The organism is Pseudomonas sp. 01L34, from assembly GCF_056400265.1.
In genome coordinates this window covers 57672-172268 of record NZ_JBFTSX010000004.1, presented here as the reverse complement: position 1 = coordinate 172268, position 114597 = coordinate 57672, and the positions used below count along the sequence as shown (strand labels likewise).

General features: G+C 59.9%; 102 protein-coding genes (2 of these 102 running past the window's edge). 42 read left to right on the top strand and 60 right to left on the bottom strand.

The window, feature by feature from the left end:
• A protein-coding gene (locus AC1DQM_RS12940) for a LexA family protein (protein WP_018925457.1) crosses the window boundary here: on the top strand, positions 1-620 show its 3' portion. It extends 46 nt beyond the left edge of the window; the window shows 620 of its 666 coding nt (coding positions 47-666); the start codon falls outside the window, past its left edge; it ends in the stop codon at positions 618-620.
• Between the two features lie 39 nt (positions 621-659).
• On the opposite strand, the gene AC1DQM_RS12935 is transcribed toward AC1DQM_RS12940, so the two are convergent.
• Genes AC1DQM_RS12935 through AC1DQM_RS12920 form a run of 4 tightly spaced genes read right to left on the bottom strand, consistent with a single transcriptional unit; the run spans position 660 to position 6227 of the window.
• Entirely contained in the window at positions 660-2615 is a 1956-nt protein-coding gene (locus tag AC1DQM_RS12935) for an acetyl/propionyl/methylcrotonyl-CoA carboxylase subunit alpha (RefSeq protein WP_477746292.1), read from the bottom strand.
• Positions 2615-3430, bottom strand: a complete 816-nt coding sequence (locus tag AC1DQM_RS12930) for a gamma-carboxygeranoyl-CoA hydratase (RefSeq protein ID WP_007940935.1) — start codon at positions 3428-3430, stop codon at positions 2615-2617. Before AC1DQM_RS12930 ends, AC1DQM_RS12935 begins: the two co-directional genes overlap by 1 nt.
• A gap of 13 nt (positions 3431-3443) precedes the next feature.
• The gene (locus AC1DQM_RS12925) at positions 3444-5051 is read right to left on the bottom strand and encodes a carboxyl transferase domain-containing protein (RefSeq protein ID WP_064618843.1); all 1608 of its coding nucleotides are present in this window, start codon (positions 5049-5051) and stop codon (positions 3444-3446) included.
• 12 nt (positions 5052-5063) lie between these two features.
• Positions 5064-6227 carry an isovaleryl-CoA dehydrogenase gene (locus tag AC1DQM_RS12920; protein ID WP_007940933.1) on the bottom strand — a complete coding sequence of 388 codons (1164 nt, stop codon included), beginning with the start codon at positions 6225-6227 and terminating at the stop codon, positions 5064-5066.
• 296 nt (positions 6228-6523) lie between these two features.
• On the opposite strand from AC1DQM_RS12920, the gene AC1DQM_RS12915 reads away from it, so the two are divergent.
• Positions 6524-8221: an AMP-binding protein gene (locus tag AC1DQM_RS12915; protein ID WP_477746291.1), complete on the top strand. Its 1698-nt coding sequence runs from the start codon at positions 6524-6526 to the stop codon at positions 8219-8221.
• A 611-nt stretch (positions 8222-8832) separates the two neighbouring features.
• Here AC1DQM_RS12915 and AC1DQM_RS12910 read toward each other — a convergent pair.
• From AC1DQM_RS12910 to AC1DQM_RS12900, 3 genes are all read right to left on the bottom strand, one after another.
• Positions 8833-9732, bottom strand: a complete 900-nt coding sequence (locus tag AC1DQM_RS12910) for a hydroxymethylglutaryl-CoA lyase (protein ID WP_064618838.1) — start codon at positions 9730-9732, stop codon at positions 8833-8835.
• Positions 9733-9861: 129 nt separating this feature from the next.
• On the bottom strand, positions 9862-10260 hold the full coding sequence (locus AC1DQM_RS12905) for a MerR family transcriptional regulator (protein ID WP_007904077.1): 399 nt from the start codon (positions 10258-10260) through the stop codon (positions 9862-9864).
• Between the two features lie 205 nt (positions 10261-10465).
• Positions 10466-11395, bottom strand: a complete 930-nt coding sequence (locus AC1DQM_RS12900; protein WP_008068246.1) for a LysR family transcriptional regulator — start codon at positions 11393-11395, stop codon at positions 10466-10468.
• A gap of 188 nt (positions 11396-11583) precedes the next feature.
• Between AC1DQM_RS12900 and AC1DQM_RS12895 the strand changes: the two genes are divergently transcribed.
• Positions 11584-12813, top strand: coding sequence for an acyl-CoA dehydrogenase (locus tag AC1DQM_RS12895; RefSeq protein ID WP_008014296.1), 1230 nt, complete (start codon positions 11584-11586; stop codon positions 12811-12813).
• A gap of 170 nt (positions 12814-12983) precedes the next feature.
• Here the strand turns inward: AC1DQM_RS12895 and AC1DQM_RS12890 are convergent, their stop codons facing one another.
• Complete coding sequence (locus AC1DQM_RS12890) at positions 12984-14321, bottom strand: substrate-binding domain-containing protein (RefSeq protein ID WP_477746290.1); 1338 nt, start codon at positions 14319-14321, stop codon at positions 12984-12986.
• Between the two features lie 184 nt (positions 14322-14505).
• Positions 14506-15318 (bottom strand): exodeoxyribonuclease III, encoded by an 813-nt coding sequence (gene xthA / locus AC1DQM_RS12885; protein ID WP_018925465.1) that lies wholly within the window; start codon positions 15316-15318, stop codon positions 14506-14508.
• 244 nt (positions 15319-15562) lie between these two features.
• Here xthA and AC1DQM_RS12880 point away from each other — a divergent pair, with 244 nt between their 5' ends.
• The 7 genes from AC1DQM_RS12880 to AC1DQM_RS12850 all read left to right on the top strand — a co-directional run bounded on the left by AC1DQM_RS12880 (position 15563) and on the right by AC1DQM_RS12850 (position 26791).
• Complete coding sequence (locus tag AC1DQM_RS12880) at positions 15563-16213, top strand: GNAT family N-acetyltransferase (protein WP_018925466.1); 651 nt, start codon at positions 15563-15565, stop codon at positions 16211-16213.
• Positions 16214-16278: 65 nt separating this feature from the next.
• Positions 16279-18006, top strand: a complete 1728-nt coding sequence (locus AC1DQM_RS12875) for an autotransporter assembly complex protein TamA (RefSeq protein WP_207238872.1) — start codon at positions 16279-16281, stop codon at positions 18004-18006.
• On the top strand, positions 18003-21677 hold the full coding sequence (locus AC1DQM_RS12870) for a translocation/assembly module TamB domain-containing protein (RefSeq protein WP_477746289.1): 3675 nt from the start codon (positions 18003-18005) through the stop codon (positions 21675-21677). The genes AC1DQM_RS12875 and AC1DQM_RS12870 overlap by 4 nt, the downstream gene beginning before the upstream one ends.
• A gap of 298 nt (positions 21678-21975) precedes the next feature.
• Positions 21976-22455, top strand: coding sequence for a MarR family winged helix-turn-helix transcriptional regulator (locus AC1DQM_RS12865; protein WP_018925477.1), 480 nt, complete (start codon positions 21976-21978; stop codon positions 22453-22455).
• Positions 22445-23914, top strand: coding sequence for an efflux transporter outer membrane subunit (locus tag AC1DQM_RS12860; RefSeq protein WP_477746288.1), 1470 nt, complete (start codon positions 22445-22447; stop codon positions 23912-23914). Before AC1DQM_RS12865 ends, AC1DQM_RS12860 begins: the two co-directional genes overlap by 11 nt.
• A 15-nt stretch (positions 23915-23929) precedes the next feature.
• The gene (locus AC1DQM_RS12855; RefSeq protein ID WP_258612376.1) at positions 23930-25132 is read left to right on the top strand and encodes an HlyD/EmrA/EmrK family protein; all 1203 of its coding nucleotides are present in this window, start codon (positions 23930-23932) and stop codon (positions 25130-25132) included.
• 129 nt (positions 25133-25261) lie between these two features.
• Positions 25262-26791 carry a DHA2 family efflux MFS transporter permease subunit gene (locus AC1DQM_RS12850; RefSeq protein ID WP_018925480.1) on the top strand — a complete coding sequence of 510 codons (1530 nt, stop codon included), beginning with the start codon at positions 25262-25264 and terminating at the stop codon, positions 26789-26791.
• Between the two features lie 37 nt (positions 26792-26828).
• On the opposite strand, the gene lpxH is transcribed toward AC1DQM_RS12850, so the two are convergent.
• Positions 26829-27581: a UDP-2,3-diacylglucosamine diphosphatase gene (gene lpxH, locus AC1DQM_RS12845; RefSeq protein WP_477746287.1), complete on the bottom strand. Its 753-nt coding sequence runs from the start codon at positions 27579-27581 to the stop codon at positions 26829-26831.
• Complete coding sequence (locus AC1DQM_RS12840) at positions 27578-28081, bottom strand: peptidylprolyl isomerase (protein ID WP_086944998.1); 504 nt, start codon at positions 28079-28081, stop codon at positions 27578-27580. Before AC1DQM_RS12840 ends, lpxH begins: the two co-directional genes overlap by 4 nt.
• A gap of 262 nt (positions 28082-28343) precedes the next feature.
• On the opposite strand from AC1DQM_RS12840, the gene AC1DQM_RS12835 reads away from it, so the two are divergent.
• Together AC1DQM_RS12835 and cysS are read left to right on the top strand one after the other, a co-directional pair.
• On the top strand, positions 28344-30044 hold the full coding sequence (locus AC1DQM_RS12835) for a glutamine--tRNA ligase/YqeY domain fusion protein (protein ID WP_477746286.1): 1701 nt from the start codon (positions 28344-28346) through the stop codon (positions 30042-30044).
• Positions 30045-30064: 20 nt separating this feature from the next.
• A complete protein-coding gene (cysS, locus tag AC1DQM_RS12830; RefSeq protein WP_064618821.1) occupies positions 30065-31447 on the top strand; it encodes a cysteine--tRNA ligase in 1383 nt (460 codons plus the stop codon).
• A gap of 78 nt (positions 31448-31525) precedes the next feature.
• Here cysS and AC1DQM_RS12825 read toward each other — a convergent pair whose 3' ends face one another.
• Entirely contained in the window at positions 31526-33406 is a 1881-nt protein-coding gene (locus AC1DQM_RS12825) for a sigma-54-dependent Fis family transcriptional regulator (RefSeq protein WP_138867911.1), read from the bottom strand.
• Positions 33407-33686: 280 nt separating this feature from the next.
• Between AC1DQM_RS12825 and AC1DQM_RS12820 the strand changes: the two genes are divergently transcribed.
• The 6 genes from AC1DQM_RS12820 to AC1DQM_RS12795 are packed head-to-tail and all read left to right on the top strand — an operon-like array spanning position 33687 to position 39623.
• Entirely contained in the window at positions 33687-34781 is a 1095-nt protein-coding gene (locus AC1DQM_RS12820) for an ABC transporter ATP-binding protein (protein WP_018925486.1), read from the top strand.
• A complete protein-coding gene (locus AC1DQM_RS12815) occupies positions 34781-35878 on the top strand; it encodes an ABC transporter ATP-binding protein (RefSeq protein WP_086944996.1) in 1098 nt (365 codons plus the stop codon). The genes AC1DQM_RS12820 and AC1DQM_RS12815 overlap by 1 nt, the downstream gene beginning before the upstream one ends.
• Entirely contained in the window at positions 35875-36741 is an 867-nt protein-coding gene (locus AC1DQM_RS12810; protein ID WP_064618816.1) for a carbohydrate ABC transporter permease, read from the top strand. Before AC1DQM_RS12815 ends, AC1DQM_RS12810 begins: the two co-directional genes overlap by 4 nt.
• Before the next feature lie 8 nt (positions 36742-36749).
• Positions 36750-37550 (top strand): carbohydrate ABC transporter permease, encoded by an 801-nt coding sequence (locus AC1DQM_RS12805; RefSeq protein WP_477746285.1) that lies wholly within the window; start codon positions 36750-36752, stop codon positions 37548-37550.
• Positions 37551-37560: 10 nt separating this feature from the next.
• Positions 37561-37833 carry a DUF2160 domain-containing protein gene (locus AC1DQM_RS12800; protein ID WP_026345728.1) on the top strand — a complete coding sequence of 91 codons (273 nt, stop codon included), beginning with the start codon at positions 37561-37563 and terminating at the stop codon, positions 37831-37833.
• Positions 37834-37880: 47 nt separating this feature from the next.
• Positions 37881-39623 (top strand): ABC transporter substrate-binding protein, encoded by a 1743-nt coding sequence (locus AC1DQM_RS12795; protein ID WP_064618814.1) that lies wholly within the window; start codon positions 37881-37883, stop codon positions 39621-39623.
• Positions 39624-39666: 43 nt separating this feature from the next.
• On the opposite strand, the gene AC1DQM_RS12790 is transcribed toward AC1DQM_RS12795, so the two are convergent.
• The 6 genes from AC1DQM_RS12790 to AC1DQM_RS12765 all read right to left on the bottom strand — a co-directional run bounded on the left by AC1DQM_RS12790 (position 39667) and on the right by AC1DQM_RS12765 (position 45353).
• Positions 39667-40545: an alpha/beta fold hydrolase gene (locus AC1DQM_RS12790; RefSeq protein ID WP_477746284.1), complete on the bottom strand. Its 879-nt coding sequence runs from the start codon at positions 40543-40545 to the stop codon at positions 39667-39669.
• Positions 40545-41504, bottom strand: a complete 960-nt coding sequence (locus AC1DQM_RS12785) for a class I SAM-dependent methyltransferase (RefSeq protein WP_477746283.1) — start codon at positions 41502-41504, stop codon at positions 40545-40547. Before AC1DQM_RS12785 ends, AC1DQM_RS12790 begins: the two co-directional genes overlap by 1 nt.
• Positions 41501-42733 (bottom strand): YcaO-like family protein, encoded by a 1233-nt coding sequence (locus AC1DQM_RS12780; RefSeq protein WP_477746282.1) that lies wholly within the window; start codon positions 42731-42733, stop codon positions 41501-41503. Before AC1DQM_RS12780 ends, AC1DQM_RS12785 begins: the two co-directional genes overlap by 4 nt.
• 43 nt (positions 42734-42776) lie before the next feature.
• The gene (locus tag AC1DQM_RS12775) at positions 42777-42905 is read right to left on the bottom strand and encodes a hypothetical protein (RefSeq protein WP_256597110.1); all 129 of its coding nucleotides are present in this window, start codon (positions 42903-42905) and stop codon (positions 42777-42779) included.
• A 376-nt stretch (positions 42906-43281) separates the two neighbouring features.
• Positions 43282-44682 (bottom strand): heavy metal sensor histidine kinase, encoded by a 1401-nt coding sequence (locus AC1DQM_RS12770; RefSeq protein WP_086944992.1) that lies wholly within the window; start codon positions 44680-44682, stop codon positions 43282-43284.
• Entirely contained in the window at positions 44679-45353 is a 675-nt protein-coding gene (locus tag AC1DQM_RS12765; protein WP_007940896.1) for a heavy metal response regulator transcription factor, read from the bottom strand. Before AC1DQM_RS12765 ends, AC1DQM_RS12770 begins: the two co-directional genes overlap by 4 nt.
• 467 nt (positions 45354-45820) lie before the next feature.
• On the opposite strand from AC1DQM_RS12765, the gene AC1DQM_RS12760 reads away from it, so the two are divergent.
• The 5 genes from AC1DQM_RS12760 to AC1DQM_RS12740 all read left to right on the top strand — a co-directional run bounded on the left by AC1DQM_RS12760 (position 45821) and on the right by AC1DQM_RS12740 (position 52365).
• Positions 45821-47080, top strand: coding sequence for a TolC family protein (locus AC1DQM_RS12760; RefSeq protein WP_477746281.1), 1260 nt, complete (start codon positions 45821-45823; stop codon positions 47078-47080).
• A gap of 49 nt (positions 47081-47129) precedes the next feature.
• On the top strand, positions 47130-48323 hold the full coding sequence (locus AC1DQM_RS12755) for an efflux RND transporter periplasmic adaptor subunit (protein WP_477746280.1): 1194 nt from the start codon (positions 47130-47132) through the stop codon (positions 48321-48323).
• 40 nt (positions 48324-48363) lie between these two features.
• The gene (locus AC1DQM_RS12750) at positions 48364-51516 is read left to right on the top strand and encodes a CusA/CzcA family heavy metal efflux RND transporter (protein ID WP_477746279.1); all 3153 of its coding nucleotides are present in this window, start codon (positions 48364-48366) and stop codon (positions 51514-51516) included.
• A 236-nt stretch (positions 51517-51752) separates the two neighbouring features.
• The gene (locus AC1DQM_RS12745) at positions 51753-51953 is read left to right on the top strand and encodes a co-regulatory protein PtrA N-terminal domain-containing protein (RefSeq protein WP_477746278.1); all 201 of its coding nucleotides are present in this window, start codon (positions 51753-51755) and stop codon (positions 51951-51953) included.
• A 79-nt stretch (positions 51954-52032) separates the two neighbouring features.
• Positions 52033-52365 (top strand): DUF2790 domain-containing protein, encoded by a 333-nt coding sequence (locus AC1DQM_RS12740; protein ID WP_477746277.1) that lies wholly within the window; start codon positions 52033-52035, stop codon positions 52363-52365.
• Between the two features lie 545 nt (positions 52366-52910).
• On the opposite strand, the gene AC1DQM_RS12735 is transcribed toward AC1DQM_RS12740, so the two are convergent.
• The 3 genes from AC1DQM_RS12735 to AC1DQM_RS12725 all read right to left on the bottom strand — a co-directional run bounded on the left by AC1DQM_RS12735 (position 52911) and on the right by AC1DQM_RS12725 (position 55067).
• Positions 52911-54236 carry an OprD family porin gene (locus AC1DQM_RS12735; protein ID WP_477746276.1) on the bottom strand — a complete coding sequence of 442 codons (1326 nt, stop codon included), beginning with the start codon at positions 54234-54236 and terminating at the stop codon, positions 52911-52913.
• 176 nt (positions 54237-54412) lie between these two features.
• The gene (locus AC1DQM_RS12730; protein WP_007940887.1) at positions 54413-54727 is read right to left on the bottom strand and encodes a helix-turn-helix domain-containing protein; all 315 of its coding nucleotides are present in this window, start codon (positions 54725-54727) and stop codon (positions 54413-54415) included.
• Entirely contained in the window at positions 54717-55067 is a 351-nt protein-coding gene (locus tag AC1DQM_RS12725) for a toxin (RefSeq protein WP_477746457.1), read from the bottom strand. Before AC1DQM_RS12725 ends, AC1DQM_RS12730 begins: the two co-directional genes overlap by 11 nt.
• A gap of 375 nt (positions 55068-55442) precedes the next feature.
• Between AC1DQM_RS12725 and AC1DQM_RS12720 the strand changes: the two genes are divergently transcribed.
• Positions 55443-55907, top strand: coding sequence for a GNAT family N-acetyltransferase (locus AC1DQM_RS12720; RefSeq protein WP_258612365.1), 465 nt, complete (start codon positions 55443-55445; stop codon positions 55905-55907).
• A gap of 124 nt (positions 55908-56031) precedes the next feature.
• On the opposite strand, the gene AC1DQM_RS12715 is transcribed toward AC1DQM_RS12720, so the two are convergent.
• The 23 genes from AC1DQM_RS12715 to AC1DQM_RS12605 form a co-directional block, all read right to left on the bottom strand.
• Positions 56032-56280: a type II toxin-antitoxin system Phd/YefM family antitoxin gene (locus tag AC1DQM_RS12715; RefSeq protein ID WP_064618793.1), complete on the bottom strand. Its 249-nt coding sequence runs from the start codon at positions 56278-56280 to the stop codon at positions 56032-56034.
• Between the two features lie 208 nt (positions 56281-56488).
• Entirely contained in the window at positions 56489-57952 is a 1464-nt protein-coding gene (gene nuoN / locus AC1DQM_RS12710; protein WP_018925505.1) for an NADH-quinone oxidoreductase subunit NuoN, read from the bottom strand.
• Positions 57953-57959: 7 nt separating this feature from the next.
• The gene (nuoM, locus tag AC1DQM_RS12705; protein WP_018925506.1) at positions 57960-59492 is read right to left on the bottom strand and encodes an NADH-quinone oxidoreductase subunit M; all 1533 of its coding nucleotides are present in this window, start codon (positions 59490-59492) and stop codon (positions 57960-57962) included.
• A gap of 40 nt (positions 59493-59532) precedes the next feature.
• Positions 59533-61386, bottom strand: a complete 1854-nt coding sequence (nuoL, locus tag AC1DQM_RS12700; RefSeq protein WP_018925507.1) for an NADH-quinone oxidoreductase subunit L — start codon at positions 61384-61386, stop codon at positions 59533-59535.
• A complete protein-coding gene (gene nuoK, locus AC1DQM_RS12695; RefSeq protein ID WP_007940879.1) occupies positions 61383-61691 on the bottom strand; it encodes an NADH-quinone oxidoreductase subunit NuoK in 309 nt (102 codons plus the stop codon). Before nuoK ends, nuoL begins: the two co-directional genes overlap by 4 nt.
• A gap of 2 nt (positions 61692-61693) precedes the next feature.
• Positions 61694-62197, bottom strand: a complete 504-nt coding sequence (gene nuoJ / locus AC1DQM_RS12690) for an NADH-quinone oxidoreductase subunit J (protein WP_018925508.1) — start codon at positions 62195-62197, stop codon at positions 61694-61696.
• Positions 62198-62206: 9 nt separating this feature from the next.
• Positions 62207-62752: an NADH-quinone oxidoreductase subunit NuoI gene (gene nuoI / locus AC1DQM_RS12685; RefSeq protein ID WP_007940875.1), complete on the bottom strand. Its 546-nt coding sequence runs from the start codon at positions 62750-62752 to the stop codon at positions 62207-62209.
• Positions 62753-62764: 12 nt separating this feature from the next.
• Positions 62765-63772 (bottom strand): NADH-quinone oxidoreductase subunit NuoH, encoded by a 1008-nt coding sequence (nuoH, locus tag AC1DQM_RS12680; RefSeq protein ID WP_018925509.1) that lies wholly within the window; start codon positions 63770-63772, stop codon positions 62765-62767.
• On the bottom strand, positions 63769-66483 hold the full coding sequence (nuoG, locus tag AC1DQM_RS12675) for an NADH-quinone oxidoreductase subunit NuoG (protein ID WP_477746275.1): 2715 nt from the start codon (positions 66481-66483) through the stop codon (positions 63769-63771). Before nuoG ends, nuoH begins: the two co-directional genes overlap by 4 nt.
• Before the next feature lie 137 nt (positions 66484-66620).
• Complete coding sequence (gene nuoF, locus AC1DQM_RS12670) at positions 66621-67976, bottom strand: NADH-quinone oxidoreductase subunit NuoF (protein ID WP_018925511.1); 1356 nt, start codon at positions 67974-67976, stop codon at positions 66621-66623.
• Positions 67973-68470, bottom strand: a complete 498-nt coding sequence (gene nuoE, locus AC1DQM_RS12665) for an NADH-quinone oxidoreductase subunit NuoE (RefSeq protein ID WP_007905058.1) — start codon at positions 68468-68470, stop codon at positions 67973-67975. Before nuoE ends, nuoF begins: the two co-directional genes overlap by 4 nt.
• 2 nt (positions 68471-68472) lie before the next feature.
• Positions 68473-70257: an NADH-quinone oxidoreductase subunit C/D gene (nuoC, locus tag AC1DQM_RS12660; RefSeq protein ID WP_018925512.1), complete on the bottom strand. Its 1785-nt coding sequence runs from the start codon at positions 70255-70257 to the stop codon at positions 68473-68475.
• Between the two features lie 72 nt (positions 70258-70329).
• Positions 70330-71004, bottom strand: coding sequence for a NuoB/complex I 20 kDa subunit family protein (locus AC1DQM_RS12655; RefSeq protein WP_007940869.1), 675 nt, complete (start codon positions 71002-71004; stop codon positions 70330-70332).
• A gap of 10 nt (positions 71005-71014) precedes the next feature.
• Complete coding sequence (locus AC1DQM_RS12650; protein ID WP_007940868.1) at positions 71015-71428, bottom strand: NADH-quinone oxidoreductase subunit A; 414 nt, start codon at positions 71426-71428, stop codon at positions 71015-71017.
• A 538-nt stretch (positions 71429-71966) separates the two neighbouring features.
• Positions 71967-73292 carry an isocitrate lyase gene (gene aceA / locus AC1DQM_RS12645; protein WP_477746274.1) on the bottom strand — a complete coding sequence of 442 codons (1326 nt, stop codon included), beginning with the start codon at positions 73290-73292 and terminating at the stop codon, positions 71967-71969.
• 515 nt (positions 73293-73807) lie between these two features.
• Complete coding sequence (locus AC1DQM_RS12640; protein ID WP_018925515.1) at positions 73808-74569, bottom strand: secretin N-terminal domain-containing protein; 762 nt, start codon at positions 74567-74569, stop codon at positions 73808-73810.
• Positions 74570-74804: 235 nt separating this feature from the next.
• Positions 74805-75230 carry a GNAT family N-acetyltransferase gene (locus AC1DQM_RS12635; RefSeq protein ID WP_018925516.1) on the bottom strand — a complete coding sequence of 142 codons (426 nt, stop codon included), beginning with the start codon at positions 75228-75230 and terminating at the stop codon, positions 74805-74807.
• Positions 75223-76392, bottom strand: a complete 1170-nt coding sequence (locus AC1DQM_RS12630; protein WP_477746273.1) for a ribosomal protein uL16 3-hydroxylase — start codon at positions 76390-76392, stop codon at positions 75223-75225. The genes AC1DQM_RS12635 and AC1DQM_RS12630 overlap by 8 nt, the downstream gene beginning before the upstream one ends.
• An 86-nt stretch (positions 76393-76478) precedes the next feature.
• Positions 76479-77849, bottom strand: coding sequence for an adenylosuccinate lyase (gene purB / locus AC1DQM_RS12625; protein ID WP_105343937.1), 1371 nt, complete (start codon positions 77847-77849; stop codon positions 76479-76481).
• Positions 77850-77977: 128 nt separating this feature from the next.
• On the bottom strand, positions 77978-78601 hold the full coding sequence (gene hflD, locus AC1DQM_RS12620) for a high frequency lysogenization protein HflD (RefSeq protein ID WP_007940860.1): 624 nt from the start codon (positions 78599-78601) through the stop codon (positions 77978-77980).
• Positions 78598-79731 carry a tRNA 2-thiouridine(34) synthase MnmA gene (gene mnmA / locus AC1DQM_RS12615; protein WP_258612362.1) on the bottom strand — a complete coding sequence of 378 codons (1134 nt, stop codon included), beginning with the start codon at positions 79729-79731 and terminating at the stop codon, positions 78598-78600. The genes hflD and mnmA overlap by 4 nt, the downstream gene beginning before the upstream one ends.
• A gap of 59 nt (positions 79732-79790) precedes the next feature.
• A complete protein-coding gene (locus AC1DQM_RS12610; protein WP_018925520.1) occupies positions 79791-80237 on the bottom strand; it encodes an NUDIX hydrolase in 447 nt (148 codons plus the stop codon).
• Between the two features lie 127 nt (positions 80238-80364).
• A complete protein-coding gene (locus AC1DQM_RS12605; protein ID WP_477746272.1) occupies positions 80365-82590 on the bottom strand; it encodes an NADP-dependent isocitrate dehydrogenase in 2226 nt (741 codons plus the stop codon).
• A 506-nt stretch (positions 82591-83096) separates the two neighbouring features.
• Between AC1DQM_RS12605 and icd the strand changes: the two genes are divergently transcribed.
• Positions 83097-84353, top strand: a complete 1257-nt coding sequence (gene icd / locus AC1DQM_RS12600) for an NADP-dependent isocitrate dehydrogenase (RefSeq protein ID WP_019580084.1) — start codon at positions 83097-83099, stop codon at positions 84351-84353.
• A gap of 86 nt (positions 84354-84439) precedes the next feature.
• On the opposite strand, the gene AC1DQM_RS12595 is transcribed toward icd, so the two are convergent.
• The gene (locus tag AC1DQM_RS12595) at positions 84440-84727 is read right to left on the bottom strand and encodes a cold shock domain-containing protein (protein WP_064618787.1); all 288 of its coding nucleotides are present in this window, start codon (positions 84725-84727) and stop codon (positions 84440-84442) included.
• A 224-nt stretch (positions 84728-84951) separates the two neighbouring features.
• On the opposite strand from AC1DQM_RS12595, the gene clpS reads away from it, so the two are divergent.
• Together clpS and clpA are read left to right on the top strand one after the other, a co-directional pair.
• A complete protein-coding gene (gene clpS / locus AC1DQM_RS12590) occupies positions 84952-85314 on the top strand; it encodes an ATP-dependent Clp protease adapter ClpS (RefSeq protein ID WP_015094394.1) in 363 nt (120 codons plus the stop codon).
• A gap of 30 nt (positions 85315-85344) precedes the next feature.
• Positions 85345-87615, top strand: a complete 2271-nt coding sequence (gene clpA / locus AC1DQM_RS12585) for an ATP-dependent Clp protease ATP-binding subunit ClpA (RefSeq protein WP_018925524.1) — start codon at positions 85345-85347, stop codon at positions 87613-87615.
• 134 nt (positions 87616-87749) lie between these two features.
• Here the strand turns inward: clpA and infA are convergent, their stop codons facing one another.
• The 4 genes from infA to trxB all read right to left on the bottom strand — a co-directional run bounded on the left by infA (position 87750) and on the right by trxB (position 90572).
• Entirely contained in the window at positions 87750-87968 is a 219-nt protein-coding gene (gene infA, locus AC1DQM_RS12580; RefSeq protein WP_002553999.1) for a translation initiation factor IF-1, read from the bottom strand.
• A gap of 100 nt (positions 87969-88068) precedes the next feature.
• Positions 88069-88776 carry an arginyltransferase gene (locus AC1DQM_RS12575; RefSeq protein ID WP_477746271.1) on the bottom strand — a complete coding sequence of 236 codons (708 nt, stop codon included), beginning with the start codon at positions 88774-88776 and terminating at the stop codon, positions 88069-88071.
• An 87-nt stretch (positions 88777-88863) separates the two neighbouring features.
• The gene (aat, locus tag AC1DQM_RS12570; RefSeq protein WP_018925526.1) at positions 88864-89544 is read right to left on the bottom strand and encodes a leucyl/phenylalanyl-tRNA--protein transferase; all 681 of its coding nucleotides are present in this window, start codon (positions 89542-89544) and stop codon (positions 88864-88866) included.
• Between the two features lie 68 nt (positions 89545-89612).
• Entirely contained in the window at positions 89613-90572 is a 960-nt protein-coding gene (gene trxB, locus AC1DQM_RS12565; protein ID WP_018925527.1) for a thioredoxin-disulfide reductase, read from the bottom strand.
• A 306-nt stretch (positions 90573-90878) separates the two neighbouring features.
• On the opposite strand from trxB, the gene AC1DQM_RS12560 reads away from it, so the two are divergent.
• The 6 genes from AC1DQM_RS12560 (at position 90879) to cysG (ending at position 98458) form a co-directional block, all read left to right on the top strand.
• A complete protein-coding gene (locus AC1DQM_RS12560) occupies positions 90879-93284 on the top strand; it encodes a DNA translocase FtsK (protein ID WP_019580089.1) in 2406 nt (801 codons plus the stop codon).
• Positions 93285-93352: 68 nt separating this feature from the next.
• Positions 93353-93976, top strand: coding sequence for an outer membrane lipoprotein periplasmic chaperone LolA (lolA, locus tag AC1DQM_RS12555; protein WP_477746270.1), 624 nt, complete (start codon positions 93353-93355; stop codon positions 93974-93976).
• Positions 93977-94070: 94 nt separating this feature from the next.
• On the top strand, positions 94071-95393 hold the full coding sequence (locus AC1DQM_RS12550; protein WP_477746269.1) for a replication-associated recombination protein A: 1323 nt from the start codon (positions 94071-94073) through the stop codon (positions 95391-95393).
• Positions 95393-95767 carry a fluoride efflux transporter CrcB gene (crcB, locus tag AC1DQM_RS12545; protein WP_007941127.1) on the top strand — a complete coding sequence of 125 codons (375 nt, stop codon included), beginning with the start codon at positions 95393-95395 and terminating at the stop codon, positions 95765-95767. The genes AC1DQM_RS12550 and crcB overlap by 1 nt, the downstream gene beginning before the upstream one ends.
• A gap of 15 nt (positions 95768-95782) precedes the next feature.
• Entirely contained in the window at positions 95783-97063 is a 1281-nt protein-coding gene (gene serS / locus AC1DQM_RS12540) for a serine--tRNA ligase (RefSeq protein WP_018925530.1), read from the top strand.
• The gene (gene cysG / locus AC1DQM_RS12535) at positions 97064-98458 is read left to right on the top strand and encodes a siroheme synthase CysG (protein ID WP_477746268.1); all 1395 of its coding nucleotides are present in this window, start codon (positions 97064-97066) and stop codon (positions 98456-98458) included.
• Positions 98459-98522: 64 nt separating this feature from the next.
• On the opposite strand, the gene AC1DQM_RS12530 is transcribed toward cysG, so the two are convergent.
• The 8 genes from AC1DQM_RS12530 to AC1DQM_RS12495 all read right to left on the bottom strand — a co-directional run bounded on the left by AC1DQM_RS12530 (position 98523) and on the right by AC1DQM_RS12495 (position 102689).
• On the bottom strand, positions 98523-99524 hold the full coding sequence (locus tag AC1DQM_RS12530; protein WP_477746267.1) for a glutathione S-transferase family protein: 1002 nt from the start codon (positions 99522-99524) through the stop codon (positions 98523-98525).
• Between the two features lie 90 nt (positions 99525-99614).
• The gene (locus AC1DQM_RS12525; protein WP_111454055.1) at positions 99615-100616 is read right to left on the bottom strand and encodes a glycosyl transferase family protein; all 1002 of its coding nucleotides are present in this window, start codon (positions 100614-100616) and stop codon (positions 99615-99617) included.
• Entirely contained in the window at positions 100613-100948 is a 336-nt protein-coding gene (locus tag AC1DQM_RS12520) for a TusE/DsrC/DsvC family sulfur relay protein (protein ID WP_477746266.1), read from the bottom strand. The genes AC1DQM_RS12525 and AC1DQM_RS12520 overlap by 4 nt, the downstream gene beginning before the upstream one ends.
• Positions 100945-101238, bottom strand: coding sequence for a sulfurtransferase complex subunit TusB (gene tusB / locus AC1DQM_RS12515; protein ID WP_018925535.1), 294 nt, complete (start codon positions 101236-101238; stop codon positions 100945-100947). The genes AC1DQM_RS12520 and tusB overlap by 4 nt, the downstream gene beginning before the upstream one ends.
• Complete coding sequence (tusC, locus tag AC1DQM_RS12510) at positions 101238-101600, bottom strand: sulfurtransferase complex subunit TusC (protein ID WP_477746265.1); 363 nt, start codon at positions 101598-101600, stop codon at positions 101238-101240. Before tusC ends, tusB begins: the two co-directional genes overlap by 1 nt.
• A gap of 1 nt (position 101601) precedes the next feature.
• Positions 101602-101994 carry a sulfurtransferase complex subunit TusD gene (gene tusD, locus AC1DQM_RS12505; RefSeq protein ID WP_477746264.1) on the bottom strand — a complete coding sequence of 131 codons (393 nt, stop codon included), beginning with the start codon at positions 101992-101994 and terminating at the stop codon, positions 101602-101604.
• A gap of 98 nt (positions 101995-102092) precedes the next feature.
• Complete coding sequence (locus AC1DQM_RS12500) at positions 102093-102422, bottom strand: DUF6388 family protein (protein ID WP_019648485.1); 330 nt, start codon at positions 102420-102422, stop codon at positions 102093-102095.
• An 18-nt stretch (positions 102423-102440) separates the two neighbouring features.
• Complete coding sequence (locus AC1DQM_RS12495) at positions 102441-102689, bottom strand: hypothetical protein (protein ID WP_007941139.1); 249 nt, start codon at positions 102687-102689, stop codon at positions 102441-102443.
• Between the two features lie 147 nt (positions 102690-102836).
• On the opposite strand from AC1DQM_RS12495, the gene AC1DQM_RS12490 reads away from it, so the two are divergent.
• Positions 102837-103187 (top strand): hypothetical protein, encoded by a 351-nt coding sequence (locus AC1DQM_RS12490; protein WP_086944979.1) that lies wholly within the window; start codon positions 102837-102839, stop codon positions 103185-103187.
• A 61-nt stretch (positions 103188-103248) separates the two neighbouring features.
• Here AC1DQM_RS12490 and AC1DQM_RS12485 read toward each other — a convergent pair whose 3' ends face one another.
• Positions 103249-103674 (bottom strand): GNAT family N-acetyltransferase, encoded by a 426-nt coding sequence (locus AC1DQM_RS12485; RefSeq protein WP_477746263.1) that lies wholly within the window; start codon positions 103672-103674, stop codon positions 103249-103251.
• 121 nt (positions 103675-103795) lie between these two features.
• Between AC1DQM_RS12485 and AC1DQM_RS12480 the strand changes: the two genes are divergently transcribed.
• From AC1DQM_RS12480 to AC1DQM_RS12465, 4 genes are all read left to right on the top strand, one after another.
• On the top strand, positions 103796-104233 hold the full coding sequence (locus AC1DQM_RS12480) for a hemerythrin domain-containing protein (protein ID WP_018925540.1): 438 nt from the start codon (positions 103796-103798) through the stop codon (positions 104231-104233).
• 187 nt (positions 104234-104420) lie between these two features.
• Positions 104421-105014, top strand: coding sequence for an NUDIX domain-containing protein (locus AC1DQM_RS12475; RefSeq protein ID WP_018925541.1), 594 nt, complete (start codon positions 104421-104423; stop codon positions 105012-105014).
• 122 nt (positions 105015-105136) lie between these two features.
• On the top strand, positions 105137-105676 hold the full coding sequence (locus AC1DQM_RS12470) for a kinase inhibitor (RefSeq protein ID WP_477746262.1): 540 nt from the start codon (positions 105137-105139) through the stop codon (positions 105674-105676).
• Positions 105677-105681: 5 nt separating this feature from the next.
• Positions 105682-106500, top strand: coding sequence for a helix-turn-helix transcriptional regulator (locus AC1DQM_RS12465; protein WP_086944977.1), 819 nt, complete (start codon positions 105682-105684; stop codon positions 106498-106500).
• Between the two features lie 171 nt (positions 106501-106671).
• On the opposite strand, the gene AC1DQM_RS12460 is transcribed toward AC1DQM_RS12465, so the two are convergent.
• Complete coding sequence (locus AC1DQM_RS12460) at positions 106672-107394, bottom strand: pirin family protein (RefSeq protein WP_018925544.1); 723 nt, start codon at positions 107392-107394, stop codon at positions 106672-106674.
• Between the two features lie 226 nt (positions 107395-107620).
• On the opposite strand from AC1DQM_RS12460, the gene AC1DQM_RS12455 reads away from it, so the two are divergent.
• Both AC1DQM_RS12455 and AC1DQM_RS12450 read left to right on the top strand, forming a co-directional pair.
• Positions 107621-108571 (top strand): GlxA family transcriptional regulator, encoded by a 951-nt coding sequence (locus AC1DQM_RS12455; RefSeq protein ID WP_018925545.1) that lies wholly within the window; start codon positions 107621-107623, stop codon positions 108569-108571.
• A 184-nt stretch (positions 108572-108755) separates the two neighbouring features.
• On the top strand, positions 108756-110234 hold the full coding sequence (locus tag AC1DQM_RS12450; RefSeq protein ID WP_064618767.1) for an ATP-binding protein: 1479 nt from the start codon (positions 108756-108758) through the stop codon (positions 110232-110234).
• On the opposite strand, the gene AC1DQM_RS12445 is transcribed toward AC1DQM_RS12450, so the two are convergent.
• Positions 110199-113003 carry an ATP-binding protein gene (locus AC1DQM_RS12445; protein WP_477746261.1) on the bottom strand — a complete coding sequence of 935 codons (2805 nt, stop codon included), beginning with the start codon at positions 113001-113003 and terminating at the stop codon, positions 110199-110201. The genes AC1DQM_RS12450 and AC1DQM_RS12445 overlap by 36 nt on opposite strands.
• A gap of 343 nt (positions 113004-113346) precedes the next feature.
• Here AC1DQM_RS12445 and AC1DQM_RS12440 point away from each other — a divergent pair, with 343 nt between their 5' ends.
• Positions 113347-113922, top strand: a complete 576-nt coding sequence (locus tag AC1DQM_RS12440) for a flavodoxin family protein (RefSeq protein ID WP_018925548.1) — start codon at positions 113347-113349, stop codon at positions 113920-113922.
• 32 nt (positions 113923-113954) lie between these two features.
• A protein-coding gene (locus tag AC1DQM_RS12435; protein WP_018925549.1) for an alpha/beta fold hydrolase crosses the window boundary here: on the top strand, positions 113955-114597 show its 5' portion. The gene runs 182 nt beyond the window's last position; only the first 643 of its 825 coding nucleotides appear in the window; the start codon lies at positions 113955-113957; its stop codon lies beyond the right edge, outside the window.

The window sequence follows — 114597 nt, the reverse complement described above, 5'->3', positions numbered from 1 at the left end:
AAGTCACTCAGGAAATACTCGCCGAGCGCATCGGGATGTCCCAGGGTGGCGTCGGCCACTGGCTCAATAAACGTCGTCAGCCCGGCATCGCAGAGATGAATCGCGTCTTGCGGGCGCTCGGCATGGACTATCTGGAAGTGGCGATGGTGATCAGGGAGCCGCTGCCCTCAGAGGATGAGGAGATCTCCCTGGCGCAAAAGTACAACCCGTACTTTCGCTACCCGGTCAGTGACTGGCGGGAAACCGGGGAGGTGCGCGACGGCGAGCTATCGACCTACGGTACTTCGCTGGCTGTCAGCAAGCCACGTTTCGAGCTGTCCGATTACCACGCACAGGGCGCGGCGTTCTGGCTGGTGGTGGTCGGCGATGCGATGACCGCCCCTACGGGAGCGAGCATTGCCGAGGGCATGCTGATTCTGGTCGACCCGGCGATCGTGCCGGAGCCTGGCAAACTGGTGATCGCCCAATGGCCCGGCAGCGCCGAGGCGGTCTTTCGCAAACTGATCGAAGAGGGCGGGCAGCGTTACCTGGTCCCGCTCAATCCGACGTATCCGAAAGCCCTTTACACCGAGGAATGCCGAATCATCGGCGTGGTGGTTCAGGCGACTGCCAAATTCTAATCGGATCGGTCCTCGCAACGCGTAGGACCGATCTTCATTTCACGCTTGCTCCAACTCCACCAACGCACTGCCTTCGCTGACCATTTCGCCTTCCTGGCAATACAACGCCTTGATTACCCCGGTGTGGGGCGCGCGAATGCTGTGCTCCATTTTCATCGCTTCCAGCACCACCAGTTGCGCCCCGGCTTCGACCGTTTGCCCGGCCTCCACCAACACCCGCACGATGCTGCCGTTCATGGGCGCGGTAAGCCCGCCTTGATGGCTGTGACTGGCTTCGACGGCGCCGATCGGGTCATACGACTCGATGCGGCGCAGCTCGCCGTCCCATTGCAGATACAGCGCATCGCCACGGCGGATAGCCCGGTGCTGGCGGCGCAAACCGCTGTGCTCGGTCAGCAGGTATTCACCCTTGAGCCGTGCGGTATGCATGTCGGCATTGCCCAGGGTCAGCGCCCGGTCTTGCCCTTCGCAACTCAAGTGCAAAGTGATTTCTGTCGGCAATCCGGCACGGAAACCATTGTTGAAGGCCCACGGCGAACTCGGATCATCGGCGCGCAACACAGACGGCTGACTTTGCGCAAACGCCTGGGCCGCCGCTTGCCAGAACTCATCACTGAGCGGCGAAGGTGCTGGCAGCAGTTGCTCCTGATAACGCGGAATGAACCCGGTATCCAGTTCGGCGGCGGCAAACGCCGGGTGGCCGATGATCCGGTGCAGGAAGTTGATGTTGGTCTTCAGCCCGCCAATGGCAAACTCCTCGAGCATGCTCAGCAATCGCAGCCGCGCCTGTTCACGGTCTTCGCCCCAGGCAATCAGCTTGCCAAGCATCGGGTCGTAGAACGGCGAAATCTCGTCGCCTTCTTCGACGCCACTGTCCACACGACGCCCCGGCCCTTCGGCGGATTCGCGGTACAACGCCAGGCGCCCGGTGGCCGGCAGAAAATCGTTGCCCGGGTCTTCGGCATACAACCGTACTTCGATCGCATGGCCGATCAGCGGCACCTGATCCTGTGTCATCGGTAGCGCTTCGCCGCGGGCTACACGAATCTGCCAGGCCACCAGGTCGAGGCCGGTAATGGCCTCGGTCACCGGGTGTTCGACTTGCAGGCGCGTGTTCATTTCCATGAAGAAGAACTCACCGCGCGCATCCAGCAAAAACTCCACGGTGCCGGCGCCGACATAACCGATCGCTTGAGCCGAACGCACGGCGGCTTCACCCATGGCCCGACGCAGTTCCGGGCTCAGGCCTGGAGCGGGTGCTTCTTCGACGACTTTCTGATGCCGACGCTGAATCGAGCAGTCACGCTCGTTGAGGTACAGACAGTTGCCGTGCTGGTCGGCGAACACCTGGATTTCCACATGACGTGGCTTGAGCAGGTATTTCTCGACCAACATCCGCGAATCGCCGAACGACGATTGTGCTTCACGCTGCGCCGAGGCCAGGGCTTCGGCCAGTTGGCTGACGTCCTCGACCACTTTCATGCCTTTGCCGCCGCCGCCCGCCGTAGCCTTGAGCAACACCGGATAACCGATGCGTTCGCAGGCATCGCGGAAGGTGTCGAGGTCTTGGGCTTCGCCGTGATAGCCGGGCACCAGCGGCACACCGGCGGTTTCCATCAAGGCTTTGGCCGCAGACTTGCTGCCCATGGCGTCGATGGCCGAGGCGGGCGGGCCGAGGAAAATCAGGCCCGCCGCCTCGATCGCCCGGGCGAACCCGGCGTTTTCCGAGAGAAAACCATAACCGGGATGAATTGCCTGAGCACCGCTGGCTTTCGCGGCGGCGATCAGTTTGTCGATTTGCAGGTAACTGTCGGCGGCTTTGCTGCCGCCCAGGTCGACGCGGATATCCGCTTCGCGGCTGTGCCGGGCGTCACGGTCGGTGGCGCTGTGCACGGCCACAGTGGTCAGGCCCAGAGCCTTGGCGGTGCGCATCACCCGGCAGGCGATTTCGCCACGGTTGGCCACCAGCAGGGTGGTGAGAACAGGTGCGCTCATCAACGCGGCTCCTTGAGGGTGATTTCGGCTTGCCAGGTGGGCGAACGTTTTTGCAGGAAGGCGCGCAGGCCTTCCTGGCCTTCCGGGCTGACGCGAATTCGGGCGATGGCATTCTCGGTGTAGCGGCGCAGCGCCGGAGTCAGCGCGCCGTTGCCGACTTCACGCAGCAGATCCTTGCTGGCGCGCATGGCTGCCGGGCTGTTGAGCAGTAGATTGTCGATCCACTGATCGACTTTCTGCTCCAGCTCAGCCATCGGATAGCTCTCTGACAACAGGCCGATTTCCCGAGCCCGTTGCCCGCCGAAACGTTCGGCAGTCAAGGCATAACGCCGCGCCGCACGCTCGCCAATGGCTTGCACCACGAACGGGCTGATGACCGCTGGCGCCAGGCCGATGCGCACTTCCGACAGGCAGAACTGCGCGTCGTCGGCGCCAATCGCCATGTCGCAGCAACTGATCAGGCCCAGTGCACCGCCAAATGCCGCGCCCTGCACCACGGCGAGCGTCGGGACTTTCAGTTTGGCGAGGTTGTACATCAACTCCGCCAGTTCCCGGGCGTCATCAAGGTTGGTGTGGTAATCGAGTTCGGCCGATTGCTGCATCCAGGCCAGATCGGCACCGGCGCTGAAATGCTTGCCGCGCCCACGGATCAGCAGAAAACGCAGGCTGGCATCGCTCGACACTTTGTCCAGCGCGAGGATCAGTTCGCGGATCATTTCGGCGTTGAATGCGTTGTTCTTTTCTTCTCGGCTGAGCCACAGGGTGGCGAAACCACGGGGATCTGTCTGCAGTTCGAGGGTATTGAAGTCGCTCATGGTTTTCTCCAGATCACATCCGGAACACGCCGAAGCGGCTCGGTTCGATGGGTGCGTTCAGCGACGCCGACAAGGCCAGGGCCAACACGTCGCGGGTCTGCGCCGGGTCAATGACGCCGTCGTCCCACAGCCGGGCGCTGGAGTAGTAGGGGTGACCCTGTTCTTCGTACTGATCGAGGATCGGTTGCTTGATCTCGGCTTCCTGCTCGGCGCTGAAACGATGCCCGCTGCGCTCGGTTTGCTCACGCTTGACCTGCACCAGTACGCCCGCCGCCTGTTCGGCGCCCATCACGCCGATTCGCGCGTTCGGCCACATCCACAGGAAGCGTGGATCGTAGGCCCGGCCGCACATGCCGTAGTTACCGGCGCCGAAGCTGCCGCCGATGATCACGGTGAATTTCGGCACCTTGGCACAAGCCACGGCGGTCACCAATTTCGCGCCGTGCTTGGCGATGCCGCCGGCCTCGTATTTCTGGCCGACCATGAACCCGGTGATGTTCTGCAGGAACAGCAACGGAATGCCGCGCTGGCAGGCCAGTTCGATGAAATGCGCGCCTTTCTGTGCGGCCTCGGCGAAGAGGATGCCGTTGTTGGCGAGGATCGCGATCGGGTAGCCGTGCAGGTGGGCGAAGCCGCACACCAACGTCGTCCCGAACAGCGCCTTGAACTCATCGAACGCCGAGCCGTCCACCAGTCGTGAGATCACTTCGCGCACATCGAACGGTTGCTTGGCGTCGGCCGAGACCACGCCGTACAACTCGTCGCTGCTATACAGCGGCGCGATCGGCGTACGTTGTTGCAGTTCGCCGAGCTTGCGCCAGTTGAGGTTGGCCACGCTGCGCCGGGCCAATGCCAGGGCATGTTCATCGCTTTCGGCGTAGTGGTCGGCGACCCCGGAAATCTTGCAGTGCACATCGGCCCCGCCGAGGTCTTCGGCGCTGACCACTTCACCGGTCGCGGCCTTCACCAGCGGTGGGCCAGCGAGGAAGATGGTGGCCTGCTGACGAACCATGATCGCCTCGTCGGCCATCGCCGGAACGTAGGCGCCCCCGGCGGTGCAAGAGCCCATGACCACCGCAATTTGCGGAATGCCCATGGCGCTCATGTTGGCCTGGTTGAAGAAGATCCGCCCGAAGTGTTCGCGGTCCGGGAACACTTCATCCTGACGCGGCAGGTTGGCGCCACCGGAGTCCACCAGATAAATGCACGGCAGGCGATTCTGCTGGGCGATGGTCTGTGCGCGTAGGTGTTTTTTAACGGTCAGCGGGTAGTACGAGCCACCTTTCACGGTGGCATCGTTGGCGACGATCATGCATTCGACGCCTTCCACCCGGCCGATCCCGGCAATCACGCCAGCGGCGGGAACGTCTTCGCCGTACACCGCGTAGGCCGCCAGTTGGCTGATCTCGAGAAACGGCGAACCCGGATCGAGCAGGCGATTGATCCGCTCACGGGGCAGCAGTTTGCCCCGCGAGGTGTGACGTTCTTGCGCCTTCGGGCCACCACCTTGCTGCACTTGCGCGAGCAGGCTGTGCAGGGCGTCGACCTGTTTGAGCATCGCCGCGCTGTTAGCCGCGAACTCCGCCGAACGGGGGTTGAGCTGGGTATGCAGGATAGCCATGGACAGCTCCGTTTAGCGGGTTTCGTTGAACAGTTCGCGACCGATCAGCATGCGACGGATCTCACTGGTGCCGGCGCCGATTTCATACAGCTTGGCGTCACGCAGCAGACGACCGGCCGGGAATTCGTTGATGTAGCCGTTACCGCCGAGAATCTGGATCGCGTCGAGGGCCATTTGCGTGGCGCGCTCGGCACTGTAGAGGATCACCCCGGCGGCGTCCTTGCGAGTGGTTTCGCCACGTTCGCAGGCCTGGGCCACGGCATACAGGTAAGCGCGGCTGGCATTGAGTTGGGTGTACATGTCGGCGACTTTGCCCTGGATCAGCTGGAATTCGCCGATGCTCTGGCCGAACTGTTTGCGGTCGTGGATGTACGGCACGATCAGGTCCATGCAGGCCTGCATGATCCCGGTCGGGCCACCGGAAAGCACCACGCGCTCGTAGTCGAGGCCGCTCATCAGCACTTTCACGCCGCCATTGAGTACGCCGAGGATGTTTTCTTCCGGCACTTCGACGTCATCGAAGAACAGCTCGCAGGTGTTCGAGCCACGCATGCCGAGCTTGTCGAATTTGTTGCTGCGGCTGAAACCTTTCCAGTCACGCTCGACGATGAACGCGGTGATGCCATGCGGGCCTTTTTCCAGGTCGGTCTTGGCGTAGATCACGTAGGTGTTGGCGTCAGGACCGTTGGTGATCCAGGTCTTGCTGCCGTTGAGTACGTAGTGATCGCCGCGTTTGTCGGCGCGCAGCTTCATCGAGACCACGTCGGAACCGGCGTTCGGCTCGCTCATGGCCAGGGCACCGATGTGTTCGCCGCTGATCAGTTTCGGCAGGTATTTGCTTTTCTGTTCGTGAGTGCCGTTGCGGTTGATCTGGTTGACGCAGAGGTTGGAGTGCGCGCCGTAGGACAGCGCGACCGACGCCGAACCGCGGCTGATTTCTTCCATGGCGACCACGTGCGCCAGATAACCCAGGCCCGCGCCGCCGTACTCTTCCGGCACGGTGATGCCCAGCAGGCCCATGTCGCCGAATTTACGCCACAGGTCGGCCGGGAACAGGTTGTCGATGTCGATCTGAGCGGCGCGCGGGGCGATCTCTTTGGCGACGAAGGACTGAACCTGATCGCGCAGCATGTCGATGGTTTCACCGAGGGCAAAGTTCAGGGATGGGTAGCTCATGGGGCACCTTTTGGCTTTTTTGTAGGGTGGGGAGGGCAGTGATTCAGCTCTCACCTTTACGTTAACGTAAGCCTGTGACGGATGGCTGTCAATCACCCTTTACGTTAACGTCAACTTGAGCGAGAGTAGAGCCAGTTCTGAAAGACTGTGGCGAGGGGGCTTGCCCCCGTTCGAGTGCGCAGCGCTCGCAGATCTTGGGTCCGCTGCGCGGCCCAACGGGGGCAAGCCCCTCGCCACACAAGCCGGCTCCTACAGGTCGCCGGTACAGCCCACTAATAAAGACAATAGGGGTCGTCATGGATCAACCCAGTGCAAACCCGCAGCGCAGCTATACCCGTGGTTCCCAGGACAAAGCCTTGCTGGCGATGACCATCGGCCAGGCGTTTGATAACACCGTCGCGCAATACCCGAACGGGGAGGCGCTGGTCGTGCGCCACCAACAGCTGCGTTACACCTGGCAGCAGCTGTCGGATGCTGTTGATCTGCACGCCAGAGCATTCCTGGCACTGGGTTTGCAAACCGGTGACCGGCTCGGCATCTGGGCCCCGAACTGCGCCCAGTGGTGCATCAGCCAGTTCGCCAGTGCGAAAATCGGCGTGATCCTGGTCAACATCAACCCGGCTTATCGCAGTTCGGAACTCGAATACGTATTGAAGCAATCCGGCTGCCAATGGCTGGTTTGCGCCGGGGCCTTCAAGACCTCCGACTATCACGGCATGCTGCAAGGGTTGGTGCCGGAATTGGCGGAGCAATCCATCGGCCGCTTGCAGAGCGAACGCCTGCCGGAACTGCGTGGGGTCATCAGCCTGGATGCGCAGCCACCCTCGGGTTTCCTGCCGTGGTCGCAATTGGCCGATCTGGCGGCCAGTGTGTCGATCGCGCAATTGCACGAACGCCAGGACAGCCTGCATTTCGACCAGGCGGTAAACATCCAGTACACCTCCGGCACCACCGGTTTCCCCAAGGGCGCGACCCTCAGCCACTACAACATTCTCAACAACGGTTACATGGTCGGCGAAAGCCTCGGCCTGACCGCCGATGATCGGCTGGTGATTCCGGTGCCGCTGTATCACTGCTTCGGCATGGTCATGGGCAACCTCGGCTGCGTCACCCACGGCAGCACCATGATTTACCCCAACGATGCCTTCGATCCGCTGTTGACCCTGACCACCGTCGCCGAAGAAAAAGCCACCGCGCTTTATGGCGTGCCGACCATGTTCATCGCCATGCTCGATCAGCCCAAGCGCGCCGAATTTGATTTGTCGAGCCTGCGCACCGGGATCATGGCCGGGGCGACGTGTCCGATCGAGGTGATGCGTCGGGTTATCGGCGAAATGCACATGAGCGAAGTGCAGATTGCCTACGGCATGACGGAAACCAGCCCCGTGTCTTTGCAGACCGGTCCGTCGGACGATCTGGAATTGCGCGTCACCACGGTCGGCCGCACCCAGCCGCAACTGGAAAGCAAGATCATCGACGAGGCGGGCAATCTGGTGCCACGCGGCACCATTGGCGAGCTGTGCACTCGGGGTTACAGCGTGATGCTCGGCTACTGGAAGAACCCGAAAGCCACCGCCGAGGCTATCGATGACGCTGGCTGGATGCACACCGGCGATCTGGCGAGCATGAACGACGAAGGCTACGTGTGCATCGCCGGGCGTAACAAGGACATGATCATTCGCGGCGGTGAGAATATTTACCCAAGGGAACTGGAAGAGTTCTTCTTCACCCACCCGGCGGTTGCCGATGTGCAGGTGATCGGCATTCCTTGCTCCCGGTATGGCGAAGAGATTGTCGCCTGGATCAAATTCCATCCCGGCCACAGCGCTACCGAGCAGGAACTGCAAGCCTGGTGCAAGGAGCGTATCGCGCACTTCAAGACGCCGCGTTACTTCAAGTTCGTCGAGGAGTTTCCGATGACCGTGACCGGCAAGATCCAGAAGTTTCGGATGCGCGAGATCAGCATCGAGGAGCTGCGCAGCAAAAACGCCTGACACATAACCAGTGTGGGGGCGAGCCTGCTTCCACATGTGGGTCGAGAAAAATAGAAAGGCAGGAAAGCACAAAGGGGAGCCGAAGCTCCCCTTTAATTTTGTCGTTACGTGCTCTTTTTTTATTATTGAGGGGCGGTCTGTTGTTGTTTTTGGCAACCGTGGCCCTTTACCGCTGTTTTTGTCGATCCCCATCCGGGATCAAGAGCAAACGTATTTTTTTGAGCGCTGATCTACTTTTTCGCCAAGCGATCCAACCAGTTCGGGAGCTACCTGAAGGTAGTTTTATTGTTCTCTGCCCGGTTGCGGGTTACTCCGAAAAGCACCCTGAAAAGCACACCTTCTCCAAAAAAATCTGTTAGCTGCGTCTCTGCCGTGTTGTTCTTGTTATGTCAGAGTCGTTACGTCTTATTTTTATTGGTTTGCAGCTTTTTATTCTTGTTATGCCATAGAGATAGCAGAAGCCGTGCCAACTTTGAAAAGTCCTTTAAAATCAATGTTTTGTTTTTTTTGAGATTTTTTCATCCGTACCAAACCTGACAATTTGTTTCCGTGTTACTCGTTTCCGCCCCACGTTCCAGAACACGCGGTAACACCCGGACACATCCACATTGTCACTGTGCGCTGCGAGCCTTGGCCACGCGAGAACCGGTAGGGCGCCCCAGCACCGCGCAAATCTGCTGGCCGGCGCGAATCAAGGCGTCCAGGTCGATCCCGGTCTCGATGCCCAGGCCGTTGAGCAGGTAAACCACGTCTTCGGTGGCGACGTTACCGCTGGCGCCCTTGGCGTACGGGCAGCCGCCAAGGCCGGCAATGGAGCTGTCGAATACCGAAATGCCTTCCAGCAGGCTGGCGTAGATATTGGCCATGGCCTGGCCATAGGTGTCGTGGAAGTGCCCGGCCAGTTTTTTCCGTGGCACGTCGGCCGAAACCACTTCAAACATCTTGCGGGTCGCGCCAGCGGTACCGGTGCCGATGGTGTCTCCCAGCGAAACCTCGTAGCAGCCCATCGCATAGAGCTCGCGAGCGACCCGGGCGACTTGTGCAGGCTTGACATCACCCTCATAAGGGCAGCCCAGCACACAGGACACGTAACCGCGCACGCTGACGCCGTGTTGTTTGGCGGCGTCCATGATCGGCACGAAGCGCTCCAGGCTCTCGCTGATCGAGCAATTGATATTGCGCTGGGAGAACGCTTCGGACGCTGCGGCGAACACCGCGACTTCCTTGACCCCGGCGGCGATAGCGTCTTCAAAGCCCCGCAGGTTGGGGGCGAGGGCGCCATAGGTCACCCCTGGTTTGCGCTGGATCTGCGCGAAGACCTCGGCGGAACCGGCCATTTGCGGCACCCATTTGGGCGAGACGAAACTGCCGACTTCTATATAGCCGAGGCCAGCGGCGGTGAGCGCATCGACCAGTTGCACCTTGTCCGCGACGCTGATGGGTTGGGCTTCGTTTTGCAGACCGTCGCGGGGGCCGACTTCGACCAGGCGTACGTGGGTGGGGAGGGACATGGGAATCGACCTGTTGAGATTGTATGAATGTTCACAGAGCCCTGTAGGAGCTGAGCTTGCTCGCGAAAGCGTCAGGTCAGTCGACATCCATGTTGAAGGACATACCGCTTTCGCGAGCAAGCTCAGCTCCTACACGAGCTGCTGGCTCTTGATCGTCTGCTCCAGCGCCTGGGTGCAGCGCTCCTCGGCTGTGTCGAGTTCCAGCTTCATCTGTTCGATGTCCAGCAGTTGCTGCTCGAGTTGTTCCCGACGCTCGGCAATTTTCGCCAGCATGCTGTGCAATTGCTTGGTGTTACCGCTGGAGGGGTCATAGAGCTCGATCAGCTCGCGGCATTCGGCCAGGGAAAAACCAATGCGCTTGCCCCGCAGGATCAGCTTCAGGCTGACCTTGTCACGGGGCGAATAAATGCGTTCCTGACCGCGACGCTCGGGGCTGAGCAGGCCTTGCTCTTCATAGAAGCGAATGGCCCGGGTGGTGATGTCGAGCTCGCGGGCGAGGTCGGAAATGCTATAGGTCTGGCTGCTCATGGAAGCGCTCGAAAAAGGTCATGGCGCTAAGCTAATGTCAGGTTGACGTTTACGTCAAGGGGCATGAATTGTCTGTGTAGTGACGGGCCTCTTCGCGGGCAAGCCTCGCTCCTACAGGTTTGGTGTCGATCATTTAATCGTGGTTCGACGCTAACCTTGTAGGAGCGAGGCTTGCCCGCGAAGAACAATGACACGGATTAACGTCCTACACCTTATCCAGCTTCTTCTCGTGCGCCGTGACCTGCTGGCACAACTCGATCATCTGCTCGCGCATCCAGCGGTTGGCCGGGTCCTGGTCGGTGCTTTCGTGCCAGTAGAGGTGGGTTTCCACCGGCGGAACTTCTTTGACCGGCAGGTTCACCGAGTACAAATCATGGCGACGGGCGAAGCGTTCCGGCACGGTCATGACCATGTCGGTCTGCTGTAACACCTGGGACGCCATCAGGTAATGCTGGGAGCGCAGGGCGATCTTGCGCTGAATGCCCATTTTGCCCAAGGCCAGGTCGACATAGCCCAGGCCGCTGCGGCGGCTGGAAATATGGATGTGGGTCAGGGACAGGTAATCGTCGAGGGTGAATTTCTCTTTGCCCGCCAGCGGATGGCCCTTGCGCATGGCGCACACATAGCGGTCTTCCATCAACTTGACGTGGCGCACCTGCGGGTCGGTGTTGAGCGGTGCATCCACCGCGAAATCCAGGCGACCGGCCGCCAGTTCCTTGGTGGTTTCGCGGCGTTTGGACAGGAAACTCTCGATGATCACCGTCGGCGCCAGGCGGCGCAGGCGCTGGAACAATGGCGGGAGGATCACCGCTTCGGTGAGGTCGGTCATGCTGATGCGGTAGGTCTTGACCGCCTGCAACGGGTTGAAGATGCGGCTTTCCTGTACCGACACCCGCAGCAGGGAGAGGGCGTTACGCACCGGCCCGATGATGTTCTGCGCCATTGGCGTCGGCACCATGCCCTGGGCGGTGCGCACGAAAAGCGGGTCGTTGAAGGTCTCGCGCAGACGGGCCAGAGCGTTCGACACCGCCGGTTGAGTAATGCCGACGATCTGCCCGGCGCGGGTCAGGTTGGCTTCGGTGTAGATCGCGTCGAAGACGATGAAAAGGTTGAGGTCGACCTTGCTCAGATTCATGCGCTGCACTCTTGTTATCAGGGGCGTCTTGGTCGGACCCGAGGGCCTTGGCAATCAGCCGATCATATATCGGTGATGAATGTTAATACACGCCGAGAATAGGTTAGGTAAATTTTCGTAGCTGTTCTAGCATCGATTGCATGACCTGAACAACTCCTCTGAACCCCTGATTAAAAGGTAGAGCTGCCATGGATTTCGCTTATTCGCCCAAGGTCCAGGAACTGCGTGAGCGCGTGACTGCGTTCATGGACACCTACGTTTACCCCGCCGAAGCGGTGTTCGAACGCCAGGTCGCCGAGGGCGATCGCTGGCAGCCGACAGCAATCATGGAAGAGCTCAAGCTCAAGGCCAAGGCTGAAGGCCTGTGGAATTTGTTTCTGCCTGAGTCCGAACTCGGTGCCGGCCTGACCAACCTCGAATACGCGCCATTGGCGGAAATCATGGGCCGCTCGTTGCTGGGCCCTGAGCCGTTCAACTGCTCGGCGCCCGACACCGGCAACATGGAAGTGCTGGTGCGTTACGCCAACGAAGAGCAGAAGCAGCGCTGGCTCGAACCACTGTTGCGCGGCGAGATCCGCTCGGCGTTCGCGATGACCGAACCGGACGTGGCCTCGTCCGACGCCACCAACATGGCTGCCCGTGCCGTGCGAGACGGCGATGAGTGGGTGATCAATGGCAAGAAATGGTGGACTTCAGGGGCCTGCGATCCGCGCTGCAAGATCCTGATCTTCATGGGCTTGAGCAACCCGGATGCACCGCGCCATGCGCAGCATTCGATGATTCTGGTGCCGGTGGATACGCCGGGCGTGAAGATTGTGCGTCCGCTGCCGGTGTTCGGTTACGACGACGCGCCTCACGGCCACGCCGAAGTGCTATTCGAGAACGTCCGGGTGCCGTACGAAAACGTCCTGCTGGGCGAAGGACGCGGCTTCGAAATCGCCCAGGGTCGTCTCGGCCCGGGCCGGATTCACCACTGCATGCGTTCGATCGGCATGGCTGAACGTGCGCTGGAGCTGATGTGCAAACGGGCGGTCAACCGCACCGCGTTCGGTAAACCTCTGGCGCGTTTGGGCGGCAACATCGACAAAATCGCCGACTCGCGGATGGAGATCGACATGGCGCGACTGCTGACGTTGAAAGCGGCGTACATGATGGACACCGTCGGCAACAAAGTGGCGAAGAGCGAGATCGCGCAGATCAAAGTGGTTGCACCGAACGTGGCGTTGCGGGTGATCGACCGGGCGATCCAGATCCATGGCGGGGCAGGGGTGTCCAACGATTTCCCGCTGGCCTACATGTATGCCATGCAACGCACCCTGCGCCTGGCCGACGGCCCGGACGAAGTGCACCGCGCGGCGATTGGCAAGTTCGAGATCGGCAAGTATGTGCCTAAAGAAATGATGCGCAGCGGGCACTGAGACCTGTGGCGAGGGGGCTTGCCCCCGTTCGGCTGCGCAGCAGTCGTAAATTGTACACCGCGTCTTTCCAGGAAAAATGCGGTGGCCGGTTTGAGGCCCGCTTCGCGGTCCAACGGGGGCAACCCCCCTCGCCACAGTAGGCCCCCAAGCCACAATGTTTGGTGCTTACTTCAATACACCCAAACCTCAACCCGCCGATTCTTGATCCGCCCTTCATCCCCGCTGTTGGTCGCCACCGGCATCTCGGCGCCAAAACCGCGAATCTCGCGAAACACCACGCCGCTTTTCACCAGTTCTCGCCGCACCGCCATGGCCCGCAGTTTCGACAGCAGGTCGGCCCGCGCGGGGTCGCTCTTGGCATCGCCAAACCCTACCAGCGTCACCTGCCGATTGGTTTTGTCGTGCTGCCTTATATAGTCGAGCACCCGCGACAGGTCCTGGCGGGCCTTGTTGTCCAGCGTCGCGCTGCCTTCTTCGAAGCGAAAATTCACCGTCAGCCGCTGGGCATGCCGACTGAGTGCCTGATAACCCTCGGGCATCAGCGCATTCGGTGTGACCGCCATGGCCTGAACGGTCTGCGCGATAAAACCATTGGCCGCGACAATCGCCTGGCCTTTGCTGCTTTGGGCGAACTTGACCAAGGCCTTGGCCCAGGGATTTTTCCCGTTCGGCGGCTGGTAAAAGAACAGCCGACGGGACAGAGGGTAATCTTCCGTCGCGATCAGGCTATTGAGCGGCAGCATGGCCTGGGAGTCACCATCGACAATGGCCACGGCTTTGGCCTGGCGCACATAAGGCAAACCGATGAAGCCGATGGCTTGCGGGTCCAGACTCACCGCGTCGGACAATTGCTCACTGGATTCGAAGCGTTTCGCGTTGCCGCTCAGCATTTTCCCACGCGGGCTGAGGACCAGTTCCTTAAACGTGTCGTAGGTGCCCGATTGGTCATCCCGCGCGTAGAGATGAATTGTCCCACCGCTGCCGCCGAGTTCTTCCCAGGTTTTCGTCTCGCCGCTGAAGATTCGTGCCAATTGCTCGGTGTTGAGCTGCTTCAGCGGATTGTGCGGATGAAGGATGATGGCCAGCCCGTCGATGGCGATGACTTGTTCGGCAACCGGGCTTTTCAGGTCGCCCAGCGGTTCGAGATCCAGTCGTTCGCTGTCCTTGATCGGCCGTGACGAGGCCGCAAGATCGGCGGAGGCGATTTTCAGGGCTTTGAACCCGGTGCTGGAACCGTGGGCCGCGACTTCCACCTCCACTCGGCGGCCCTGAGCGGTTTCGCCGACGATGCGTTGTTCGTTGGCTTTGTCCGGGGCTTCGCGGTGCACCTTGAGCAGGCCCTGTTCATGCATCAACCCCTCGACCAGCGCCGGCCCCAACGCCGCGCCAATGGTGTTGGAACCCTGGATGCGCAGCACCGGGCCGCGTTCGGGCGTCGGCAGATCGCCGGCCGATACTGTCAACGGCAGCACGGCGCCGAGCAGCAGGAACAACACGCGCAGGGACATGCCGGCACCTTAATAAGCCAAAGAAAGTGCCGGGAGAATAAGTCAGTAAGGTTTCTGAACGATGACAGTGATCGTTCCCACGCGCAGCAAAGGAACGTCGCCGGGGACGCTCCGCGTTCCGCTGTTGAATGTGACGCAGAGCGTCACGGGATGCATTCCCACGCAGAGCGTGGGAACGATCAGATCAGCTCAACTCAAGCCAGATCGGCGCGTGATCGGAAGGCTTTTCCATTGCGCGCAGTTCGTAATCCACGCCTGCGTCCTTGACCCGAGGCAACAACCCGTTGGACGCCATGATCAGGTCAATCCGCAGCCCGCGCTTGGGCTCATCTTCAAAACCGCGGCTGCGGTAGTCGAACCAGCTGAAACGGTCGGCAACCTCCGGGTTCAGGTGACGGAAACTGTCCACCAGACCCCAGTTCTTCAGGCGTGCCATCCATTCGCGTTCTTCGGGCAGGAAGCTGCATTTGCCGGTTTTCAGCCAGCGTTTCATGTTATCCGGGCCAATGCCGATGTCGCAGTCTTCCGGGGAAATGTTCACATCGCCCATCACCACGATCGGCTGGTCGTTGCTGAACTGGCTTTCCAGCAATTGCTGCAAATCGCTGTAGAAACGTTCCTTGGCCGGGAACTTGGTGGGGTGATCGCGGCTTTCGCCCTGTGGGAAATAGCCGTTCATGATGGTTACCGGCACGCCATTGGCGTCGGCGAACGTGCCCCAGATAAAGCGCCGTTGAGCGTCTTCTTCATCAGTGGCGAAACCTTTGTGCAGCGCAATCGGCTCCTGGCGCGAGAGCAGGGCCACGCCGTAGTGACTCTTCTGGCCGTGGAAATACACGTGATACCCCAGCGCCTGCACCTCGGCCAGGGGAAACTGGTCGTCGTGGACCTTGGTTTCCTGCAACCCGATCACGTCCGGCTGATGCTTTTCGATCAGCGCCGCCAGCTGATGCGGGCGAGCGCGCAGCCCGTTGATGTTGAAGGAGACGATCTTCATGGTCGGCAGTCCTGGCAAAAGTGCGATGCTAGCTGACATGTAGGAATGGGGCCAGCTTTGGGGTGAGGGGATTCGTTGTGTCCTGTCAGAGATGTGTTGGCAGATCCGGCCTCTTCGCGGGCAAGCCCGGTCGATGAAGCTCCTCGCTTGGTCTATACCTGTCTGGGGAACTGTGAAGCCACCCCAAGGCTCGTACCAAGAAGAGCGCAGCCATCTGAGCTGTGCCCCAGGGAGATCCGCCGTTATGCCCGAAACCTCGACCGCCATCGCCGATATTCACATGCTCGACAGCGGCTATTCCCGCGAAGCGCGTTCCCTGTTGTACCAGGCGTACCGGCACGAGCCGACGTTCGGCTACCTGTTCGAAGCCGAACGCCCCGGTTATGAACAGCGAGTCCGGGCGACGGTGCGCGAACTGATCAAACAGCACTTTCTGCAGGATTTGCCGGCCATCGGCCTGCTGGTGAATGACCGCTTGATCGGCATTGCCCTGATCGCGCCGCCGCAACGCCGCCTGGGCATCACCGAAAGCTGGGCCTGGCGCTTGCGGATGGTGCTCAGCACCGGGTTTCGCTGTACCCGACGCTACCTCGATTACCACGCCGCCGTGATGGCGTGCGTGCCGTCCGACTCGGTGCACGTCCTGCCATTGCTGGGTGTTCACCCGCAGTTCCAGGGCAAGCACTTTGGCGAACAGTTGCTGCAAGCGGTGCACAACTGGTGCGCGGTCGATGAGCACTCCCAAGGCGTGATCCTCGACACCGGGAATCCTCGCTATCTGGAGTTCTATAAGCGTCAGGGCTATGAGGAAATCGGCGAAGTGGCCGTAGGACCGATTCGTGAGCACGTGTTTTTCCACGCCAACCCGCAGGTGTTACAAACAGCAACAGCGTAATCGCCGAACTTATGGGACAAGTCCGGCTCTATCAGGCTCCCAAGCTCGTGATAGCATCCGCGCCTATGAATGTTCCAGGAAGAATCACCAGCGGCCTGTTGATGCTGTTATCCAGCTGCGCGGCGCTGGCGCAAAGTGAATTGGATGTGCGGATCAAACCGTCCAACGATGAACTGAAGGCCAATATAGAGGGCTATATCGGTAGCCTCGGCGATCGCGATGAAGAAGCCTTGCTGCGCTTCAGTCGCGGCGCCGAAGAACAGGCGCGCAAGGCCGCCCAGGCCTTGGGGTATTACCAGCCGCAAATCGACAGCGACGTGAAGGGCGGCAAGACGCCGCGCCTGGTGCTGAACATCGATCCCGGCGAGCCGATCCATTTGCGTAACGTCACGATACGTGTCGACGGTCCTGCCGCCTCGCTCAAATCCTTTCGTGTGCCCAAAAGCGACCTGCTAATGCCAGGCGCGGTGCTTAACCATGGCCGTTACGAAGACGCCAAGCGGCTGATCCAGAACCAGGCCTCGCGTTTCGGCTTCTTCAGTGGGCGCTTCACTCGCCAGAAGCTGCTGGTGGACCCGCGCGCGGGCGTCGCCGACATCGAATTGATCTACGACAGCGGCCCGCGTTATGCGCTGGGCAAAGTCAGTTTTGAAGGCGACACGCCGTTCGACGAAGACCTGCTGCAACGCATGGTGCCGTTCAAGGCCGGTACGCCCTATGACTCGGAACTGATCGCCGAACTCAATCAGGCGCTGCAATCGAGCGGTTATTTCGAAGGCGTGCGCGTCGACGCGGCGCCAACGGCCTCCAAGGACGACGTGATCCCGGTGGCGGTCAAACTCGATACCCGCAAGCCTCGGACCATGGGCTTGGGTCTGGGGTTTTCCACCGACGTCGGCCCGCGAATCAAGGCCAACTGGACCCGGCACTGGGTCAACCCGCAAGGCGACAGCTATGGCTGGGAAGCCGAACTGTCGGCACCGCGGCAGAACGTCGGGGTGTTTTACGACATTCCCCTGGACCCACCGTTGACCGACAAACTGCGCTGGGCCGCTGGCTATCAATATGAAGATATCGCTGGCACCGACTCCCGCAGCAAATTGCTGACCCTCGGCCCCGAATGGCACAGCAAGTTGCCCAGCGGCTGGCAGCGGGTGGTGTCGCTTAAATGGCAACGTGAGGAATACACACTCGGTGACGACTCGGGGCTCAGTACCTTGCTAATGCCCGGCGTGAGCTATTCGTACCTGAAAAGCGACAACCGCATCGATCCGCATAATGGCTATCGCCTGCAATTCGAAACCAAGGTGGCCAAGGAAGGATTGGGTTCGGACACCAACCTGGTGTATGGCACGGCACTGGTCAAAGGCCTGACCACGGTCTTCGATAAACACCGCTTCCTCGGTCGGGTGCAGGTCGGCGGCAGCGCCACCAACGGTTACAAATCGGTGCCGCCGTCTCTGCGCTTCTTCGCCGGTGGCGATCAGAGCGTGCGCGGTTACGACTACCAGAGCCTGTCCCCGGAGAACTCCGATGGCGACCGTATCGGTGGCCGTTACATGGTGGCCGGCAGCGTCGAGTATCAATACTCCATCGCCGAAAAGTGGCGGGTCGCAACCTTCATCGATCAGGGCAACTCCTTCAACACCCTCGAACTGCCGAACCTGAAGACCGGCGTCGGTATTGGCGTGCGCTGGGTTTCGCCGGTAGGGCCGATTCGCCTCGACCTGGCCCACGCGATGGACGACGACGGCGGCATTCGACTGCACTTTTCCATGGGGCCTGAGCTGTGAAGCGTGGTTTGAAAATAGCGCTGCTGGCGATCCCGGCGCTGCTGATGCTGGTCGTGCTGGCCTTGATCATCGTGCTGGGTACGGCGACGGGCAGTCGCTGGGCGCTCGGGTTTGTGCCGGGTTTGACCGTGGAGAATTTCCAGGGCCGTTTGGGTGGACAGTGGAGCGCCGACCATCTGCTGTGGCAGCAGGACAACAGCCGGGTTGAGCTGAACCAGGCGATTTTCGCCTGGTCGCCACTGTGCCTGACGCGCATGACGCTGTGCATCGAGCAATTGCAGGCCGAGCAGGTCAGCCTGCAATTTCCGCCAGGCGCAGAAGAGCAAAGCAGCGGGCCGATCAGCCTTCCAGACTTGAAATTGCCGCTGGCCATTGAGTTGGGTGACGTCAAGGTCGGCCGTCTGCTGTTCAATGGCAGTGAAGAGCTCAAAGGCCTGCAACTGGCGGCGCACTGGACCGAACAGGGTTTGCAGATCGACTCGGTGCACTTGCAGCGGGATGAACTGAGCCTGAACCTGTCTGGCCTGTTGCAACCGAGCGGCAACTGGCCGCTGACCGCCGAAGGCAAACTGACCTTGCCGGCGCCGGGCACCGAACCCTGGGCGCTGGTGTTGAAGGTCGACGGCGATCTGCTGAAAACCCTGAACCTGAAAGCCGACAGCAGCGGTTACCTGAACGGGCAGTTGACCGGCGAATTGCAGCCGCTGGTGGAAAACCTGCCGGCAAAAGTGCGTATCACCGCTGACGGCTTCAAGGCCAGCGCCGAGTTGCCGGACACCCTGCAACTCAATCAACTGGAGCTCACCGGCGACGGCGACCTGAAAAACGGCTACCAGTTGCTCGGCAAAGCCACGTTGCCTGCCGAACTTGGCCCGGTCGCGTTGTCGCTGCAAGGCAAGGTTGACGCCAAGGGCGCGCAAATCGCGGGTCTCGACCTGACCGCCAATGACAAACAAAGCCTCAAGCTCACCGGGCAACTGGACTGGAGCAAAGGCTTCAGTGCCGAAGCGAAAATCGACTGGCTGGATTTCCCCTGGCACCGCCTCTATCCGCTGATCGATGAGCCGCAAGTGGCACTGCGCAGCTTCAACGGTGAAGTCTCCTACACCGACGGCAACTACATCGGTAACTTCAAGGCCGCACTGGATGGCCCGGCCGGGGCGTTCAGCCTGAACAGCCCGTTCAGCGGCGACCTGAGCCAAATCCATCTGCCGCAATTCAAGCTCGAAGCCGGGCAGGGCAAGGCCGAAGGGCACCTGAACCTGCAATTTGCCGACGGCATCGCCTGGGATACCGCGCTGGACCTCTCGGCGATCAACCCGGCGTACTGGCTCGCGGAGTTGCCGGGTACCTTGGCGGGTCCGTTACGCAGCAAAGGCGAGATGAAGAATGAAAGGCTCAGCCTGACCGCCGACCTGGACCTGAAAGGCAAACTGCGCGGGCAGCCGACGGTGTTGCAAGCCAAGGCTGATGGCGGCGGCGAGCAATGGAACCTCAGCGCGTTGCAGATTCGCCTGGGTGACAACAGCATCAACGGCCAAGGCAGCCTGCAACAGAAACTCGCCGGCCAGATCGACATCAAAATGCCGCGCCTGGCCCAACTCTGGCCGCAACTGCGCGGCCAGCTCAATGGTCGGGTCAATGTCGCCGGCACGCTCAAGGCACCGCAAGGCAAGCTCGCCCTGCAAGGCACGCAACTGGTTTTCGAAGACAACCGCCTGCAAAGCCTCAATCTGGATGCCACCCTCGACAGTGCCCAACGGGCGAAGATCGACCTCAAGGGCAGTGGCATCCAGACCGGCGACACGTCACTGGGCACCTTGACCGCCAGCGGCCAGGGCGACATCAAAAACCAGAAGCTGACCCTCGACCTGCAAGGACCGAAACTGAAACTGGCGCTCGGTCTCGACGGCGCGTTGGATAAAGGTAACTGGCGCGGGCGTCTGGCCAGTGGCGATATCCAGGCCGGTGGTCAGGACTGGAAGCTGCAAAACCCGGCCAGACTCGAACGGCTGGCGGACGGCAAAATCAACTTCGGTGTCCATTGCTGGATGTCCGGCCCGGCCAGCCTGTGTGGCGAAGACCAGCGCTTGATGCCGGAGCCAAAGCTGCGTTACCACCTCAAGCAGTTCCCGATCGACAGCCTGGCGCAATGGCTGCCGAAGGATTTTGCCTGGCAGGGCCGGCTCAACGCCGACCTGCAACTGGACTTGCCGGCCAGCGGCCCGAACGGCCAGATCAGCGTCGATGCCAGCGGTGGCACATTGCGCATGAAGGAAAAGGATCAGTGGCTGGATTTCCCCTATCAGACCCTGAAACTCACCAGCAAACTCACGCCAAAACGCATCGACACCGACCTCAGCTTCGTCGGCGGCAAGCTTGGTGAGCTGATGCTCCAGGCGCAGATCAACCCGTTGCCGAAGAACAAACCGCTGACCGGCTCATTCCGCCTCAATGGCCTGGATTTGTCGGTGGCGCGGCCGTTTGTGCCGATGGTCGAGAAACTCACCGGGCATTTGAACGGCAGCGGCACGCTGTCTGGCGGGTTGTTGGCGCCGCAGGTCAACGGCAACCTTGAGCTGCGCGACGGTGAAATCTCCGGGCCGGAACTGCCGATGGCGCTCCAGGCCCTGCAACTGCAAGCCGTGATTGCCGGCGAAACCGTACAGCTGAACGGCAGCTGGAAAAGCGGCAAGGCCGGGCAGGGCAGCCTCAATGGCAACATCGCCTGGGGCCAGGCACTGGTCGTGGATCTGGCGCTCAAGGGCTCGCAGTTGCCGGTCACCGTCGAACCCTACGCCGCGCTGGAAGTGGCGCCGGACCTGAAGATCTCCATGAAGGACGACAAACTGGCGATCGTCGGCAAGGTGCTGGTGCCCAAGGGCGAAATCACCGTGCGCGAGCTGCCGCCGTCGACGGTCAAGGTCTCCGATGACACGGTGATCGTCGGTCAGCAGACCGAAGAGGGCAAGCCGCCGATGGCCATGGCGATGGACATCGACGTGGTGGTCGGGGAAGACAAACTCAGCTTTGCCGGGTTTGGCCTGACCGCCAACCTGCAAGGTCATGTGCACATCGGCGACAACATGGACACACGCGGCGAACTCTGGCTCAACGACGGGCGTTATCGCGCCTACGGCCAGCGCCTGACGGTGCGCCGGGCCCGCCTGTTGTTTGCCGGTCCCATCGATCAGCCGTACCTGGACATCGAAGCGATTCGCCAGACCGACGACGTGATTGCCGGCATTCGCTTGAGCGGCAGTGCCGAACAGCCGACCACGCAGATCTTCTCCGAACCGGCGATGAGTCAGGAGCAGGCGTTGTCCTACCTGGTGCTGGGGCGTCCGTTGAGTACCACCGGTGAAGACAACAACATGCTCGCCCAGGCCGCCCTCGGCTTGGGTTTGATGGGCAGCTCCGGGGTCACCAGCGGGTTGGCCAAGGATCTGGGTATTCAGGACTTCCAGCTCGATACCCAAGGCAGCGGCAATACCACCAGTGTGGTGGCCAGCGGCAACATCTCCGAGAAGCTCAGCCTGCGTTATGGCGTAGGCGTGTTTGAACCGGCCAACACCATCGCCTTGCGTTACAAGCTGAGCAAAAAAGTCTACCTCGAAGCCGCCAGCGGCGTGGCCAGTTCGCTGGACATCTTCTACAAGCGGGATTTCTAACCCCCTGCGCGATCCCTGTGGTGAGGGGGCTTGCCCCCGTTGGGCCGCGCAGCGGCCCCAAAACTTGCCATTTCATTCCTTCTGAAACCCTGCAAATCGAAAAGCGACGACTGCTTCGCAGCCGAACGGGGCGGTGCGGCGTTCCGACAAGCCCCCTCGCCACAGAGATTTGTGGTGGTCGGTCGTGCGCCTTTTATCAGTCGAATACAAAGCATCCTAACTATTGCGTTGACATTGGCTGCCTAAGCAGTAATATCTCGACATACATTCACTGCCTAGGCAGCTAATTGGTGGTCCGATGAAACATTTCTCCTCATACGATTTCCATAATTGCCATCTCGGCCTCTTGCTCGGACGCGCCGCGCTGCTCAAGGACCGGATCATCGACACGCACATGGAACCGCACGGCATCACCGCCGCGCAGTTCAAAGTGTTGATCATCATGGCCCAGTTCGGCGTCGATACCCCGGCCGAGCTGTGCCGCCATCTGTCGCTGGACAGTGGTTCGATGACCCGCATGCTCGATCGTCTGGAACAGAAAGGTTTCCTCGCCCGCCAACGCTCCGAAGCAGACCGCCGTCAGGTGCAACTGGTGCTGACCGAACAAGGTCAACAGTTGACTGACCGTCTGCCGGAAATCGGCGCCGATGCCATGAATGAACTGGCCGGGGCCATCACCCCGGAAGAATTGAAAGCCCTGGAACACATCCTGAAGAAAATCCTGGTAGCGGCGGGTGACTCGATCACCTTGCTGCGGGTAGGTGGCAATGAACAGTAAACGCCTGCGTACCGGACTGAGCCTGGTGCTGTTGGCCATGAGCGTCGCCGGTTGCGCCAGTTACAGTGGCCTGAGCACCGAAGGCGTCAGCCTCGATGCGAAGAACCTCAAGGCCGGGCAGTCGCTCAATGGCGTGACCCTGACACCCGCCGCATGGCCGAAAAGCGACTGGTGGAAAAGCCTCGGCGACCCGCAGCTCGACGGCTTGATCCGCGAAGCCCTGCACGACAGCCCCGACATGCAAATCGCCGACGCCCGCGCTCACCAGGCCAGTGCTGCCGCCTACGCCGCCGATGCTGCACGGATGCCCACCCTCGATGCCAACGCCGGTGTCAGCCGTTCGCGTCTGGCCCGCGACAAAGACCCGAGCGGGCAGGGTGGCACTTACTCCACCGTGCGTAATCTCGGCGCCAGCTTCAATTACACCTTCGACCTCTGGGGCGGCCAGCGCGATGCCTGGGAAGCCGCGTTGGGCCAGGCCCGCGCCGCCGAAGTCGATCAGCAGGCCGCGCAACTGACCTTGTCCGCCGACGTCGCCCGTGCCTACAGCGATCTGGGGCAGGCGCACATCATCCATGACCTGGCCAGCGAAGACCTCAAGCGCACCAAACAAATGCTCGACCTCAGCCAGCGTCGCCTGAGCTCGGGGATCGACAGTCAGTACCAGTTCCAGCAAACCGAAAGCCTTGAAGCCAGCTCCGAAGCCAGCCTGATCGACGCCGAGAAACGCCTGCAAAGCGCGAAAATCGCCTTGGCGGTGCTGCTGGGCAAAGGCCCGGATCGCGGCAACGAAATCGCCCGGCCGAAAGTCCTTCAGGCCAGCGCCGTTGCATTGCCGTCGGTATTGCCGGCCGAACTGCTCGGTCGTCGTCCCGACCTCGTGGCCGCGCGCTGGCGGGTCGAGGCCGCGAGCAAGAACATCGCCGCTGGCAAAATACAGTTCTATCCCAACTTGAACTTGAGCGCGGCGGCGGGTGCCGAATCTTTACTGGGCGATGCGATGTTTGGATCGGCGAGCCGTTTCTTCAACATCGCTCCAACGATCTCGGTGCCGATTTTCGACGGCGGCCGCCTGCGTGCCGACCTCGATTCCCGCGACGCCGATTACGACCTCGCGGTGGCGCAGTACAACAAAAGCCTGGTGAAAGCCTTGGGCGATGTCAGCGACACCATCAACCAGTTGCACGATATCGGCCGGCAAATCGGTGCCCAGCAACACGCCACCGACATCGCCCGGGATTCTTACAACACCGTGGTCCAGCGCTACGGTTCCGGCATCGGCAACTACCTCGACGTGCTCAGCATCGAGCAGCAGTTGCTCCAGGCCCAGCGTCAGCTGGCCAACCTGAATGCCGAGCAGATCGACCTGTCGATCCAACTGATGCAAGCGCTGGGTGGCGGATTTCAGGGCGACACCCTGACCGCCGCCAACGCAACCCCAGCCACGCAGCACAACTAATTCAAGGTACTCGTCATGGCCACTGTCGATACAACTCAAGCCCCTGACAACGCTCAAGACACGAGCAACCCGCGCAAGCGCAAAGTGATGCTGTTTGTCCTGACCATCATGGTGATCCTCGCCGGAGCCGGCGTCTGGGGTTATCACCAATTCTTCGGCCGCTGGAGCGAAAGCACCGACGACGCCTATGTGAACGGCAACGTGGTGGAAATCACGCCGCTGGTCACCGGCACCGTGGTCAGCATCGGCGCCGACGATGGCGATTTGGTCCATGAAGGCCAGGTGCTGATCAACTTCGATCCGAACGACGCCGAAGTCGGTCTGCAAAGCGCCCAGGCCAACCTGGCCCGCACTGTGCGCCAGGTGCGCGGTTTGTACAGTAACGTCGACGGCATGAAAGCCCAGGTCAATGCGCAGCAGGCCGAAGTGCAAAAGGCTCAGGAGAACTTCAATCGGCGGAAAAACCTCGCTGCCGGCGGGGCGATTTCCCAGGAAGAGCTGTCCCACGCCCGTGATGACCTGACCTCGGCGCAGAACGCCCTGGCCAACGCCCAACAACAGCTCAAGACCACCAGCGCGCTGGTCGATGACACAGTGGTGTCGTCGCACCCGGACGTGATGGCCGCCGCTGCGCAAGTGCGTCAGGCGTACCTGAACAATGCCCGCAGCACCTTGATCGCGCCGGTCACCGGTTATGTCGCCAAACGTACCGTGCAACTCGGTCAGCGTGTCCAGCCGGGCACCGCACTGATGGCGGTGATTCCGCTGGATCAGCTGTGGATCGACGCGAACTTCAAGGAAACCCAACTGCGTGACATGCGCATCGGTCAGCCGGTGGACATTGAAGCCGATCTCTACGGTAGCAACGTCAAATACAGCGGCACCATCGACAGCCTCGGTGCCGGGACCGGCAGCGCGTTTGCCTTGCTGCCGGCGCAGAACGCCACCGGTAACTGGATCAAGATCGTGCAGCGGGTGCCGGTGCGGATTCACATCAATGCCGAAGAACTGGCCAAGCACCCGTTGCGGGTCGGCCTGTCGACTCAGGTCGAGGTGAACCTGCGCGACCAGAGCGGTCCGGTGCTGGCGCAGCAGCCACCGCAAAAGGCTTCGTTCAGTACCAATGTGTATGACCGTCAGCTGGTCGAGGCCGACGCGATGATCACCCAATTGATCCACGATAACAGCGCCGCGGTCAGCAAAACCGCGCACCGCTGATTCGCCATCACACCGACCCTGTGGGAGCGAGCTCCCTCTCCACAAAGCTCACTCCCACAAGGTCAGCTGCGTCAGTAACAGGCGCTGTGCCAATCCCGCTCCAAAAAAATCAGCTCCAAAGGATTCGCGATGAGCCATAACGCCTCTTTCTCGCCGCCCAGCCTGGTGCTCAGCACCATCGGCCTGTCGCTGGCGACGTTCATGCAAGTGCTCGACACCACCATCGCCAACGTGGCTTTGCCGACCATTTCCGGCAACCTGGGCGTGAGTTCGGAGCAGGGCACCTGGGTGATCACCTCGTTTGCCGTGAGCAACGCCATCGCGCTGCCGCTGACCGGTTGGCTCAGCCGGCGCTTTGGTGAGGTGAAACTGTTTCTCTGGGCGACGATGCTGTTCGTGCTGGCGTCGTTTCTGTGCGGTATCTCGACTTCGATGCCGGAGCTGATCGGCTTTCGGGTACTGCAAGGCCTGGTGGCCGGGCCGTTGTACCCCATGACCCAGACGCTGTTGATCGCGGTCTATCCGCCCGCCAGGCGCGGCATGGCCCTGGCGTTGCTGGCGATGGTCACGGTGGTGGCGCCGATTGCCGGTCCGATTCTCGGTGGCTGGATCACCGACAGCTACAGCTGGCCGTGGATCTTCTTCATCAACGTGCCGATCGGGGTTTTCGCCGTGATGGTGGTGCGCCAGCAACTCAAGGCGCGTCCTGTGGAGACCAGTTACCAGCCGATGGATTACGTGGGTCTGATCACCTTGATCATTGGCGTTGGCGCATTGCAGGTGATTCTCGACAAGGGCAATGACCTGGACTGGTTCGAGTCGAACTTCATCATCATCGGCGCGGCTATTTCGGTGATTGCGCTGGCAGTGTTCGTGATCTGGGAAATGACCGACAAACACCCGGTGGTCAACCTGCGGCTGTTCGCCTACCGCAACTTCCGCATCGGCACCATCGTGCTGGTGGGCGGATACGCCGGGTTCTTCGGCATCAACCTGATCCTGCCGCAATGGCTGCAAACCCAGATGGGCTACACCGCCACCTGGGCTGGCCTGGCGGTGGCACCGATCGGCATTTTGCCGGTGGTGTTGTCGCCGTTTGTCGGTAGGTACGCGCACAAATTCGACCTGCGATTGCTGGCCGGTGGCGCGTTCCTGTGCATCGGTTTGAGTTGTTTCATGCGCGCCGGGTTTACCAACGAAGTGGACTTCCAGCACATCGCCCTGGTGCAGCTGTTCATGGGCATTGGCGTGGCGCTGTTCTTCATGCCGACCTTGAGCATTTTGATGTCGGACCTGCCGCCGAGCCAGATTGCCGACGGCGCGGGGCTGGCGACCTTCCTGCGGACCCTGGGCGGTAGTTTTGCGGCGTCGTTGACCACCTGGATCTGGATTCGCCGGGCCGATCAGCACCATGCGTATCTGAGTGAAAGCATCACCACCTATGAGCCGGCAACCCGGGAGGCGTTGAACACGCTGGGCGGGGCGGGCAACCCGGCCTACGCGCAACTGGATCATGTACTGACCAGCCAGGCGTACATGCTCTCCACCGTGGATTACTTCACGTTGCTGGGGTGGGCGTTCATGGGCTTGATTCTGCTGGTATGGCTGGCGAAACCGCCGTTTGCGGCGAAGGCGGGGCCGGCTGCTTCCGGCCACTGAGGCAGGAAGATCGGTCCCACGCAGAGCGTGGGACCGATCAGGCTGAAGGTGCTGCCAATTGCGGCGGCGGGGTGAAATCAAACGGCGCCAACGCAAACCCTTGCTCATCCACCTGCAACGCCCAGCCTTGACGGTCCCAATCCCCCAGCACAATGCGCTTGGCCGCCTGCTCGCCAATCTGCAACTTGTGGATGGCGGGGCGATGGGTGTGGCCGTGGATCAAGGTTTTCACACCATAGGCCTGCATGACCCGCGGCACTTCTTCCGGCGTGACATCGACAATGTCATTGGCCTTCATCCGCGTTTGCGCACGGCTTTCACTGCGCAGCTTGCGCGCCAGTTTATGCCGGGTGCCCAAAGGCAGATGGCGCAGGATGAACAGGGTGATCGGGTTGCGCAGGTAGCGCCGCAGCTTCATATAACCTACGTCGCGGGTGCAGAGGCTGTCGCCGTGCATCAACAACACCGGCTCGTCGTAAAATTGCACGACACTCGGATCTTTGAGCAAGGTACAGCCGGCCGCTTTGCAGAAGGCCTTGCCGAGCATGAAGTCGCGATTGCCGTGCATCAGGAAAATGGCCGTGCCGCTGTCGCTCAAATTACGCAGGGCCTGGCAGATGGAACGCTGGAAGGCTGTCATGGCATCGTCGCCAATCCACGCCTCGAAAAAGTCGCCCAGAATGTACAACGCACTCGCCGAGCGGGCGCGTCCAGCGAGCAAATCCAGAAACGCCCGGGTAATGTCCGGGCGCTCCTCTTCCAGATGCAAGTCTGAAATCAGCAGTATCACTCAATGATCTCGGCTTTCTCGATGATCACGTCGTCTGCAGGTACGTCCTGGTGACCGGCCTTGGAGGTGGTGGCCACGCCTTTGATCTTGTCGACGACGTCGGTGCCTTCAACCACTTCGCCGAATACCGCGTAGCCCCAGCCCTGAACGGTCTTGGCGCTGTGGTTCAGGAAGCTGTTGTCAGCCACGTTGATGAAGAATTGCGCGGAAGCCGAATGCGGCTCCATGGTGCGGGCCATGGCAACGCTGTACTTCTTGTTCGGCAGGCCGTTGTCGGCTTCGTTCTGGATGCTTGGGCGCTTGTCTTTCTTTTCTTTCATGCCAGGCTCGAAACCGCCGCCCTGGATCATGAAGTTACCGATGACGCGGTGGAAAACAGTGTTTTCGTAGTGACCGGCCTTGACGTATTCGATGAAGTTGGCAACGGTCAGCGGTGCCTTTTCAGCGTTCAGTTGCAGGACGATGTCGCCGAAGTTGGTAGACAGTTTGACTTTGGTCATGATGGGTACTCATTCTAAGAATTCGTGGGTTTCGGGGCTCTACAGCCCTCAACCGGTCCGGCCAGTGTCGGCCAAGGTGCGCAGTTTAGCGTGCCGGACGCGAATTTCGAGGCTGTTTTTCATTGCCGGTCGATTAAATGCAACCGATTGCCGGCCTGCTCTGTCAGCCACTTGACAGCATCGGCTATGATAAGCCCCTTTGATTTATAACAGCCGCTTCGATTTGGCCAACTGGCCGCGCACTTGTACGTTCAAGGATCCTATGAGCAAGCCCACTGTCGACCCTACCTCGAATTCCAAGACCGGCCCTGCCGTACCGGTCAATTTCCTGCGCCCGATCATCCAGGCGGACCTGGACTCGGGTAAGCACACGCAGATCGTTACCCGTTTTCCGCCTGAGCCCAACGGTTACCTGCACATCGGTCACGCCAAGTCGATCTGTGTGAACTTCGGCCTGGCCCAGGAATTCGGCGGCGTCACGCACCTGCGTTTCGACGACACCAACCCGGCCAAGGAAGACCAGGAATACATCGACGCGATCGAAAGCGACGTCAAATGGCTGGGCTTCGAATGGTCCGGTGAAGTGCGCTATGCCTCGCAGTATTTCGACCAGTTGCACGACTGGGCGGTAGAGCTGATCAAGGCCGGCAAGGCCTACGTCGACGACCTGACCCCCGAACAGGCCAAGGAATACCGTGGCACCCTGACCGAGCCGGGCAAGAACAGCCCGTTCCGCGACCGCTCGGTTGAGGAAAACCTTGACCTGTTCGCCCGCATGAAGGCCGGCGAATTCAAGGACGGCGCACGTGTGCTGCGGGCCAAGATCGACATGGCCTCGCCGAACATGAACCTGCGCGACCCGATCATGTATCGCATCCGTCACGCGCATCACCACCAGACCGGCGACAAGTGGTGCATCTACCCGAACTACGACTTCACCCACGGTCAGTCGGACGCCATCGAAGGCATCACCCACTCGATCTGCACCCTGGAGTTTGAAAGCCATCGTCCGTTGTACGACTGGTTTCTCGACAACCTGCCGGTGCCGGCGCACCCGCGTCAGTACGAATTCAGCCGTCTGAACCTCAACTACACCATCACCAGCAAGCGCAAGCTCAAGCAGCTTGTGGACGAGAAACACGTCAACGGCTGGGACGATCCGCGCATGTCCACGCTGTCGGGCTTCCGCCGCCGCGGCTACACCCCGGCGTCGATCCGCAACTTCTGCGACATGATCGGCACCAACCGTTCCGATGGCGTGGTCGACTTCGGCATGCTCGAGTTCAGCATCCGTCAGGACCTGGACGCGAATGCCCCGCGCGCCATGTGCGTGCTGCGTCCGTTGAAAGTCGTGATCACCAACTACCCGGAAGACCAAGTCGAGAATCTCGAACTGCCACGTCATCCGCAGAAAGAAGAACTCGGCGTGCGCAAGCTGCCGTTCGCCCGTGAAATCTACATCGACCGCGATGACTTCATGGAAGAGCCGCCAAAAGGCTACAAGCGCCTGGAGCCGAACGGCGAAGTGCGTCTGCGCGGCAGCTACGTGATCCGTGCCGACGAAGCAATCAAGGATGCCGACGGCAACATCGTCGAACTGCGTTGCTCGTACGATCCGGACACCCTGGGCAAGAACCCCGAAGGCCGCAAGGTCAAAGGCGTGGTGCACTGGGTGCCGGCTGCTGCCAGCGTCGAGTGCGAAGTGCGTCTGTACGATCGTCTGTTCCGTTCTCCGAACCCGGAGAAGGCCGAAGACAGCGCCAGTTTCCTGGACAACATCAACCCTGACTCACTGCAAGTCCTCACCGGTTGTCGTGCTGAACCCTCGTTGGGCAACGCACAGCCGGAACACCGTTTCCAGTTCGAGCGCGAAGGTTACTTCGTCGCGGATATCAAGGACTCGAAACCGGGCGCTCCGGTATTCAACCGTACCGTGACCCTGCGTGATTCGTGGGGCCAGTGATCAAGTCTTAAGGAACCGTCGTGCTTACGATCTACAACACGCTCACCAAGAGCAAAGAAGTCTTCAAGCCGCTGGATGGCAACAAGGTGCGCATGTACGTCTGCGGGATGACCGTGTACGACTACTGCCACCTGGGCCATGGCCGCAGCATGGTCGCGTTCGACCTGGTGACCCGCTGGTTGCGGTTCAGCGGTTACGACCTGACCTACGTGCGCAACATCACCGACATCGACGACAAGATCATCAATCGGGCCAACGAGAACGGCGAGTCGTTCGAGGCCTTGACCGAGCGCATGATCGCGGCGATGCACGAAGATGAAGCGCGCCTGAACATCAAAAAGCCGGACATGGAGCCGCGTGCCACGGATCACATCCCGGGCATGCACGCGATGATCCAGACCCTGATCGACAAGGGCTACGCCTACGCACCGGGCAATGGCGATGTGTACTACCGCGTCGCCAAGTTCATGGGCTACGGCAAGCTGTCGCGCAAGAAGATCGAAGACCTGCGCATCGGCGCACGAATCGAAGTCGACGAGTCGAAACAGGACCCGCTGGACTTCGTGCTGTGGAAAGGCGCCAAGCCAGGCGAGCCGAGCTGGCCATCGCCGTGGGGCGACGGTCGTCCGGGCTGGCACATCGAATGCTCGGTGATGTCCACCTGCTGCCTGGGCGAGACCTTCGACATTCATGGCGGCGGCAGCGACCTCGAGTTTCCGCATCACGAAAACGAAATCGCCCAGAGCGAAGCGGCCACCGGCAAGACCTACGCCAACGCGTGGATGCATTGCGGCATGATTCGCATCAATGGCGAGAAGATGTCCAAGTCCTTGAACAACTTCTTCACCATTCGCGACGTGCTCGACAAGTACCACCCGGAAGTCGTGCGTTACCTGCTGGTGTCGAGCCACTACCGCAGCGCGATCAACTATTCGGAAGACAACCTCAAGGACGCGAAGGGCGCCCTCGAGCGTTTCTACCATGCGTTGAAAGGCCTGCCGAAAGTGGCACCTGCTGGCGGCGAAGCCTTCGTCGAGCGTTTCACCCAGGTGATGAACGACGACTTCGGCACGCCGGAAGCCTGTGCGGTGCTGTTCGAGATGGTCCGCGAGATCAACCGTCTGCGCGAGAGCGATCTGGAAGCGGCGGCCGGTCTGGCGGCACGCTTGAAGGAACTGGCCAGCGTGTTGGGCGTGTTGCAGCTTGAAGCCGATGACTTCCTGCAGGCCGGTGCCGAAGGGCGGGTCGACGCGGCTGAAGTCGATGCACTGATCCAGGCGCGCCTGACTGCCCGTGCCAACAAAGACTGGGCCGAATCCGACCGCATCCGCGACCAGCTCACCGCTATGGGCGTGGTGCTGGAAGACGGCAAGGGCGGCACGACTTGGCGTCTGGCTGACTGATCGCTGCGTTTGCTACAAACAAAACCCGCCTTGTGCGGGTTTTTGTTTGTTTGGTTGAAGATCAAAAGATCGCAGCCTTCAATCCCCCAATTGGCGCAACCGCTTGTAAAGGGTATTGCGACTAACCCCCAACCGCCGCGCCAAGTGCGAAATATTTCCCCCAGCCGCCTGCAATTGCCGATTCAATGCCTCGGCATCATTCAAATCAACGGCTATCGGCTCCGGCGTATCCACCGGCTCCATCTCCAGATCGACAAAAAAATCATCCGGCAAATGTTCCGGCCGTACGGGTTGCTCTTCGGCCATGGCCAACGCCACCTGCATCACGCTGCTGACCTGACGCAAATTCCCCGGCCACGGATGACGACTGAATAGCTCCAGCACCTCGGGGCTCAACCCGGCCCACTGCGACGGTTCACGGTGTTGCTCCCACAAGCGCTTGAACAACGCCTGCTTGTCGCTGCGTTCCCTGAGCGGTGGCAGTTCCAGGGTCAAACCGCCGATGCGGTAATACAAATCCTCACGAAACCGCCCCAACTGCACCTGCTCGCGCAATGAGCGGTTGGTCGCCGAGATGATCCGGATGTCCACCGGGAACAACTCGCTGCTGCCCACCGGTTGTACGCAACGTTCCTGCAACACCCTCAGCAGCCGTGCCTGGGTCGGTAGCGGCATGTCGCCGATTTCATCGAGGAACAGGGTGCCTTTGTCGGCCTTGCGGATCAGCCCGATGCTGCCTTTCTGGTTGGCGCCGGTGAACGCGCCTTTCTCGTAGCCAAACAGCTCGGACTCCACCAGTTCGGCGGGGATCGCTGCACAGTTGACGGCAATGAACGGTTGTTTGCTGCGTGAGCTGGCGTGGTGCAGGGCTTTGACGAAGACTTCCTTGCCGACCCCGGTTTCCCCGTGGATCAACAATGGAATGTCCTTCTCCAGCAAACGCTCGGCCTGGCGCACGGCTTTTTCCACGCGGCTGTCGCCAAAGTGCAGGGTGTTGAGGCTGATCGCGGCGGGCGCTGCCAGGGTGGGCTCAGTGCACTTTATTTCAGGGCTTTTCGTTTCAGTGCTCTTTTTTTCTGCAAACAGCCGCGCCTGAATCGACGCCTGTTTCGGTCGTTTCAGCACGCACTGGAAACGGTTGTTTCCTGAGGCTTGCAGGGAAAACGGCAGGCCGTCCGGCTGATTCAGCAGTTCCATCAACGAGACTTTGAACAGGCTTTCGACGCTGACCCGCGACAGGCTGATGCCCAGCAGATTGTCGGCCCGGCGGTTGGCCGACAGTACCTGACCGGTTTCATCGAAGATCAGCATCCCGGCCCATTGGCTGTCGAGGTTGTTCAACCCGGTGTTGAAGGTCAGTTGGAAATGCTGGCCGTGGAACAGGTTGAGGATCAGCCGGTTCTCCACGGTCTGGCTCATCATCTTGACCATGCCCAGGGTGTGGGAGGGCGGCAGGTAGCTGTCGCTGGACACGTCCAGCACCGCGATCACCTTGCGCTCGGCATCGAAAATCGGCGCGGCGGAACCGGTCATGAAGCGGTTGGCCTTGAGGAAATGTTCATCGTGCTCGATGTGCACGGCCTGCTCGCAGGCCAGCGCGGTGCCGATCGCATTGGTCCCGCTGCAATGCTCCATCCAGCTGGCGCCGACGCTGAAACCGCGGGTCAGGCTCGGCTCGATGAAACGCTGGGTACCCCACGACGTCAGCACCTGGCCGTGATTGTCGGCGAGCATGATCAGGCAATTGGAGTTGCTGAGGATGTTTTCGTAATACGGCAGGACTTCCTGATGGGTGGTTTGCACCAGGGAATGCTGGCTCTCCAGCAAGTGGGCGATGCCGTCTGCCGGCAGCTGATCGAACGCCGGAGCGCTCTGATGATCGAGCCCGAACGCGCGGCAGCGGGACCAGGAGTCCTGGATGATGGCGTCGTGGGAGCGCTTTGAGACAGGTACGGCCATGGCGGTCGATCTCTGGGCAAGCTTTTATTGTTTTTATGGGTTTTGCATCACGTGAGGGCCACGCAAAAAACATCCGTAGAGTGTTGTTCACATTTGTTCATTGTCAATCGTTGAATTGTTCAGTTGTTCATTCGTGGTTGTTCATTTCTGTTCATCAACGAATCCGATTTTTATCTTGTTTGATGGGATTTCCAGCCAAATCAAACGCTTGAGATTTTTGGCACGGATGTCGCTATGTAGCTCCGGTCGCTTGACTCAAAAAATAAAAAAAGGCCGAGCCATGTCACTAATCCTGGAACATGTCAGCCGCACCATCGAAGGCCAGACCTGGATCGACGATGCGTGCCTTAATTTCGAACCCGGATCCTTCAACGTTTTGCTCGGTCGCACGCTGTCCGGCAAAACCAGCCTCATGCGCCTGATGGCCGGTCTGGACAAACCCGACAGCGGCCGCATCCTGATGAACGGCGTCGACGTCACCCAGCGCCCGGTGCGTTTGCGCAATGTGTCGATGGTCTATCAGCAGTTCATCAATTACCCGACCATGACGGTGTTCGAGAACATCGCCTCGCCGCTGCGTCAGGGTGGCGTTGCCAATGAGTTGATCCAGAGCAAGGTGCTGGAAACCGCGAAGATGCTGCGCATCGAGAAGTTTCTCCAGCGCCATCCACTGGAGCTCTCCGGCGGCCAGCAACAGCGCACGGCCATGGCCCGGGCGCTGGTCAAGGACGCCGAGCTGATTCTGTTCGACGAGCCGCTGGTCAACCTCGACTACAAGCTGCGCGAAGAGCTGCGCCAGGAAATGCGCGAGCTGTTCAAGGCGCGCAATACCATCGCGATTTACGCCACCACCGAACCCAACGAAGCCCTGGCGCTGGGCGGCACCACGACGATTCTTCACGAAGGCCGGGTGATTCAGAGCGGCAAGTCCTCCGAGGTGTATCACCAGCCGCAAACCGTGCTGGCGGCGGAGTTGTTCTCCGAGCCACCGATCAACCTGATGCCGGGGCGCATTGCCGGCAACGAAGTCAGTTTCGCCAATTTCGTGCACTTCCCGTTGAACGTCGATCTGCGTCCGGTGGGCGAGGGCGAGTTCCGTTTCGGCGTGCGTCCCAGCCATATCTCGCTGGTGCCGAGCAACGACGACGATCTGGAACTGGCGGTGACCGTCGAGGTGGCCGAGATCAGCGGTTCGGAAACCTTCCTGCACGTGCGCAACGAGTATTTCCTGCTGGTGCTGCACTTGCCGGGGGTGCACGAATACGACGTCGATGCGCCGATTCGCATCTATATCCCGACTCATAAACTGTTTGTGTTCGATATGCAGGGGCGGCTGGTCCAGGCGCCCGGTCGCCGTATTGCGAGGGTTGCCTGATGGCCGAAATCCGTTTGCAGAGCCTTGCCCACAGCTACACCCGCACGCCAGCCGGCCCTGAGGATTACGCGATCCGCGAGATGGACCACGTCTGGGAGCAGGGCGGCGCTTATGCGCTGCTCGGGCCATCGGGGTGCGGCAAGTCGACCTTGCTCAACATCATTTCCGGGTTGCTCAGCCCGTCCCAGGGCCAGGTGATGTTCGACGGCAAAGTGGTCAACGAACTGACCCCGGAAAAGCGCAACATCGCCCAGGTTTTCCAGTTTCCGGTGGTCTACGACACCATGACGGTGTTCGACAACCTGGCTTTCCCGCTGCGCAATCAGGGCATGGTCGAAGCGAAGATTTTCAGCAAGGTGCATGAAATCGCCGAAGTCCTCGACCTTCAGGCGTTGCTGCACAAGAAGGCGCGTAACCTCACCGCCGATGAAAAGCAGAAAGTCTCCATGGGCCGTGGGCTGGTGCGCGATGACGTGTCGGCGATCCTCTTCGATGAACCGCTGACGGTGATCGACCCGCACCTGAAGTGGAAGCTGCGGCGCAAGCTCAAGCAGATCCACGAGCAGTTCAACATCACCATGGTCTACGTCACCCACGATCAGCTCGAAGCCTCGACCTTCGCCGACAAGATCGCGGTGATGTACGGCGGGCAGATCGTGCAGTTCGGTACGCCACGGGAATTGTTCGAACGGCCGAGCCACACCTTTGTCGGCTATTTCATCGGCAGCCCGGGGATGAACCTGATCGACGTCCAGCCGCAGGCCGGCGGTGTCGGTTTTGCCGGGACTCACTTGCCGTTGTCCCACGCGATGCAGCAACGGATCGCCGACAGCGAATGGAAAACCCTGAAGGTCGGCATCCGTCCGGAGTTCGTTCATGTGTGGGAGGAAGCCTTTGATGACGCGTTGCGGGCTAAGGTCGTACACGTCGAGGACCTGGGCACCTACAAAATCATGACCCTGAACCTCGACGGCGTGCTGCTGAAAGTACGCCTGGCCGAAGACAAACCGGTGCCCGAGGGCACGGCGTACATCAGTTTCCCGGGGCAATGGCTGATGGTCTACGCCGATGATTATTTGCTGGAGGTGCTGCCATGAACAAGGTGCAGAACAACAAGGCCTGGTGGCTGGTGCTGCCGGTGTTCCTGCTGGTGGCGTTCAGTGCGGTGATCCCGATGATGACCGTGGTCAACTATTCGGTGCAGGACATCTTCGACCAGTCCAGCCGCTATTTCGTCGGCGCCGATTGGTACAAGCAGGTGTTGCTCGACCCACGGCTGCATGACTCGCTGCTGCGCCAGTTCATCTATTCCGCCTGCGTGTTATTGATCGAAATTCCGTTGGGTATCGCCATCGCCCTGACCATGCCGATCAAGGGCCGCTGGTCGTCGCTGGTGCTGATTATCCTGGCGATTCCGCTGCTGATCCCGTGGAACGTGGTCGGCACCATCTGGCAGATTTTCGGCCGGGCCGACATCGGCTTGCTTGGGTCCAGCCTCAACGGCATGGGCATCAGCTACAACTATGCGGCCAACACCATGGACGCCTGGGTCACGGTGTTGGTGATGGACGTGTGGCACTGGACGTCGCTGGTGGCGTTGTTGTGTTTCTCCGGTCTGCGGGCGATTCCGGATGTGTATTACCAGGCGGCGCGGATCGATCGGGCGTCGGCCTGGGCGGTGTTCCGGCACATCCAGTTGCCCAAGCTCAAGAGCGTGCTGCTGATCGCGGTGATGCTGCGGTTCATGGACAGTTTCATGATCTACACCGAACCGTTCGTGCTGACCGGTGGTGGTCCGGGCAATGCCACGACCTTCCTGAGTCAGACCTTGACCCAGATGGCCGTAGGGCAATTCGACCTCGGCCCGGCGGCGGCTTTCTCGCTGGTGTACTTCCTGATCATCCTGTTGGTGTCGTGGCTGTTCTACACCGCCATGACTCACTCTGACGCCAATCGGTGAGGCCTGCCATGAGCAAGAGAAAGCTGATTCCGCTGCTGGTCTACATCCTGTTCCTGCTGGTGCCGATCTACTGGCTGCTGAACATGTCCTTCAAGAGCAACACCGAAATCCTCGGCGGCCTGACGCTGTTTCCCAAGGATTTCACTTTCGCCAACTACAAGGTGATCTTCACCGACCCGAGCTGGTACACCGGCTACCTCAACTCGGCGTACTACGTCAGCATGAATACGATTATTTCCCTGACCGTGGCGTTGCCGGCGGCGTATGCGTTTTCGCGTTATCGCTTCCTCGGTGACAAGCACCTGTTCTTCTGGCTGCTGACCAACCGCATGGCACCGCCGGCGGTGTTCCTGTTGCCGTTCTTCCAGCTGTATTCCTCGATCGGCTTGTTCGACACGCACATCGCGGTGGCGTTGGCTCACTGTCTGTTTAACGTGCCGCTGGCGGTGTGGATTCTTGAGGGCTTCATGTCTGGGGTTCCCAAGGAAATCGACGAAACCGCCTACATCGATGGCTACAGCTTTCCCAAGTTCTTCGTGAAGATTTTCGTTCCGCTGATCGGCTCCGGGATCGGTGTCACGGCGTTTTTCTGCTTCATGTTTTCCTGGGTCGAATTGTTGCTGGCGCGAACCCTGACGTCGGTGAACGCCAAACCCATCGCCGCGGTGATGACCCGCACGGTCTCGGCGTCCGGCATCGACTGGGGCGTGCTGGCAGCGGCGGGGGTGTTGACTATCCTGCCGGGCATGCTGGTGATCTGGTTTGTTCGCAACCACGTGGCCAAGGGCTTTGCCCTGGGCCGGGTATGAGGAATTGATGATGGAATGGATGAGTTGGACCAGCCCGACGGCGGCGTTCTTCGGCGTCATAGCCTTGATCCTGGTGGGCATGACGACCTGGGAGTTGCGTTCGCCAAGCATTCTTCGAAAAGGTTTTCTGCCGATTACCACCACCCGTGGCGATCGGCTGTTTATCGGTCTTCTCGGCAGCGCCTACCTGCATTTGCTGGTAATCGGCGTCACCGACTGGAGCATCTGGATAGCGTTCGCGTTGTCCCTGGTGTGGCTGTTGGCTGTGATGCGTTGGGGCTAGTCGAATCGCTCGGCAATGTTGCTCCGAAACCCATAAAGGAGGTCTCTATGTTCGACAAAAACAATAAGCTGCGACATAGCATTTCACTGGCAGCCATGCTGGCACTCAGCGGATTGAGCGCATCGGCCTGGGCTGATGCCTACGAAGACGCTGCGAAAAAGTGGATCGGCGGCGAATTCAAACCGTCCACCTTGACGGCCGATCAGCAACTCGCGGAATTGAAGTGGTTCATCAAGGCGGCCGAGCCGTTTCGCGGGATGGACATCAAGGTTGTCTCGGAAACCCTGACCACCCATGAATACGAGTCCAAGGTGCTGGCCAAGGCCTTCACCGAGATCACCGGGATCAAAGTCACCCACGACTTGCTGCAAGAAGGCGATGTGGTGGAAAAGCTGCAGACCGTGATGCAGTCGGACAAGAGCATCTATGACGGCTGGGTCAACGACTCCGACCTGATCGGTACGCACTTTCGCTATGGCAAGACCGAGTCGATCACCGACCTGATGGCCAACGAAGGCAAGAACTTCACCTCGCCGACCCTCGACATCAAGGACTTCATCGGCATTTCCTTCACCACCGCGCCGGACGGCAAGATCTATCAGCTGCCCGACCAGCAGTTCGCCAACCTTTACTGGTTCCGCGCCGACTGGTTCGATCGGGCGGACCTGAAAGCAAAATTCAAGGAAAAGTACGGCTACGAATTGGGCGTGCCGGTGAACTGGTCGGCCTATGAAGACATCGCCAAATTCTTCAGCGAAGACGTCAAGGAAATCGACGGCAAACGCATCTACGGGCACATGGACTACGGCAAGAAGGATCCATCCCTGGGCTGGCGCTTCACCGATGCCTGGTTCTCCATGGCCGGCGGCGGCGACAAGGGGCTGCCCAACGGCTTGCCGGTGGACGAGTGGGGCATCCGTGTCGAGGACTGCCATCCGGTCGGTTCCAGCGTGACCCGCGGCGGCGACACCAACGGCCCGGCGGCGGTGTTCGCGACACAGAAATACGTCGACTGGATGAAGGCCTATGCGCCGCCGGAAGCAGCGGGCATGACCTTTTCCGAGTCTGGCCCGGTACCGTCTCAGGGCAACATTGCCCAACAGATCTTCTGGTACTCCGCCTTTACCGCCGACATGACCAAACCGGGCCTGCCGGTGGTGAACGCCGACGGTACGCCGAAGTGGCGCATGGCGCCGTCGCCGAGAGGGCCGTACTGGGAAGAGGGCATGAAGCTTGGGTATCAGGACGTGGGTTCCTGGACATTCATGAAGTCCACGCCTGAGAAACAGAAACTCGCGGCCTGGCTGTACGCGCAGTTCGTGACCTCGAAAACCGTGTCGCTGAAGAAAACCATCGTCGGCCTGACACCGATCCGCGAGTCGGACATCAACTCTCAAGCCATGACCGACCTGGCGCCGAAGCTCGGTGGCCTGGTCGAGTTCTATCGCAGCCCGGCGCGGGTGCAATGGACCCCGACCGGCACCAACGTGCCGGACTATCCGCGTCTGGCGCAGTTGTGGTGGAGCCACATCGCCGAAGCCGCCAGCGGCGAGAAAACCCCGCAACAGGCGCTCGATGGTCTGGCCAAGGATCAGGACGCGATCATGACCCGTCTGGAACGCTCCAAGGCCCAGGCCACTTGCGCGCCGAAAATGAACCCGGAACGCGACGCGCAATACTGGTTCGACCAACCGGGCGCACCGAAGCCGAAACTGGCCAACGAGAAGCCCAAGGGTGAAACCGTGAGCTATGCCGAACTGCTGAAATCGTGGGAGGTGGCGCGTAAGTAACAGATCGGCCTGCGACGTCGAACGGCACCTTCGGGTGCCGTTTCTATTTATGCCCACTTTCTCGTTTCAGCGACTGGCGCACGGTTCTCATTACCGCGAGGTCGAAGGCGTTGTGCCCGGCGTGGAGCAGACGACAACGGATGTTCTGGCGCTGGCGAAGCCAACGTACGCTGGACATGCCGAAGGTGTCTTTGATGCCTTGTATCACCAGGGTATCGGCATCGACCCGGAGACGCTCGTCCGCCCGTGTGAAGAAATAGTGATTAACGTGGTAATGCAACTCCAGGCAGATGGCGCGCACCGCTTCTTCATCAACGAAGTCTTCGAGTGCGTGCGGGCACATCGATTGCCCGTTCAATTGCAAAATAGCCTGCAGCCAGTGGATGGCAGCCTGACGCTGTTGCACCTCGCAACCATTGCTCAGTAGCTGGTAGATACCCCGCGCACTGGCGTCGTGGGAGCCAATGGCGAATTGAGATAAACCCTCGCTCAAGGTTTTATCGTAGGCGCTTACGTTCGCAACAAACGGTATGAACACCGAGACCAACGTGGTTTTCAGAATGGCGTCGGGATAGAGCTGCTGGTATTGGATGGCCAACCAGCTTCCCCATGAAATGCCCAGCAAACTGATTTTTTCGAAACCAAAATGCCGCCGCAGGGCATCGATGTCTTCAACGGATAGCCCAGTGCTGTTGTGCTGGAGCTCGCCGAGGGGAAGGGAGCGCCCGCAGCCTCGCTGGTCGAACAAAATGATATCGAAACATCGCAGATCGAAGAACTCAAGATGATGGAGGGCGCTACGACCACCCGGCCCGCCATGCAGGAAAAATATCGGTTCGCTGCCGGGTGTGCCGTGCCGCTCCCAATAGAGATGGTGGCCGTCACAAGTCGGGTAGTAGCCATTGATCGGGGAGACCACCATCAGATGGGAACCTTCAGTCTGTAGAACTGAAACAGCTCCGTGTGCCCGGGGCGGGCCGCTACACTGGAAATCACCTGCAGTTTCAGGATCTGGGCCATGTAGGGAACGGAAATCAGTACCGGCGTATGGCCGAAAACGATAATCGTGCCTCCCGGATTCACGCACGGTGCCATATCGTGCAATGTCTGCTGCGCATCGGCGCGAGTCATGACTTCGGCATTGAGGAAACGCAGTATCAGCACATCACATTTGATGCCGGCAGAGGCAATGTTTCGGGCATCGGCCAGATAAAATTCGGCAGATGAGGTGCCATGACGATTTTTTGCATGTTCGATCATCGACGCCGAACGATCGGAGCCCAGGCAATGTCGGTCGGGGAGTTCGCGGGCCAGGTGCGCAATGAATTCCCCAGTCGAGCACGCCGGATCATGGATCACCGCGCCGGGACTCGATATCGTCTTGAGTAACGTTGCGCAATGCTGGCGAAAGTGGCTTTCGTCGGCATCCAGTTGCTTGGCGAGCGATTCATTGCACTGCCAGTATTCGGGCGGGCAAACAAACTCCAGGCCCGTGTCATCAGTGACAGGAAACGGGAAACACACCTCGCTGTCCGGTTTAGTCTGCGCAACGTGGAAAGCCGTTTCCTTTTCTTGTCGGGTAACTCCTCGAAAATAGATCTCTGCACCTTCATTGCCCCAATGCCACTCAGCGAGCGGTCCGAGCAACATCCAGGGCCTGAGCAGGCTGTTGATATGCCAGCCGTCAGTGTCAGTGTGTTGCAGGACTTTTCGGCCCACCCAGTCGCAGCCATTCACGCGCAGAACGAAGAGCTGATGGAGCCCCGGCCCCAAGGGCTCGACGTAACGATCGAGTTTGCCAGGGGAGGCCACATGACGGACGAAGGATTGAGCCAAGCGCTGTTCTCGATGGAGGGCAGTCGTTGCCGATCGAGCGTTCATGCCGGCACTCCATGTCGCCTTTCCAAGCGCCGTCCCCGCGCCTGCGGGATAACCACGTTGCCGCTGGAGACTACGAAAAATCGCTCCAGCCCCGGAATGACGACATTGACCAGCGTGGTGCCGAGGGCGGTCTGGTGAAGCGGTGCAATGCCCAGCGTGCGCCCATGCCGATGCAGGTCTTCGGCCAGCAAGCTGATTTGCTCGGCCAATGGTCGTTCATCACGAGCATTGGGCAAGACTACTGTTTGTTGCTCGCACAGGTTCAACAGCGGATGCCGATCGAATCGCAGGCAGCGCAACAGGCGAGGAAAGGCCGTCAGATGCCGCTGAGCGTTGCTCAGATAGTCTCTCAGTTCAGGCTCCGAGGACCAAAGATGTAACTGAACCAGTTCGGTAAGTGCTCGCCATGCGCCATGCCTGGCATCAATCGAGCAACCGGTGCCGAAGACTCGTGGGTGAGTGCATGGCGCGGCTGAAAAGGCCAGAAAGGTTCGCGGCAGGAATTCGGTGCTGATGTCGACAAGGACGATCTCGGCACCGATCTCCGCTTCGGCGTCCAGCCACAGCCGACCCAGCTTGTCGTGATCGGACGTGCGTGCGACGCGGCGCAGGGGCGCGTGGTTTTCGTAGTAGAAATGCTCCAGCAAGAACAACGAAACCGCATCGCGCTCAATACATTCATTGGCAGCATGCAAAACCGCCTCGTTGTAAGTTGCGCCAATAGCGGTTCCGCTATTACTGGCATAACGTTGCAGTGCGCCATAGTTGGTTGTGTCTTGTATCAGTGTTCGTCGTGAATAACCGGGTGTGCATAAAGCGACCGGGTATGTAAATGAAGTGTGCTTTAGAACATCCGTATACTGTCGGCAGGCTGTTATGGCATTGGGTTGTTCGGCGATAAGTGCCAGGGCAGTGTCGTCGGTAAATAGTGATGTGTCGGAAAAATAGCGCGGGGCTACATAGTGAATGTCGGATGTATCCAAGTGGTCACTTAAATAGTGTTCCAGCATTTCGTAAAGTGCACCGACACGGGCGTGGCGCGGGTAGCCTTTACCTGATCCCCTGGCGGTGTGGTGCTGATCGCTGGAGCTGGCAGAGGCATGGACCGCGACAATCTGCTGGCCCAGTGTGCGGGTGTCGACACGCAGGCCCAAGCCATCAAGTTCAGCGTGAATCCGCTGTTCAGCTTGCTCCAGGGTGAGTTCTCGTTCGGCAAGTGTGAAACCCATTGTTCGTTCCCTCGAGAAACGGGGGGCGCCGGCCCCCCGTTTTTTATACAGCTTCCAGTTCGGACTGTTCAGCCTCAGTCAGTTGCAGTTCTTCAACCTGCTCTGGCGTAGGCGCTTCCTGTTGTTCAAGGTCGATCACTTTGTTGGCGTTCCAGTTACCCATATAACCCATGATTAAACTCTCTTTTTGTTAGACATTGGATGTGCTGTATCGAGCACGGAGCAAATGTATAAGGCAGGTATTGGCTCGGTCAAAAATGACAGGAAGTTTCAAAAACCATATTCAAGGGGTGTTGAAATACGTACACATCAATTGTCGGCTTGACGATTTTTTTCGTGACGCATCGGCGGGTGTTGAATGGGACGGTATTGCGGGACATACCCGCCCCAACGATTTCGACGCATGCACTTGTCGGAAATTTCAGCTGCATGGAGGTGCGAAATCGTGATGACTGACTTTTGTGGCTCTTCAGGGTTCTTCGCGCGACGATTTTTCCTATCGCGTATGAAGGCGTTTCAGAAAAAATGCAGGTTGAATGGCTGGGCATCTATTCATCGGGGGTGGGAAATCCCAATCGAAACACCGTCAACGTCCCAGGCGAGCTTTTAACCTGTGCCACCCCCTGATGCAGGCTCATGATCGAGCGCACGATGGCCAGGCCCAGTCCGGTGCTGCCTTGTGAGCGGGAGCGGCTGCTGTCGACCCGGTAAAAGCGGTCGAACAGGTGCGGCAGATGCTGCGCTTCGATGCCCGCGCCGGGGTTGCTGACTTCCAGTGCAACCTGTGTCGCCTCTTGCTCAATGTGCAGCGAAACCGTTTGCCCGGCCGGACAGTGGCGCAGGGCGTTGGACAGCAGGTTCGAGATCGCCCGTTGAATCATCAGCCGGTCGCCCAGCACGCGCGCGCTGCCGGTCACGCTCAGGCTGATGCGCTTGTCTTGCGCCGACAAGGAAAACAGGTCGGCCACTTTTTCGACTTCTTCTTCCAGGGCGACCGACTCGAAAGATGTGAGCGCTGCGGGGTTACTGGCCTGCGCCAGAAACAGCATGTCCGAGACAATCCGCGCGACACGCTCCAGCTCTTCGGTGCAGGACACCAAGACGTTTTTGTACGCCTCGGCCGTGCGTTCCCGGGACAGCGTCACCTGTGCCTTGCCCATCAGATTGTTGATCGGCGTGCGCAGTTCATGGGCCAGGTCATCGGAGAACTGCGACAACTGCTGCACACCATTGTCGAGGCGATCCAGCATGACGTTGATCCCCTGGGCCAGCTCACTGAGTTCCTGGGGCATGTCGAGCACCGACAGCCGATGGCCGAGGTCTTGCGTCGAGACCATCGCCGCCACTTTGCGAAACTCGCGCAACGGCATCAGCCCCCGCTGTACGGCGGCCCAGGCACTGAGGCCGATGAAGATCAGCAGCAATGGCAAAGCAATCAGCGTCGAGCGCAGATAGGCGCTGAGCAACGCCTGATTGTGGGCATCGTCCATCGACAGCAGCACCGGGACGCGGGTGCCGTCCTTGATGCGGACCAACCGAGAAGCGGTCAGGTAGCGCTTGCCTTGATCGTCGGTGCCGTCGGAGAACGCCAGTGGTTCGTCGGCGGCCAGCACTGCCTTGCGTTCAAGGCGCGGGTCGGCCATGCCGGAGCCGGATTTCAACAGCGGCGTGCGCAAGTTACTGCGGTCATAAATCGTCAGGGTGAGGTTGTCATGGCCCATGACCTGATCGAGCAGAATGTGCGGCGCCGAACGAATTTCTGCGGCATCGGCGTACAGCGACAGGCTGTGTTCCACCTGTTCCACCTTCTGGGCCAGGCTGTTTCTGGATAACGCGTTCAACTCATGGGTCAGGGCAAAGTAGGCAAGGATCGCCAGGAACACCACCAGTAGCGCGCCGAGAATACTCACCGTCAGGCCCAGGCGCATCGACAGGCTGGCCGGCTTCATTCCCGCGCCTCCAGGACATAGCCGACACCGCGCAGGGTGTGGATCAGTTTGCTGTCGAACGGGTCGTCGATCTTCGCCCGCAAACGCCGGATCGACACTTCGACCACGTTGGTGTCGCAGTCGAAATTCATGTCCCACACCAGCGAAATGATCTGGGTGCGGGTCAGTACTTCCCCGGACTGGCGCATCAGCAGATGCAGCAGGGCGAACTCCTTGGTGGTCAGGTCGATGCGCTGCTCGCCGCGAAAGGCGCGGTGACGGCCCGGATCAAGTTCCAGATCGGCGACTTTGAGCACCTGCGGCACCGGGATGTTTTCGCTGCGGCGCATCAGCGTGCGCACCCGCGCCAGCAATTCCGGAAACTCGAATGGCTTGACCAGATAATCGTCGGCACCCAGATCCAGACCACGAATCTTGTCGGCCAGACGCCCGCGCGCGGTGAGCATCATCACCCGGGTGGAATGGGTGCGACGCAATTGCTCCAGCACGCCCCAGCCATCGAGTTCCGGCAGGTTCACATCCAGGATCACCAGGTCATATGCCTGCTGTTGCGCCAGATGCAGTCCATCGGCGCCAGTGGCCGCGTGGTCAACGATATAACCACTTTCCGTCAGTCCCTGATGCAAGTATTCGGCAGCTTTAAGCTCGTCCTCGACGACAAGGATTCGCATGATCTATCACCACTTTTATTTAATGGATATTTAATTAAGGTGGCCAGGAAAGTTGTTGTTTTTGTAGGGGCTTCCGGACGGATTTGAATAACGACTAGAGATTGTGAGTTGCTGGTTTCCTACGGCGGTTTCCCTGTGTGATGGCGTGCAAGGTAAAGGCTGTAGTGGCTACAGGGTCAACTGAAATGCTGGGTCTTGAGCCCTTAATAGGGTCGTCTGCGACAGCCTGTCGCAGCAGGCAAGCCCGAATGCCCATGCGCCACATTCAGGCAAGTGCTGTTTGGCAGATAACTACCGTGTATTTGTTTCCATGTATTGCTATGTCGCCTTTCGCACTTCGCATCCTAGATCAAAACAACTTCCATAAACCGTGGATGACGGATTTGTAATGTTCCAGTCACCTTGCCGATAAGTTCAAAACCCTACCGTGGCGGCATCAAAGATTCTTGAATAAAGGAAGTCTTCCATTGCCCGGTTTAAAAGAACGGACGGCGCGAGCACGCCTGAAAAAAACAGCGAGGACAGTGACGGCCAGCGTTGTGTGGCTGGCCGGCACGGGGCTTGTGCATGCATCCACCCTGACCCTCGATCAAGCCCTGCAAACGGCATTTGCCGGTAACCCGGATCTGGCGGCTGCGCAGTGGGAAATCGGCATCGCCGAGGGTGAGCGCAAACAGGCCGGTCTGATCCCCAACCCCGAAGTGTCGTGGGAGGCCGAAGACACCCGGCGCGATTCGCGAACCACCACGGTGATGCTCAGCCAACCGATCGAACTGGGCGGCAAACGTGGTGCACGGATCGACGTCGCCAGCCGCGCGCAGGACGCCGCCGGGATCGAGTGGGAGCGCAAGCGCAATGCCTTGCGCGCCGATGTGATTCAGGCGTTCAACAGCGCCCGGACCGCGCAACAACGCTTGCAGTTGTCCCGCCAGTCGCTGCAACTGGCCGAACACGGTTTGCGCGTCGCCCAAGGACGCATCGAGGCCGGCAAATCATCGCCAGTCGAAGGCACCCGTGCGCACGTGCAACTCTCCGAAGTGCGCCTGGAACTGAGCCGCGCCGAACGCGATCGGGCCAACGCCTACCAGCAATTGGCGCAGGTCATGGGCGCACCGTGGCCAACCTCGACCACCGTGCAAGCGGCCACGCAAAGCATGCCCACCGTGCCACCGGCGAGCCGATTGCTGGAGCGCCTGAACGAGACCGCCGAACTGCGTCTGGCCAAATTGCAGATCGATCAGCGCGAAGCCTCATTGGGTCTGGAAAAGTCGCAACGCATTCCCGACCTGACCGTGAGCATTGGCAGTCAATACAGCGCAACCGAGCGCGAGCGGGTCAACGTGGTCGGGCTGTCGCTGCCGATTCCGCTGTTCAACCGCAATCAGGGCAACGTGCTGGCGGCAGCCCGGCGCAGCGATCAGGCGCGGGACCTGCGCAACGCCACCGAGCTGCGTTTGCGCACGGAAATCCAGACCACCCTTGAGCAATGGCAGACCGCCAATGGCGAAGTCGAAGCGTTCAACCAGACCATCCTGCCCGCCGCGCAAAGTGCGGTCGACAGCGCCACACGCGGTTTCGAAATGGGCAAGTTCGGCTTCCTCGATGTGCTCGACGCCCAGCGCACCCTGATCAGCGCACGCAGCCAATACATCCAGGCCGTCAGCGAGGCGACGGACGCGCGAGTACGCATCGAACGCATCTTCGGCGACCTCACCGTCAGCCCTTGAATTTCATCTTTCAAATCACTGCGCGATGGTATGGCGCAGAGGAGTTTCCATGGAAAAAAAACTGATCGTGGTGGCTGCGGCGACGTTGGCGCTGGGCATTGGTATTGGCTCGATGTGGCCGGGAAATGCGTCCATCGACGCTCACGCCGATGAAGCGGCGGAACACGCCGGTCACGCTGAAGAAGGCACAGCAGCCAACGGTGAACATACAGAAGAAGGGCACCTGGAGCTGAGCACCGAACAGATCGCAGCGGCGGGCATTCAACTGGCCGAAGCGCGGGCGCAGAACATCAGCCTCGGCTTGCCGTTCCCCGGCGAAGTGCGCTTTGACGAGGACCGTACCGCGCACGTGGTGCCTCGGGTGCCCGGGGTGGTCGAGTCGGTATCGGTCAATCTTGGGCAGCCGGTGAAGAAGGGCCAGTTGCTGGCGGTGATCGCCAGTCAGCAGATCTCTGATCAGCGCAGCGAACAGGCTGCCGCGCAGCGGCGCCTGACCTTGGCGCGCACCACCTACGAACGCGAGAAAAAACTGTGGCAGGACAAGATCTCCGCCGAGCAGGATTTCCTTCAGGCACGCCAGGCATTGGAAGAAGCCGAAATTGCCCTGACCAATGCCCGGCAAAAAATCAGCGTGCTCAGTGGCAGCGTGGTCGCCACCGGCGGCAATCGCTATGAACTGCGCGCGCCGTTCGACGGTGTGGTGGTGGAAAAACACCTGACGCCGGGGGAGGTGGTCGATGAGACCTCGGCGGCTTTTACCCTCTCCGACCTGTCGCGGGTGTGGGTGACGTTCGGCGTTTCGCCCAAGGAGCTGACCAAGGTACAAATGGGCAAACCGGTCACCGTCAGCGCCCCGGAACTCAATGCTGAAATCGCCGGCACCGTGGCCTACGTCGGCAGTTTGCTCGGTGAACAGACCCGCACTGCAACGGTCCGCGTGACCCTGGAAAATCCGCAAGGCTCGTGGCGCCCCGGCCTGTTCGTCACCGCGCTGGTGGCGACCGACAGTCGTCAAGCCAGGGTCGCCGTACCTGAAACCGCGATCCAGACCGTCGAGGACAAACCCACGGTGTTCGTGCGCACCGATGACGGCTTCAAGGCGCAAGCGGTGGAGCTGGGCAGTCGCGCGGCTGGTCTTGTGGAAGTCATCCAAGGGCTGGAGCCGGGCGTGCAAGTCGCCAGTGCCGGCAGCTTCGTCCTCAAATCGGAATTGGGCAAAGCCTCGGCCGAGCATTCTCATTGAAGGCTCCCACTGATCCGTCAACCTCGACCGGAAGGTTCTCATGTTCGAACGCCTGATCCAGTTTGCCATCGAGCAGCGCATCATCGTGCTGCTCGCCGTTCTCCTCATGGCCGGCCTCGGCGTCGCCAGTTACCAAAAACTGCCGATCGACGCCGTGCCGGACATCACCAACGTCCAGGTGCAAATCAACACCGGCGCGGCCGGGTTCTCGCCGCTGGAAACCGAGCAGCGCATCACCTTCCCGATTGAAACCGCCATGGCCGGTTTGCCGGCGCTGGAGCAGACCCGTTCGCTGTCGCGTTCGGGGCTGTCGCAGGTCACGGTGATCTTCAAGGACGGCACCGATCTGTTCTTCGCCCGGCAATTGGTCAACGAGCGCTTGCAGATCGCCAGGGAGCAATTGCCCGAGGGCGCGGAAGCGCTGATGGGGCCGATTTCCACCGGGCTCGGGGAGATTTTCCTGTGGACGGTGGAGGCGCAGGACGGTGCGCTGAAGGACGACGGCACCGCCTACACGCCAACCGATTTGCGGGTGATTCAGGACTGGATCATCAAGCCGCAATTGCGCAACGTGCCCGGTGTGGCCGAGATCAACACCATCGGCGGATTCGCCAAGGAATACCAGATCGCCCCCGACCCGAAGCGGCTGGCGGCTTACAAATTGACCCTCACCGATCTGGTCACGGCGCTGGAGCGCAACAACGCCAACGTCGGTGCCGGTTACATCGAGCGCAGCGGCGAGCAGCTGCTGATTCGCGCGCCTGGGCAAGTGGCGAGCACTGACGACATCGCCAATATCGTGATGGCCAATGTCGACGGGACGCCGATCCGGATCAAGAACGTCGCGACGGTAGACATCGGCCGCGAACTGCGTACCGGGGCCGCCACCGAAAACGGTCGCGAAGTGGTGCTGGGCACGGTGTTCATGCTGATCGGCGAAAACAGCCGGACGGTCTCCCAGGCAGTGGCGACCAGGCTTGAGCAGATCAATCGTTCCCTGCCCAAAGGCGTGATCGCGGTGCCGGTGTATGACCGCACGCACCTGGTGGACAAGGCCATCGCCACGGTGAAGAAGAACCTGGTGGAAGGGGCGATTCTGGTCATCGCGATTCTGTTCCTGTTCCTGGGCAACATCCGCGCGGCGTTGATCACCGCGATGGTCATTCCGCTGTCGATGCTGTTCACCTTCACCGGCATGTTCACCAACAAAGTCAGTGCCAACCTGATGAGCCTCGGCGCCCTCGACTTCGGCATCATCGTCGACGGCGCGGTGGTGATCGTCGAAAACACCCTGCGACGGCTGGCCCATGCGCAGCAGCATCACGGGCGTTTGCTGAGCCGTTCCGAGCGTTTCCACGAAGTATTCGCGGCGGCCAAAGAAGCGCGACGGCCGCTGATTTTCGGCCAGTTGATCATCATGGTCGTGTACCTGCCGATCTTCGCCCTGAGCGGTGTCGAAGGAAAAATGTTCCACCCGATGGCCTTTACGGTGGTCATCGCGCTGTTGGGCGCCATGCTGTTGTCGGTGACCTTTGTGCCGGCGGCCATCGCGTTGTTTGTCACCGGCAAGGTCAAGGAAGAAGAGGGCGTGGTCATGCGCGGCGCGCGTCGCGTTTATGCGCCGGCGCTGGCGTGGGTGATGTCCCATCGCGCCATGGCGGTTGGGGCGGCGCTGGCTGTGATTGTGCTCAGCGGCGTGCTTACCAGCCGCATGGGCAGCGAGTTTGTGCCGAGCCTCAGTGAGGGCGATTTTGCCCTGCAAGCCTTGCGCGTGCCGGGCACCAGCCTCACGCAATCGGTGGATATGCAGCAGCGTCTGGAGACCTTGATTCTCAACAAGGTGCCCGAAGTCGAGCGTGTGTTCGCCCGTACCGGCACCGCCGAAATCGCCTCCGACCCGATGCCGCCGAACATCTCCGACAGCTACGTGATGCTCAAGCCGAAGGCGCAGTGGCCGGATCCGGGCAAGTCCCGCGAAACGCTGATGGCCGAACTGCAACAAGCCGCCGCGACGCTGCCGGGCAGCAACTATGAACTGTCGCAGCCGATCCAGTTGCGCTTCAACGAACTGATCTCCGGCGTGCGCAGCGATGTGGCGGTCAAGGTGTTCGGGGATGACATGGACGTGCTCAACGCCACGGCGGCGAAGGTCGCCGCCGCCATGCAGAAGGTCAACGGCGCGTCCGAGGTCAAGGTCGAGCAAACCACCGGCCTGCCGGTGCTGACCATCGACATCGACCGCGACAAGGCGGCGCGTTATGGGCTCAACGTCGGCGACGTGCAAGACACCATTGCGGTGGCAGTCGGCGGGCGTCAGGCCGGGACATTGTATGAAGGCGATCGGCGTTTCGACATGGTGGTGCGCCTGTCCGATGCCATGCGCAAGGACATCGAAGGTTTGTCGGCACTGTTGATTCCGGTGCCGGCGCCCCTGAATGGCGCGGCTGATCAGATTGGCTTCATCGCCCTCAAGGACGTCGCCAGCCTTGATCTGGTGCTCGGGCCGAATCAGGTCAGCCGCGAAAACGGCAAGCGGCTGGTGATCGTCAGCGCCAACGTGCGTGGGCGCGATATTGGCTCCTTCGTTAAAGAGGCCGGCGAGGTGATCGAGCGCGATGTGCAGGTGCCGGCGGGTTACTGGACCGGCTGGGGCGGGCAGTTCGAGCAGTTGCAGTCGGCGGCCAAACGCTTGCAGATCGTGGTGCCGGTGGCCTTGCTGTTGGTGTTCGGCTTGCTGTTCATGATGTTCAACAACCTCAAGGACGGCTTGCTGGTGTTCACCGGGATTCCGTTTGCGTTGACCGGGGGCGTCATGGCGCTGTGGCTGCGGGATATTCCGCTGTCGATCTCGGCGGGCGTTGGTTTCATTGCGCTGTCGGGGGTGGCGGTGCTCAACGGTCTGGTGATGATCGCGTTTATCCGCAATTTGCGGGAGGAGGGGCGTTCGCTCGCTGATGCAATCAATGAGGGTGCGCTCACGCGTCTGCGCCCGGTGTTGATGACGGCGCTGGTGGCGTCCCTGGGCTTCATTCCCATGGCTTTGGCGACCGGCACGGGTGCGGAGGTACAGCGACCGTTGGCGACGGTGGTGATCGGCGGGATTCTGTCTTCGACCATCCTGACGCTGCTGATTTTGCCGGCGCTGTATCAGCTCGCGCACCGAGGTGAAGAGGAGAGGAGTCCCACCTCATAAGCCAATGTTTCAGGCATACCACTATCTGTGGTGAGGGAGCTTGCTCCCGCTGGACTGCGTAGCAGGCCCTTCTTCTGTTGGTGAAGGAGGGGCCGCTTCGCGACCCAGCGGGAGCAAGCTCCCTCGCCACAGGTGCCTTTCAGGTTAAATAACGGATATGTAATTTGCGCGCCACCGTCACGAAAGGTTCGGATTGTTACCTTGATCCCGTTAGTTAATTAAACGAGGAATCAAGCATGAAATTTGTACAACTGAGTGCGTTCGCAGCGGCGTTGGTGATGTCTTCTGTTGTTTTGGCTGAAGGTGGCGGCGACAGAGTCTTTGAGAAAATGATGGCGGCCAATGACCGTTCGGTGGAGGCGTTTGTCGCCAAGGAACAGGCGCGCAACCCCGTCGTGTTGAATGAAAAAAAGGGCGACAAGACCAAAGACTTGTAAGCGTGTCGCACTTGAACTAGCCCGTCATCGAAGGCCGATGGTGGGCTTTTTTTTGAGCCTGGATTTGAAGGTACTGGGTATGAAAGTTTTTAAGTGGGTGGCGTTCGCCGGGGCGCTGGCGATGTCGTTGAATGCGCTGGCAGAAGGCGGCGGTGACCGGACGTTTGAGAGGGCGTTCAGTGCCAACGCCAAAGCCATGGAGCAGTACGCGGCCAACCAGGGTAAACCTGCGCCGGTGGTGAAAGACTACGAATACGGAATGAAACTGGATGTGGTGAAAGTGGTGAGCGTTGTGCGACCGCAAGTTGCTTGTGCCGCGGTGCCCACCGCAATGACCTACGAAGATTCTCAGGGCCAAATCAACACCATCAAATACACCGTGGCTGGCGATTGCCGCCGACAGGGCGGGTGAGGGCACAGAGGGCCTCCAACCTACGTTGAGTATTTCAATTCGGGATGTTTAACAGATATGGCGAAGGTAGGGAGGCTTCCCACAATGTTTTCAGGTTGTCCGTCGGACGTCCGCTCTCTAGCCTGTGTTTGTCGCTGCCAATTCAGTGATCGGAATTGGAACCCCGCGGCTCCACTGAAAGCAAAAGTGCCTTTCATGACGTGCGCACCTTGATGTGTGCACTCCGTTATGGCGGCTGTGCGCGGGAGACTTCGAGTCTGTCGGGTTTTGCTCAGTGGCCCGGGTTCCAACCTGCGTACAGCTGCCTCCTTTTCGCGTGGAACCGAATGGGTCAGCTCTAACCATCACGCTGAATGCCGAAATCATGAAAAAGCCAACACCAAACCCTCCCGAAACAGAAGCCGACCCTGTAGGCGTCGCCGAAGGCTGCTTCTGCAGTGCTCAATTCACGGGCATAAAAAAGGCGCCCCGAAGGACGCCAAAGGATTCACCTCTTACCAAAGGAGCAAGGAGCTTCTAAAGGTGAATTTGCATTAGCCGTGAAGTCAGAGAATCGCCAGCGGATACTCGACAATCACCCGCACTTCATCCAGATCCGACTCAAACGCCGTGGCGCGGGTGGTGGCCTGGCGCAAACGAAGAGACATGTCTTTCAGCGAGCCGCTCTGCACCACGTATTTGACTTCGATGTCGCGCTCCCAGCGCTTCTGGTCAGTCAGTGGGTTGCCGTCGGCATCGCGGCGCATGTACACGGCGTTGGCGTTGGAGTATTCGGCGTCGGTGCCGCGGGCGTAACGAGTCATGAACGACAAACCCGACACGCCATAGCTGCTCATGTCGAGGTCGTAACGCACCATCCAGGAACGTTCCTTGGGCGAGTTGAAGTCGCTGTACTGGATGGAGTTGTCGAGGAAGATCGAGTCGGACTGGCGCAGATAGTCGAAGTCGTCGTTGCCGTTGTTGCGCTGGTGCGATAACGCAACGGAGTGGGCGCCGAGTTTCACCCCGACACGGCCGCTCCAGATGTTGTTGTCGAACTCGCCGAGCAGTTGTTTGCCTTCGTCGACCGCCTTGTAATAGTTCAAGCCACCGAATAGCGACAGGTCATCCGACAGCGGATAAGTCCATGCGGTGCCGGCGTAATACTGATTCCAGGCGTCCTTGAGGCGACTGGAATACAGGCTGAAACTGAGGTTTTTGTTCAGTGCATAGTCGCCACCGAGATAGCCGACCCACGGCGAATTGACTGGACCGGCGTAGAAGGTCGCGAAGTTTTCGCGCATGTCGCTGGACACCGGTTGGCTCATCGCATGCAGGCGACCGCCCTGTACCGACAGACCTTCGATACTGTTGTTGGTGGCCGTGACACCCCGGAAGCTTTCCGGCAACAGTCGGGAGTCGCCTGCCGCAACCACTGGGTTGGCAGGGAACACATCGCCGACCTTCACCACCGTATCGAAGGCGCGCACTTTGGCGGCGCCACCGACCTTGGTGTATTCATCCCGCGCCTGACCATCGCTGTCGACCGGCAACACGTCGAAAGAACTACGGCCACCGTTGCGCCCGTCACCGGTATCGAGTTTCAAGCCGATCATCGCAAACGCGTCGACCCCGAATCCAACGGTGCCTTGGGTAAAGCCGGATTCGAACTTGCTGATGACCGCGTGAGCCCAGGCCTCGGAATAGCCATTGCCGGTGGGACTCGACTGGCCGTCACGGTGATCACGATTGAAGTATAAGTTGCGGTTGAGCACCGTCAGGCTGCTGCCCTCGATAAACCCCTCGGGTTTTTCTTCCGCCAACACCATGGACGGCCCGGAGCCGACAACCACCGCTAAAGCGGCTATCGACATTTTTGTATTGTTAACCATCAATCACTCCTTGGGTTCGGCAGAACGGGAACGTGCTTCGGCGTGGGTTTTATTGTTCGGCGGGCAAGAGCCCGCCGGCATGGTCGCCGGGTGACATCGTTGCAAGCTGCGGATAACGCCAAGGTGATGGGGGAATTACAATTTCGTCATGTGCGTGGAATGACAACCTTGCACGTTCAGGTCAGCGCTGCGAGTTGTTCGATTGTTTGCGGAAAGCGTTCAACCAAGCGGATCAGTGTCGTGGCTTGGGCATTTGGTGTTGCCCGTCCTTGTTCCCAGTTTTCGAGGGTTCGGGTGTTGGTGCGCAGATACATGGCGAACACCGACCGGGAAAGATTGAGCTGTTGACGGATGGCTACCACTTCCTCGGCAGTGATGGGTACCAGTTTCGGCAGCTTGACCTTGTGGGTCCGCAGCGTGACCTTGCCTTGGCGCTCGTCGGCCAAGGCTTCGAGGCCTTCCATCAGTTCGGAAAAAATGTCACGTTTCATAGTGGGTTCTCGTGTTGATTTCTCTATCCAGCGTTTGTCTGAAAAGTTTTTTCTGGGAAGGCGACAGGTCGTCTTGCTCGTTTTTGCTATACACGGTGAACAGCCAGAATTGATCGAAACCTGACCACCAGTAATAAATCACCCTAAGCCCGCTACGCTTGCCTTTACCGCGACGTTGATCGGAAAAGCGGATTTTTCGCAGCCCGCCCGTGCCTTCAATGAGATCGCCCGCTTCGGGGTTTTTCAGCAGCTCCAACTGGAAACTGTGAAACAGATCGTCATCCAGGTAATCGTCTCGGTGTTTCTGAAACGCAGGTAATTCGATAAAAAGAGTATCCATGTTCTGTACGTCACCTGCGTATAGTGTTGTCTTGATAATCGAATAGGTCAAGGCTTCGATGCCATCCTTTTCGTCCTCCGTTTTCAAGGTAGACCCCGGCCGTAAAAACGCCTGTAGGACGAAGCGACCAGTCCGGTGAGACTGTTCGGGTAATGCCGGGGGGAAGGGGCGTTCGCGATTGACTCATCGGATCATCCACAGCACTATCTGCCGATGAATGATCGACGCCGAATGAACATGATGTGTTCCTTTATGACCGCTTCCGGCGGGCCATAAGGTCATACGTGCTTGGTATTTGACGTCTTACCCAAAGCCCCGCCAGAGATGGACGGGGCTTTTTGATTCTCCGTCTGCACATGGCTGATGGAGAGTGAAATGTTCGAAATTAGAAAAGCTACCCAAAGCGATGCCCAGACTGCATTCGACATACGGCGGCTAGCCATCCGACATCAATGCATCGGTGCCTATACCGAGAAGCAAATGCTGACCTGGACATCGGGGGCAGCAGAGGACGGTTACTGTGTGCTCATGGAAAAATATTTCTATCTGGGGTGCGTTCAGGGTGAGCCTGTGGCGACAGGCATGCTGGATCCGGAGAACCGCGAAATCGGCGCAATCTTTATACATCCTGACTTTATGGAACGAGGCCTGGGTAAGCGTATCGTGGGCTTTCTCGAAGATCTGGCGCGGGATCTTGGCCTGGTGGAAGTCCGTCTGGATGCGACTTTGAATGCCGCCGACTTTTATCGACGCTGTGGTTACATTGGGGAGGAGCCCGCGGTTTACCATTCCCCCTCCGGTCTTCAACTGGCCTGCGTTCCTATGGTGAAGAAACTGTGATGGCTTCGGGGCCGACCTGAGTAGCACTGCATAATTTGGCGCCTGAAAGCTCCAATCTAAAAACGCAAAAACGGCACTCGAAACGTGGGGCAAGGGCCACCAATGTCTAGGTTTTCGAGACGCCTCATTCTTGAGCGCCTTCAAAAGCATCGAGCATGTCGTCAGGCAGTGAGGTGTCAAAGTCTTCCGGAAGCACCAGTTTGCCTTTCATCGCTCCGATCCGCTGACCTCTGGGTTTGCCTACAGGAACCAGACGCGCAAGAGCCCGACCATGTTTGGCAATTGTGATGATCTGTCCGGCTGCTGCATCATCGACGAGTTTGGGCAGATTGTTTTTTGCTTCGGCCAACGGAACGACAATGTCACGGTTCATTGTTATTTCTCGCGTTGATTTATCGATCCAGCCAGTCATTCAAGATAGAGCCAATTGCGCAGTGTTGGATGTAGGACGAAACGGACATTCCCGCGCGAGGTTTCGGGGATTGCAGAAGGAGGGGAGGGCAGCGGTAACAAATCCCACAAACGCAAAAACGGCACCCGAAGGTGCCGTTTCTGTTTTCTACCGAGTATCGCTTAAGCGATCAACCCGCCAACCCCGACTGTTGAACCAGGTTCAGCAGCGGTTGTGGGTACAGGCCGAGGAAGAACGCCAGTACGGCGATCGCCAGCAGCATCACGCCGCCTGCACGTTGTTCCCAGTGCAGTTGCGCATCGTGGCGACGCAGGTTCGGTTCCATCAGGTACAGGGTGACCATCACACGCAGGTAGTAGAAGACGCCGATGGCGCTGCCCAGTACCAGGGAGCCGACCAGCCACCATTGGTGCGATTCGACGCCGGTGGCGATGATGTAGAACTTGCCGATGAAGCCCGCGGTCAGCGGGATACCGGCCAGGGACAGCATCATCACGGTCAGGACGGCGGTCAGGTACGGACGGCGCCAGAACAGGCCACGGTATTCGTACAGGGCATCCGCGTCACGGCCGCTGTACGGCGAGGACATCAGGGTGATCACACCGAACGCGCCGAGGCTGGTGATCACGTAGGTGACCAGGTACACGCCGATGGCTTCCACGGCCAGGCCCTTGCTCGCCACCAGGGCGATCAGCAGGTAACCGAAGTGTGCGATGGACGAGTAACCCAGCAGACGCTTGAGGTTGCTCTGGGTCAGTGCCAGCAGGTTACCGAACAGGATCGACGCGATGGCGATGACGGTCAGCACGTTGCTCAGCACGCCACTGCTCGCCGCTGGCGAGATCTGGAACAGACGCACCATCACCGCGAACACAGCCACTTTGGAGGCCGTGGCCAGGAACGCTGCCACCGGTGCCGGAGCCCCTTCGTAAACGTCCGGGGTCCAGAGGTGGAACGGTACCAGCGACAGTTTGAACGCCAGGCCGATCAGCATCATGCCCAGGCCCAGTTGCGCGATCGGGCTAGGCAGGCCGGTGGCCGCCAGGGCCTGACCGATGCCGTTGAAGCTCAGGCTGCCGGCTTCGGCGTAGAGCAGGGCCATGCCGAACAACAGGAACGCGGAACCGGCGGCCGACAGCACCATGTACTTGATACCGGCTTCCAGCGAACGCTTGTTGAAGAAGGCGTAAGCCACCAGACCGTAGACCGGTACCGAGAGCAGTTCCAGACCGACGAACAAACCGGCCAGGTGCTGCGCGCTGACCAACACCAGGCCACCGGCGGCGGACATCAGGATCAGCAGGTAAAGTTCTTCACGGTTGCCCGGGTAGCCCGTACCGCCATCGCCCAGGTAGGCGTGGGCTAGGGTCACACAGGCGAGGGTGGCGACCAGGATCAGCGCCATGTACAGGCAAGCGAAGGTGTCGATCTGCAGCAACGGGGTCACGGCCAATGGCGCGACTTTCAGGGCTGGCAGGATCGACAGCAAGGCCAGGTTAAGACCTGCCACCGACAGCAGGAAGGTTTGCGAGTGGTTGCGGCGCCACGCGATAGCCAGCATCACCACGATGATCGTGGCGCTGGTGATCAACAACGGCGCAAGCGCGATAAAGTGTTGAGTCGTGAATTCCATAGCGCTCTTACCGGGCCGAAGCGAGTTGAGTGAAGGCGGAGCCGAGCCACTGCTGCACGCCATGCATCGTCGCGGCAGAGGTATCGAGGAACGGTTGCGGGTACACGCCGATGTAAAGCAGCAGTGCCGCAAGCCCAACCACCATGATCAGTTCGCGACCGTCCATGCCATGCAGCACCGCGTCGGATTTCGACGGGCCGAAGTAGGCGCGGTGGATCATGATCAGCGAGTAGACCGAACCGAATACCAGGCCGGACGTGGCGATCACGGTGACCCATGGCGCGCTGGCGAAGGTGCCGATCAGGATCAGGAACTCACCGACGAAGTTACCGGTCGCCGGCAGGCCCAGCGACGCCGCTGCGAAGAACAGGCTTAGGGCTGGCAGGTAGGCAATCTTCGACCACAGGCCACCCATCTCGCGCATATCGCGGGTGTGGGTGCGCTCGTACAGCTGACCGGAGAGGATAAAGAGTGCCGCGGCCGACAGACCGTGAGCCAGCATCTGCATGACCGCGCCCTGCAGTGCCAGTTGGCTGCCGGAGTAGATGCCGATCAACACGAAGCCCATGTGGGAAACGGACGAGAAGGCAATCAGACGCTTGATGTCGGTTTGCGCAAAGGCCAGGAACGCACCGTAGAAGATCCCGATCAGACCCAGGGTCATGGCGAACGGCGCGAACTCGGCCGAGGCATTCGGGAACAGCGGCAGGGCGAAACGCAGCAGGCCGTATGCAGCAGTCTTCAGCAAGATACCGGCCAAGTCGACGGAACCCGCGGTTGGTGCCTGGGCGTGAGCGTCAGGCAACCAGGAGTGGAACGGTACGACGGGCAGCTTGACCGCAAAGGCGATGAAGAAGCCGAGCATCAGGATGTACTCGGTGGTCTGCGACATCTTGGTTTTCAACAGATCGGCGTAGTTGAAGGTAATCACGCCGGTGTCGTTGAAGTTGACCAGTACCAGGCCCAGGATCGCCACCAACATGATCAGGCCGGAAGCCTGAGTGAAGATGAAGAACTTGGTCGCCGCGTAGATCCGGGTTTTCTTGCCGTCCGAAGAACTGTGACCCCAGAGCGCGATGAGGAAGTACATCGGCACCAGCATCATTTCCCAGAAGAAGAAGAACATGAACAGGTCGAGGGCGAGGAACACGCCAACGACACCGCCCAGGATCCACATCAGGTTCAGGTGGAAGAAGCCCACATGACGCTGAATCTCTTTCCAGGAGCAGAGTACCGAGAGGACACCCAGCAGGCCGGTCAGCAGGATCATCAACAGCGACAGGCCGTCGAGGGCCAGGTGCACGTTGATGCCGAAGCGCTGGATCCAGACGTGTTTGAACTCAAGCGCCCAGGTCGGATCGGCGCCAGGTTTTGGTGCAAATGAATAGTCACCGTTGGCCCACAGCCAGAGGCCGAGGGAGAGCAGCAGGGACATGGTGATCAGCGCAATCCAGCGGGGGAGGGTGGCGCCGAAGCGCTCACCCATCCAGCACAGCAGGCCGCCGATGAAGGGGATCAGGATTAGCCATGGCAGAATCATGACGGGCTCGTTTCCTTTCGCAAGTTCGCAAGGTTCATAGTCAGACCGCTACCAGCACGACGGCGCCGATTACCAGCACGGCACCAGCAGCCATCGAGGCGGCATACCAACGCAATTGACCGGTCTCGGTGCGGCTCAGGGCGGTGTGACCGCCTTTGGCCATACGCGGGATCAGACCGATGGTCTGGTCGAGCGGGTCTTTGCGCAGAATGTGGCTGATCGCAAGGTATGGCTTGACGAACAGTTTGTCGTAGATCCAGTCGAAGCCCCAGGCAGCGAACCACCAGGCCGAAAGGAAGCGGCCGATGCCGCTGTTGGCGATAGCCGTGACGAAGCGACGCTTGCCGAGGAACAGCAGCGCGGCCAGCAGGATACCGGACAGGGCAATGGCGCCCGAAGCGATTTCCAGGCTGTGCTTGGCTTCGCCGCCGGCATGGCCGACGCTTTCCGGCAACACACCGTGCAGCGGTGGAACGATCATCGCGCCGACGAACGTCGACAGTACGATCAGCACCGACAGCGGCAGCCAGTGAGCAATGCCGTGACCGGCATGGGCTTCGGTCTTCGCTTCACCGTGGAACGTGATGAAGATCAGGCGGAAGGTGTACAGCGAGGTCATGAAGGCACCGACCAGACCGGCATACAGCAGGCCTTCGTTACCGCTGGCGAACGCTTCCCAGAGGATTTCATCCTTGGAGTAGAAGCCCGCGGTCACCAGAGGCAAGGCCGCCAGGGCCGCGCCGCCGACGATGAAGCTGGCGTAGGCCAGTGGCAGTTTCTTCCACAGGCCGCCCATCTTGAAGATGTTCTGCTCGTGGTGGCAGGCAACGATCACCGCACCGGATGCAAGGAACAGCAGCGCCTTGAAGAAGGCGTGGGTCATCAGGTGGAAGATCGCGCCATCCCATGCACCGACGCCCAGGGCCAGGAACATGTAGCCGATCTGGCTCATGGTCGAGTAGGCGAGGATACGTTTGATGTCGGTCTGAACCAGTGCGGCAAAACCTGCCAGCACCAGCGTCACGCCACCCACGACACCTACCAGGTGCAGGATATCCGGCGCCAGTGCGAACAGGCCGTGGGTACGGGCGATCAGGTAGACACCGGCGGTTACCATGGTCGCGGCGTGGATCAGTGCCGAAACCGGAGTAGGGCCGGCCATCGCATCCGCCAGCCAGGTTTGCAGCGGCAGTTGCGCGGATTTACCGACAGCGCCGCCCAGCAGCATCAGGGTCGCCAGAACGATCCAGAAGTCGCCGGCCTTGAAGTGCTCAGGCGCCTTGACCAGCAGTTCCTGGATATTCAGCGTGCCCAGTTGCTGGAACAGGATGAACAGGCCGATGGCCATGAACACGTCGCCGACGCGGGTCACGATGAAGGCTTTGAGTGCCGCGTTACCGTTGTTGCGGTTGCTGTAGTAGAAACCGATCAACAGGTACGAGCACAGGCCCACGCCTTCCCAGCCGAAGTACACGAACAGCAGGTTATCGGCCAGGACCAGGAACAGCATGCTGGCGATAAACAGGTTGGTGTAGGCGAAGAAGCGCGAGTAACCGGCTTCACCGCGCATGTACCAGGACGCGAACAGGTGGATCAGGAAGCCCACGCCCACCACCACACCGAGCATGGTCACGGACAGACCATCCAGGTACAGGGCGAAGTTCGGCGTGAAGCCTTCCACCGCCATCCATTGCCACAGCACCAGGGTGTAGTGGCCACCCTCCGGCGGTGCAACGTTGAATTGCCAGATCACATAAGCCGCGACGATCGCCGACAAGCCGATGGAGCCGACGCCGATCAGCGCCGAGAGGTTTTCCGAGAGGCGTCCCCGGGAGAACGCCAGCAGCACAAAACCGATCAGGGGGAACAGGAAAGTCAGATAGAGAAGGTTCATCCGCGCATCTCGCTGGCAGCGTCGATATCGAGAGTGTGGAAGCGGCGATACAGCTGCAACAGAATCGCCAGGCCGATACTGGCCTCGGCGGCTGCCAGGCTGATCACCAGGATGAACATGATCTGTCCATCCGGCTGCGCCCAGCGGCTACCGGCAACGATGAACGCCAGTGCGGAGGCATTCATCATGACCTCCAGGCTCATCAGCACGAAGAGAATGTTGCGCCGGACCATCAGGCCGACCAGACCGAGGCAGAACAGGATGCCGGCGACCGCCAGACCATGCTCCAAAGGGATAGCAGGCATCGTCATTGCTCCTTGGCTTCGTTGCGGCCCAAGTGGAACGCCGTGACGGCTGCGGCGAGCAGCAGCATCGAGGCGAGTTCGACCACCAGCAGATAAGGACCGAACAGGCTGATGCCCACGGCCTTGGCGTCTACGGTGGTGTGGCCGAGGGCCTGGCCGCTGGAGTGGCTGAACAGCACATACAGCAGTTCAGCCAGCAGCAGGCCGCCGAGTACGACCGGGCCCAGCCAGATACCGGGCTTGAGCCAGACGCGCTCTTGCTGAACCGAGGCCGGGCCCAGGTTCAGCATCATCACCACGAACACGAACAGCACCATGATGGCGCCGGCGTAGGCGATCACTTCCAGTACACCGGCAAACGGTGCGCCAAGGGCGAAGAACGTCATGGCCACGGCGATCAGCGAAATGATCAGGTAGAGCAGGGCGTGCACGGGGTTGGTGTTGGTGATCACGCGAAGCGTGGACACAACAGCGATACCCGATGCGAAATAGAAAGCGAATTCCATCGTTCTTCCTTAAGGCAGCAAGCTCTTCACGTTGATCGGCTCGGCTTCATTCTGCGCGGCGCCTTTTGGCTTACCGGCAATCGCCATACCTGCAACACGATAGAAGTTGTAGTCAGGGTTTTTACCGGGACCGGAGATCAGCAGATCTTCTTTCTCGTAAACCAGGTCCTGCCGCTTGAACTCGGCCATTTCGAAATCCGGTGTCAGCTGGATCGCGGTGGTCGGGCAGGCTTCCTCGCAGAGGCCACAGAAAATGCAGCGCGAGAAGTTGATGCGGAAGAAGTCCGGGTACCAGCGACCGTCTTCGGTTTCAGCTTTCTGCAGCGAGATGCAACCCACCGGGCACGCCACGGCGCACAGGTTGCAGGCTACACAACGCTCTTCGCCGTCGGGGTCGCGGGTCAGGACGATACGGCCACGGAAACGCGGCGGCAGGTACACGGGTTCTTCCGGGTACTGCAGCGTGTCGCGCTTGCGGAAGGCGTGGCCGAAGATCATCACCAGGCTGCGAAGCTGGGTGAAGAAGCCATGCACGATGTCAAAAATGTACTTCATGATTCTCTATCCTCACTGAGCCGCGACGGCGGGCGTGTTGAGCAACACGATCGCAGCGGTCACCAGCATGTTGACGAGGGTCAGCGGCAGGCAGAACTTCCAGCTGAAGTCCATCACTTGGTCATACCGTGGGCGCGGAATCGAGGCGCGCAGCAGGATGAAGAACATGATGAAGAACGCGGTTTTCAGTGCGAACCAGATGAACGGGATCTGCGGCAGGAGGCCGAACGGGCCGTGCCAGCCACCGAAGAACAGCGTGACCAGCAGCGCCGAGATCAACACGATGCCGATGTACTCACCCACGAAGAACATGCCCCATTTCATGCCGGCGTATTCAATGTGGTAACCGTCGGCCAGTTCCTGTTCCGCTTCCGGCTGGTCGAACGGGTGACGGTGAGTCACGGCGACGCCAGCGATGAAGAAGGTCAGGAAACCAAAGATCTGCGGAATGATGAACCACATGTTCTGCGCTTGGTATTCAACGATGTCGCGCATGTTGAACGAGCCAACCTGGATCACGATGCCCATCAGCGACAGGCCCATGAACACTTCGTACGACACGGTTTGTGCCGAGGCCCGCAAGCTGCCCAACAGGGCGAACTTGTTGTTACTCGACCAGCCGGCGAACAGCACCGCGTAGACCGAAAGACCCGCCATGGCGAAGAAGAACAGGATGCCGATGTTGATATCCGCCACGCCCCAGGTCGGGGTGATCGGGATGATCGCGAAGGCAATCAGCAAGGCGCTCATGGCCACGACCGGTGCCAGGGTGAAGATCACTTTGTCGGCGAACGGCGGAGTCCAGTCTTCCTTGAAGAACATCTTGATCATGTCGGCCGCAATCTGGAACGCGCCGAACGGGCCGACGCGGTTCGGACCGTAACGGTCCTGCCAGAGGGCGAGCAAACGACGCTCGACCCAGCTCAGCAGCGCGCCGCAAACCACTACGGCGAGCAGAATCACGATGGCCTTGAGGACCGCGATGATTACGTCGATCACTTCAGGAGTGAACCAGGTCATAGCGCTGCCTCCTGCAGACCGTCAACGGATTTGCCAAAGATGGCTGGTGGAATGCCGGCGATACCTGCAGGCAATGCGACCAGACCTGCACCCAGCTCTTCGTTGATGCGTAGCGGCAGACGCAAAGTCTGGCCAGCAACGTTCAAGCTCAGCAGGGCACCGTCATTGACACCCAGGCGATCGGCTTCGGACTTGGCCAGCGACACGTAGGCGGCCGGAATGCGTTCCTGCACCGGTGCGGCTTTGGAAGAGTTTTCTTCGCTACCGAACAGGTGGAAGAACGGTACGACCTGCCAGGTGCCTGGCGCCGGGTTGAACGCGCGCGGAACACTGGCGAACCAGTTCAGCGAATCACCGGTGCTTTCGATCAGGCGAGTGCCCGGGTCGCCAGCGCGCAGGTGACCACCGACTTCGTCCTGGAACTTGTTCCAGGCTTGCGGCGAGTTCCAGCCCGGAGACCAGGCGAAAGGTACTTGCTGACGCGGTTCGGCGGAGCCCGAGTAACCTTCCATGGAGAACGAGAACGCGGTGTCGTTATCCTGGGAAGTACGCGGTTCGTGCACGCTGATGTCGGCGCGCATGGCGGTACGACCGGAGTAACGCAGTGGTTCGCGCGCCAGTTTCAGGCCTTTGATCCGGAATGCGGCGGACGGTGCGGCATCGACGATACGCGCCAGTTGCGGCGTGCTTGCAGCAACGGCAGCGGTGACGTGGTCCAGTTGGGTCCAGTCGATCGGCTGGTTCAGCAGGGTCGAACGCAGGGCGTGCAGCCAGCGCCAGCCTTCGTGAACCAGAATGCTCGCGTCGAGGTAAGTCGGGTCGAAGACCTGGAAGAAGCGCTGGGCGCGGCCTTCCTGGCTGACCAGCGTACCGTCGCCTTCAGCGAAGCTGGCCGCTGGCAGTACCAGGTGCGCGCGATCGCTGGTGGCGGTCTTCTGATGGTCCGCCACGATCACCACTTTCGCGGCGTTCAGGGCCGCATCGACCTTGGATTTGTCGGTGCGGGTGTACAGGTCGTTTTCCAGCACGACGATGGCGTCGGCACGGCCGTCGATTACCGCTTGCAGCGCTTCGTCGACCGAGTTGCCGCCGAGCATGGCCAGGCCGAGGCTGTTGGCCTCCGGCACGATCAGGCTGATGGAACCGTTCTTCTCGCGCAGCTTCAGGGCTTTGGCGATGTTTGCCGCCGCTTCGATCAGCGCCTTGGAACCCAGCGAGGTACCGGCAATGATCAGCGGACGCTTGGCTGCAAGCAGGGCGTCGGCAATGCGCTTGGCCAGCGCCAGAGCTTCGGCGTCCAGACCTTCAACGGCCGGTGCGCTGGCGTCGAGGGCGTGAGCCACGGCGAAACCGATGCGGGCCAGGTCGTCTGGTGCGGCGTGAACGCATTCTTCAGCGATGTCGTCGAGCTTGGTTTCAGCCAGGCTGGCGATGAACAGCGGGTTCAGCTCGTGCTGGCCGATGTTCTTCACCGCGGCGTCGAGCCATGGCTGAACGCGCATGGCGTCGGCCATGTCTTCGGCCTTGCCCTTGACCGATTGACGCAGGGCCAGGGCCATGCGCGCAGCGGTCTGGGTCAGGTCTTCGCCGAGGACGAAAATCGCATCGTGGTCTTCGACGTCGCGCATGTTCGGGATCGGCAGCGGGCTGTCTTTGAGCACCTGCATGACCAGACGAATGCGTTCCAGCTCGGAGGCTTCGATACCGGAGTAGAAGTGCTCGGCGCCGACCAGTTCGAGCAGCGCGTAGTTGCTTTCGAGGCTGGCGCGTGGCGAACCGATACCGACGATGTTGCGACCGCGCAGCAGGTCGGCGGCTTTATCCAGTGCTTCGTCCAGGCTCAGTTTCGCGCCGTTGGCCAGCTGTGGCTGACGTGGGCGATCCTTGCGGTTGACATAGCCATAGCCAAAACGGCCACGGTCGCACAGGAAGTACTGGTTCACCGAACCGTTGAAGCGGTTTTCGATGCGGCGCAGTTCGCCGTAACGCTCGCCCGGGGAGATGTTGCAACCGCTGGAGCAGCCATGGCAGATGCTCGGCGAGAACTGCATGTCCCATTTGCGGTTGTAGCGTTCGGAGTGAGTCTTGTCGGTGAACACACCGGTCGGGCAGACCTCGGTGAGGTTGCCGGAGAACTCGCTTTCCAGGGTGCCGTCTTCAACGCGACCGAAGTACACGTTGTCGTGGGCGCCAAACACACCGAGATCGGTGCCGCCGGCGTAGTCCTTATAGAAGCGCACGCAGCGATAGCAGGCGATGCAGCGGTTCATTTCGTGGGAAATGAACGGGCCCAGTTGCTGGTTCTGGTGGGTACGCTTGGTGAAGCGATAACGGCGCTCGTTGTGGCCGGTCATCACCGTCATGTCTTGCAGGTGGCAGTGACCGCCTTCCTCACAGACCGGGCAGTCGTGAGGGTGGTTGGTCATCAGCCATTCAACGACGCTGGCGCGAAACACTTTCGCTTCTTCGTCGTCGATGGAGATCCAGCTGCCGTCGGTGGCGGGGGTCATGCAGGACATGACGATCCGACCACGCTTGTCGTTCTCGTCGGTGTACTGCTTGACCGCGCACTGGCGGCAAGCGCCAACGCTGCCAAGGGCTGGGTGCCAGCAGAAATAAGGGATATCGAGGCCTAGCGACAGACATGCCTGTAACAGGTTGTCTGCCCCATCGACTTCGAGCTCTTTGCCGTCTACGTGGATAGTGGCCATGGTTCAAAGTTCTTCGTTGGCCCGGTGTCAGCGGGCGTGGCTAATGGAATCTTGTTATCCGTCCAAATCCAAACAGCCTCGAAAGGCGTCATCGGACGAAAGGCGAACGGCACGGACCGTTCGCCTTTTTTAAAGCGTTAAGCGCCGACTACGATCGGCTTTGCCAGAGGCGGGACGACGGCGCGGGTAGGCGCGATGCCGGCTTCGAACTCTGGACGGAAGTATTTGATGGCACTGCCCAACGGCTCCACGGCACCCGGTGCGTGAGCACAGAAGGTCTTGCCTGGGCCGAGGAAACCGACCAGACCCAGCAGGGTCTCGATATCGCCGGCTTGCCCTTCACCGTTCTCGATCGCGCGCAGCAGCTTGACGCTCCACGGCAGACCGTCACGGCATGGGGTGCAGAAACCACACGATTCACGGGCGAAGAACTCTTCCATGTTGCGCAGCAGGGACACCATGTTGACGCTGTCGTCCACCGCCATGGCCAGGCCGGTACCCATACGGGTGCCCACTTTGGCGATGCCGCCGGCGTACATTTGTGCGTCCAGGTGTTCCGGCAACAGGAAACCGGTACCGGCGCCGCCTGGCTGCCAGCACTTGAGCTTGTAACCGTCGCGCATGCCACCGGCGTAGTCTTCGAACAGCTCGCGACCGGTAACGCCGAACGGCAATTCCCACAGGCCCGGATTCTTGACCTTGCCGGAGAAGCCCATGAGCTTGGTGCCCATGTCTTCGCTGCCTTCGCGGGCCAACGATTTGTACCAGTCCACGCCGTCGGCAATGATTGCCGGCACGTTGCACAGGGTTTCAACGTTGTTCACGCAAGTCGGCTTGCCCCACACGCCCACGGCGGCAGGGAAGGGCGGCTTGGAGCGCGGGTTGGCGCGGCGGCCTTCGAGGGAGTTGATCAGTGCGGTTTCTTCACCGCAGATGTAACGCCCGGCGCCGGTGTGGACGAACAGCTCGAAATCGAAGCCGCTGCCCAAAATGTTTTTACCCAACAGCCCCGCTGCCTTGGCTTCTTCCACGGCACGGTTGAGGTGCTTGGCAGCGGTGGTGTACTCGCCACGCAGGAAGATGTAGCCACGGTAGGTTTTCAGCGCGCGAGCACTGATCAGCATGCCTTCGATCAGCAGATGGGGCAGTTGCTCCATCAGCATGCGGTCTTTCCAGGTGTTCGGCTCCATTTCATCCGCGTTGCACAGCAGGTAGCGGATGTTGATGGATTCGTCCTTGGGCATCAGGCCCCACTTCACGCCAGTGGGGAAGCCTGCACCGCCGCGACCCTTGAGGCCGGAGTCTTTCACGGTCTGGACGATGTCGTCCTGGGCCATGTCGGCGAAGGCCTTGCGTGCAGCGGCGTAACCGTTCTTGGCCTGGTACTCGTCGAGCCATACGGCTTCGCCGTCGTCACGCAGGCGCCAGGTGAGCGGGTGAGTCTCGGCCGAACGCTTGATGCGGTTGGCTGGACCGAAGGAAGTCAGGGTCATACGTAGCCCTCGAGCAATTTGGCAACGCCGGCAGGCTGCACATCACCGAATGTGTCGTCGTCGATCATCAACGCCGGCGCCTTGTCACAGTTGCCGAGGCAGCAGACCGGCAGCAGGGTGAAGCGACCGTCGGCGGTGGTCTGGCCCAGGCCGATGCCCAGCTTGCTCTGGATTTCGCTGACCACCGATTCATGGCCGCCGATGTAGCAGACCATGCTGTCGCAGACGCGGATGATGTGACGGCCGACTGGCTGACGGAAGATCTGGCTGTAGAAAGTAGCCACCCCTTCAACGTCGCTGGCCGGGATGCCGAGGATTTCGCCGATGGCGTAGAGCGCGCCGTCAGGCACCCAACCACGTTCCTTCTGGACGATCTTCAGGGCTTCGATCGACGCCGCGCGCGGGTCTTCGTAGTGATGCAGCTCGTGCTCGATGGCCGAGCGCTCGGTTTCGCTGAGGGCGAAACGGTCTGTCAGGATAAGCGTGCTGTTCATGCTTAACGGTCCACGTCGGCCATAACGAAATCGATACTACCCAGGTACGCGATCAAGTCCGCGACCATGCTGCCTTTGATCACCGAAGGGATCTGCTGCAGGTGCGGGAAGCTTGGGGTACGAATCCGGGTGCGGTAGCTCATGGTGCCGCCATCGCTCGTCAGGTAATAACTGTTGATGCCCTTGGTCGCTTCGATCATCTGGAAGGATTCGTTGGCCGGCATGACCGGGCCCCACGAAACTTGCAGGAAGTGCGTGATCAGGGTCTCGATGTGCTGCAGCGTGCGCTCTTTAGGCGGCGGCGTGGTCAGCGGGTGATCCGCCTTGTACGGGCCTTCCGGCATGTTGCGCAGGCACTGCTCGATGATCTTGATGCTCTGGCGCATTTCTTCGACGCGAACGATGCAACGGTCGTAGGCATCGCCATTGGCCGCCAGCGGGACTTCGAATTCGAAGTTTTCGTAGCCGGAGTAGGGGCGAGCTTTACGCAGGTCGAAATTGCAACCGGTCGAACGCAGGCCGGCACCGGTGACGCCCCATTCCAGGGCTTCCTTGGTGTTGTAGGCGGCGACGCCGATGGTCCGGCCACGCAGGATGCTGTTGTCCAGTGCGGCTTTCTGGTATTCGTCCAGACGCTTTGGCATCCACTCGACGAAATCCTTGACCAGTTTTTCCCAGCCGCGTGGCAGGTCGTGGGCGACGCCACCGATGCGGTACCAGGCCGGGTGCAGGCGGAAACCGGTAATGGCTTCGATCACCGTGTACGCCTTCTGGCGGTCGGTGAAGGTGAAGAACACCGGAGTCATGGCGCCGACGTCCTGGATGTAAGTCCCCAGGAACAGCAGGTGGCTGGTGATCCGGAAGAACTCGGCCATCATGATGCGGATGACGTCGACCTTCTCGGGCACCTTGATGCCGGCCAGCTTCTCGACCGAGAGCACGTACGGCAGGTTGTTCATTACGCCGCCGAGGTAGTCGATACGGTCGGTGTACGGAATGAAACTGTGCCAGGACTGGCGCTCGGCCATCTTCTCGGCACCACGGTGGTGGTAGCCGACGTCTGGCACGCAGTCGACGATCTCTTCACCGTCCAGCTGCAGGATGATACGGAACGCACCGTGGGCCGAAGGGTGGTTCGGACCCAGGTTGAGGAACATGTAGTCCTCGTTCGGGCCGGAACGCTTCATGCCCCAGTCTTCAGGCTTGAAGCGCGCGGCTTCTTCCTCAAGCTGTTGCTTGGCCAGGGTCAGGCTGAACGGATCGAACTCGGTGGCACGGGCCGGGAAGTCCTTGCGCAGCGGGTGACCTTCCCAGGTCGGCGGCATCATGATGCGGCTCAGGTGCGGGTGGCCGGCAAAGTGAATGCCGTACATGTCCCACACTTCACGCTCGTACCAGTTGGCGTTCGGCCAGATGCTGGTGACGCTCGGCAGGTTGAGGTCGCTCTCGGACAAGGCAACCTTGATCATTACGTCACTATTACGTTCGATCGACATCAAGTGATAGAACACAGTGAAGTCGACGCCGTTTGGCAGCCCTTGACGCTTGGTGCGCAGACGCTCGTCCACGCCGTGCAGGTCATAGAGCATGACGTACGGCTTGGGCAGGTTGCGCAGGAAAGTCAGGACTTCGACGAGTTTGGCACGGGCAACCCAAAGCACCGGCATGCCGGTGCGGGTAGGCTGGGCGGTGAACGCCTCTGGGCCAAAACGGTTGTTCAGTTCGACGACCACATCCTGGTCGTCTGCCTTATAAGGCGGGATGTACAGAGCACTGCCTGCAGTCATGGTTATTTATCGCTTTCGGTCAACGTAAAGAATGAAGCCAGGTTCTCGTTCTATAAAAGAAGCAGATCTGGATCAGACTTCGTCGGGGCTGCGCAGGTTGGTTACCTGAATACGCTGTTCGCGGCGCTGTTCCTTTTGCGAAGGCATCTCGGCGCGGTAAACGCCTTGATCGCCAACGACCCAGGAAAGTGGGCGACGCTCCTGGCCAATCGACTCCTGCAACAGCATCAAGCCTTGCAGAAAAGCTTCAGGGCGGGGTGGGCAGCCAGGCACGTAGACGTCCACGGGCAGGAACTTGTCCACCCCTTGAACGACGGAGTAGATGTCGTACATGCCACCGGAGTTGGCGCACGAACCCATGGAAATGACCCATTTAGGTTCGAGCATCTGCTCGTAGAGACGCTGAATGATCGGCGCCATCTTGATGAAGCAGGTACCGGCGATAACCATGAAATCCGCCTGACGCGGCGATGCCCGGATTACCTCGGCGCCAAAGCGCGCGATGTCGTGGGGCGCCGTGAAGGCGGTGGTCATTTCCACGTAGCAGCACGAAAGACCGAAGTTATACGGCCACAGGGAGTTCTTGCGCCCCCAGTTGATCGTGCCGTTGAGCACGTCTTCGAGCTTGCCCATGAAAATGTTTTTGTGAACTTGATCTTCTAACGGATCGGAAACGGTTTCCCGTTGGCCAATCGGATACTGCTCGTTAGGAGCATCGGGGTCGATCCTGGTGAGATTGTATTGCATTGCCAAAGCCTCATTGTTTCAGCTTCGCTTGCCGCTTAAGACGAGCTGCCGGAGCCCAGTCAAGGGCGCCCACTCGAAATAGGTAGACAAGACCTGCCAACAGAATTGCTATGAAAACGAGAGCTTCGACGAATCCGGTCCAGCCGCTTTCGCGGACGGACACAGACCAGGCAAAGAGAAAGAGGGCTTCGATATCGAAGATCACGAAGAGCATCGCGACCAGATAGAATTTGGCTGAGAGCCGCAAGCGGGCGCCACCTGTAGGTAGCATGCCGGACTCGAACGGTTCGTTTTTGCTGCGGCCCCAGGCTTTTGACCCGAGGAGGCTGGAGACGCCGAGCATGAAGGCGCAAAGGCCGCCGACACCCAGAAGGAAAATGGCAAAGCCCCAGTTGTGGGCCATGAGTCCGGTCGCTTCGGGCATGCTGGTAATCCTTAACAGAGAGCAAAGGTCTCTGAGCTTGATAAAGAAATAAGGCAGTGACGATATGTCGCAGCAATCAATCCCGCTGATTTTATGGCTAAACACCCTGCAAGTAAAATTCCTATAGCGAAATTATTTATTGGAATAAGGACATGGCGTATCTCCAAAGCCCTGTAGCCCATACGGTTCGGGCATTAGCGGGGGTTTTGTCAAATATGTTTTGTAGGGAATGTAACGAACATAGTTTTCGATAAATGATAATCAATGTTATTTGGTGTGGTTTTCAAACTGTTTAGCGGGCGGCGGTTCGGCAAGTTGTCTTATATGTGCGTTACTGCAAGTAGCGCGCGGGGTGGTTTTACCTTGTTTTCCTGGTCGTGAAACTGCTCTGGATCAAGGTTTTTCCCTGCGCTCGCTCCTACAGAGGGGGAGAATCCCAGGCAAAAAAACGCCCCGAACCAGTCGGGGCGTCAGATGAGCGGCTTTGCGGTTAGCTTTTTATTCGGTCCGCAAGGGCCGTTTGTTTAAGCGAAGCAGATCAGTGGAACTGTTCTTCTTCGGTCGAACCGGTCAGTGCGGTTACCGAAGACGTGCCACCCTGGATCACGGTGGTCATGTCGTCGAAGTAGCCGGTGCCCACTTCCTGCTGGTGAGCCACGAAGGTGTAGCCCTTGGCGGCGTCAGCGAACTCTTGCTCTTGCAGCTTCACGTAGGCAGTCATGTCGTTGCGGGCGTAGTCGTGTGCCAGGTTGAACATGCTGTGCCACATGTTGTGAATGCCGGCCAGGGTGATGAACTGGTGCTTGTAACCCATGGCGGACAGTTCGCGCTGGAACTTGGCGATGGTCGCGTCGTCCAGGTTTTTCTTCCAGTTGAAGGAAGGCGAGCAGTTGTACGACAGCAGTTGGTCCGGGTATTCCTTTTTGATCGCTTCGGCGAAGCGACGGGCTTCGTCCAGATCCGGCTTGGCGGTTTCGCACCAGATCAGGTCGGCGTACGGCGCGTAGGCCAGGCCGCGAGCGATGGCCTGGTCGAGACCGGCGCGAACCTTGTAGAAGCCTTCCTGGGTACGGGTGCCGGTCACGAATGGCTGGTCGTACGGGTCGCAGTCGGACGTCAGCAGGTCAGCAGCGTTGGCGTCGGTACGGGCCAGGATAATGGTCGGTACGCCGGCGACGTCGGCTGCCAGGCGAGCAGCGGTCAGCTTCTGCACGGCTTCCTGGGTCGGAACCAGTACCTTGCCGCCCATGTGGCCGCATTTTTTCACGGAGGCCAGTTGGTCTTCGAAGTGAACGCCGGCGGCGCCTGCTTCGATCATGCTTTTCATCAGCTCGTAAGCGTTCAGCACGCCGCCGAAACCGGCTTCAGCGTCAGCCACGATCGGGGCGAAGTAGTCGATGTAGCCTTCGTCGCCCGGGTTCTTGCCGGCTTTCCACTGAATCTGGTCAGCGCGACGGAACGAGTTGTTGATGCGCTTGACCACGGTTGGAACCGAATCCACCGGGTACAGCGACTGGTCCGGGTACATCGATTCGGCGGAGTTGTTATCCGCAGCCACTTGCCAGCCCGACAGGTAGATCGCCTGGATGCCAGCCTTGACTTGCTGTACCGCCTGGCCACCGGTCAGGGCACCCATGCAGTTAACGAAATCTTTCTCGGGACGGAAGGATGGCTTGGCGCCCTGGGTCACCAGGTTCCAGAGCTTCTCGGCGCCCATTTTTGCAAAGGTGTGCTCAGGTTGAACCGAGCCACGCAGACGGACGACGTCAGCAGCGGAGTAATTGCGCTTCACGCCTTTCCAGCGTGGGTTTTCAGCCCAGTCTTTTTCGAGGGCTGCAATTTGCTCTTCGCGTGTCAGTGCCATGGAGATAAACCTCGTCGCGTCTTTAATCGAAAATGGTTCTGGGTGAACAATTCCTGCGTGCCAAATACGCTCATTCAGTTGGGGGCGTACATGGTTGCTCGCTGACCAGAAGCTTAGGCGGTCAAGTCGGGTTCGGCGGGGATGGCGACGGGATGAACGATGGGCTCGAGGGGGAGGTGAGCAGGTAAGGGCGAACTGGCGAGCGCATTCGGGCGTCGTGGGCCTTGGTGCGAACTTCAGTGTGGAGCCGGGTTACCTAATTACGCTTCCGTCCCTCGGGACAACTTCGTTCCAGTCGGCAACCTCGTCAAACACACCTTGTGGGCGGTACAGACACGAATCGGCTCGCGGGGTAGGGTGCGAACAGCGACTCGAAAGCCCTTGCCAGGGCCTCTGATTAGCGGGAGCGAGGCCATCATGCCTTTGCTTTTTTGGCTCGTCAAACGTTTTGTAGTGCTTTTTTTCAAGCACTACATCTTTGGTCTAATACGACTAATCAGTCAGTTTTTGGTGCTTTAGTCCAAGGTGTCGACTTTCACCCGTAAAGTCATGTCATCCCGGCCCTGAGTCGAGTAGCTGCGGGTCAGGCCCTGTTTGTCGGCCTGAGTCTGACGATTCACGCCGGCCAGGGTGATCCACTCGCCCAGTCGACCGCTGACAGTTGTGTCGGTACTTTGCACGTTCACTACATCGGGACGTTCCTGGCTCATCCGGTCACGGTTGGTGCTGATAGCCAGGTGAACGATGTTGCCGGTGACGCTGGCGGTGACGTAGAAACCCTGGGTGACATTGCGGTATTCGGTCTGGCTGCGCAGGTCGCCATAGCCGTCAGTCTGAGTGCTGGTGAGCGGCACGCTTTGGCCGACCTGGATTAGCGCCGGTGCGCCTTCGCTGGCCTGAATCTGCTGGATACCGCCTTCACGGCTGTCGGTGCTGCGATTGATGATGCGGGTTTGATTCGGCGCGGCACCGTTGACCGAGTAGCCCTGATCGCCCTGAAAGTTGTTTTCGTTGGTGTCGACGGTGATCAGTAAGCGTTTGGGGGCGGTGTCGAGTTGCGCGAGGAAGGTCTTGAGTTCATCGATCTTGTCGGGCTCGGCGTTGACGATCAGCTGGTTGCCGTAGGCGCTGACCTTGCCGTCCTTGCCGATGAAGTTCTGCGCTACTGGCAGCAGGTCGGCGCTGGTGCGGTAATTCAGGGGCACGATCTCGGTGGCGGCCATGACCGAAAAACTGCAGGTCAGCAGCAGCGTGGTGAGCAGGGTGCGTAGGGACATGTCCGTTTCTCCGCAAATCAAAGGTTTGATATTGCCAGTTTGTCGGCCCGGCGTGGTGCGAGTTGAATCACAGACAGCAAAACGCCCCGGCATCCGAGAATGGCGGGGCGTTTTGTGGTGTTCTTGATATGTATTTGTGGTGAGGGGGCTTGCCCCCGTTGGGTCGCGCAGCGGCCCCAAGATTTTTAGGGCTACTGCGCAGCCCAACGGGGGCAAGCCCCCTCGCCACAGGGAATCAAGCCGAGTGACGCACCATGTCCACATGCGGAATCCCGGCTTCCAGGAATTCCTCACTGACCATGCTGAAACCCAAGCGTTCATAGAACGCCGTGGCCTGCACTTGCGCGCTCAGCATCTGCTGCTTCAGTCCGCGCTTCTCGGCTTCACCGATCACCGCTTGCATCAGCGCATCGCCAACCTTCATGCCGCGCCAGTCTTTGAGCACCGACACCCGGCCGATGTGGCCATCGGGCAACAGGCGGGCGGTGCCGATCGGAAAGTCGCCTTCGAAGGCCAGGAAGTGCACCGCCGTGGCGTCATCGGCATCCCATTCCAGTTCAGGAGGAACGGATTGCTCGGCGACGAATACCGCTTCACGAATGCGCCGGATCTCGGCGTTGTCCTTTTGCCAGTCTGCGACACGTACGTGAATCTTATTCATCGGCAAACCCCAGGCTGCCCTGCTTGACCAGTTCACACAGCAGGCCACGGCCGTCTTCGTCGCTCAGCCATGGGCCGAGGTTATCGACATGTAGGGCGTCGGCGGCGCAGATCATTTTCAGCAGCTCGCGCAGCTTGCCCGGCAGGTAACGACTCTGGCCGCTGGCGAACAGCAGCAGGTCGTCGTCGACTTCCGACCAGGCCAAGCGCGCACTCGGGTTGCGGATCAGCACGGCACCTTCTTCGAGAGCGCTGAGGAAGTCTTGCTCTTCGACTTCTTCCGGGCCGACCACCAGTTCCGGGTAGCGCGGCTCGGTCATGAACTGGCCGAACCAGGTCAGCAGCAGGCGCTCGTCGCTCATGTGCTCGGCCAGCAGGCTTTTGAGGCGATCGAGGGCATCATGCTGGATTTGATGAGGATCGACCGCCGGCAGGGCGTCGGCGTCGGTGTAGCGCTCTTCGTCCGTCAGGAACTGGCTGAGGAAGTCGGTGAAGTGGGTCAGCACTTCAGCGGCGCTCGGGGCGCGGAAACCGACCGAGTAGGTCATGCAGTCGTCGACAGCCACGCCACAGTGAGCCAGGCGCGGCGGCAGGTAGAGCATGTCGCCCGGTTCCAGTACCCACTCATCGGTGGCTTCGAATTCGGCGAGGATGCGCAGGTCCGCGTGCTGCAGCAGCGGGCTCTCGGTATCGCACATCTGGCCGATTTTCCAGTTGCGCTTGCCGTGGCCTTGCAGCAGGAACACGTCGTAGTTATCGAAGTGCGGGCCGACGCTGCCACCTGGGGCGGCGAAGCTGATCATCACGTCGTCGACGCGCCAGCTCGGCAGGAAGCGGAAGTTTTCCAGCAGTTCGGCGACTTCCGGCACGAATTGGTCGACGGCTTGCACCAGCAGGGTCCATTCGCGTTCCGGCAGTTTGCTGAATTCGTCTTCGGCGAACGGGCCGCGGCGCAATTCCCAAGGGCGCTCACCGTGCTCGATCACCAGGCGCGATTCGACTTCTTCTTCCAGCGCCAGGCCGGCCAGTTCGTCGGCGTCGATCGGGCTTTCGAAATCAGGAATCGCCTGACGGATCAGCAGCGGTTTTTTCTGCCAGTAGTCGCGCAGGAATTCCCGTGCCGTGATGCCGCCCAGAAGTTGAAGAGGAATGTCAGGATTCATGTGTAACCTATTGAAAAAATGCACTTTTCAGACGGGAATAAAAACGCCCGGCGGCGCCGGGCGTCTCAAACGGGTAGAGCGGTCGATCAGATGCGTTTGGCTTGTGCTACAGCGTTGCCGATGTAGTTGGCCGGGGTGAGCAGTTTCAGCTCAGCCTTGGCGGCGGCTGGCATGTCCAGGCCGTCGATGAAAGTTTGCAGTGCTTCAGGGCTGATGCCCTTGCCGCGCGTCAGCTCTTTGAGCTTCTCGTACGGGTTTTCGATGTTGTAGCGACGCATCACGGTCTGGATCGGCTCGGCCAATACTTCCCAGCAAGCGTCCAGGTCGGCGGCAATCTTTTGCTCGTTGAGCTCCAGTTTGCTGATGCCTTTGAGGCTGGCTTCGTACGCGATCACGCTGTGGGCGAAGCCGACACCGAGGTTGCGCAGTACGGTGGAGTCGGTCAGGTCGCGCTGCCAGCGGGAGATTGGCAGTTTGCTCGCCAGGTGCTGGAACAGTGCGTTGGCGATGCCCAGGTTGCCTTCGGAGTTTTCGAAGTCGATCGGGTTGACCTTGTGCGGCATGGTCGACGAACCGATTTCGCCAGCGATGGTGCGCTGTTTGAAATAACCCAGGGAGATGTAGCCCCAGATGTCGCGGTCGAAGTCGATCAGGATGGTGTTGAAGCGCGCGATCGCGTCGAACAGCTCGGCGATGTAGTCGTGCGGTTCGATCTGCGTGGTGTACGGGTTGAAGCCCAGGCCCAGCTCGTCTTCGATGAAGGCGCGGGCGTTGGCTTCCCAGTCGATCTCAGGGTAGGCCGACAGGTGAGCGTTGTAGTTGCCGACGGCGCCGTTGATCTTGCCCAGCAGCGGAACCGCGGCGACTTGAGCGATTTGACGCTCCAGACGGTAAACCACGTTCGCCAGCTCTTTGCCCAGGGTGGTCGGCGATGCCGGTTGACCGTGGGTGCGCGACAGCATCGGCACTTCTGCGAAACGGATGGCCAGTTCGCGGATGGCGTTGGCGGTCTGGCGCATCAGCGGCAGCATCACGTCATCACGGCCTTCACGCAGCATCAGGGCGTGGGACAGGTTGTTGATGTCCTCGCTGGTGCAGGCAAAGTGGATGAACTCGCTGACCTTGGCCAGTTCCGGCAGCTTGGCCGCCTGCTCTTTGAGCAGGTATTCAATGGCTTTGACGTCGTGGTTGGTGGTGCGCTCGATCTCTTTGACACGCTCGGCGTGCTCCAGAGAGAAGTTTTCCGCCAGGGTGTTCAACACCGCGTTGGCTTCGGCGGAGAACGCCGGCACTTCGCTGATGGCAGGGTGAGCGGCCAGGCGCTGGAGCCAGCGCACTTCAACCAGAACGCGAGCACGGATCAGGCCGTATTCGCTGAAAATAGGGCGCAGGGCCTGGGTTTTGCCGGCGTAGCGGCCGTCAACAGGGGAAACCGCAGTGAGCGAAGAGAGCTGCATGGGGTGTTCTCGGACAGTCGGGCAACGAAATGGGGCGCGTATCATACATGAAAAAAATCCGCCGGTCCGTTGCCAACTGACCGGCGTATTACGCGTTACTGACTACAAAACGGTATTGCGGGCGCGGTTCAGCTGCTGCGCATCAGCGGGTAAAGCTCTTTAAGCAACTTGCGTCGGCTGATCACCAACTGCCAGCGATGACCGCCCAACTGCCGCCACAGGCGTGCCGAACGAATCCCGGCCAGCAACAGTGCGCGGATTTTCGAGGCATTGCTCGGTTGCTGCAGGTTGCGCATGTCGCCATGCACCTGAATCCGTTGGCGCAAGGTGCTCAGGGTGTCCTGGTACAGCGCACCGCAAGCGGCGATCACGTTTTCGTGGGCCGGGCCAAAGTGTTCGACCTGGGACTGAATCTGCGGCAGGCGTTTGCCGATCACGTCCAGCATGTCATTGCGCTTGGCCAATTGGCGCTCCAGTCCCAGCATCGCCAGGGCGTAGCGCAGCGGTTCGCGCTGAAGGGTGCTGGGGTCGCGTTCCAGGGCGCCGATCAATGCGCGATAGCCTTCGCGCAAATTGATGTCGTCGCCGCCGTACACTTCCAGAGTGTCCTTGGGGTCGCGAATCAACAGGCTGCCGAGCATGCAAGTCAGGCCGGCTTCGTTGGTCTGCCCGGTCTTGGCTATCTTGTCGACCAGCACGGCGGCGAGAAACACGCCGCCCAGGGCCGTCAGTTGCTCCTGAGTCGGGCTCATGAACGCTGGTCCTTGCTGGTCCAGGGTTCAGCCACTTCGATCACGCCGCCGCCGAGGCAGATTTCACCGTCGTAGAACACCACGGATTGGCCCGGAGTGACCGCGCGTTGCGGGTCATCAAAGGTGGCGCGGTAGCCGGTGGCGGTCTTTTCCAGGGTGCAAGGCTGGTCGCTCTGGCGATAACGCACTTTGGCGGTCAGCCTGCGCGGCTCGGTCAAGTCGATCGGGTTGACCCAATAGATGTCCGAGGCGAGCAGGGCGCGCGAGAACAGCTGCGGGTGGGCATTGCCCTGGCCAACGATCAGCTCGTTGTGTTCCAGGTCCTTGATCAACACGTACCACGGCTCTTCACCGGCGTCTTTCAGGCCGCCGATGCCCAGGCCCTGGCGCTGGCCGATGGTGTGATACATCAGGCCATGGTGGCGGCCGATGACTTCACCGTCGGTGGTCTTGATCTCGCCGGGTTGGGCCGGCAGGTATTGCTTGAGGAAATCGCTGAAGCGACGTTCGCCGATAAAGCAGATTCCGGTGGAGTCCTTTTTCTTCGCGGTGGCCAGGTCGTGTTTCTCGGCAATCGCGCGGACTTCGGGTTTTTCCAGCTCGCCGACCGGGAACAGGGTCTTGGCGATCTGTTCGCCGCCGACGGCGTGCAGGAAGTAGCTCTGGTCCTTGTTCGGATCCAGGCCCTTGAGCAATTCGGTGCGACCATCGATGTCGCGGCGACGCACGTAGTGGCCGGTGGCGATCAGGTCGGCGCCGAGCATCATGGCGTAGTCGAGGAACGCCTTGAACTTGATCTCGCGGTTGCACAGGATGTCCGGGTTCGGCGTGCGGCCGGCCTTGTATTCGGCCAGGAAGTGCTCGAACACGTTGTCCCAGTACTCGGCGGCGAAGTTGGCGGTGTGCAGCTTGATGCCAATCTTGTCGCAAACGGCCTGCGCGTCCGCCAGGTCATCCATGGCGGTGCAGTATTCCGTTCCGTCGTCTTCTTCCCAGTTCTTCATGAACAGGCCTTCCACCTCATAGCCTTGCTCGATCAGCAGGAGAGCGGAAACGGAAGAGTCCACGCCGCCGGACATACCGACAATGACGCGCTTCTTTTGTGTGGCAGAAGGGGCTGGATCACGCATAGGGATTTAATGAGTGTCTTGAAAAAGGACGCGATTCTAGCAGGCTCAAGCCTGCAAGGCTAAAGAGAAGGGCGGATCAGCTCGAGGCTGAAGTGTTTACCGTCCAGATAATCATCGATGCAGCGGATGATCAGCTCACTGCGCCAGTTTGCGCGCTGTTGCAGCAGTTCGTCACGCGTCAGCCATTTTGCGCCGACAATACCGTCGTCCAATTGATAGTCGGGATGGTGTTTCAGCGCTTTGGCGGTGAAGCAGACGCGTTGATAGGTCACTCCGTTGCTCGGGGCGGTGTAGAGGTAAATGCCTATTACGCCGGTTGGCTCGACGTCCCAGCCGGTTTCTTCGAGGGTTTCGCGTACGGCGGCCTCGATCAGGGTTTCGTCCGGGTCCAGATGACCGGCGGGCTGATTGAGCACCGTTCGTCCGTGTTTGGATTCTTCGACCATCAGGAAGCGACCGTTGTCTTCGACGATGGTGGCGACGGTGATGTGGGGTAGCCAATCCATGAAATGTCCTCGATGTTGAATTTGAAGCGCTTTCCCTGTGGGGGGCAGTGTTCACATTTGAATGCTGTCAACGCTGAAAGCACAAACCCCGGCGCATGGCCGGGGTTTGTGATGTTCCCTTACAACCTTAAACCAACGCAGCAATCGCAGCGTTGAAGGTTGTGCTCGGGCGCATGGCCTTGCTGATCAGCTCGGCATTGGCGTGGTAGTAACCGCCGATGTCCACTGGCTTGCCCTGAACGGCGTTGAGCTCGGCAACGATGGTTGCTTCGTTCGCGGTCAGGGTTTTGGCCAGTTCGCCAAATTGCGCTTGCAGTGCAGCGTCTTCGGTCTGGGCGGCCAGGGCTTGAGCCCAGTACAGTGCCAGGTAGAAGTGGCTGCCGCGGTTGTCGATGTTGCCGACTTTACGCGATGGCGACTTGTTGTTGTCCAGGAACTGGCCAGTGGCCTGATCCAGGGTCTTGGCCAGCACCAGCGCTTTAGGGTTGTTGTACGTCACACCCAGATGCTCAAGGGAGGCGGCCAGGGCCAGGAACTCGCCCAGGGAGTCCCAGCGCAGGAAGTTTTCTTCCAGCAGCTGTTGAACGTGCTTCGGTGCCGAACCGCCAGCGCCGGTTTCGAACAGACCGCCGCCATTCATCAGCGGAACGATCGACAGCATCTTGGCGCTGGTGCCCAGTTCCATGATCGGGAACAGGTCAGTCAGGTAGTCGCGCAATACGTTGCCGGTCACCGAAATGGTGTCGAGGCCGGAGCGAGTGCGCTCCAGGGTGAACTTCATCGCGTCGACTGGCGACATGATGCGGATGTCCAGGCCGGAAGTGTCGTGATCCTTCAGGTAGGCCTGAACTTTCTCGATCACTACGCCGTCGTGGGCGCGCATTGGGTCCAGCCAGAAAATCGCTGGAGTGCTGCTTGCGCGAGCACGGTTGACGGCCAGTTTGACCCAGTCCTGGATCGGCGCGTCTTTGGTCTGGCACATGCGGAAGATGTCGCCGGCTTCAACCGACTGTTCCAGCAGCAGGGTGCCTTTGCTGTCGGTGACACGAACAACGCCGTTGGCCTTGATCTGGAACGTCTTGTCGTGCGAGCCGTACTCTTCGGCTTTTTTCGCCATCAGGCCAACGTTCGGCACGCTGCCCATGGTGGTCGGATCGAAGGCGCCGTTTGCCTTGCAGTCTTCGATTACCGCCTGGTAGATGGTGGCGTAGCAGCGATCCGGGATCACCGCTTTGGTGTCGTGCAACTGGCCGTCGGTGCCCCACATTTTGCCGGAGTCACGGATCATGGCCGGCATCGAGGCGTCGACGATGACATCGCTCGGCACGTGCAGGTTGGTGATGCCTTTGTCGGAGTTGACCATGGCCAACGATGGGCGAACGGCATAAACCGCCTGGATGTCCGCTTCGATCTGCGCTTGTTGCTCGGCAGGCAAGGCCTTGATGCGAGCGTACAGGTCGCCGATGCCGTTGTTCAGGTTGAAGCCGATCTGCGCCAGCACGTCAGCGTGTTTGGCCAGTGCGTCTTTATAGAACTCGGCAACGATCTGGCCGAACATGATCGGGTCGGAGACCTTCATCATGGTGGCTTTGAGGTGAACCGACAGCAGCACGCCTTTGGCCTTGGCGTCTTCGATCTCGGCGGCGATGAAGCTGCGCAGCGCGTTTTTGCTCATGACCGCGCAATCGAGGATCTCACCGGCTTGTACGGTGGTTTTTTCTTTCAGGACGGTAGTGGTGCCGTCTTGAGCGATCAGTTCGATTTTGACGGCGTCAGCGGCGTCGATCAGGGCAGCTTTTTCGCTGCCGTAGAAATCGCCGGTGCTCATGTGAGCCACGTGGGACTTGGAGTCCTTGGCCCAGGCGCCCATTTTGTGCGGGTGCTTGCGCGCATAGTTCTTGACCGACAGTGGTGCGCGACGATCGGAGTTGCCTTCGCGCAGAACCGGGTTTACGGCGCTGCCCTTGATCTTGTCGTAGCGGGCCTTGGCTTCTTTGTCGGCGTCGCTGGTCACGGTTTCCGGGTAGTCCGGCAGTGCATAGCCCTGGGCTTGCAGCTCTTTGATCGCGGCCTGCAGCTGCGGAACCGAAGCGCTGATGTTCGGCAGCTTGATGATGTTGGCTTCAGGTGTAACGGCCAGGTCGCCCAGTTCGGCGAGGTGGTCGGCTACCGCTTTGTCACCCAATTGCTCGGGGAAGCTGGCCAGGATGCGCCCTGCAAGAGAGATATCGCGGGTTTCAACGGCGATATCAGCGGAGGCGGTGAAGGCCTCTACGATAGGCAACAGTGAATAGGTGGCGAGGGCTGGGGCTTCGTCGGTGAAGGTATAGATGATCTTCGAGCGGGTGGGCATATTCGGATTAACTCTCTCTTCTTTGCTAAAGCGTGCATAGAAACTCGAGGGGCGCCGGGTAAGCGCGTTCGTTCAAAGTCATCCATGAGCCGAATGTCGAGGTTTCTTTGCGGTGATGTTGGGTGCATCGGTCGAGCGTCAAGCGGGTGGACTGCGGTAACAATCCTGCTTTTTCGGGCCCAGAGTCTCGGCTACATTTCCAGTGGCAGAGAGGTCGGCCGTCGTGACTCTGTGGTCAGCGGCGGCATTATACATAGGTAGCTGGCAATCTGCCGATGGTTCATATGCAACGATTCTCGTCCATTGGTCTAAAGGTCGCAGGCAGGCGTGGGGAGTAGCCTTGTATGGCGTGCTTGAGTTTGGCGCTTTTCCCTTTACTTTCAGGCTTGTACGTCACGAACTGTGCAGCTTCGCGGCAGATGGACGGAACATAGGGTTTGCGCGCCGATTCAACTGGGGTACGCTCGGACGAAGCCAGATGTTCAATCCAAACAATGGAGTTCAGCATGGGATACAAGAAGATTCAGGTTCCAGCCGTCGGCGAAAAAATTACCGTCAACGCGGACCATTCTCTCAATGTTCCTAACAACCCGATCATTCCCTTCATTGAAGGTGATGGTATTGGCGTTGATATCAGCCCGGTCATGATCAAGGTTGTCGATGCTGCTGTTAAGAAGGCTTACGGCGGCGAGCGCAAAATTTCCTGGATGGAAGTCTACGCCGGGGAGAAAGCGACTCAGGTTTACGATCAGGACACCTGGCTGCCTCAGGAAACCCTGGACGCGGTCAAGGATTACGTGGTTTCCATCAAGGGCCCTCTGACCACGCCGGTCGGCGGTGGCATCCGTTCCCTGAACGTGGCGCTGCGCCAGCAACTCGACCTGTATGTGTGCCTGCGTCCGGTGCGCTGGTTTGAAGGCGTGCCGAGCCCGGTCAAGAAACCAGGCGACGTCGACATGACCATCTTCCGCGAAAACTCGGAAGACATTTATGCCGGTATCGAATGGAAGGCCGGTTCGCCGGAAGCGACCAAGGTCATCAAGTTCCTTAAAGAAGAAATGGGCGTCACCAAGATCCGTTTCGACCAGAATTGCGGTATCGGCGTCAAGCCGGTTTCCCTGGAAGGCACCAAGCGTCTGGCGCGCAAGGCCCTGCAGTATGTGGTCGACAATGACCGCGACTCGCTGACTATAGTGCACAAAGGCAACATCATGAAGTTCACCGAAGGTGCCTTCAAGGAATGGGCCTACGAAGTGGCTGCCGAAGAATTCGGCGCGACCCTGCTCGACGGCGGTCCGTGGATGCAGTTCAAAAACCCGAAAACCGGCAAGAACGTCATCGTCAAGGACGCCATCGCCGACGCCATGCTTCAGCAGATCCTGCTGCGTCCGGCCGAGTACGATGTGATCGCCACCCTGAACCTCAATGGTGACTACCTCTCCGATGCCCTGGCGGCAGAAGTGGGCGGTATCGGTATTGCGCCGGGTGCGAACCTGTCCGACACCGTGGCCATGTTCGAAGCCACCCACGGTACCGCGCCGAAGTACGCCGGCAAGGACCAGGTCAACCCGGGTTCGTTGATCCTGTCCGCCGAAATGATGCTGCGTCACATGGGCTGGACCGAAGCGGCCGATCTGATCATCAAGGGCACCAATGGCGCCATTGGTGCGAAAACCGTGACCTACGACTTCGAGCGTCTGATGGACGGTGCCAAACTGGTGTCGTCTTCGGGCTTCGGTGATGCGCTGATCTCGCACATGTAAGCGAAGAGCGGCTGCAATAAAACCGCCCGGCTCGAGTGATCGAGTCGGGCGGTTTTATTATGACTGGATGCCTTGGGTGGTATGAATCAGCTCACGGCTTTGGCGTGGCTGCTGGTAGCGGCTGCGGCGGCTACTGCGTCAATGGCCACTTTGTCCGTAATGTTGACGGCGTGCAGCCCCTTGGGGCCTTGAACAATGTCAAAGTATACGGCTTGCCCGGCCTTGAGGGTCTTGTATCCATCCATCTTGATTGCCGAAAAGTGGGCAAAGAAATCGATATCCTTGCCATCCTCGTCGCGACCTTCTCCGGCGTCGGTGTTAATGAAACCGAACCCCTTGGCATTGTTGAACCATTTCACCTTACCGACAGCCATACTCATATCCCTCTGCAACAGACTCCATCACTGGAGTATCATCCAGTTAATCCGCAGTCTAATCTTGTAAATAGATTGACTCCGCGGACCTTTTTTACCCACTGTGGGCTCTATTGGTTGTAACACCGTTTTCCCGATAGTCAAGGTGACCGGGCAGTCGGAGTTGAAATCGCTGATGGCCGCCCCCACCACTGTATTTGCACAACTGACGAACCTTTCTTTCCATGCATGCAATCAGCCAGATTCGACTAACATTCAATCAGGATCGCCCTGATTTACACGACGACGATTCCGCAGGCATTGCTGTTCAGGAGGCTAAGCCTGCTTTACAGGCGCCGCCTATGTACAAGGTGGTTTTGTTCAACGATGACTACACACCGATGGATTTCGTCGTCGAAGTGCTCGAGGTGTTTTTTAACCTGAATCGCGAGCTGGCGACCAAGGTCATGCTGGCCGTTCATACAGAAGGACGGGCAGTATGTGGAGTGTTTACCCGCGACATCGCCGAGACCAAGGCCATGCAGGTCAACCAGTACGCCAGGGAAAGCCAGCATCCGCTACTCTGTGAAATCGAGAAGGACGGTTAATCGCCGACCACTTGGGTATGAGGTGAAGCTATGTTAAACCGCGAGCTCGAAGTCACCCTCAATCTAGCCTTCAAGGAGGCTCGTTCGAAGCGTCATGAATTCATGACCGTCGAACACCTGCTGCTGGCCCTATTGGATAATGAGGCTGCCGCTACCGTTTTGCGTGCCTGCGGCGCAAACCTCGACAAACTCAAGCATGACCTGCAGGAGTTCATCGACTCCACCACGCCATTGATCCCCTTGCATGACGAGGATCGTGAAACCCAGCCAACCCTGGGCTTCCAGCGTGTACTGCAACGTGCTGTCTTTCACGTACAGAGCTCGGGCAAACGCGAAGTGACTGGCGCCAACGTGCTGGTCGCGATCTTCAGTGAGCAAGAGAGTCAGGCAGTGTTTCTGCTGAAACAGCAGAGCGTTGCGCGCATCGATGTCGTCAACTACATCGCCCATGGCATTTCCAAAGTGCCGGGGCATGGCGATCACTCTGAAGGTGAACAAGATATGCAGGACGACGAGGGCGGTGAGTCTTCTTCTTCAGGCAATCCTCTGGATGCTTATGCCAGCAACCTCAACGAACTTGCGCGCCAGGGTCGTATCGATCCGTTGGTAGGCCGTGAGCTCGAAGTCGAGCGCGTCGCGCAGATCCTGGCGCGTCGTCGCAAAAACAATCCGCTGCTGGTGGGCGAGGCGGGCGTGGGTAAAACCGCGATTGCCGAAGGCCTGGCCAAACGCATTGTCGATAACCAGGTGCCGGACCTGCTGGCCAACAGCGTGGTGTATTCCCTCGATCTGGGGGCCTTGCTGGCCGGAACCAAATACCGCGGCGATTTCGAGAAGCGCTTCAAGGCGTTGCTCAATGAGCTGAAAAAACGTCCGCAGGCGATCCTGTTCATCGATGAGATTCACACCATCATCGGTGCGGGCGCTGCGTCCGGTGGCGTCATGGATGCCTCGAACCTGCTCAAGCCGTTGCTGTCGTCGGGCGATATCCGTTGCATCGGTTCGACCACGTTCCAGGAATTCCGCGGGATCTTCGAGAAGGACCGTGCCTTGGCCCGGCGCTTCCAGAAGGTCGATGTGTCGGAGCCTTCGGTGGAAGACACCATTGGCATCCTGCGTGGCCTGAAAGGGCGTTTCGAGCTCCATCACAACATTGAATACAGTGATGAAGCCCTGCGCGCCGCTGCCGAACTGGCCTCGCGTTACATCAATGATCGGCACATGCCGGACAAGGCCATCGACGTCATCGACGAGGCGGGCGCCTATCAGCGTCTGCAGCCAGTCGAGAAGCGCGTGAAACGCATCGAAGTGCCTCAGGTCGAGGATATCGTTGCGAAAATCGCGCGAATTCCGCCAAAACACGTCACCAGTTCCGACAAAGAGTTGCTGCGTAACCTTGAGCGTGACCTGAAGCTCACGGTATTCGGCCAGGATGCGGCGATCGACTCACTGTCGACCGCGATCAAGCTGTCCCGTGCCGGCCTCAAGTCGCCTGACAAGCCCGTCGGTTCGTTCCTGTTCGCGGGCCCGACCGGCGTCGGTAAAACGGAAGCTGCGCGGCAGCTGGCCAAGGCGTTGGGGGTCGAGCTGGTTCGCTTCGACATGTCCGAGTACATGGAGCGCCACACCGTATCGCGTCTGATCGGTGCGCCTCCAGGCTATGTCGGGTTCGACCAGGGCGGTCTGCTGACCGAAGCCATCACCAAGCAGCCTCACTGCGTATTGTTGCTCGATGAAATCGAGAAGGCGCATCCGGAAGTCTTCAACCTGCTGTTGCAGGTCATGGACCACGGTACGCTGACCGATAACAACGGGCGCAAGGCAGATTTCCGTAACGTGATCGTCATCATGACGACCAACGCCGGTGCCGAGACTGCAGCGCGTGCTTCGATCGGTTTCACCTATCAGGACCACTCGTCCGATGCGATGGAAGTGATCAAGAAGAGCTTCACGCCGGAATTCCGCAACCGTCTGGACACCATTATCCAGTTTGGTCGCCTCAGCCATGAGGTCATCAAAAGCGTGGTGGACAAGTTCCTTACCGAGCTTCAGGCGCAGCTGGAAGACAAGCGTGTGCTGCTGGAAGTCACCGACGCTGCTCGCAGCTGGCTGGCGGCCGGTGGTTACGACGTGACCATGGGTGCTCGACCAATGGCGCGCTTGATTCAGGACAAGATCAAGCGTCCGCTGGCGGAGGAGATTCTCTTTGGCGAACTGGCCGAACATGGCGGTGTGGTGCACATCGACATCAAGGATGGCGAGCTGACCTTCGAGTTCGAGACCACGGCTGAAATGGCCTGACGTTAACCGCAACAAAGCCAAAAGGCGCCGAAAGGCGCCTTTTTGCTGCCTGCCATGATCGTTCCCGCGCAGAGCGTGGAAACGATCCGCACACAAAAACGCCCGGCATAGCCGGGCGTTTTGTATTGACTTGATTAGCGAGCGCGGTAGGTGATGCGCCCTTTGCTCAAGTCATAGGGCGTCAGCTCGACGCGCACTTTGTCGCCGGTAAGAATACGAATGTAGTTCTTGCGCATCTTGCCGGAGATATGCGCGGTTACGACGTGCCCATTTTCCAACTCCACACGAAACATGGTGTTGGGCAGGGTGTCGACGACAGTGCCTTCCATTTCGAAGCTGTCTTCTTTCGACATGCAGTAAAGCCCTCGGTGTCCAATGAATGGCCCGGTGCAACTGCGCCAGGCAAAAGCGGCGTGCATTGTGCCCGAAAAGTGGGGTTTAAGCCAAGGGGTTCTAGTTCAGGATGACCCAACGTTGATTAATCAGCAGTTCGATAGGGCGATATTGGGTCTTGTAGCTCATTTTTTTGCAGTTTTTGATCCAGTAGCCGAGATAGACCGCTTCCAGCCCCAGGCGCCCGGCTTCGGCAATCTGCCAGAGAATCGCGTAACGCCCCAGGCTGCGACGCTCCTCGCCGGGCTCGTAGAAGGTGTACACCGCTGACAGGCCATTGGGCAGCAAGTCGGTGACGGCCACCGCCACCAGTCGGCCTTCGAGACGAAATTCGTAGAAGCGGGAGAACGGCAGGTCACGCACCAGGAAGGTCGAGAACTGATCGCGACTCGGCGGATACATATCGCCGTCGGCGTGGCGTTGTTCGATGTAGCGCTGGTAGAGGTCGAAATACTCCTCGCTGAACGTTGGTCGGGCCGGGCGTACCTGCAAGTCGGTATTGCGTTTGAGAATGCGTTTCTGCTGACGGTTGGGGGTAAATTGCGCCACAGGAATACGCGCCGGTACGCACGCATTGCAATTCTGGCAATGGGGCCGGTAGAGATGATCACCACTGCGACGAAAGCCCATTTCCGACAGATCTGCGTAGACATGCACATCCATGGGCTGACTGGGATCGAGGAACAGCGTAGTGGCCTGCTCCTCGGGCAGATAACTGCAAGAGTGGGGCTGAGTGGCATAGAACTTCAAACGCGCCAACTCGGTCATGATCAACCCTCGGGATAAACTTTTGATAAGGGGACTTTCTCAATTCGTCTCCCCGCATTAAGTGTAAGCCACACGGGCCAATGTCGCTCAGCAAACCCAGGTGGCACGACCGGGTTGATCCAGGTGCCGGGCAAGGTAGCCGGCAAACTCGGTGCGGGGAATCGCTCGGGCGCCCAGGCTATGCAGATGATCGGTAGGCATCTGGCAATCGATCAGCACAAAACCTGAGTCTTTCAGATGTCGCACCAGCGTGGCAAAGCCATATTTGGAGGCGTTGTCGGCGCGGCTGAACATCGACTCACCGAAAAACAGCTGTCCCATGGCCAGGCCGTAGAGCCCGCCGACCAGCACGCCATCGTCCCAGACCTCCACCGAATGGGCGTAGCCGCGCCTGTGCAGTTCGACGTAGGCGTCCTGCATCGCTTGGGTTATCCAGGTGCCATCGGCGTACTCGCGCGGCGCGGCGCAGGCGCTGATGACCGCGGCAAAATCCCGATCGAAGGTCACTTGATAGCGTTGTTGGCGCAGCAGTTTATTCAGGCTGCGGGAGACATGCAGTTCGTCGGGAAACAGCACCGTGCGCGGATCCGGTGACCACCAGAGAATCGGTTGGCCTTCCGAGAACCACGGAAAGCAGCCATGGCGATACGCCTGAATCAGACGGTCGGCGGACAGATCGCCGCCCGCGGCCAGCAGTCCGTTGGGGTCGCGCATGGCTTTTTCCAGCGGCGGAAAAGTCAGGGTATTGCGTTGTAACCAAGTCAGCATGGCATCCGGGCTTGCAGAAGGGGAGGGCGGTGGCGGGCCGATAAACCCGCCAGATAGAAGGTTAACCGTCAAACGCCGGGAATGTCATCGAGATACTTCTCGGCATCCAGCGCAGCCATGCAACCGGCTCCGGCAGAGGTCACGGCCTGGCGGTAAACGTGGTCGGCCACGTCGCCGGCGGCGAATACACCCTGGATGGCGGTGGCGGTGGCGTCGCCTTCGCTGCCGCCCTTGACCAGCAGGTAGCCGTTGCGCATCTGCAGCTGGCCCTGGAACAGGTCGGTGTTGGGTTTGTGGCCGATGGCGATGAACACGCCGGCCAGCGACAGTTCAGCGGTTTCGCCGGTATGGCTGTGACGCAGGCGGGCGCCGGTCACGCCGCTGGCGTCACCGAGTATTTCGTCCAGGTTCTGGTTCCAGTGCAGGCGGATATTGCCGTTGGCGGCTTTTTCGAAGAGCTTGTCCTGCAGGATCTTCTCCGAACGCAGTTTGTCGCGACGGTGAATCAGATGAACCTCCTTGGCGATGTTCGACAGGTACAGGGCTTCTTCCACCGCGGTGTTGCCGCCGCCGACCACTGCGACCACCTGGTTGCGATAGAAGAAACCATCGCAGGTGGCGCAGGCCGAAACCCCTTTGCCGGCAAAGGCTTCTTCCGATGGCAGCCCCAGGTATTGGGCCGAAGCGCCGGTGGCGATAATCAGCGCATCGCAGGTGTAGGTGCCGCTGTCGCCGATGAGCTCGAACGGGCGCTGTTGCAACTTGGCGGTATGGATGTGGTCGTAAACGATCTCGGTGTCGAAGCGTTCGGCGTGTTTCTGCATGCGTTCCATCAGCACCGGGCCAGTCAGGCCTTCGACGTCGCCGGGCCAGTTGTCGACTTCGACGGTAGTGGTCAGCTGGCCACCGGCCTGTATGCCGGTAATGACAACGGGTTTGAGGTTGGCGCGAGCGGCATAAACGGCTGCGCTGTAACCGGCAGGGCCGGAACCCAGAATGATCAGGCGGGAATGCTTCGCTTCACTCATAAAAACACCTCATAAGCCTTTGTCACAAAAGAGAATGCATGCTCAAATTGGACTGCGCGTATTGTGCTGTTGGCTATGCTGGAGCCAAGGGTCTCAAGCATGGCATTGGGCGAACAAACCCGTACAATGCCCGCTTGTAACAGTGTTTGTATCAAAAAAGCGCTGCGTGCCGTATTTCGAAAAGCCGGGGCACAGTGTTAAAAGTAGTCCCGGTTGGGACTGTTAACTTTTTTACCTGCCTGGATTGGGCAGTTTTTATAGTCATTCAACAGATGGACGCGCCAAGGGCGCAGGAAAAGAAGCGTTTTGAAGAAATCCACCGCAGCACCTAAAACAGTCGTTCCGCTCTGGCGCCAGCAATTGCACTACCGGCTCAAGGAAGGTGCATTGATCGCCATCGGCGCCTTGTGCCTGTTCCTGATGATGGCCTTGTTGACCTATGGCAAGGACGATCCGGGCTGGAGCCATAACAGCAAGATCGACGATGTACAGAACTTCGGCGGGCCTGCCGGCTCTTACAGCGCCGACATCCTGTTCATGGTCCTGGGTTACTTCGCCTACATTTTCCCGCTATTGCTGGCGATCAAGGCCTATCAGATCTTCCGTCAGCGCCACGAGCCATGGCAGTGGAGCGGCTGGCTGTTTTCCTGGCGCCTGATCGGCCTGGTGTTCCTGGTGCTGTCAGGCGCGGCGCTGGCCCATATCCATTTCCATGCGGCGACCGGTCTGCCGGCCGGAGCGGGCGGCGCTTTGGGTGAAAGCCTCGGCGACCTGGCGAAGAATGCACTGAACATTCAGGGCAGCACGCTGTTGTTCATCGCGCTGTTCCTGTTCGGCCTGACGGTGTTCACCGACCTGTCATGGTTCAAGGTGATGGACGTCACCGGCAAGATCACCCTCGATTTGTTCGAACTGTTTCAGGGCGCGGCCAATCGCTGGTGGGCAGCCCGTACCGAGCGTAAGCAACTGGTCGCCCAACTGCGTGAAGTCGATGATCGCGTGCATGACGTAGTGGCGCCAACCGTGACCGACAAACGTGAGCAAGCCAAGGTCAAGGAGCGCCTGATCGAGCGCGAACAGGCCCTGAGCAAGCACATGTCCGAGCGCGAAAAGCAGGTGCCGCCGGTGATTGCTCCCGCGCCGCCGAAGCCGGCCGCTCCGAGCAAGCGTGTGGAAAAAGAGAAACAGGCGCCGTTGTTCGTCGACAGCGCCGTGGAAGGCACCTTGCCGCCGATTTCGATTCTCGACCCGGCGGAAAAGAAACAACTCAATTATTCGCCTGAATCCCTGGCGGCCGTCGGCCACTTGCTGGAGATCAAGCTCAAGGAATTCGGCGTCGAAGTCTCGGTGGATTCGATTCACCCGGGCCCGGTCATTACCCGTTACGAAATCCAGCCTGCCGCCGGGGTGAAAGTCAGCCGTATCGCCAACCTGGCGAAAGACCTGGCCCGTTCCCTGGCCGTGACCAGCGTGCGCGTGGTGGAAGTGATTCCGGGCAAGACCACGGTCGGTATCGAGATTCCTAATGAAGACCGGCAGATTGTGCGGTTCTCCGAGGTCTTGTCGACCCCCGAGTACGATAACTTCAAGTCTCCGGTCACCTTGGCCCTGGGTCACGACATCGGCGGCAAACCGGTCATCACTGACCTGGCGAAAATGCCCCACTTGCTGGTGGCTGGTACAACCGGTTCCGGTAAGTCGGTGGGTGTGAACGCGATGATCCTGTCGATTCTGTTCAAGTCTGGCCCTGAAGACGCCAAGCTGATCATGATCGACCCGAAAATGCTTGAGCTGTCGATCTACGAAGGCATCCCGCACTTGCTGTGCCCTGTGGTCACCGACATGAAGGACGCCGCCAACGCCTTGCGCTGGAGCGTCGCCGAGATGGAACGGCGCTACAAACTGATGGCGAAGATGGGCGTGCGTAACCTGTCGGGCTTCAATGCCAAGGTCAAGGAAGCCCAGGACGCCGGCGAGCCGTTGAGCGATCCGCTGTACAAGCGCGAAAGCATCCACGACGAGGCACCGCTGCTGCAGAAGCTGCCGACCATCGTCGTGGTGGTCGACGAATTCGCCGACATGATGATGATCGTCGGCAAGAAGGTTGAAGAGCTGATCGCGCGTATCGCGCAGAAGGCGCGTGCGGCGGGTATCCACTTGATCCTCGCGACCCAGCGTCCGTCGGTGGATGTGATCACCGGTCTGATCAAGGCGAACATCCCGACCCGTATGGCGTTCCAGGTATCGAGCAAGATCGATTCGCGGACCATCATCGACCAGGGCGGCGCCGAACAACTGCTGGGCCACGGTGATATGTTGTACATGCCGCCGGGCACCAGCCTGCCGATTCGTGTTCACGGCGCATTCGTGTCCGATGACGAGGTGCACCGGGTGGTTGAAGCCTGGAAGTTGCGCGGCGCGCCGGAATACAACGATGACATCCTCGCCGGTGTCGAAGAGGCTGGTAGCGGCTTTGAAAACGGCGGCGGTGGCGGTGAAGATGATGCCGAAACCGACGCGCTCTACGACGAAGCGGTGCAGTTCGTCCTGGAAAGCCGTCGCGCATCCATCTCCGCGGTTCAGCGCAAGCTGAAAATCGGCTACAACCGCGCGGCGCGCATGATCGAAGCCATGGAAATGGCCGGGGTCGTAACGTCCATGAACACCAACGGTTCGCGTGAAGTCCTGGCCCCTGGCCCGGTGCGCGACTGATCCGGTATTGAAAGGGGCGGCGTCTTGAGACGCCGCCCGCACTCCCACGAATGTTTATGAGGACTCCCATGCGTCTTATCCGCATGCTGTTGCTGCCGGTACTGGCTCTGACCACGCTCTCGGCCCACGCCGACGACAAGGACGTGGCGCGTCTGACTCAACTGCTGGAAAAATCCCAGACCCTGACCGCGCGCTTCTCCCAGCTGACCCTCGACGGCAGCGGCACCCAGTTACAAGAAACTGCGGGTGAAATGTCCTTGCAGCGCCCGGGCCTGTTCTACTGGCACACTAACGCGCCGGCCGAGCAAACCATGGTCTCGGACGGTAAGAACGTGACCCTGTGGGATCCGGATCTGGAACAGGCCACCATCAAAAAACTCGATCAGCGTCTGACCCAGACCCCGGCGTTGCTGCTGTCCGGTGACGTGTCCAAGATCAGCCAGAGCTTCGACATCAGCGCCAAGGAAGCCGGCGGGGTGATCGACTTCACCCTGAAGCCGAAAACCAAGGATACCCTGTTCGACAGCCTGCGCCTGTCGTTCCGCAATGGTCTGGTCAATGATATGCAGATGATCGACAGCGTCGGCCAGCGCACCAATATCCTGTTCACCGGTGTGAAGGCCAACGAGCCGATCCCGGCCTCCAAGTTCAAGTTCGACATCCCCAAGGGTGCCGATGTGATCAAGGAGTAAACCTGTAGAAGCGGGCTTGTGTGGCGAGGGCGCTGCTCTTGTCACAGGGGGGTCGCCAAACTTGAGAATTGACTCGAGGTTTTAAAAGTACGTGATGGACCTGTTTCGCAGTGCCCCGATTGCTCAGCCCTTGGCCGCCCGTTTGCGTGCGGCCAATCTGGACGAGTACGTCGGTCAGGAACACGTGCTCGCTCGGGGCAAGCCTTTGCGCGAAGCCCTGGAGCAGGGTGCCCTGCACTCGATGATTTTCTGGGGGCCACCGGGCGTGGGTAAAACCACCCTGGCGCGGCTGCTGGCGGAAGTCTCGGATGCGCACTTCGAAACGGTTTCGGCGGTGCTGGCCGGGGTCAAAGAGATTCGTCAGGCGGTGGAAGTCGCCAAGCAGCAGGCCGGGCAGTACGGTAAACGCACCATCCTGTTCGTCGACGAAGTGCATCGCTTCAACAAGTCCCAGCAGGATGCGTTCCTGCCATACGTTGAAGACGGCACGCTGATTTTCATCGGCGCGACCACGGAAAACCCCTCGTTCGAACTCAACAACGCGCTGCTGTCCCGGGCGCGTGTCTATGTGCTCAAAAGCCTCGACGAAGCCGCCCTGCGCAAGCTGGTGCATCGCGCGCTGACCGAAGAGCGTGGGCTGGGCAAGCGGCAACTGACCCTCAGCGACGAGGGCTTCCAGATGCTGCTGTCCGCCGCCGATGGCGATGGCCGGCGTCTGCTCAACCTGTTGGAAAATGCCTCGGACCTGGCCGAAGACCACAGCGAAATCGGCGTCGACCTGCTGCAAAGCCTGCTCGGTGATACCCGGCGGCGTTTCGATAAGGGCGGCGAAGCCTTCTACGACCAGATATCCGCGCTGCATAAATCGGTACGCGGTTCCAACCCCGATGGCGCGCTGTACTGGTTCGCACGAATGATCGACGGCGGCTGCGACCCGCTGTACCTGGCCCGACGCGTAGTGCGCATGGCCAGCGAAGACATCGGCAACGCCGACCCCCGCGCCCTGAGCCTGTGCCTGGCGGCGTGGGAAGTGCAGGAGCGCCTCGGCAGCCCCGAAGGCGAATTGGCGGTGGCCCAGGCCATTACCTATCTGGCTTGCGCGCCAAAAAGCAACGCGGTGTACGTGGGCTTCAAGGCCGCGATGCGCAGCGCTACCGAGCACGGTTCGCTGGAAGTGCCGCTGCACCTGCGCAATGCGCCGACCAAGTTGATGAAGCAATTGGGCTATGGCGATGAATATCGTTACGCCCACGATGAACCGGATGCCTACGCCGCTGGCGAAGATTACTTCCCGGACGAGTTGGAGCCACAAAGGTTTTATCAACCCGTGCCCCGCGGCCTGGAGCTGAAGATCGGCGAAAAGCTCAACCATCTCGCGCAGCTTGACCGTCTAAGCCCCCGACAGCGGAGAAAATAGTGATTCCCTTGATTGTTGCGGTTTCCGTCGGCGGTGTCGCCGGTACGCTGTTGCGCTTCGCCACCGGTAACTGGATCAACGCGAATTGGCCGCGGCACTTCTATACCGCGACGCTGGCCGTTAATATCGTGGGCTGTTTGCTGATCGGCGTTCTATACGGCCTGTTTTTGATTCGCCCGGAGGTATCGTTTGCGGTACGCGCCGGGCTGATCGTCGGCTTCCTCGGGGGGCTGACGACTTTTTCATCCTTTTCACTGGATACGGTGCGCCTGCTGGAAACCGGGCAAGTGCCGCTGGCCTTGGGCTATGCGGCCATCAGCGTATTCGGCGGGCTGCTCGCCACCTGGGCTGGCCTGTCCTTGACCAAACTTTGATAACGAGAAACCGACATGCTCGATTCCAAACTGTTACGTAGCAACCTTCAGGACGTAGCGGACCGCCTGGCATCCCGTGGCTTTGCCCTGGATGTTGCGCGTATCGAAGCGCTGGAAGAACAGCGCAAGACCGTCCAGACCCGCACCGAAGCTCTGCAGGCTGAACGTAACGCGCGCTCCAAATCCATCGGCCAGGCCAAGCAGCGCGGCGAAGACATCGCGCCGCTGATGGCGGATGTCGAGCGCATGGCGGGCGAGTTGAGCGCCGGTAAAGTCGAACTGGACGCGATCCAGACCGAGCTGGATTCGATCCTGCTGGGCATCCCGAACCTGCCGCACGAATCGGTGCCGGTTGGCGATGACGAAGAAGGCAACGTTGAAGTGCGCCGTTGGGGCACGCCAAAGGCGTTCGACTTCCCGGTTCAGGACCACGTGGCCCTGGGCGAGAAGTTCGGCTGGCTGGATTTCGAAACCGCCGCCAAACTGTCCGGCGCCCGTTTCGCCCTGCTGCGCGGCCCGATTGCTCGCCTGCACCGTGCACTGGCGCAGTTCATGATCAACCTGCACATCAACGAACACGGTTACGAAGAGGCTTACACGCCTTATCTGGTACAAGCGCCGGCCCTGCAGGGCACCGGTCAGTTGCCGAAATTCGAAGAAGACCTGTTCAAGATTAGCCGCGACGGCGAAGCCGATCTGTACCTGATTCCGACCGCTGAGGTGTCGCTGACCAACATTGTGGCCGGAGAAATCGTCGATTCGAAACTGCTGCCGATCAAGTTCGTGGCACACACGCCGTGCTTCCGCAGCGAGGCTGGCGCGTCGGGTCGCGACACTCGCGGGATGATCCGTCAGCACCAGTTCGACAAGGTCGAGATGGTCCAGATCGTTGAGCCGTCGACCTCGATGCAAGCGCTGGAAAACCTGACCGCCAACGCCGAGAAAGTCCTGCAACTGCTGGAGCTGCCATACCGCACCCTGGCGCTGTGCACCGGCGACATGGGCTTCAGCGCGGTCAAGACCTACGACCTGGAAGTGTGGATTCCGAGCCAGGACAAGTATCGCGAGATTTCGTCGTGCTCCAACTGTGGCGACTTCCAGGCCCGCCGTATGCAAGCGCGTTTCCGCAACCCGGAAACCGGCAAGCCTGAGCTGGTGCACACCCTGAACGGTTCCGGCCTGGCGGTCGGTCGTACCCTGGTGGCGGTACTCGAGAACTATCAGCAGGCCGACGGTTCGATCCGTGTGCCTGAAGTGCTCAAGCCGTACATGGGTGGCCTTGAGGTCATCGGCTAAATGGACTATCTGCCGCTGTTCCATAACCTTCGCGGCAGTCGTGTGTTGGTTGTCGGCGGGGGGGAGATTGCCTTGCGCAAATCCCGCCTGCTGGCCGAAGCCGGTGCGCTGCTGCGGGTGGTCGCGCCTGAAATCGAACCGCAGTTGCGTGAGCTGGTAGTCGGCAGCGGTGGCGAGTGCCTGGTGCGTGGCTACGTCGAGGCGGATCTGGACGGTTGCGGGCTGATCATCGCCGCCACCGACGATGAACCGCTGAACGCGCAAGTCTCCGCCGATGCCCATCGGCGTTGCGTGCCGGTCAACGTGGTGGACGCGCCGGCCCTGTGCAGCGTGATCTTCCCGGCGATCGTCGACCGTTCGCCGCTGATCATTGCCGTGTCCAGTGGCGGCGATGCGCCGGTGCTGGCGCGGTTGATTCGCGCCAAGCTGGAAACCTGGATTCCTTCCACTTACGGTCAACTGGCCGGTCTGGCGGCGCGTTTCCGCAACCAGGTCAAAGGCCTGTTTCCGGATGTGCAGCAGCGTCGGGCGTTCTGGGAGGATGTGTTCCAGGGACCGATTGCCGACCGGCAACTGGCCGGGCAGGGCGCCGAGGCCGAGCGCTTGATGCTGGCCAAAATCAATGGCGAAGCCCCTGTAGCCACTGGCGAGGTTTATCTGGTGGGCGCCGGGCCGGGTGATCCCGACCTGTTGACCTTCCGCGCCTTGCGCCTGATGCAGCAAGCCGACGTGGTGCTGTATGACCGTCTGGTGGCGCCGGCGATTCTGGATTTGTGCCGTCGCGATGCCGAGCGGGTCTACGTCGGCAAGCGCCGCGCCGATCACGCAGTGCCTCAGGAACAGATCAACCAGCATCTGGTGGATCTGGCCAAGTCCGGCAAGCGCGTGGTGCGCTTGAAGGGTGGCGATCCGTTCATTTTCGGGCGTGGCGGCGAAGAGATCGAAGAACTGGCGGCCCATGGCATCCCGTTCCAGGTCGTGCCGGGCATTACCGCTGCCAGCGGTTGCGCGGCGTATGCCGGGATTCCGCTGACTCACCGCGATTACGCGCAGTCAGTGCGGTTTGTCACCGGGCACCTCAAGGACGGTTCCACCGATTTGCCGTGGGCCGACCTGGTCGCGCCGGCGCAAACCCTGGTGTTTTACATGGGGCTGGTGGGCTTGCCGATCATCTGCGAGCAGTTGATCAAGCACGGTCGCGCGGCTGATACCCCGGCGGCGTTGATCCAGCAGGGCACCACGGTCAATCAGCGGGTATTTACCGGCACCCTGGCCGACCTGCCACGGCTGGTGGCGGAGCATGAAGTGCATGCGCCGACACTGGTGATCGTTGGGGAAGTGGTGCAACTGCGCGAGAAACTGGCGTGGTTCGAAGGGGCTCAGGCGCAGGTCTGACCTGTGGCGAGGGGGCTTGCCCCCGTTGTGATCGTTCCCACGTAGAGCGTGGGAACGATCAACCTCAGGCCTTGCGCCAAACCCCTTTCCCGCTCAACCGCCCCCGATCATGTGCCCCGGTGAAATCCTGCTCCGGCCCTTTCGGCACAATCCCGGTCGGATTGATGGTCTTGTGGCTGCCATAGTAGTGGTTCTTGATGTGGGTGAAATCCACCGTCTCGGCAATCCCGGGCCACTGATAAATCTCCCGTAGCCAGTTCGACAGGTTCGGATAATCGGCAATCCGCCGCAGATTGCATTTGAAGTGGCCGTGATACACCGCATCAAAACGAATCAGCGTGGTGAACAGGCGAATATCCGCTTCGGTCAGGTATTCACCCGTCAGGTAACGGTTCGCGCCCAGCAGTTGCTCCAGCCGATCCAGCTCGGCAAACAACTCATCGAACGCCTCTTCATAAGCCTGCTGCGAGGTGGCAAACCCGGCGCGATAGACGCCGTTGTTCACTGCTGGATAAATCCGCTCGTTCAGGGCGTCGATTTCGCTGCGCAGCGGTGCCGGGTAGAAATCCAGGTCATTGCCGGTCAAGTCATCGAACGCACTGTTGAACATGCGGATGATCTCCGCCGATTCATTGCTGACGATGCGGTTGGTCTGTTTATCCCACAACACCGGCACGGTGACGCGGCCGGTGTAGTCGGCGGTATCGGCGGTGTAGCGCTGGTGCATGAAATTGAAATGATCGAGCTTGTCGCCGGTCGATCCGAGGTTTTTATCGAAGGTCCAGCCGTTTTCCAGCATCAACCAGCTGACCACCGACACGTCGATCAGGCTTTCAAGGCCTTTGAGTTTGCGCAGGATCAGCGTGCGGTGGGCCCACGGGCAGGCGAGGGACACATAGAGGTGATAGCGACCGGCCTCGGCGGCAAAACCACCGACGCCGCTCGGGCCTGGCTTGCCATCGGCAGTCAGCCAGTTGCGACGCTGCGCCTGTTCACGCTGGAACGCGCCATCCTTGCTGCTTTGGTACCACTGATCCTGCCAGCGACCTTCGACTAACAAACCCATGTGCCTGACTCCTCAACCTATAAGCGTTGGAGAGGAGTCTATGCGCATAGGTTCGAACAAAAAGCGCAAAGGTTGGGCTGTTATGATCGATTAAATCGATCGGTCCCGGGCGTCCCAATATTGCTGGGCGGTTTCGAAGGCTTGTTCGCGGGGCTGGCCGAGGCCGCGCAAGGCCAGGGCCATGGTCGAGATCAGCGCCATTTGCGGGTAGCTGTCGACCACGTCGCCACGCCACACGGCTTTCAAGTGCTCAGGGTCCAGGCTCGCCGGTTTGACGTGGCGCTGGCTCGACAGCTGCGGCCATTCTTCATCCCAGCTTTCGCCGCCGGTGGTGCCATACAGGTGACTGTCGGCGTCCGGGTTGATCTCAATCTCGCCGCCATCGCCCTTGACGACGATTGCCGTGTCCCCGAGCAGACCGCTGGCATCGCGATGCACCGCCTGGTAGCCGGGGTGGAAAATGCTTTGCAGGCCACAACGGGCGCCCAGCGGGTTGAGAATCCGCGCCAGGGAATGGATCGGCGAGCGCAGGCCCAGAGTGTTGCGCAGGTCGATCATTCGCTGAAGCTGGGGGGCCCAGTCCACCAATGGCATGAACGCCAGACCGCCCTGATCGAGGGCCGCACCGACCTGCTGCCAGTTGCGGCACAACGGTATGTTCAGCGTCTCGAGCAGTTGCTCGCTGTACAGCCGCCCCGCCGTGTGCGCGCCACCGCCGTGCATGAAGATGCGCACGCCGTTCTGCGCCAGGCACTTGGCCGCCAGCAGATACCACGGCAAATGCCGCTTCTTGCCTGCGTACGTCGGCCAGTCCAGATCGACCGCCAGTGCCGGTGGGTTCAGGCGTTCACGCAAGGCTTCGGTGAACCCGGCCATTTCCTCGGCGCTCTCTTCCTTGTGCCGCAACAGCATCAGGAATGCGCCGAGCTGGGTGTCCTCGACCTTGTCGTCGAGCACCATGCCCATGGCTTGGCGGGCTTCTTCGCGGGTCAGATCGCGGGCGCCGCGTTTGCCTTTGCCAAGGATCCGCACGAATTGGGCGAACGGGTGCTCGGCGGGCGTTTCGAGGGTCAGCGCTGGATAGTCGGTCATAAGCAATTCGTCGGTTTGGGCAGACCCGCCAGTTTCGCGGCGAGTTTGGCAGGGGTGCCTTTGAACAGTCGGTTCAGGTGCAGGCTGTTGCCCTTGTCGGGGCCGAGCTTCAATGCGGTGTACTTGATCAGCGGGCGGGTGGCCGGGGACAACTGGAATTCGTTGTAGAAACTGCGCAGCAGTTCGAGGATTTCCCAATGTTCCGGGCTCAACTCGATGTCTTCGGCGGCGGCGAGGGCGGTGGCCACCTCGGTAGACCAGTCGCTCAGTTCCACCAGGAAGCCGTCCTTGTCCAGTTCAATGGCGCGGGCGCCAACGGTCAGGGATTTCATAGCCAACTGTTGACCTTGTCATAGTGAATCGACAGTTCGACGAAGGCCGGGTAGTCAATGGCACTGGCCCAGTCCGGAACTTGCAGAGCCCGGGCCTGCGCGTCTTCGGCCAGTACGAACAGTTTCAGGTTGCGTGCATGCAAAGAGCTGAATGGCGCGGTGCCTGGCTGCAAGGCATAGGCCGCATCGCCACTCAGCAGCAGCGCATCGTTGGGGCCGATCACGCGCAGGCAACTGCCCAGGCGCTCGTCGCCGAAAGGGGAATGAGACAACACATGCAAAGTCGACATCAGAGGGTGATCACCTGGTCGTAACGGTCAATAAGGGCGCTGATGTCCTGGGCGCTCAGTACCCGGGCTTCTTCAAGCGACAGACCTTTGGGGTCCAGGCCTCGGGCCGCTACGCTGTCAGCGCACACGAACAGGTCTTCGACGCCAAACATCGGCAAGGCTTGCAGGTTGGCGCTCAGGTCTTTCTGCTGCAACGCCTTGGCGTCCTGTTTCGCAGCGAGCTGGAACACGCCGTCATCAAGAAACAGTAGCCCGATCGGCAGATCGAAGGCGCCGCCGGCCAATACAATGTCCAGCGCTTCCCGCGCATTCGGCCCGGACCACGGCGCCTGACGGCTGATAATCAGCAAGGATTTAGCCATCTCACGCGCCTCCGAAACAGATCAGGCGGTCAGCGTCCTGCACCGCGTCATGCAACTGGCCAAGGCCGGACAATTCCCACGGCGCGCCCACGGCGACCGCTTCACGCTGATAGCGCTGGGCTTCTTCCTCGTTCAGCACGCCACGACGCAGGGCGGCGGCGATGCAGACCACGCCATCGAGTTGATGCTCGCTGACAAAGGTGCGCCATTGCTTGGGCAAGTCCTGCTCATCCTGAGGCGTGATCACACTGCCGGACGCGTTGTAGACGCCATCCTGATAGAAAAACAGCCGGACAATCTCATGCCCGCCGGCCAGCGCGGCCTGGGCGAACAGCAAGGCACGGCGCGAGGAGGGCGCATGGGCGGCGGAAAACAGCGCAATGGCGAATTTCATGACGGACTCGATCAGCAAAACTGCGGCCATGATAAAGCTTTATCGGCAGGGCGGCGAAGGGCGTTTACTCGCAGACCGAGTCGCTGCCATCGCGAGGATTATTTGGTCAGCCCGTACAACTCGCAATACTCAAGCCAGTTCATGCCGGCCATCTCTGCAACTTCCTTGTGCACTTCCATGCGTTGGGCCTGATATTCCTCGGGCGTGGCGGTGGTCAGTTGCAGTGTCAGCTCCCAGGCAAACAAACCCAGGCGCTCGGCCTCGGCTTCGAACGCTTCATGCAAGCGTTCGTCGCGGTACTGCGCCATCGTCTCGCCTTTGGCCTGGGCGAGCAGGGGATTGAGATTGTCGAGCTCAAGACGCAGCTCAGGGCGTTCATCGAGAAATTTCCTCAGCGCCTGTTCGTGTTGCTGTTCGGTTGCCGCCATGGTCACTCCTTGAGGGGATTACGAAGACTGCTTTTTGCTCGCCTTGGCAGCCGCAGCCAGACACTCAAGGGCAAACTGCTCGGTGTAGGTCATCTGGATCGGCGTGGTTTCGCCTTTGACGGTTCTTTCGCCGTCGAGAATGTAACGAATCCGCTTGTCGGTGACGCCAATTCGCTTGGCGATCCAGGCCGGCGTCTGGCCGATCTGGCTGATCAGTTTGTCGGCGTAGTCGGTGGAGGGTTTGTAGAACTCGGCATTGGGTGTCATGGCTTTCCTGAAAAATGGGCGATGCGAGGCTATCGGCGCGACAGGGTGCGCGAATCGTTGCGCGGTGTCGCGGTATAAATGAAGTAAAGCAGAACGATACGCCGCGCCGCGGTGGTACAGTCCGCTTTTTCCTGATGAGCGAACGCAATGCGAATTCTGATGGTGGCGCTGGCCGCAACCTTGCTGGCGGGCTGCGCCGGATCGGCGATGAACGACGCCCGCAGCAAAACCCCGTACAAAACCCTGACCTCGGACAAACCGGAAAAAGTCGTCGCCCAGTGCGTGCAGTTTGCCTGGCAGGACGAGGCGGTGTTCGGCGTCGATGCCGGTGCGTATTTGCAGCCGGGCAAGAAGGGCGGCTCGACGGTCTACACCCGTTCGGCCGAGTCCTTCGTGGACGTGACCAGCGATGCTTCAGGCACGGCCTTGAGCTACTACGCCCAGCATGATGATTTTGTTGCCAAGCGTCGTTTGGCGGCGTTGGCGACCTGCCTGTAAGAGGTTTATGAGGCAGTCCCCCTGTGGGAGCGAGCAGGCTCGCTCCCACAACGTTTGCGTTTTAATCAATCAAACGCTTCTGGAAAAAGAAACGCTTATGGCCTGGTGGATAATCGGCAATCTGCCCCAGTTCGCTGTAGCCGTGTTTTTTGTAGAACTCCGGCGCCTGGAAGTCGAAGGTGTCCAGCCAGATCCCGATGCACTCTTTCTCCCGCGCCAGGTCTTCGGCCATCTGCATCAGCTTCGAACCCAGCCCTTGTCCCCGTGCCTGGTCCGGTACCGACAACAATTCAATGAAAAACCACCGATAAAACACTCGGCCATAAAGCCCGCCGAGAATCTCATCGTTGTCATCGCGCACCAGCAAGGCAATCTGCTCTGACACCGTGGGCCCGGCCTTTGAGGCGTTGTAGGCGCGCAGCGGTGTGAGGATTGCTTCGCGCTCTTCCTGAGTGGCGTTTGTCGACAGTTCAATTCGCAGGGTCATGGGCTACATCCATATGGCAAAGAGGGAGCCTATCGCGATCGCAGTTTGTTTGGAACTCCCGGGTGCGCCGGGAGGTCTAGCCTCAATAATGTCATTCGCAATGCACCCATGAGGACCGCCCGTGGATATCTTTGAAGCCTTGCGCGAAAGCCATGATCGCCAGCGTAGCTATGCCGTCGCCCTGATCAAGACCCACGGCGACACCCCAGAACGGCTAGAGGCTTACAAACAGCTCAAAGCCGAACTGCACGCCCACGCAACGGCCGAAGAACGCCATTTCTACATCCCGTTGATGGCATTCGACAATGGCATGGACCTGAGTCGCCACGCCATTTCCGAACACCATGAAATGGACGAAATGATGGAGGAACTGGACGAGACTGAGATGTCCAGCGCCGCTTGGCTGATCACTGCCAAAAAGCTCTCGGAAAAGGTCCATCACCACCTGAAAGAGGAAGAGCAGAAGTTCTTTCAAATGGCCGGCAAACTGCTCGACAACAAGCAAAAGGAATCACTCGCCGGGCAATACCAGAAAGAATATAAAGCGCAGTTGCCCTGACCTGAAGCACGCAATCATTTGTTGCTTTGGCGTGTAGGCCAATTGGATTTCAAGTAACACCGACCCTCTGAATCCGTGCTGAAGGATTGGACAGAGCGTTAGAAAAAAAGAAGCCCGGCAACCATGCCGGGCTTTTCTGTTTTCGCCTAACATGGACGTCTTCTGACGAAAATAGGGATGGATTGTCATGTCGAACACAGCCGAGCGGGTCAACATCATCGAGTCCCAGGTGTTGTCCCACAACTGGTATCTGCTGAAGAAAATCACGTTCGATTACCTGCGCAACAACGGCGACTGGCAGCGCCAGAGCCGCGAGGTCTACGACCGTGGCAACGGCGCGGCGATTTTGCTGTTCAACCGCGAGAAGAAAACCGTCGTGCTGACTCGCCAGTTCCGGTTGCCGGTGTTCGTCAACGGCCATGATGGTTTGTTGATTGAAGTGGCGGCGGGGCTGCTGGAAGGCGCTGCGCCTGAAGAGCGCATTCGCGCTGAAGCTGAGGAAGAAACCGGCTATCGCGTCCACCATGTGCAGAAGGTGTTCGAGTCCTACATGAGCCCCGGTTCGGTCACGGAGAAACTGCATTTCTTTATTGCCGAGTACGACGCCTCTTCGAAAGTCAGCGAGGGCGGTGGGCTGGAAGACGAAACCGAAGAACTGGAAGTGCTGGAGTGGAAATTCGACGACGCCCTTGAGGCGTTTTATCGCGGGGAGATCTGCGATGCCAAGACCATCATGCTGCTGCAGTATGCGGCGATGAAGGACATTTTCGGACCGGTCTGAGTCGGCGGGGTGTGCCTGGATCGAGAGAGCGTTCAGGCACAATGGTCGAGCGTTTCGGCACAGTAATCAGCCTTTGCTCTCTCTAGACTCGTGCTTCACGCCAAGACACCGATGAGGTCACGATGAACATCCGAATTATCCTATCCGCTTTGTCCATGGGGGTCGTCCTCACTGGGCACGCAGCCGACTTCTCGCTGACAAGCCAGGATATTGCTGAAAATCGCCCGCTGACCAGTCGCGAGGTATTCCAGGGTTTCGGTTGTGAAGGGGGTAATACGTCTCCGCAACTGTCCTGGTCCAACGCCCCGGCGGAGACTAAAAGTTACGCGATCACGGTCTATGACCCTGATGCGCCGACCGGCAGCGGCTGGTGGCATTGGACAGTGGTCAACTTACCGGCTTCAACCAAAAGTCTGCCAAGAGGGGTCGGTTCGAACCTGCCTGCCGGTGCCGTAGAAGGGCGAACCGATTATGGCCAACCGGGATTTGGCGGAGCGTGCCCTCCTGTGGGGGATAAGCCCCATCGCTATCAATTCACTGTATGGGCGTTGAAAGTCGACAAGTTGCCACTCGACAACCAAGCCAGCGGAGCCTTGGTGGGCTATATGCTCAATGCCAACGCCTTGGCCAAAGCGACCATCACTTCGACTTACGGACGTTAAGAACGATGCGCCCTTGTGACGGTATCCAGCACCGGGAAAACATTATCGATGCGTGTGTCATCCGGGCGCGGCAGCCTCATACCTTGCAACGGGTGCCGATATTCGCGACTGCCTTGTGTCGAGTGCGACAGGGGGAAAAACTGTTGCAATGGGATGACCGGGAGATGCGCGCTGGGCCGCAACATCTGATTCTGTTGCCGGCCGGGCGTGAGCTTGGTATCTCGAACTTCCCCGGTCTTCACGGTCACTACATCGCCGATGTCGTGACCTTTCCCGGTTCGACACTGCGCAACTTCAGCAGCCGATATGGCCGGCAGATCATGAATGGTCACCGTGCCCCGAAGACAGATCTGTGTGTTCCTCTGGACAGGCACACGACGCAGGCATGGGATCAGTTATTGGCCGCCATCAATGCCAACGCGCCGGATGCATTGCGCACCCACTATGGGGAAGCGGTTTTGCTCAGCCTGGGCCTCAATGGCCAGGCCGGACCGCTGCTGATGGATCGCAATGATCCACTGTGCGAGCGTGTGCAGCAGTTGCTGATGGGCAGCCCTGAGAGCGACTGGACGGTTGCGAGCGTCGCTCAACACCTGAATCTCGGTGAATCGACGTTGCGTCGCCAACTGGCCAATGAGGGGAGCAGCTTCAGGAATATTCTGGAAAGCGTTCGACTGGCGACCGCGTTGCAATGGTTGCAAACCACTTCCCGGCCCATCGGTGAAATTGCCGGTGCCAGCGGCTACGCCTCGGCCTCACGTTTTGCCGTGCGCTTTCGCTCACATTACGGCCTGTCGCCACGGGAATTGCGGGCGGCGATTTAGGTATTCCTGTGGCCTGTAGGAGCGAGGCTTGCCCGCGAAGAATGCGCCGCGGTTTTTCAGGTATTACACGTCATCGTTCTTCGCGGGCAAGCCTCGCTCCTACAGGATTTTTGTCGCGGCCAAAAAACGGCCTCGATCAGGCCGTTTTTTTGCGGGCGTTGAACAATGGGATCACGGCATTTCCGGCAATTCCTGCGGCCGCAAATCAAACACCAGTACCTCGGCATCCACGCCATTGCTCAAGGTCAGCACCTGTTCTTTGCGAACCCGTACGCCGTCGCCTTCCTGCAGCTGCAGGCCGTTCAGCTCGACACTGCCCCGCGCCACATGCACATAGGCGTAGCGATCGGCAGCCAGTTCCAGCGTGGCGCTTTCCTTGCCGTCGATCAGGCCGGCATACACCCGCGCATCCTGCCGGACTTTCAACGAGCCCTTGGCCCCATCCGGGGAGATGATCAACTGCAAGCGGCCGCGTTTTTTCTGGGTACTGAAATGCTCTTGCTGATAACGCGGTTTGGCGCCGCTGACGTCAGGCACGATCCAGATCTGCAGGAAGTGCACCGGGCGTGTCGATGAGTGGTTGTATTCACTGTGCGCCACGCCACTGCCGGCGCTCATCAGTTGCACATCGCCAGGGCGGATCACCGAACCGGTGCCTAAGGTGTCCTTGTGTTCCAGCGCGCCTTCGAGTACGTAGGAGAAGATCTCCATGTCGCGGTGAGGGTGCTGACCAAAGCCTTTGCCGGCGGCCACGCGGTCGTCGTTGATCACCAACAGGTCGGAAAAGCCCTGTTCCCGTGGGTTGCGGTAGTTGGCAAAGGAAAAGGTATGGAACGACTTCAACCAACCGTGATTGGCCGCACCGCGATCCGAAGCTTTGCGAAGGGTCAGCATGATGAAATCTCCTGTCAGGACGTGAATTCGTCCGAGTGAGGAGAAGGTTAATGTTTACCTTAAAGTGCAGTAAGTAGATGAAAATTGAAATACTGTCTCGTTCAGGTTGACAGTTGTGTGAACGGGTTCATGTATGCTTGTTGTTACATGTGGCCATAATGTCGGGCGCCAGACCCGTGGGCGGCGCAATGGTATTGAACAGTTCTCTATTAGTGACCTTGAACCCATGAAAACCGTGGCAATGGTGTTGTTCCCAGACTTTCTCCTGCTCGACATGGCCGGCCCCATGGAAGTGTTTTCCATCGCCAATCGTTATCTGCAACCGGCGGACCGATACGAGCTGTTGACCATCGGCACCGTGCAGGGCGCATTGCGGGCCTCCAACGGCGTGAGCGTACTGGCGGATCTGCACATCGATCAGGCTAACGAGCACTATGACCTGTTGCTGGTGCCAGGCGGGCCGGGGGCCTACAACGAAAAGTATCCGCCGCTGCTCGACTGGCTTCGGGGAGCCATCAGCCGTGCTGACCGATACGGGTCGATCTGCACCGGCGCGTTCGTGCTCGGGCATGCCGGATTGCTGGACGGCTTTCGCGTGACCACTCACTGGCATTACACCGAACGACTGATCAAAGGCTTCCCCAAGGCTGTCGTCGAGACCGATCAGATTTTCGTGCAGGACCGCAACCTCATCACTTCCGGCGGTGTCACCGCCGGTATCGACCTGGCGCTGGCGGTGGTTGCCCAGGACCACGGCAAGAAAGTCGCCCAGGACGTCGCCAAAGTGCTGCTGGTGGTGATGAAACGCCAGGGCGGGCAGGCGCAGTTCAGTCCATTGATGGCCGCGGTGGGCCCCCAGGAAACGCCGGTCACCCGGGTGCAGAACCATGTGCTCGAACACCTCGACGAAGCGTTCGGTATCGAGCGTATGGCCAGTCTGGTGAACATGAGTGCGCGGCACTTCGCCAGGGTTTTCACCCGGGAAGTGAATATGACGCCGATGGAGTTTCTACAAAGCGCGCGCATCGATCACGCCAGGAATCTGTTGGAAACCAGCGAGCTGCCGCTCAAGACCGTAGCCTATAAAAGTGGCTTCGGCAGCGTGCGGCACATGCGATTTCTTTTCAGTGAAAAGCTCGGCCTGACCCCCACCCAGTACCGCGAGCAGTTCAGTTAACGCGCTGTTGTCCGTCGTGCGCACCGCGATGACCGTGACGCTCCTCCCATGGCCGTTGTACCGTCACCCATGCCTGCCAAGATACCCGTGAACTCTTTTTTGGGAGGTGCGGAGCCTGGATGGGCGGGATCGATGGAGCTTGCAGTTCCTTGAGCCGAGCCAGGTTTTCAGCATATGAACGTGCATGAACAACCTCAGAGAGATAAACAGTGACACGGTGCTGCGGTTCGGGCCCTACGCATTCCACTTGCATCAGCGGTTGATCCTGGACGGTGATCGGCCGCTGCGCATGGGCGGGCGAGCCCTGGACATTTTGCAGGTGCTGGTTGAGCACGCTGGTGCGGTGGTCAGCAAAGAGGCGCTGATTGCCCACGTATGGCCGACCTCGGTGGTCGAGGAAATCAACTTGCGCGTCCACATTGCCGCCCTGCGCCGAGCGCTCGGCGATGGGCCGAACGGGCAGCCTTATATCGTTAATATTCCCCAGCGCGGTTATAGCTTCATCGCCCCGGTGCAGCACGATCGGGCGGGCACGCCGGTGCTGGTCGAAACCGTGCACAAGCCTCAACACAACTTGCCTGCGCGGCTCACACCGGTGACCGGTCGCGACTCGATCGTCGGCAGCGTGGTTCGGCAGTTGCCGGTTCGACGCTTCATGACCCTGATCGGCCCTGCTGGTATCGGCAAGACCACCGTGGCGTTGCGCGTGGCCGAGTTGCTGTTGCAGCACTATCGGGATGGTGTCTGGATGGTTGACCTGGCGGCCATCGATGACCCGTCGCAGCTTGTCGATCATCTGTCGCGCACGCTGGAACTGGACATTGGCGCAAAGGCGTTGGCGCAACGGCATGCCTTGGTGGTGCTCGACAACTGCGAACACCTGCTCGAACGTTGCAGGACAGTGGTGGACGATCTGTTGGCCTCGGCACCTCGACTGTCGATCCTCGCCACCAGTCGCGAACCGCTGCGAGCAGCGGGGGAAACGCTGCTGCGGTTACCGCCCCTGACGGTGCCGCCAGCCTCGGTGATTTATAGCGTGGACGAGGCCATGGGGTATTCAGCGGTGCAGCTGTTGGTCAGCCGCGCCCGAGCCCGTCAGCAAGGGTTTGCCTTGCGTCAACAGGATCTGAAGGCTGTGCGTGAAATCTGTCGTCGGCTGGATGGCTTGCCCCTGGCCATTGAGCTGGCGGCGGCGCAGATCGATGCATTGGCGCTGGTGGGGTTGCAAGCGCAACTGGGTAACTGTTTTCAGCTGTTGAGCCAAGGTCGACGCACCGCCGTGCCACGGCATCAGAATCTCAAAGCCGCACTGGACTGGAGCTATGAACGGCTGAGCCCGTTGGAACAGATCGTGTTGCAGCGGCTGGCGGTGTTCAAGATGGCGTTCACCCTGGACGCAGCGATTGGCGTGGTCAGTGGCGCGATGTTGCTGCCCGCAAGCCTGGTTAACGTGGTGGAGAGTCTGGCGAATAAATCGCTGCTGTCGGTGGAGCAGGGCAGCGGCGTGACGCGCTACCGTTTCCTCAATACCACGCGCACCTACGCCCTGGAGAAACTCGAAAACAGCGGTTACTTGCGTGCCTTCGAACTGCGTTATGAGCGCTACATCAGCCGGGCCCACGGGACATCAGTCGGGCAGGTCGCGCTGCAACTCGTCGAGTAACCGCCGGACTTTGATCAGGTCTGGTGTGGCGAAGCCTTCGGTGAAGCGCTGGTAAATCGGCGCCAGCAGCTCATGGGCTTGCCGGAAGTGGCCCTGACGCTGCCACAACTGGGCCAGCGATGTCGCACTGCGCAGTTCCCAGGCCAGCGCTCCCTGGTTTTTTGCCACGGCTAAAGCCTTGAGCAGCACCGCCTCGGCCGCGTCAGCACTGCTCGGGCAATCCTGCGCCAGTAACGCGTCGGCCCGAGCCCGCAGAATTTCTGCCGTGCTCCAGCCCGCCGCGCCGTTTTCGGCCCGCTCCAGCAACGCATCATCGATGAAACGGCTGCCCAGAGTGACCATGATTTCCTTGACCAACCCGGTGTCCGTTCGCGGGGATGAGGGCGCATCAGTTCCGTCGATCACCTGCGCGTAATGTTTGGCCCAGGTGTAGAACAGCAACACCGAGTGTTTCTTCGCCTGCTCAAGCAGCAAGGCCAGGAGCTCGCGGGCGACCGGCGTGTTGCCGTTGTAGTGCGCGATCAGGCAACCGGACAGCGCCAGGGTGTAGCAGATGGACGTGCCATGATTGATTTGCATCGCGATGTCGAGCGCCTGTCGTGCGGTATGCCAGGCTTTTTCCGGGAGCCCTTGCAGCCAGAGAATGCGCGCCAGAATCGTCAGGGCCGCCACGCTCTGGTCGTATTGCACGCCAAAGCCATGGGTGAAGCGGTTGAGCTGGCCGCTCTGGGCCAGACGTTGAATGACCTGTTCGGCATTCTCCCGCGCCAGTGCCTGATCCCCGGCAAAATGCAGGGCCAGGACCCGCAAGCGTTGGGTGCTGAGGGCCGTCATCGCGTCGTCGTGCGGCCTCAACCGCTCGAATTGTCGGCTCTGCTCCAGGGCCAGTTGGTAGTTGCCGCAACTGAGATCAACCGCCAGGTGCCCGGAAATCGCTTTGAGCTGACCGGCCATATCGTTGCAGTGTTCGGCCAGGTGTTTGGCGCTGACGAAGGCTTCGACGGCTTCGGTGCTATTGCCCTGGGTGTGGTAGCAGGAACTGCCGAGGGCAAGCTTGAGGTTCATGGTCAAACGCGGACAGGGCTGGTGCGTCGTTTCGAGCAACGCCAGGGCTTTGCGCACGTACGCGCCGTATTCCTTGAGCAGCGACAGCTCTTGCCAGAGCGGTGCCGAGGTCGCGGCGAGACGGATGGCCAAGGCCTGCGGCCCTTGAGCGTTCAAGCCCCAATCCAGGACTGCACGAATGTCGTCCAGGCTGCGGGCGTAACGCTCGGTCCAGCGCTCGCTCTGGGTGTGTTCCCATTCACTTTGCGCCTGCTGCATCAAGGCCAGGCAGCATTCGGCGTGGCGCTCTCGGGTGTCCGCCAGCTCTTGGGCCTGGTCGAGTTTTTCCAGCGCATAGCCACGCGTGGTGTCGAGCAGACGGTAGAACACTTCTTCATCGCCGACTTCCACGTTCAGCAATGACTTGGCCACCAATTGGGTAATCGAGGCAAACACCACATCGGGCTCGACGTACTGGCCGACAATCACGGCAGCCGCCGATTCCAGGGTAAAAGCGCCCCGGAATATCCCCAGTCGGCGCAGGCACGTCTGCTCGCAGGCATTGAGCAGTTCGAAGCTCCAGTCCAGCGTGGCGCGAAGGGTCTGATGGCGGCCCATGGTGGTCGGGCAGCCTTGGGCGAGCAGGCGAAAGCTGTCTTGCAGTTGCGACAGCAAGCCGCTCAAACCCAGGTTGCCGACTTGCGCCGCCGCCAGTTCGATCGCCAACGGAATGCCGTCCAGACGTCGGCAGATTTCAATCGCCAGCGGCAGGTCGGCTTCGCTCAGTTCGAAGCTGTCGTGGCTGGCCATCGCCCGCTCGACAAACAATTGCAGCGCCGAAAACGTCAGGGCCTGAGCGCGGTCGAGCAGGGCGATGGGAGGCGGGCAGTCCAGTGATTCCAGGCGCTGCACGTATTCGCCTTCGGCCCGCAGGCTTTCGCGACTGGTAGCCAGAATGTGCACTTGGGGTGCCGCGCGCAGGATGCTTTCGCTGAGCAACGCAATGGCATCGATCAGGTGTTCGCAGTTGTCGATGACCAGCAGCATCTGCCGTTCGCGCAAGCATGTGGCGAGCCCGTTCATGGGGTCGGCGTCATGCAACGGCAAGCCCAGCGCTGTCGCCAGGTGCGCGCCGATCATCAAAGGGCAGTTGATCGGTGCCAGGTCCACCAGGCGAATGCCGTCTCGATAGCGACCGATCAGTTGCTCGGCGACGCGCAGCGCCACGGTCGTCTTGCCGATCCCGCCGGGGCCCACGAGGGTGATGAAACGTTGCTGTGAGAGTTGCGCCAGCAGTCTGTCGACCAGGGCCTGACGGCCGATCATGCGAGTCCGGCGCACCGGCAGGTTATGGCCGCCCGGTTCATTGGCGTCGTTTTGGGGATGTTGTTCGATGGACTCCAGGGAAAACGGCGCGACAAAACTGTAGCCGCGCTGGGCGACGGTGACGATGTAACGCTGGCCGGCCTGACCGTCACCGAGGGCTTTGCGCAGTGCCGCCATGTGCACGCGCAGGTTGGTGTCTTCCACTACGCTTTTGGGCCAGACCCGCGCGATCAGTTGCTGCTTGCTCACCACCTGGCCTGCGTGCTCCAGCAACATCAACAGAATGTCCATGGCTTGCCTGCCCAGGCGCAGGGGCTGGTCGGCCTCCATCACCAGGCGTTGGCCAGGGTAGATCCGGTAGGGGCCGAAATGGATGGCCTGTTCGGGGGTAAGGGTCAACGGGTCACTCCTGCTTGCATCCGTCTATCGCGCGGTATCCAGGCATATTCCTAAGGTTTTTTCGGTAGCGCAACGTGGCGTCATACATCCCGGCAGCAGGTGCAACGGCTGCGGCCTTGCCGTCGGTGCCCGGCGGCCCCGTATTTATTGGACTCAGCGCTGGTGAACGGCACGCCGGGGCCATGGGTGTACGGCAGAAAATTAACAACGTTTAACTCGTACCGATCCGGTCTACGCTCAAAAATCCATTTCTTCAAGTAGCCGAAGGTATCGGCCTTTTTGCAACAGAAAGTGCAACAAAAAGCGTGCCGCAAAAAGGACGAACACTTCTGGAGGAGCCGGAATGAGCAACGTGGTGGTGGTCTATCACAGTGGTTACGGGCACACCCGGGTCATGGCCGAAGCCGTGGGCCTGGGGGTGGAACGACACTTGGGCAGCACCTGTCGGCTGATTCCGGTGGAGGAAGTGGACGATCACTGGGAGCGCTTGCACCGTGCCGATGCAATCATCTTCGGCGCCCCCACCTACATGGGCAGCGCCTCGGCAGCCTTCAAGGGTTTCATGGAGGCCACCGCCTCGTTCTACCTGGCCCAGCCCTGGCGCGACAAGCTCGCTGCCGGGTTTACCAACTCCGGATGCCTGTGTGGCGACAAGCTCAATACCTTGCTGCAGATGGCGGTGTTCGCCGCCCAGCACTCGATGATCTGGGTCGGCCTCGACCTGCTGCCGGCGCGCAGCAGCCTCGGCCTGTTCGACGGGCAGTTGAACCGGCTCGGCAGTTCGCTGGGGGCGATGGCCCAATCGAACGTCGAGCAATCCCCCGAATTTGCTCCGCCCCTGGAAGACCGCCGCACCGCCGCACATTTGGGCGAGCGGGTGGCGCGCCTGGCCGAACGCCTGGCTCAAACCTCTTGTTAATCGTCGTAAACCCATGCATCAGGAGAGTCGTAATGAGCACCTTTACTACCCGAGACGGCACCGAGATTTACTACAAGGACTGGGGCACCGGTCAGCCGATCGTCTTCAGCCACGGTTGGCCGTTGAACGCCGACAGTTGGGAGTCGCAGATGATCTTCCTGGCCTCCAAAGGCTACCGGGTCATCGCCCATGACCGCCGTGGTCACGGCCGTTCGAGCCAGCCATGGTTCGGCAATGACATGGACACCTACGCCGATGACCTGGCGCAGTTGATCGAGCATCTGGATCTGCAAAACGCTGTGTTGTTCGGTTTCTCCACTGGCGGTGGCGAAGTGGCGCGCTACATCGGTCGCTACGGTACTGGACGCGTGGCCAAGGCCGGGCTGATTTCATCGGTGCCGCCGCAGATGCTCAAGACCGAGGCCAACCCGGGCGGCCTGCCGATGGAAGTGTTCGACGGTATTCGTCAGGCGTCTTTGGTCGACCGTTCGCAGTTGTACAAGGATCTGGCCAGCGGTCCGTTCTTCGGTTTCAACCGGCCGGGTGCCAAACCTTCGCAAGGCATGATCGACTGGTTCTGGCTGCAGGGCATGGCTTCCGGCCACAAGAATGCGTACGACTGCATCAAGGCGTTCTCTGAAACCGACTTCACCGAAGACCTGAAGAAGTTCGACG

Bases quoted from the DNA above. Each gene is read 5' to 3' on its own strand.
- AC1DQM_RS12750 (WP_477746279.1), top strand. From the start codon at position 48,364: ATGTTCGAACGCCTGATCCAGTTTGCCATCGAGCAGCGCATCATCGTG.
- AC1DQM_RS12775 (WP_256597110.1), bottom strand. From the start codon at position 42,905: ATGGGTTATATGGGTAACTGGAACGCCAACAAAGTGATCGACCTTGAA.
- AC1DQM_RS12780 (WP_477746282.1), bottom strand. From the start codon at position 42,733: ATGGGTTTCACACTTGCCGAACGAGAACTCACCCTGGAGCAAGCTGAA.
- nuoE (WP_007905058.1), bottom strand. From the start codon at position 68,470: ATGAACAGCACGCTTATCCTGACAGACCGTTTCGCCCTCAGCGAAACC.
- AC1DQM_RS12490 (WP_086944979.1), top strand. From the start codon at position 102,837: ATGCGAATTCTGATGGTGGCGCTGGCCGCAACCTTGCTGGCGGGCTGC.
- tusD (WP_477746264.1), bottom strand. From the start codon at position 101,994: ATGAAATTCGCCATTGCGCTGTTTTCCGCCGCCCATGCGCCCTCCTCG.
- AC1DQM_RS12925 (WP_064618843.1), bottom strand. From the start codon at position 5,051: ATGGCTATCCTGCATACCCAGCTCAACCCCCGTTCGGCGGAGTTCGCG.
- AC1DQM_RS12735 (WP_477746276.1), bottom strand. From the start codon at position 54,236: ATGGTTAACAATACAAAAATGTCGATAGCCGCTTTAGCGGTGGTTGTC.
- AC1DQM_RS12655 (WP_007940869.1), bottom strand. From the start codon at position 71,004: ATGCAATACAATCTCACCAGGATCGACCCCGATGCTCCTAACGAGCAG.
- AC1DQM_RS12825 (WP_138867911.1), bottom strand. From the start codon at position 33,406: ATGGCCGTACCTGTCTCAAAGCGCTCCCACGACGCCATCATCCAGGAC.
- AC1DQM_RS12575 (WP_477746271.1), bottom strand. From the start codon at position 88,776: ATGACCGAGTTGGCGCGTTTGAAGTTCTATGCCACTCAGCCCCACTCT.
- AC1DQM_RS12795 (WP_064618814.1), top strand. From the start codon at position 37,881: ATGTTCGACAAAAACAATAAGCTGCGACATAGCATTTCACTGGCAGCC.
- AC1DQM_RS12745 (WP_477746278.1), top strand. From the start codon at position 51,753: ATGAAATTTGTACAACTGAGTGCGTTCGCAGCGGCGTTGGTGATGTCT.
- AC1DQM_RS12935 (WP_477746292.1), bottom strand. From the start codon at position 2,615: ATGAGCGCACCTGTTCTCACCACCCTGCTGGTGGCCAACCGTGGCGAA.
- nuoI (WP_007940875.1), bottom strand. From the start codon at position 62,752: ATGAAGTACATTTTTGACATCGTGCATGGCTTCTTCACCCAGCTTCGC.
- nuoM (WP_018925506.1), bottom strand. From the start codon at position 59,492: ATGATTCTGCCATGGCTAATCCTGATCCCCTTCATCGGCGGCCTGCTG.
- AC1DQM_RS12820 (WP_018925486.1), top strand. From the start codon at position 33,687: ATGTCACTAATCCTGGAACATGTCAGCCGCACCATCGAAGGCCAGACC.
- clpA (WP_018925524.1), top strand. From the start codon at position 85,345: ATGTTAAACCGCGAGCTCGAAGTCACCCTCAATCTAGCCTTCAAGGAG.
- hflD (WP_007940860.1), bottom strand. From the start codon at position 78,601: ATGAGCCCGACTCAGGAGCAACTGACGGCCCTGGGCGGCGTGTTTCTC.
- lolA (WP_477746270.1), top strand. From the start codon at position 93,353: ATGCGTCTTATCCGCATGCTGTTGCTGCCGGTACTGGCTCTGACCACG.
- AC1DQM_RS12890 (WP_477746290.1), bottom strand. From the start codon at position 14,321: ATGTCCCTGCGCGTGTTGTTCCTGCTGCTCGGCGCCGTGCTGCCGTTG.
- AC1DQM_RS12910 (WP_064618838.1), bottom strand. From the start codon at position 9,732: ATGTCCCTCCCCACCCACGTACGCCTGGTCGAAGTCGGCCCCCGCGAC.
- AC1DQM_RS12835 (WP_477746286.1), top strand. From the start codon at position 28,344: ATGAGCAAGCCCACTGTCGACCCTACCTCGAATTCCAAGACCGGCCCT.
- AC1DQM_RS12440 (WP_018925548.1), top strand. From the start codon at position 113,347: ATGAGCAACGTGGTGGTGGTCTATCACAGTGGTTACGGGCACACCCGG.
- AC1DQM_RS12815 (WP_086944996.1), top strand. From the start codon at position 34,781: ATGGCCGAAATCCGTTTGCAGAGCCTTGCCCACAGCTACACCCGCACG.
- aceA (WP_477746274.1), bottom strand. From the start codon at position 73,292: ATGGCACTGACACGCGAAGAGCAAATTGCAGCCCTCGAAAAAGACTGG.
- icd (WP_019580084.1), top strand. From the start codon at position 83,097: ATGGGATACAAGAAGATTCAGGTTCCAGCCGTCGGCGAAAAAATTACC.
- AC1DQM_RS12720 (WP_258612365.1), top strand. From the start codon at position 55,443: ATGTTCGAAATTAGAAAAGCTACCCAAAGCGATGCCCAGACTGCATTC.
- AC1DQM_RS12530 (WP_477746267.1), bottom strand. From the start codon at position 99,524: ATGGGTTTGTTAGTCGAAGGTCGCTGGCAGGATCAGTGGTACCAAAGC.
- AC1DQM_RS12840 (WP_086944998.1), bottom strand. From the start codon at position 28,081: ATGACCAAAGTCAAACTGTCTACCAACTTCGGCGACATCGTCCTGCAA.
- nuoG (WP_477746275.1), bottom strand. From the start codon at position 66,483: ATGGCCACTATCCACGTAGACGGCAAAGAGCTCGAAGTCGATGGGGCA.
- AC1DQM_RS12475 (WP_018925541.1), top strand. From the start codon at position 104,421: ATGTCGAACACAGCCGAGCGGGTCAACATCATCGAGTCCCAGGTGTTG.
- trxB (WP_018925527.1), bottom strand. From the start codon at position 90,572: ATGAGTGAAGCGAAGCATTCCCGCCTGATCATTCTGGGTTCCGGCCCT.
- AC1DQM_RS12865 (WP_018925477.1), top strand. From the start codon at position 21,976: ATGAAACATTTCTCCTCATACGATTTCCATAATTGCCATCTCGGCCTC.
- clpS (WP_015094394.1), top strand. From the start codon at position 84,952: ATGCATGCAATCAGCCAGATTCGACTAACATTCAATCAGGATCGCCCT.
- AC1DQM_RS12790 (WP_477746284.1), bottom strand. From the start codon at position 40,545: ATGGTGGTCTCCCCGATCAATGGCTACTACCCGACTTGTGACGGCCAC.
- AC1DQM_RS12930 (WP_007940935.1), bottom strand. From the start codon at position 3,430: ATGAGCGACTTCAATACCCTCGAACTGCAGACAGATCCCCGTGGTTTC.
- AC1DQM_RS12800 (WP_026345728.1), top strand. From the start codon at position 37,561: ATGGAATGGATGAGTTGGACCAGCCCGACGGCGGCGTTCTTCGGCGTC.
- AC1DQM_RS12450 (WP_064618767.1), top strand. From the start codon at position 108,756: ATGAACAACCTCAGAGAGATAAACAGTGACACGGTGCTGCGGTTCGGG.
- AC1DQM_RS12810 (WP_064618816.1), top strand. From the start codon at position 35,875: ATGAACAAGGTGCAGAACAACAAGGCCTGGTGGCTGGTGCTGCCGGTG.
- AC1DQM_RS12770 (WP_086944992.1), bottom strand. From the start codon at position 44,682: ATGAAGCCGGCCAGCCTGTCGATGCGCCTGGGCCTGACGGTGAGTATT.
- AC1DQM_RS12520 (WP_477746266.1), bottom strand. From the start codon at position 100,948: ATGAAATCCCTGACCGTTGGCGCCCGCGCCATTGAACTGGACAAGGAC.
- nuoH (WP_018925509.1), bottom strand. From the start codon at position 63,772: ATGACCTGGTTCACTCCTGAAGTGATCGACGTAATCATCGCGGTCCTC.
- nuoF (WP_018925511.1), bottom strand. From the start codon at position 67,976: ATGACCCTGACTTCCTTCGGTCCAGCCAACCGCATCAAGCGTTCGGCC.
- AC1DQM_RS12915 (WP_477746291.1), top strand. From the start codon at position 6,524: ATGGATCAACCCAGTGCAAACCCGCAGCGCAGCTATACCCGTGGTTCC.
- AC1DQM_RS12500 (WP_019648485.1), bottom strand. From the start codon at position 102,422: ATGGCGGCAACCGAACAGCAACACGAACAGGCGCTGAGGAAATTTCTC.
- AC1DQM_RS12905 (WP_007904077.1), bottom strand. From the start codon at position 10,260: ATGAGCAGCCAGACCTATAGCATTTCCGACCTCGCCCGCGAGCTCGAC.
- AC1DQM_RS12855 (WP_258612376.1), top strand. From the start codon at position 23,930: ATGGCCACTGTCGATACAACTCAAGCCCCTGACAACGCTCAAGACACG.
- xthA (WP_018925465.1), bottom strand. From the start codon at position 15,318: ATGAAGATCGTCTCCTTCAACATCAACGGGCTGCGCGCTCGCCCGCAT.
- cysG (WP_477746268.1), top strand. From the start codon at position 97,064: ATGGACTATCTGCCGCTGTTCCATAACCTTCGCGGCAGTCGTGTGTTG.
- AC1DQM_RS12495 (WP_007941139.1), bottom strand. From the start codon at position 102,689: ATGACACCCAATGCCGAGTTCTACAAACCCTCCACCGACTACGCCGAC.
- AC1DQM_RS12650 (WP_007940868.1), bottom strand. From the start codon at position 71,428: ATGCCCGAAGCGACCGGACTCATGGCCCACAACTGGGGCTTTGCCATT.
- AC1DQM_RS12460 (WP_018925544.1), bottom strand. From the start codon at position 107,394: ATGCTGACCCTTCGCAAAGCTTCGGATCGCGGTGCGGCCAATCACGGT.
- AC1DQM_RS12465 (WP_086944977.1), top strand. From the start codon at position 105,682: ATGCGCCCTTGTGACGGTATCCAGCACCGGGAAAACATTATCGATGCG.
- aat (WP_018925526.1), bottom strand. From the start codon at position 89,544: ATGCTGACTTGGTTACAACGCAATACCCTGACTTTTCCGCCGCTGGAA.
- AC1DQM_RS12880 (WP_018925466.1), top strand. From the start codon at position 15,563: ATGCCCGAAACCTCGACCGCCATCGCCGATATTCACATGCTCGACAGC.
- AC1DQM_RS12635 (WP_018925516.1), bottom strand. From the start codon at position 75,230: ATGAATAAGATTCACGTACGTGTCGCAGACTGGCAAAAGGACAACGCC.
- nuoN (WP_018925505.1), bottom strand. From the start codon at position 57,952: ATGGAATTCACGACTCAACACTTTATCGCGCTTGCGCCGTTGTTGATC.
- AC1DQM_RS12550 (WP_477746269.1), top strand. From the start codon at position 94,071: ATGGACCTGTTTCGCAGTGCCCCGATTGCTCAGCCCTTGGCCGCCCGT.
- AC1DQM_RS12755 (WP_477746280.1), top strand. From the start codon at position 47,130: ATGGAAAAAAAACTGATCGTGGTGGCTGCGGCGACGTTGGCGCTGGGC.
- infA (WP_002553999.1), bottom strand. From the start codon at position 87,968: ATGTCGAAAGAAGACAGCTTCGAAATGGAAGGCACTGTCGTCGACACC.
- AC1DQM_RS12715 (WP_064618793.1), bottom strand. From the start codon at position 56,280: ATGAACCGTGACATTGTCGTTCCGTTGGCCGAAGCAAAAAACAATCTG.
- AC1DQM_RS12730 (WP_007940887.1), bottom strand. From the start codon at position 54,727: ATGAAACGTGACATTTTTTCCGAACTGATGGAAGGCCTCGAAGCCTTG.
- mnmA (WP_258612362.1), bottom strand. From the start codon at position 79,731: ATGCGTGATCCAGCCCCTTCTGCCACACAAAAGAAGCGCGTCATTGTC.
- AC1DQM_RS12920 (WP_007940933.1), bottom strand. From the start codon at position 6,227: ATGAGCTACCCATCCCTGAACTTTGCCCTCGGTGAAACCATCGACATG.
- AC1DQM_RS12610 (WP_018925520.1), bottom strand. From the start codon at position 80,237: ATGGATTGGCTACCCCACATCACCGTCGCCACCATCGTCGAAGACAAC.
- AC1DQM_RS12485 (WP_477746263.1), bottom strand. From the start codon at position 103,674: ATGACCCTGCGAATTGAACTGTCGACAAACGCCACTCAGGAAGAGCGC.
- tusC (WP_477746265.1), bottom strand. From the start codon at position 101,600: ATGGCTAAATCCTTGCTGATTATCAGCCGTCAGGCGCCGTGGTCCGGG.
- AC1DQM_RS12455 (WP_018925545.1), top strand. From the start codon at position 107,621: ATGAAAACCGTGGCAATGGTGTTGTTCCCAGACTTTCTCCTGCTCGAC.
- AC1DQM_RS12875 (WP_207238872.1), top strand. From the start codon at position 16,279: ATGAATGTTCCAGGAAGAATCACCAGCGGCCTGTTGATGCTGTTATCC.
- nuoC (WP_018925512.1), bottom strand. From the start codon at position 70,257: ATGACTGCAGGCAGTGCTCTGTACATCCCGCCTTATAAGGCAGACGAC.
- AC1DQM_RS12765 (WP_007940896.1), bottom strand. From the start codon at position 45,353: ATGCGAATCCTTGTCGTCGAGGACGAGCTTAAAGCTGCCGAATACTTG.
- AC1DQM_RS12895 (WP_008014296.1), top strand. From the start codon at position 11,584: ATGGATTTCGCTTATTCGCCCAAGGTCCAGGAACTGCGTGAGCGCGTG.
- AC1DQM_RS12860 (WP_477746288.1), top strand. From the start codon at position 22,445: ATGAACAGTAAACGCCTGCGTACCGGACTGAGCCTGGTGCTGTTGGCC.
- tusB (WP_018925535.1), bottom strand. From the start codon at position 101,238: ATGTCGACTTTGCATGTGTTGTCTCATTCCCCTTTCGGCGACGAGCGC.
- purB (WP_105343937.1), bottom strand. From the start codon at position 77,849: ATGCAGCTCTCTTCGCTCACTGCGGTTTCCCCTGTTGACGGCCGCTAC.
- serS (WP_018925530.1), top strand. From the start codon at position 95,783: ATGCTCGATTCCAAACTGTTACGTAGCAACCTTCAGGACGTAGCGGAC.
- nuoJ (WP_018925508.1), bottom strand. From the start codon at position 62,197: ATGGAATTCGCTTTCTATTTCGCATCGGGTATCGCTGTTGTGTCCACG.
- AC1DQM_RS12785 (WP_477746283.1), bottom strand. From the start codon at position 41,504: ATGAACGCTCGATCGGCAACGACTGCCCTCCATCGAGAACAGCGCTTG.
- AC1DQM_RS12805 (WP_477746285.1), top strand. From the start codon at position 36,750: ATGAGCAAGAGAAAGCTGATTCCGCTGCTGGTCTACATCCTGTTCCTG.
- AC1DQM_RS12630 (WP_477746273.1), bottom strand. From the start codon at position 76,392: ATGAATCCTGACATTCCTCTTCAACTTCTGGGCGGCATCACGGCACGG.
- AC1DQM_RS12470 (WP_477746262.1), top strand. From the start codon at position 105,137: ATGAACATCCGAATTATCCTATCCGCTTTGTCCATGGGGGTCGTCCTC.
- AC1DQM_RS12605 (WP_477746272.1), bottom strand. From the start codon at position 82,590: ATGCCCACCCGCTCGAAGATCATCTATACCTTCACCGACGAAGCCCCA.
- AC1DQM_RS12595 (WP_064618787.1), bottom strand. From the start codon at position 84,727: ATGGCTGTCGGTAAGGTGAAATGGTTCAACAATGCCAAGGGGTTCGGT.
- AC1DQM_RS12900 (WP_008068246.1), bottom strand. From the start codon at position 11,395: ATGAATCTGAGCAAGGTCGACCTCAACCTTTTCATCGTCTTCGACGCG.
- AC1DQM_RS12850 (WP_018925480.1), top strand. From the start codon at position 25,262: ATGAGCCATAACGCCTCTTTCTCGCCGCCCAGCCTGGTGCTCAGCACC.
- AC1DQM_RS12640 (WP_018925515.1), bottom strand. From the start codon at position 74,569: ATGTCCCTACGCACCCTGCTCACCACGCTGCTGCTGACCTGCAGTTTT.
- nuoL (WP_018925507.1), bottom strand. From the start codon at position 61,386: ATGAACCTTCTCTATCTGACTTTCCTGTTCCCCCTGATCGGTTTTGTG.
- AC1DQM_RS12740 (WP_477746277.1), top strand. From the start codon at position 52,033: ATGAAAGTTTTTAAGTGGGTGGCGTTCGCCGGGGCGCTGGCGATGTCG.
- AC1DQM_RS12525 (WP_111454055.1), bottom strand. From the start codon at position 100,616: ATGACCGACTATCCAGCGCTGACCCTCGAAACGCCCGCCGAGCACCCG.
- AC1DQM_RS12725 (WP_477746457.1), bottom strand. From the start codon at position 55,067: ATGGATACTCTTTTTATCGAATTACCTGCGTTTCAGAAACACCGAGAC.
- nuoK (WP_007940879.1), bottom strand. From the start codon at position 61,691: ATGCCTGCTATCCCTTTGGAGCATGGTCTGGCGGTCGCCGGCATCCTG.